The organism is Amycolatopsis sp. NPDC050768 (assembly GCF_040654155.1).
Lineage (GTDB): Bacteria > Actinomycetota > Actinomycetes > Mycobacteriales > Pseudonocardiaceae > Amycolatopsis.
This window is the reverse complement of the sequence record NZ_JBFAHL010000003.1, coordinates 396,019-506,824: the sequence shown is the minus strand read 5'-3', so window position 1 is coordinate 506,824 and position 110,806 is coordinate 396,019. Positions and strand designations below refer to the sequence as shown.

General features: G+C 69.4%; 116 protein-coding genes, 1 tRNA gene and 1 pseudogene (2 of these 118 running past the window's edge). 51 read left to right on the top strand and 67 right to left on the bottom strand.

Annotated features, from left to right (window positions below; all coding sequences use genetic code 11):
- On the top strand, positions 1-407 hold the 3' portion of the coding sequence (locus AB0H62_RS12565; protein ID WP_360585900.1) for an EndoU domain-containing protein. It extends 169 nt beyond the left edge of the window; only the last 407 of its 576 coding nucleotides appear in the window; its start codon lies beyond the left edge, outside the window; its stop codon occupies positions 405-407.
- On the opposite strand, the gene AB0H62_RS12560 is transcribed toward AB0H62_RS12565, so the two are convergent.
- Positions 404-691: a helix-turn-helix transcriptional regulator gene (locus AB0H62_RS12560; protein WP_220245308.1), complete on the bottom strand. Its 288-nt coding sequence runs from the start codon at positions 689-691 to the stop codon at positions 404-406. The two genes, AB0H62_RS12565 and AB0H62_RS12560, sit on opposite strands and share 4 nt — an antisense overlap.
- A 282-nt stretch (positions 692-973) precedes the next feature.
- On the opposite strand from AB0H62_RS12560, the gene AB0H62_RS12555 reads away from it, so the two are divergent.
- Positions 974-1,252: a DUF3311 domain-containing protein gene (locus AB0H62_RS12555; protein ID WP_220245307.1), complete on the top strand. Its 279-nt coding sequence runs from the start codon at positions 974-976 to the stop codon at positions 1,250-1,252.
- Positions 1,249-2,910 (top strand): monocarboxylate uptake permease MctP, encoded by a 1,662-nt coding sequence (gene mctP / locus AB0H62_RS12550; RefSeq protein WP_220245306.1) that lies wholly within the window; start codon positions 1,249-1,251, stop codon positions 2,908-2,910. The genes AB0H62_RS12555 and mctP overlap by 4 nt, the downstream gene beginning before the upstream one ends.
- Before the next feature lie 15 nt (positions 2,911-2,925).
- Here mctP and AB0H62_RS12545 read toward each other — a convergent pair whose 3' ends face one another.
- Positions 2,926-3,579 (bottom strand): hypothetical protein, encoded by a 654-nt coding sequence (locus AB0H62_RS12545; RefSeq protein ID WP_360585898.1) that lies wholly within the window; start codon positions 3,577-3,579, stop codon positions 2,926-2,928.
- Between the two features lie 173 nt (positions 3,580-3,752).
- On the opposite strand from AB0H62_RS12545, the gene AB0H62_RS12540 reads away from it, so the two are divergent.
- Complete coding sequence (locus AB0H62_RS12540; protein WP_360585896.1) at positions 3,753-4,322, top strand: peroxidase-related enzyme; 570 nt, start codon at positions 3,753-3,755, stop codon at positions 4,320-4,322.
- Here AB0H62_RS12540 and AB0H62_RS12535 read toward each other — a convergent pair.
- The 5 genes from AB0H62_RS12535 to AB0H62_RS12515 form a co-directional block, all read right to left on the bottom strand.
- Positions 4,310-4,597, bottom strand: a complete 288-nt coding sequence (locus tag AB0H62_RS12535) for a hypothetical protein (RefSeq protein ID WP_220245303.1) — start codon at positions 4,595-4,597, stop codon at positions 4,310-4,312. The two genes, AB0H62_RS12540 and AB0H62_RS12535, sit on opposite strands and share 13 nt — an antisense overlap.
- The gene (locus AB0H62_RS12530) at positions 4,598-5,527 is read right to left on the bottom strand and encodes a bifunctional helix-turn-helix transcriptional regulator/GNAT family N-acetyltransferase (protein ID WP_220245302.1); all 930 of its coding nucleotides are present in this window, start codon (positions 5,525-5,527) and stop codon (positions 4,598-4,600) included. It lies immediately after the preceding gene.
- Between the two features lie 245 nt (positions 5,528-5,772).
- Entirely contained in the window at positions 5,773-5,922 is a 150-nt protein-coding gene (locus AB0H62_RS12525) for a hypothetical protein (protein ID WP_162836041.1), read from the bottom strand.
- 256 nt (positions 5,923-6,178) lie between these two features.
- Complete coding sequence (locus AB0H62_RS12520; RefSeq protein WP_220245301.1) at positions 6,179-7,369, bottom strand: ATP-binding protein; 1,191 nt, start codon at positions 7,367-7,369, stop codon at positions 6,179-6,181.
- 613 nt (positions 7,370-7,982) lie between these two features.
- Positions 7,983-8,732: a MerR family transcriptional regulator gene (locus tag AB0H62_RS12515; protein ID WP_360586019.1), complete on the bottom strand. Its 750-nt coding sequence runs from the start codon at positions 8,730-8,732 to the stop codon at positions 7,983-7,985.
- Between the two features lie 197 nt (positions 8,733-8,929).
- Here AB0H62_RS12515 and AB0H62_RS12510 point away from each other — a divergent pair, with 197 nt between their 5' ends.
- The gene (locus tag AB0H62_RS12510; RefSeq protein WP_360585893.1) at positions 8,930-9,433 is read left to right on the top strand and encodes a DoxX family protein; all 504 of its coding nucleotides are present in this window, start codon (positions 8,930-8,932) and stop codon (positions 9,431-9,433) included.
- Between the two features lie 35 nt (positions 9,434-9,468).
- Here AB0H62_RS12510 and AB0H62_RS12505 read toward each other — a convergent pair whose 3' ends face one another.
- Entirely contained in the window at positions 9,469-10,758 is a 1,290-nt protein-coding gene (locus AB0H62_RS12505; protein ID WP_220245298.1) for an acetyl-CoA C-acetyltransferase, read from the bottom strand.
- Positions 10,759-10,852: 94 nt separating this feature from the next.
- Here AB0H62_RS12505 and AB0H62_RS12500 point away from each other — a divergent pair, with 94 nt between their 5' ends.
- Positions 10,853-12,187: a 3-oxoacyl-ACP reductase gene (locus tag AB0H62_RS12500; protein WP_360585891.1), complete on the top strand. Its 1,335-nt coding sequence runs from the start codon at positions 10,853-10,855 to the stop codon at positions 12,185-12,187.
- A gap of 2 nt (positions 12,188-12,189) precedes the next feature.
- The gene (locus tag AB0H62_RS12495; RefSeq protein WP_360586017.1) at positions 12,190-13,026 is read left to right on the top strand and encodes a MaoC/PaaZ C-terminal domain-containing protein; all 837 of its coding nucleotides are present in this window, start codon (positions 12,190-12,192) and stop codon (positions 13,024-13,026) included.
- Here the strand turns inward: AB0H62_RS12495 and AB0H62_RS12490 are convergent.
- Positions 13,015-13,689, bottom strand: a complete 675-nt coding sequence (locus AB0H62_RS12490) for a TetR/AcrR family transcriptional regulator (protein WP_220245296.1) — start codon at positions 13,687-13,689, stop codon at positions 13,015-13,017. The genes AB0H62_RS12495 and AB0H62_RS12490 overlap by 12 nt on opposite strands.
- Before the next feature lie 116 nt (positions 13,690-13,805).
- On the opposite strand from AB0H62_RS12490, the gene AB0H62_RS12485 reads away from it, so the two are divergent.
- The 3 genes from AB0H62_RS12485 to AB0H62_RS12475 are packed head-to-tail and all read left to right on the top strand — an operon-like array spanning position 13,806 to position 16,019.
- Positions 13,806-14,438 (top strand): SCP2 sterol-binding domain-containing protein, encoded by a 633-nt coding sequence (locus tag AB0H62_RS12485; protein WP_360585888.1) that lies wholly within the window; start codon positions 13,806-13,808, stop codon positions 14,436-14,438.
- Positions 14,439-14,457: 19 nt separating this feature from the next.
- On the top strand, positions 14,458-15,060 hold the full coding sequence (locus AB0H62_RS12480; RefSeq protein WP_360585886.1) for an SCP2 sterol-binding domain-containing protein: 603 nt from the start codon (positions 14,458-14,460) through the stop codon (positions 15,058-15,060).
- Between the two features lie 56 nt (positions 15,061-15,116).
- Complete coding sequence (locus tag AB0H62_RS12475; protein ID WP_360585884.1) at positions 15,117-16,019, top strand: YDG/SRA domain-containing protein; 903 nt, start codon at positions 15,117-15,119, stop codon at positions 16,017-16,019.
- Here the strand turns inward: AB0H62_RS12475 and AB0H62_RS12470 are convergent.
- The 3 genes from AB0H62_RS12470 to AB0H62_RS12460 all read right to left on the bottom strand — a co-directional run bounded on the left by AB0H62_RS12470 (position 16,016) and on the right by AB0H62_RS12460 (position 17,677).
- Positions 16,016-16,480 (bottom strand): FxsA family protein, encoded by a 465-nt coding sequence (locus AB0H62_RS12470; protein WP_354865406.1) that lies wholly within the window; start codon positions 16,478-16,480, stop codon positions 16,016-16,018. The genes AB0H62_RS12475 and AB0H62_RS12470 overlap by 4 nt on opposite strands.
- Positions 16,481-16,529: 49 nt before the next feature.
- Positions 16,530-17,027, bottom strand: coding sequence for a DNA topology modulation protein FlaR (locus AB0H62_RS12465; RefSeq protein ID WP_360585882.1), 498 nt, complete (start codon positions 17,025-17,027; stop codon positions 16,530-16,532).
- A 239-nt stretch (positions 17,028-17,266) separates the two neighbouring features.
- Positions 17,267-17,677 (bottom strand): DUF3151 domain-containing protein, encoded by a 411-nt coding sequence (locus AB0H62_RS12460; RefSeq protein WP_220245289.1) that lies wholly within the window; start codon positions 17,675-17,677, stop codon positions 17,267-17,269.
- A gap of 232 nt (positions 17,678-17,909) precedes the next feature.
- Between AB0H62_RS12460 and AB0H62_RS12455 the strand changes: the two genes are divergently transcribed.
- Positions 17,910-19,103, top strand: coding sequence for a hypothetical protein (locus AB0H62_RS12455; RefSeq protein WP_220245288.1), 1,194 nt, complete (start codon positions 17,910-17,912; stop codon positions 19,101-19,103).
- 81 nt (positions 19,104-19,184) lie between these two features.
- Here AB0H62_RS12455 and fbaA read toward each other — a convergent pair whose 3' ends face one another.
- Positions 19,185-20,216 (bottom strand): class II fructose-bisphosphate aldolase, encoded by a 1,032-nt coding sequence (gene fbaA, locus AB0H62_RS12450; protein ID WP_220245287.1) that lies wholly within the window; start codon positions 20,214-20,216, stop codon positions 19,185-19,187.
- Positions 20,217-20,329: 113 nt separating this feature from the next.
- Complete coding sequence (locus AB0H62_RS12445; protein WP_220245286.1) at positions 20,330-21,151, bottom strand: LLM class F420-dependent oxidoreductase; 822 nt, start codon at positions 21,149-21,151, stop codon at positions 20,330-20,332.
- Positions 21,152-21,212: 61 nt separating this feature from the next.
- On the opposite strand from AB0H62_RS12445, the gene AB0H62_RS12440 reads away from it, so the two are divergent.
- Positions 21,213-22,127, top strand: coding sequence for an aldo/keto reductase (locus AB0H62_RS12440; protein WP_360585879.1), 915 nt, complete (start codon positions 21,213-21,215; stop codon positions 22,125-22,127).
- Here AB0H62_RS12440 and AB0H62_RS12435 read toward each other — a convergent pair.
- Positions 22,124-22,768 (bottom strand): maleylpyruvate isomerase N-terminal domain-containing protein, encoded by a 645-nt coding sequence (locus AB0H62_RS12435; RefSeq protein ID WP_360585877.1) that lies wholly within the window; start codon positions 22,766-22,768, stop codon positions 22,124-22,126. The two genes, AB0H62_RS12440 and AB0H62_RS12435, sit on opposite strands and share 4 nt — an antisense overlap.
- Before the next feature lie 106 nt (positions 22,769-22,874).
- Between AB0H62_RS12435 and AB0H62_RS12430 the strand changes: the two genes are divergently transcribed.
- The 5 genes from AB0H62_RS12430 to AB0H62_RS12410 all read left to right on the top strand — a co-directional run bounded on the left by AB0H62_RS12430 (position 22,875) and on the right by AB0H62_RS12410 (position 27,700).
- Positions 22,875-23,777 (top strand): SDR family oxidoreductase, encoded by a 903-nt coding sequence (locus AB0H62_RS12430; RefSeq protein ID WP_360585875.1) that lies wholly within the window; start codon positions 22,875-22,877, stop codon positions 23,775-23,777.
- 8 nt (positions 23,778-23,785) lie between these two features.
- Positions 23,786-24,259, top strand: coding sequence for a pyridoxamine 5'-phosphate oxidase family protein (locus tag AB0H62_RS12425; protein ID WP_360585873.1), 474 nt, complete (start codon positions 23,786-23,788; stop codon positions 24,257-24,259).
- A gap of 81 nt (positions 24,260-24,340) precedes the next feature.
- On the top strand, positions 24,341-25,813 hold the full coding sequence (locus AB0H62_RS12420) for an NAD(P)/FAD-dependent oxidoreductase (protein WP_360585871.1): 1,473 nt from the start codon (positions 24,341-24,343) through the stop codon (positions 25,811-25,813).
- Positions 25,810-26,682 carry a metal-dependent hydrolase gene (locus AB0H62_RS12415; protein ID WP_360585869.1) on the top strand — a complete coding sequence of 291 codons (873 nt, stop codon included), beginning with the start codon at positions 25,810-25,812 and terminating at the stop codon, positions 26,680-26,682. Before AB0H62_RS12420 ends, AB0H62_RS12415 begins: the two co-directional genes overlap by 4 nt.
- Before the next feature lie 10 nt (positions 26,683-26,692).
- The gene (locus tag AB0H62_RS12410) at positions 26,693-27,700 is read left to right on the top strand and encodes a PDR/VanB family oxidoreductase (protein ID WP_220245280.1); all 1,008 of its coding nucleotides are present in this window, start codon (positions 26,693-26,695) and stop codon (positions 27,698-27,700) included.
- 3 nt (positions 27,701-27,703) lie between these two features.
- Here the strand turns inward: AB0H62_RS12410 and AB0H62_RS12405 are convergent, their stop codons facing one another.
- Positions 27,704-27,985, bottom strand: a complete 282-nt coding sequence (locus tag AB0H62_RS12405; RefSeq protein ID WP_360585867.1) for a YciI family protein — start codon at positions 27,983-27,985, stop codon at positions 27,704-27,706.
- Positions 27,986-28,155: 170 nt separating this feature from the next.
- On the opposite strand from AB0H62_RS12405, the gene AB0H62_RS12400 reads away from it, so the two are divergent.
- The 4 genes from AB0H62_RS12400 to AB0H62_RS12385 all read left to right on the top strand — a co-directional run bounded on the left by AB0H62_RS12400 (position 28,156) and on the right by AB0H62_RS12385 (position 31,219).
- Positions 28,156-28,731, top strand: coding sequence for a SigE family RNA polymerase sigma factor (locus AB0H62_RS12400; RefSeq protein ID WP_220245279.1), 576 nt, complete (start codon positions 28,156-28,158; stop codon positions 28,729-28,731).
- 59 nt (positions 28,732-28,790) lie between these two features.
- The gene (gene nagA, locus AB0H62_RS12395; protein WP_220245278.1) at positions 28,791-29,981 is read left to right on the top strand and encodes an N-acetylglucosamine-6-phosphate deacetylase; all 1,191 of its coding nucleotides are present in this window, start codon (positions 28,791-28,793) and stop codon (positions 29,979-29,981) included.
- Positions 29,982-30,020: 39 nt separating this feature from the next.
- Complete coding sequence (locus AB0H62_RS12390) at positions 30,021-30,428, top strand: hypothetical protein (protein ID WP_220245277.1); 408 nt, start codon at positions 30,021-30,023, stop codon at positions 30,426-30,428.
- Between the two features lie 77 nt (positions 30,429-30,505).
- Positions 30,506-31,219, top strand: coding sequence for a VTT domain-containing protein (locus AB0H62_RS12385; RefSeq protein ID WP_220245276.1), 714 nt, complete (start codon positions 30,506-30,508; stop codon positions 31,217-31,219).
- 75 nt (positions 31,220-31,294) lie between these two features.
- Here AB0H62_RS12385 and AB0H62_RS12380 read toward each other — a convergent pair whose 3' ends face one another.
- The gene (locus AB0H62_RS12380; protein WP_220245275.1) at positions 31,295-32,689 is read right to left on the bottom strand and encodes an FAD-linked oxidase C-terminal domain-containing protein; all 1,395 of its coding nucleotides are present in this window, start codon (positions 32,687-32,689) and stop codon (positions 31,295-31,297) included.
- Between the two features lie 107 nt (positions 32,690-32,796).
- Positions 32,797-33,222, bottom strand: a complete 426-nt coding sequence (locus AB0H62_RS12375) for a PPOX class F420-dependent oxidoreductase (RefSeq protein ID WP_220245274.1) — start codon at positions 33,220-33,222, stop codon at positions 32,797-32,799.
- A gap of 246 nt (positions 33,223-33,468) precedes the next feature.
- On the opposite strand from AB0H62_RS12375, the gene AB0H62_RS12370 reads away from it, so the two are divergent.
- From AB0H62_RS12370 to AB0H62_RS12350, 5 genes are all read left to right on the top strand, one after another.
- Positions 33,469-33,993 (top strand): MarR family transcriptional regulator, encoded by a 525-nt coding sequence (locus tag AB0H62_RS12370; protein ID WP_220245273.1) that lies wholly within the window; start codon positions 33,469-33,471, stop codon positions 33,991-33,993.
- Between the two features lie 7 nt (positions 33,994-34,000).
- Positions 34,001-36,622 (top strand): MFS transporter, encoded by a 2,622-nt coding sequence (locus AB0H62_RS12365; protein ID WP_360585863.1) that lies wholly within the window; start codon positions 34,001-34,003, stop codon positions 36,620-36,622.
- The gene (locus AB0H62_RS12360) at positions 36,619-37,443 is read left to right on the top strand and encodes a YceI family protein (protein ID WP_220245271.1); all 825 of its coding nucleotides are present in this window, start codon (positions 36,619-36,621) and stop codon (positions 37,441-37,443) included. The genes AB0H62_RS12365 and AB0H62_RS12360 overlap by 4 nt, the downstream gene beginning before the upstream one ends.
- 161 nt (positions 37,444-37,604) lie before the next feature.
- Positions 37,605-38,273 (top strand): DedA family protein, encoded by a 669-nt coding sequence (locus tag AB0H62_RS12355; protein ID WP_220245270.1) that lies wholly within the window; start codon positions 37,605-37,607, stop codon positions 38,271-38,273.
- A gap of 176 nt (positions 38,274-38,449) precedes the next feature.
- Complete coding sequence (locus AB0H62_RS12350) at positions 38,450-39,391, top strand: hypothetical protein (protein ID WP_360585860.1); 942 nt, start codon at positions 38,450-38,452, stop codon at positions 39,389-39,391.
- A 15-nt stretch (positions 39,392-39,406) separates the two neighbouring features.
- Here the strand turns inward: AB0H62_RS12350 and AB0H62_RS12345 are convergent, their stop codons facing one another.
- From AB0H62_RS12345 to AB0H62_RS12315, 7 genes are all read right to left on the bottom strand, one after another.
- Positions 39,407-39,820 (bottom strand): VOC family protein, encoded by a 414-nt coding sequence (locus tag AB0H62_RS12345; RefSeq protein WP_220245268.1) that lies wholly within the window; start codon positions 39,818-39,820, stop codon positions 39,407-39,409.
- Positions 39,821-40,114: 294 nt separating this feature from the next.
- Positions 40,115-40,861, bottom strand: coding sequence for an SDR family oxidoreductase (locus tag AB0H62_RS12340; RefSeq protein WP_220245267.1), 747 nt, complete (start codon positions 40,859-40,861; stop codon positions 40,115-40,117).
- Positions 40,858-41,493 (bottom strand): nucleoside/nucleotide kinase family protein, encoded by a 636-nt coding sequence (locus AB0H62_RS12335; RefSeq protein WP_220245266.1) that lies wholly within the window; start codon positions 41,491-41,493, stop codon positions 40,858-40,860. Before AB0H62_RS12335 ends, AB0H62_RS12340 begins: the two co-directional genes overlap by 4 nt.
- On the bottom strand, positions 41,490-42,353 hold the full coding sequence (locus tag AB0H62_RS12330; protein ID WP_360586015.1) for a PfkB family carbohydrate kinase: 864 nt from the start codon (positions 42,351-42,353) through the stop codon (positions 41,490-41,492). The genes AB0H62_RS12335 and AB0H62_RS12330 overlap by 4 nt, the downstream gene beginning before the upstream one ends.
- Positions 42,354-42,360: 7 nt before the next feature.
- Positions 42,361-43,203 carry an ATP-binding cassette domain-containing protein gene (locus tag AB0H62_RS12325; protein ID WP_266118256.1) on the bottom strand — a complete coding sequence of 281 codons (843 nt, stop codon included), beginning with the start codon at positions 43,201-43,203 and terminating at the stop codon, positions 42,361-42,363.
- On the bottom strand, positions 43,200-44,195 hold the full coding sequence (locus AB0H62_RS12320; protein ID WP_220245264.1) for an ABC transporter permease: 996 nt from the start codon (positions 44,193-44,195) through the stop codon (positions 43,200-43,202). Before AB0H62_RS12320 ends, AB0H62_RS12325 begins: the two co-directional genes overlap by 4 nt.
- Entirely contained in the window at positions 44,192-45,217 is a 1,026-nt protein-coding gene (locus AB0H62_RS12315; RefSeq protein ID WP_360585856.1) for a substrate-binding domain-containing protein, read from the bottom strand. Before AB0H62_RS12315 ends, AB0H62_RS12320 begins: the two co-directional genes overlap by 4 nt.
- Positions 45,218-45,327: 110 nt before the next feature.
- Here AB0H62_RS12315 and AB0H62_RS12310 point away from each other — a divergent pair, with 110 nt between their 5' ends.
- Complete coding sequence (locus AB0H62_RS12310; protein ID WP_220245262.1) at positions 45,328-46,356, top strand: LacI family DNA-binding transcriptional regulator; 1,029 nt, start codon at positions 45,328-45,330, stop codon at positions 46,354-46,356.
- Between the two features lie 107 nt (positions 46,357-46,463).
- Positions 46,464-47,330: a substrate-binding domain-containing protein gene (locus tag AB0H62_RS12305; RefSeq protein WP_360585854.1), complete on the top strand. Its 867-nt coding sequence runs from the start codon at positions 46,464-46,466 to the stop codon at positions 47,328-47,330.
- Positions 47,331-48,055: 725 nt separating this feature from the next.
- On the opposite strand, the gene AB0H62_RS12300 is transcribed toward AB0H62_RS12305, so the two are convergent.
- Positions 48,056-49,078 (bottom strand): glycoside hydrolase family 76 protein, encoded by a 1,023-nt coding sequence (locus AB0H62_RS12300; protein WP_360585853.1) that lies wholly within the window; start codon positions 49,076-49,078, stop codon positions 48,056-48,058.
- A 132-nt stretch (positions 49,079-49,210) separates the two neighbouring features.
- On the opposite strand from AB0H62_RS12300, the gene AB0H62_RS12295 reads away from it, so the two are divergent.
- The gene (locus tag AB0H62_RS12295) at positions 49,211-49,678 is read left to right on the top strand and encodes a hypothetical protein (RefSeq protein WP_360585851.1); all 468 of its coding nucleotides are present in this window, start codon (positions 49,211-49,213) and stop codon (positions 49,676-49,678) included.
- 154 nt (positions 49,679-49,832) lie between these two features.
- On the opposite strand, the gene AB0H62_RS12290 is transcribed toward AB0H62_RS12295, so the two are convergent.
- The 11 genes from AB0H62_RS12290 to AB0H62_RS12240 form a co-directional block, all read right to left on the bottom strand.
- Positions 49,833-50,489: an RNA methyltransferase gene (locus tag AB0H62_RS12290; RefSeq protein WP_220245258.1), complete on the bottom strand. Its 657-nt coding sequence runs from the start codon at positions 50,487-50,489 to the stop codon at positions 49,833-49,835.
- Between the two features lie 16 nt (positions 50,490-50,505).
- Positions 50,506-50,904 (bottom strand): DUF2784 domain-containing protein, encoded by a 399-nt coding sequence (locus AB0H62_RS12285; RefSeq protein WP_220245257.1) that lies wholly within the window; start codon positions 50,902-50,904, stop codon positions 50,506-50,508.
- A 169-nt stretch (positions 50,905-51,073) separates the two neighbouring features.
- Entirely contained in the window at positions 51,074-51,511 is a 438-nt protein-coding gene (locus AB0H62_RS12280; protein WP_220245256.1) for an Asp23/Gls24 family envelope stress response protein, read from the bottom strand.
- Between the two features lie 131 nt (positions 51,512-51,642).
- Positions 51,643-51,900, bottom strand: a complete 258-nt coding sequence (locus AB0H62_RS12275) for a hypothetical protein (RefSeq protein ID WP_360585848.1) — start codon at positions 51,898-51,900, stop codon at positions 51,643-51,645.
- Positions 51,897-52,265: an Asp23/Gls24 family envelope stress response protein gene (locus AB0H62_RS12270; RefSeq protein ID WP_360585846.1), complete on the bottom strand. Its 369-nt coding sequence runs from the start codon at positions 52,263-52,265 to the stop codon at positions 51,897-51,899. The genes AB0H62_RS12275 and AB0H62_RS12270 overlap by 4 nt, the downstream gene beginning before the upstream one ends.
- Positions 52,262-52,828, bottom strand: a complete 567-nt coding sequence (locus AB0H62_RS12265) for an Asp23/Gls24 family envelope stress response protein (protein ID WP_220245253.1) — start codon at positions 52,826-52,828, stop codon at positions 52,262-52,264. Before AB0H62_RS12265 ends, AB0H62_RS12270 begins: the two co-directional genes overlap by 4 nt.
- Positions 52,819-53,367 (bottom strand): sigma-70 family RNA polymerase sigma factor, encoded by a 549-nt coding sequence (locus AB0H62_RS12260; RefSeq protein WP_360585843.1) that lies wholly within the window; start codon positions 53,365-53,367, stop codon positions 52,819-52,821. Before AB0H62_RS12260 ends, AB0H62_RS12265 begins: the two co-directional genes overlap by 10 nt.
- A gap of 80 nt (positions 53,368-53,447) precedes the next feature.
- Positions 53,448-54,011: an orotate phosphoribosyltransferase gene (pyrE, locus tag AB0H62_RS12255; protein ID WP_360585841.1), complete on the bottom strand. Its 564-nt coding sequence runs from the start codon at positions 54,009-54,011 to the stop codon at positions 53,448-53,450.
- 39 nt (positions 54,012-54,050) lie between these two features.
- Positions 54,051-56,549, bottom strand: coding sequence for an ABC transporter permease (locus tag AB0H62_RS12250; RefSeq protein WP_360585839.1), 2,499 nt, complete (start codon positions 56,547-56,549; stop codon positions 54,051-54,053).
- Positions 56,549-57,292 carry an ABC transporter ATP-binding protein gene (locus AB0H62_RS12245; RefSeq protein WP_360585838.1) on the bottom strand — a complete coding sequence of 248 codons (744 nt, stop codon included), beginning with the start codon at positions 57,290-57,292 and terminating at the stop codon, positions 56,549-56,551. The genes AB0H62_RS12250 and AB0H62_RS12245 overlap by 1 nt, the downstream gene beginning before the upstream one ends.
- Positions 57,293-57,368: 76 nt before the next feature.
- Positions 57,369-58,136 carry an SDR family oxidoreductase gene (locus AB0H62_RS12240; RefSeq protein ID WP_220245248.1) on the bottom strand — a complete coding sequence of 256 codons (768 nt, stop codon included), beginning with the start codon at positions 58,134-58,136 and terminating at the stop codon, positions 57,369-57,371.
- A 55-nt stretch (positions 58,137-58,191) separates the two neighbouring features.
- On the opposite strand from AB0H62_RS12240, the gene AB0H62_RS12235 reads away from it, so the two are divergent.
- Positions 58,192-59,088: a hypothetical protein gene (locus AB0H62_RS12235; protein WP_360585836.1), complete on the top strand. Its 897-nt coding sequence runs from the start codon at positions 58,192-58,194 to the stop codon at positions 59,086-59,088.
- Between the two features lie 356 nt (positions 59,089-59,444).
- On the opposite strand, the pseudogene AB0H62_RS12230 reads toward AB0H62_RS12235, so the two are convergent.
- Positions 59,445-60,089: pseudogene (locus AB0H62_RS12230) on the bottom strand (hypothetical protein); the annotation flags it as partial.
- 100 nt (positions 60,090-60,189) lie between these two features.
- Complete coding sequence (locus tag AB0H62_RS12225) at positions 60,190-60,630, bottom strand: MarR family transcriptional regulator (RefSeq protein WP_360585834.1); 441 nt, start codon at positions 60,628-60,630, stop codon at positions 60,190-60,192.
- Between the two features lie 58 nt (positions 60,631-60,688).
- Between AB0H62_RS12225 and AB0H62_RS12220 the strand changes: the two genes are divergently transcribed.
- Positions 60,689-61,375, top strand: coding sequence for an SDR family oxidoreductase (locus AB0H62_RS12220; protein ID WP_220245245.1), 687 nt, complete (start codon positions 60,689-60,691; stop codon positions 61,373-61,375).
- Between the two features lie 657 nt (positions 61,376-62,032).
- Here AB0H62_RS12220 and clpB read toward each other — a convergent pair.
- The 4 genes from clpB to AB0H62_RS12200 all read right to left on the bottom strand — a co-directional run bounded on the left by clpB (position 62,033) and on the right by AB0H62_RS12200 (position 68,801).
- Positions 62,033-64,627: an ATP-dependent chaperone ClpB gene (gene clpB / locus AB0H62_RS12215; protein ID WP_220245244.1), complete on the bottom strand. Its 2,595-nt coding sequence runs from the start codon at positions 64,625-64,627 to the stop codon at positions 62,033-62,035.
- A 94-nt stretch (positions 64,628-64,721) separates the two neighbouring features.
- Positions 64,722-65,909, bottom strand: coding sequence for an MFS transporter (locus AB0H62_RS12210; protein ID WP_360585831.1), 1,188 nt, complete (start codon positions 65,907-65,909; stop codon positions 64,722-64,724).
- 279 nt (positions 65,910-66,188) lie between these two features.
- A complete protein-coding gene (locus AB0H62_RS12205) occupies positions 66,189-68,279 on the bottom strand; it encodes an MFS transporter (protein ID WP_360586013.1) in 2,091 nt (696 codons plus the stop codon).
- A gap of 36 nt (positions 68,280-68,315) precedes the next feature.
- Entirely contained in the window at positions 68,316-68,801 is a 486-nt protein-coding gene (locus AB0H62_RS12200; RefSeq protein ID WP_220245242.1) for a MarR family winged helix-turn-helix transcriptional regulator, read from the bottom strand.
- 374 nt (positions 68,802-69,175) lie between these two features.
- Between AB0H62_RS12200 and AB0H62_RS12195 the strand changes: the two genes are divergently transcribed.
- The 3 genes from AB0H62_RS12195 to AB0H62_RS12185 all read left to right on the top strand — a co-directional run bounded on the left by AB0H62_RS12195 (position 69,176) and on the right by AB0H62_RS12185 (position 72,495).
- Complete coding sequence (locus AB0H62_RS12195) at positions 69,176-70,351, top strand: globin domain-containing protein (protein WP_220245241.1); 1,176 nt, start codon at positions 69,176-69,178, stop codon at positions 70,349-70,351.
- Between the two features lie 252 nt (positions 70,352-70,603).
- Positions 70,604-71,776 (top strand): globin domain-containing protein, encoded by a 1,173-nt coding sequence (locus AB0H62_RS12190; protein ID WP_220245240.1) that lies wholly within the window; start codon positions 70,604-70,606, stop codon positions 71,774-71,776.
- An 11-nt stretch (positions 71,777-71,787) separates the two neighbouring features.
- Positions 71,788-72,495: a dienelactone hydrolase family protein gene (locus tag AB0H62_RS12185; protein WP_360585827.1), complete on the top strand. Its 708-nt coding sequence runs from the start codon at positions 71,788-71,790 to the stop codon at positions 72,493-72,495.
- A gap of 287 nt (positions 72,496-72,782) precedes the next feature.
- Here the strand turns inward: AB0H62_RS12185 and AB0H62_RS12180 are convergent, their stop codons facing one another.
- The 7 genes from AB0H62_RS12180 to AB0H62_RS12150 form a co-directional block, all read right to left on the bottom strand.
- Entirely contained in the window at positions 72,783-73,217 is a 435-nt protein-coding gene (locus tag AB0H62_RS12180) for a helix-turn-helix transcriptional regulator (protein ID WP_220245238.1), read from the bottom strand.
- Positions 73,218-73,222: 5 nt separating this feature from the next.
- Complete coding sequence (gene dnaJ / locus AB0H62_RS12175) at positions 73,223-74,398, bottom strand: molecular chaperone DnaJ (RefSeq protein WP_220245237.1); 1,176 nt, start codon at positions 74,396-74,398, stop codon at positions 73,223-73,225.
- Between the two features lie 33 nt (positions 74,399-74,431).
- Positions 74,432-75,127, bottom strand: a complete 696-nt coding sequence (gene grpE, locus AB0H62_RS12170; protein WP_220245236.1) for a nucleotide exchange factor GrpE — start codon at positions 75,125-75,127, stop codon at positions 74,432-74,434.
- On the bottom strand, positions 75,124-76,986 hold the full coding sequence (gene dnaK, locus AB0H62_RS12165) for a molecular chaperone DnaK (protein ID WP_220245235.1): 1,863 nt from the start codon (positions 76,984-76,986) through the stop codon (positions 75,124-75,126). Before dnaK ends, grpE begins: the two co-directional genes overlap by 4 nt.
- A gap of 185 nt (positions 76,987-77,171) precedes the next feature.
- Positions 77,172-78,176 (bottom strand): alpha/beta fold hydrolase, encoded by a 1,005-nt coding sequence (locus AB0H62_RS12160; protein WP_220245234.1) that lies wholly within the window; start codon positions 78,174-78,176, stop codon positions 77,172-77,174.
- Complete coding sequence (locus AB0H62_RS12155; protein WP_220245233.1) at positions 78,173-78,415, bottom strand: hypothetical protein; 243 nt, start codon at positions 78,413-78,415, stop codon at positions 78,173-78,175. The genes AB0H62_RS12160 and AB0H62_RS12155 overlap by 4 nt, the downstream gene beginning before the upstream one ends.
- 21 nt (positions 78,416-78,436) lie before the next feature.
- The gene (locus AB0H62_RS12150; protein WP_220245232.1) at positions 78,437-79,210 is read right to left on the bottom strand and encodes a DUF4097 family beta strand repeat-containing protein; all 774 of its coding nucleotides are present in this window, start codon (positions 79,208-79,210) and stop codon (positions 78,437-78,439) included.
- 172 nt (positions 79,211-79,382) lie between these two features.
- Between AB0H62_RS12150 and AB0H62_RS12145 the strand changes: the two genes are divergently transcribed.
- From AB0H62_RS12145 to AB0H62_RS12135, 3 genes are all read left to right on the top strand, one after another.
- Positions 79,383-79,922, top strand: a complete 540-nt coding sequence (locus AB0H62_RS12145) for a YbhB/YbcL family Raf kinase inhibitor-like protein (RefSeq protein ID WP_266118255.1) — start codon at positions 79,383-79,385, stop codon at positions 79,920-79,922.
- A 159-nt stretch (positions 79,923-80,081) separates the two neighbouring features.
- Entirely contained in the window at positions 80,082-80,981 is a 900-nt protein-coding gene (locus AB0H62_RS12140; protein WP_220245230.1) for an amidohydrolase family protein, read from the top strand.
- Positions 80,982-81,226: 245 nt separating this feature from the next.
- Entirely contained in the window at positions 81,227-82,042 is an 816-nt protein-coding gene (locus AB0H62_RS12135) for an IclR family transcriptional regulator (RefSeq protein ID WP_360585823.1), read from the top strand.
- 17 nt (positions 82,043-82,059) lie between these two features.
- Here the strand turns inward: AB0H62_RS12135 and AB0H62_RS12130 are convergent, their stop codons facing one another.
- The 3 genes from AB0H62_RS12130 to AB0H62_RS12120 form a co-directional block, all read right to left on the bottom strand.
- Positions 82,060-82,500, bottom strand: a complete 441-nt coding sequence (locus AB0H62_RS12130; RefSeq protein ID WP_360585821.1) for a GNAT family N-acetyltransferase — start codon at positions 82,498-82,500, stop codon at positions 82,060-82,062.
- 111 nt (positions 82,501-82,611) lie between these two features.
- Positions 82,612-83,172 carry a TetR family transcriptional regulator gene (locus AB0H62_RS12125; protein WP_354865299.1) on the bottom strand — a complete coding sequence of 187 codons (561 nt, stop codon included), beginning with the start codon at positions 83,170-83,172 and terminating at the stop codon, positions 82,612-82,614.
- On the bottom strand, positions 83,169-83,495 hold the full coding sequence (locus tag AB0H62_RS12120) for a multidrug efflux SMR transporter (protein WP_220245226.1): 327 nt from the start codon (positions 83,493-83,495) through the stop codon (positions 83,169-83,171). The genes AB0H62_RS12125 and AB0H62_RS12120 overlap by 4 nt, the downstream gene beginning before the upstream one ends.
- 178 nt (positions 83,496-83,673) lie before the next feature.
- On the opposite strand from AB0H62_RS12120, the gene AB0H62_RS12115 reads away from it, so the two are divergent.
- The 4 genes from AB0H62_RS12115 to AB0H62_RS12100 all read left to right on the top strand — a co-directional run bounded on the left by AB0H62_RS12115 (position 83,674) and on the right by AB0H62_RS12100 (position 88,762).
- Positions 83,674-85,935: a (Fe-S)-binding protein gene (locus AB0H62_RS12115; RefSeq protein ID WP_360585818.1), complete on the top strand. Its 2,262-nt coding sequence runs from the start codon at positions 83,674-83,676 to the stop codon at positions 85,933-85,935.
- A gap of 137 nt (positions 85,936-86,072) precedes the next feature.
- Positions 86,073-87,017: a hypothetical protein gene (locus AB0H62_RS12110; protein ID WP_360585816.1), complete on the top strand. Its 945-nt coding sequence runs from the start codon at positions 86,073-86,075 to the stop codon at positions 87,015-87,017.
- 299 nt (positions 87,018-87,316) lie between these two features.
- On the top strand, positions 87,317-87,730 hold the full coding sequence (locus AB0H62_RS12105) for a DUF742 domain-containing protein (RefSeq protein ID WP_354865291.1): 414 nt from the start codon (positions 87,317-87,319) through the stop codon (positions 87,728-87,730).
- A gap of 27 nt (positions 87,731-87,757) precedes the next feature.
- Positions 87,758-88,762, top strand: coding sequence for a cation diffusion facilitator family transporter (locus tag AB0H62_RS12100; protein ID WP_360585814.1), 1,005 nt, complete (start codon positions 87,758-87,760; stop codon positions 88,760-88,762).
- A gap of 14 nt (positions 88,763-88,776) precedes the next feature.
- On the opposite strand, the gene AB0H62_RS12095 is transcribed toward AB0H62_RS12100, so the two are convergent.
- The 3 genes from AB0H62_RS12095 to AB0H62_RS12085 form a co-directional block, all read right to left on the bottom strand.
- On the bottom strand, positions 88,777-89,520 hold the full coding sequence (locus tag AB0H62_RS12095; protein ID WP_360585812.1) for a CAP domain-containing protein: 744 nt from the start codon (positions 89,518-89,520) through the stop codon (positions 88,777-88,779).
- A 193-nt stretch (positions 89,521-89,713) separates the two neighbouring features.
- Positions 89,714-95,068 (bottom strand): hypothetical protein, encoded by a 5,355-nt coding sequence (locus AB0H62_RS12090; protein ID WP_360585810.1) that lies wholly within the window; start codon positions 95,066-95,068, stop codon positions 89,714-89,716.
- A 63-nt stretch (positions 95,069-95,131) separates the two neighbouring features.
- Positions 95,132-95,602 (bottom strand): MarR family transcriptional regulator, encoded by a 471-nt coding sequence (locus AB0H62_RS12085; protein ID WP_220245219.1) that lies wholly within the window; start codon positions 95,600-95,602, stop codon positions 95,132-95,134.
- A gap of 88 nt (positions 95,603-95,690) precedes the next feature.
- Here AB0H62_RS12085 and AB0H62_RS12080 point away from each other — a divergent pair, with 88 nt between their 5' ends.
- Complete coding sequence (locus tag AB0H62_RS12080; protein WP_360585808.1) at positions 95,691-96,878, top strand: FAD-dependent monooxygenase; 1,188 nt, start codon at positions 95,691-95,693, stop codon at positions 96,876-96,878.
- On the opposite strand, the gene dcd is transcribed toward AB0H62_RS12080, so the two are convergent.
- Both dcd and AB0H62_RS12070 read right to left on the bottom strand, forming a co-directional pair.
- Positions 96,875-97,456 (bottom strand): dCTP deaminase, encoded by a 582-nt coding sequence (gene dcd / locus AB0H62_RS12075; RefSeq protein WP_220245217.1) that lies wholly within the window; start codon positions 97,454-97,456, stop codon positions 96,875-96,877. The genes AB0H62_RS12080 and dcd overlap by 4 nt on opposite strands.
- An 84-nt stretch (positions 97,457-97,540) precedes the next feature.
- Complete coding sequence (locus tag AB0H62_RS12070; RefSeq protein WP_360586011.1) at positions 97,541-98,737, bottom strand: oxygenase MpaB family protein; 1,197 nt, start codon at positions 98,735-98,737, stop codon at positions 97,541-97,543.
- Between the two features lie 119 nt (positions 98,738-98,856).
- Here AB0H62_RS12070 and AB0H62_RS12065 point away from each other — a divergent pair.
- Together AB0H62_RS12065 and AB0H62_RS12060 are read left to right on the top strand one after the other, a co-directional pair.
- Positions 98,857-98,930 (top strand) — tRNA-Gly (locus tag AB0H62_RS12065).
- 87 nt (positions 98,931-99,017) lie between these two features.
- On the top strand, positions 99,018-99,293 hold the full coding sequence (locus tag AB0H62_RS12060) for a hypothetical protein (protein ID WP_220245216.1): 276 nt from the start codon (positions 99,018-99,020) through the stop codon (positions 99,291-99,293).
- Between the two features lie 6 nt (positions 99,294-99,299).
- Here AB0H62_RS12060 and AB0H62_RS12055 read toward each other — a convergent pair whose 3' ends face one another.
- The 5 genes from AB0H62_RS12055 to AB0H62_RS12035 form a co-directional block, all read right to left on the bottom strand.
- Positions 99,300-99,614 carry a hypothetical protein gene (locus tag AB0H62_RS12055; protein ID WP_220245215.1) on the bottom strand — a complete coding sequence of 105 codons (315 nt, stop codon included), beginning with the start codon at positions 99,612-99,614 and terminating at the stop codon, positions 99,300-99,302.
- Positions 99,611-100,003 (bottom strand): nuclear transport factor 2 family protein, encoded by a 393-nt coding sequence (locus AB0H62_RS12050; RefSeq protein ID WP_360585806.1) that lies wholly within the window; start codon positions 100,001-100,003, stop codon positions 99,611-99,613. The genes AB0H62_RS12055 and AB0H62_RS12050 overlap by 4 nt, the downstream gene beginning before the upstream one ends.
- A 113-nt stretch (positions 100,004-100,116) precedes the next feature.
- Positions 100,117-101,310 (bottom strand): sigma-70 family RNA polymerase sigma factor, encoded by a 1,194-nt coding sequence (locus AB0H62_RS12045; RefSeq protein ID WP_360585804.1) that lies wholly within the window; start codon positions 101,308-101,310, stop codon positions 100,117-100,119.
- Entirely contained in the window at positions 101,307-101,654 is a 348-nt protein-coding gene (locus tag AB0H62_RS12040; protein ID WP_354865245.1) for a YciI family protein, read from the bottom strand. The genes AB0H62_RS12045 and AB0H62_RS12040 overlap by 4 nt, the downstream gene beginning before the upstream one ends.
- 111 nt (positions 101,655-101,765) lie before the next feature.
- Positions 101,766-102,416 (bottom strand): hypothetical protein, encoded by a 651-nt coding sequence (locus AB0H62_RS12035; protein WP_220245211.1) that lies wholly within the window; start codon positions 102,414-102,416, stop codon positions 101,766-101,768.
- A 114-nt stretch (positions 102,417-102,530) separates the two neighbouring features.
- Between AB0H62_RS12035 and AB0H62_RS12030 the strand changes: the two genes are divergently transcribed.
- Both AB0H62_RS12030 and AB0H62_RS12025 read left to right on the top strand, forming a co-directional pair.
- Positions 102,531-102,908, top strand: coding sequence for a nitroreductase family deazaflavin-dependent oxidoreductase (locus AB0H62_RS12030; RefSeq protein ID WP_360585801.1), 378 nt, complete (start codon positions 102,531-102,533; stop codon positions 102,906-102,908).
- A gap of 9 nt (positions 102,909-102,917) precedes the next feature.
- Positions 102,918-103,448, top strand: coding sequence for a GNAT family protein (locus tag AB0H62_RS12025; RefSeq protein ID WP_360585799.1), 531 nt, complete (start codon positions 102,918-102,920; stop codon positions 103,446-103,448).
- A gap of 1 nt (position 103,449) precedes the next feature.
- On the opposite strand, the gene AB0H62_RS12020 is transcribed toward AB0H62_RS12025, so the two are convergent.
- Together AB0H62_RS12020 and AB0H62_RS12015 are read right to left on the bottom strand one after the other, a co-directional pair.
- Positions 103,450-103,773 (bottom strand): MmcQ/YjbR family DNA-binding protein, encoded by a 324-nt coding sequence (locus AB0H62_RS12020; RefSeq protein ID WP_360585798.1) that lies wholly within the window; start codon positions 103,771-103,773, stop codon positions 103,450-103,452.
- A gap of 95 nt (positions 103,774-103,868) precedes the next feature.
- Entirely contained in the window at positions 103,869-105,557 is a 1,689-nt protein-coding gene (locus tag AB0H62_RS12015) for a bifunctional metallophosphatase/5'-nucleotidase (protein ID WP_360585796.1), read from the bottom strand.
- A gap of 214 nt (positions 105,558-105,771) precedes the next feature.
- On the opposite strand from AB0H62_RS12015, the gene AB0H62_RS12010 reads away from it, so the two are divergent.
- Both AB0H62_RS12010 and AB0H62_RS12005 read left to right on the top strand, forming a co-directional pair.
- Entirely contained in the window at positions 105,772-105,903 is a 132-nt protein-coding gene (locus tag AB0H62_RS12010) for a hypothetical protein (protein WP_255638552.1), read from the top strand.
- A 91-nt stretch (positions 105,904-105,994) separates the two neighbouring features.
- A complete protein-coding gene (locus AB0H62_RS12005; RefSeq protein ID WP_360585794.1) occupies positions 105,995-106,636 on the top strand; it encodes a VanZ family protein in 642 nt (213 codons plus the stop codon).
- Here AB0H62_RS12005 and AB0H62_RS12000 read toward each other — a convergent pair.
- Both AB0H62_RS12000 and AB0H62_RS11995 read right to left on the bottom strand, forming a co-directional pair.
- Positions 106,577-106,753 carry a hypothetical protein gene (locus AB0H62_RS12000; protein ID WP_220245205.1) on the bottom strand — a complete coding sequence of 59 codons (177 nt, stop codon included), beginning with the start codon at positions 106,751-106,753 and terminating at the stop codon, positions 106,577-106,579. The genes AB0H62_RS12005 and AB0H62_RS12000 overlap by 60 nt on opposite strands.
- Positions 106,754-106,798: 45 nt before the next feature.
- Positions 106,799-107,455 carry a class I SAM-dependent methyltransferase gene (locus tag AB0H62_RS11995; protein ID WP_360585792.1) on the bottom strand — a complete coding sequence of 219 codons (657 nt, stop codon included), beginning with the start codon at positions 107,453-107,455 and terminating at the stop codon, positions 106,799-106,801.
- A gap of 28 nt (positions 107,456-107,483) precedes the next feature.
- On the opposite strand from AB0H62_RS11995, the gene mug reads away from it, so the two are divergent.
- From mug to AB0H62_RS11980, 3 genes are all read left to right on the top strand, one after another.
- Complete coding sequence (mug, locus tag AB0H62_RS11990) at positions 107,484-108,032, top strand: G/U mismatch-specific DNA glycosylase (protein WP_220245204.1); 549 nt, start codon at positions 107,484-107,486, stop codon at positions 108,030-108,032.
- A gap of 294 nt (positions 108,033-108,326) precedes the next feature.
- Positions 108,327-109,115, top strand: a complete 789-nt coding sequence (locus AB0H62_RS11985; RefSeq protein WP_220245203.1) for a response regulator transcription factor — start codon at positions 108,327-108,329, stop codon at positions 109,113-109,115.
- Positions 109,116-109,274: 159 nt separating this feature from the next.
- Positions 109,275-110,806 carry the 5' portion of an acyl-CoA dehydrogenase gene (locus AB0H62_RS11980; protein ID WP_360585789.1) on the top strand. The gene runs 313 nt beyond the window's last position, so 1,532 of the gene's 1,845 nt are visible here — the first part of the coding sequence; the start codon lies at positions 109,275-109,277; the stop codon falls past the right edge of the window.

Genomic DNA, 110,806 nt, shown 5'->3' with positions numbered 1-110,806 from the left:
GCGTGCAGGTCGTGGTGCTGGTCGACCCGGAGGGCTTCGTCCACACGGGATACCCCGTCGCCGGCGCGGGCGTGATCCGCAACCCGGACTCCGCGCGCGACCCCGCGAACCCGACGGTGGCCGACCGCGCCGAGAACCGCATCAGCTACTTCACCGACAGCCTGCTCGACCTGCTGGCCGACCGCCTCCCGGTCGAGGACCTGGCCCACTACCGCACGCTGCAGTGGTCCGGCGAGTGGGAAGAACTCACTGACACTCTCGCCGCCCACATCACCATCGCCGACGTGCCACTCAACCCGGACGAGATCTCGGACTTCGAGAAGCTCCTGAACTCCTTCGACCTCCCGGTCCGCGCGTGCGCGTTCATCAACGACCGGGAGCACATCCTGACGAAGTTGCGCGCCTAGCTGGCTTGGGACAACGCGGCCTTGAACGCTGGGTCCGCGTCGGCGTCCTCGCACGCCGTCCGCAGCACGTCGAGCGGCACTCCCACTGCGTCGGCGATCGCCGCGACCGTGAAGAACGCCGGCGTCGGGATGCGCCCGGTCTCGATCTTCCGCAGCGTTTCCACCGAGATCCCGGCCTCGGCCGCGACGTCGACCATGCTGCGGCCCGCGCGGGCGGCGCGCAGCGCCACCCCGAGGCGCTCACCGCGGGAGCGCTCTTCATCCGTCAACGGCACCCGAACCATGCCCCGCAGTCTAGTCGAAAGTTGTCCACTGCCTGTGGACAACTCTGTGCACAAGGTGTGGAAACTCGCTCCGGCCAGGCAACCACAACACCTGGGGCCGGTGCTGACCGCCACTACCGCCCCTAGATCAACACTGAAACCGGTCCCGGACAGCTGTCCACGAGGTTGTCCACAGCTGGACCGGGAATGGCCAAATCGTTGCCCGGTTTGTGTGACGTCCACGGGGCCGACGTCCTAGGGTCAGGCCCGTTGTGTGTTGCGTGAGTGTTAAGTGAGGTCCCGATGTCCACAACCAAACAGGACGGGCGGGTGCGCGGGTTCCACTTCAGCCCGTGGAACCTGTTGCTGATCGTCCCGCTGCTGATCCTGGTCACGCCGTTGTTCAACTTCGACGGCCCCCGGCTCTTCGGCCTGCCGTTCTTCTACTGGTTCCAGCTCGTGTTCGTCGCCGCCGGCGTGCTGTGCACCGGCATCGTCTACTGGGCGACCCGCAAGGAGCCGACCATCGAAGAGCCGGACAAGCTGAGCGTGGACGACCTCGACGAGGGTGAGAGCCGATGACCATCCAGTGGGTCCAGCTGACCATCTTCATCATCCTCTTCGCGCTCGTCACCGTGCTCGGGTTCGTCGCGTCGCGCTGGAAGGCCGGCGCGAACCTCGACCACCTCGACGAGTGGGGCCTCGGCGGGCGCAAGTTCGGCGCGTGGATCACGTGGTTCCTGCTCGGCGGTGACCTCTACACGGCGTACACGTTCGTCGCCGTGCCCGCGCTGGTGTTCAGCGCCGGCGCGCTCGGCATGTACGCGCTGCCCTACACGATTGTTGTCTACCCGATCGTGCTGCTGCCGGCGCTGCGCATGTGGTCCGTCAGCCGCTCGAACGGCTACGTGACGCCGGCCGACTTCGTCCGCGGCCGGTTCGGTTCGCCGACGCTCGCGTTCCTCATCGCCATCACCGGAATCGTCGCGACCATGCCGTACATCGCGTTGCAGCTGGTGGGCCTCGAGGCCGTGCTGCGCACGATGGGCATCAACGGCTCCGGCATCGTCGGGCACCTGCCGCTGCTGGTCGCGTTCCTGATCCTGGCGCTGTACACGTACCAGTCGGGCCTGCGGGCGCCCGCGCTGATCGCGTTCGTCAAGGACATCCTGATCTACATCGTGATCATCGTGGCGATCGTGTACCTGCCCTCGAAGCTCGGCGGCTGGGACCACATCTTCAACCAGGCCGCCACGAAGCTGGCCACGCCCAACCCGGCCACGGGCAAGCCGGCGGGCTCGATCCTGCTGACGTCGGCCAACCAGCTGCAGTACGCCACTCTGGCCCTGGGCTCGGCGCTCGCGCTGTTCCTCTACCCGCACTCGCTCACGAGCGTGCTCGCCTCGCGCGGGCGCAACGTGATCAAGCGCAACATGGTCGCCCTGCCCGCGTACTCGCTGGTGCTCGGCCTGCTCGCGCTGCTCGGGTACGTCGCGATCAGCGCCGGAGTGAAGCCGCTGACCAACAACGCGACCGGCAAGCCCGACGGCAACACCATCGTCCCGCTGCTGTTCGACTCGCAGTTCTCGCACTGGTTCGCCGGTATCGCGTTCGCCGCGATCGGCATCGGCGCGCTGGTGCCGGCCGCGATCATGTCGATCGCCGCGGCGAACCTGTGGACGCGCAACATCTACAAGGAGTACATCCGCAAGAACGCGACGCCGAAGCAGGAAGCCAAGCAGGCCAAGCTCGCTTCGCTGATCGTGAAGCTCGGCGCGGTGCTGGTGATCATCCTGATCGACCCGCAGTTCTCCATCGACCTGCAGCTCATCGGCGGTGTGCTGATCCTGCAGACGCTGCCGGCGGTGGCGCTCGCGCTGTACACGCGGTGGCTGCACAAGGCCGGCCTCATCGCCGGCTGGGTCGTGGGCATGGGCTGGGGCCTGATCATGCTGTACGGGATCCCCAACCCCGCCAACGGAAAGCTGCACTTCGGCGGCTCGGCGCTCGCGATGGGCAACCTGTCGATCTTCGGCTGGCACCCGTTCTCGGGCACCGGCCTGGCGACCGTGCAGATCTACCCGGGCTTCGTGGCGCTGATCGCCAACGTGCTGGTGGCCGTGATCGTCTCGGCCATCGCGCACGCGGCGAAGTGGAACCCCGGCGTCGACGAGACCCAGCCGGCGGACTACCACGCGGACGAGCACGACAAGGACCTGCGGCCCATCGGCGTGCACTGAGATTCAGCCCACGGTTTAGTCCACTGTGGACGGCCCCCTCACCGGTTCCGGTGAGGGGGCTTTCTCTTTGCCGATCATCGCGTTCGACACCACGTAGAGCACCACGGCGTTGAGCAGGTGCCACAGGAAGTGCGTGCCGACGGGGAAATCCCCGCACACGACGCCGTCGATGGTGCGGAGAGCCAGCGACAACGCGAACACCGCGCCCGCCACGGCGAAGTGCGTCCAGTACGGGTCGCGCGCATACGCGAGCACGCCCGCGAACACCGCCAGCCCGATCAGCGCCGGCAGGTACAGCCCGCCGCCGAGCGCCGCCAGCGCGGCCGTGAGCACCACGAACGCGGGCGCCGCCAGCCACGACTTGCGCAGGGGCACACCGAAGAACACCTGCGGGAACTTCGCGGCGTAGTAGAGCACGAACACGAGGATGAAGCCGGAGTCGGCGGCCCCGCCCCAGCGCGTCGCGAGCAGGTGGAACACCGTGCTGGCCAGGAACACGAGCCCGACGAGCGCCGCGAGCGTCCGCCCGGTCCGCCGCCCGTCGGCTCGCCACCACACCGCGATGGCGGACCCGAGGAACGCCAGGTTGGTGACGTCGTTCAGCGGCTCGCCCCACAGCCCGGGCGCGACGCGTTCGCAGTAACCGTCCACGTATGCGGTCCAGTTCACGGGGTAAGCAAACTCCACCCGGGTGAACGCGCGGTGCCAAGGGTGGCGAGTTTCCCGCGTTACCAATCCGACCGGAAGTAGGCGGGCACGCAACCGGGCGGTACTGCATGCGGCACCGTTCCCGCCGTGACTGTGGTCGGATTGGTAACCAACAGCGCAGTAGCGTGGGGGGTATGAGCGATAGCCGGTTCCCCGTGACCGAACTCGAAGACCTGCCCGAGGATCTGCGTGAACGCGTCGGCGCGATCGCGGAGAAATCCGGCTTCACGCCGAACATCTTCCGCGCGCTGGGCCACCGGCCGGCGGAGCTGCGCGCGTTCATGGACTACCACGACGCGTTGATGGAGCGCGAAGACGGACTGACGAAGGCCGAGCGCGAACTGGTCGTCGTCGCGACGTCGGGCGCGAACCACTGCACCTACTGCATTGTCGCGCACGGGGCGATCCTGCGGATCCGTGCGAAGGACCCGGAGCTGTCCGACCACGTCGCCGCGAACCCGTGGCAGGTGGAGCTCGACGAGCGCGGCCGGGCGATCGTCGACCTCGCGCTGGCGCTCGCGCAGGATTCCGCGTTGTTCGGCGAAGCCGACCTCGAGGCGGCGCGTGATGCGGGGCTGACCGAGGACGAGATCTGGGACGTCGGCGCGATCACGGCGCTGTTCGCGATGTCCAACCGGCTGGCGCACCTCACCGCGCTGCAGCCGAACCCGGAGTTCTTCCTGATGGGACGTCAGAAGCGGTAGAACGGGCCGGGCAGGTCGCGGCTCACCTCGAAATGTCCGCGCAGCCAGGAGCGCAGCTTGTTCATCGGTTTCGTCCAGATGCGCGGCGCCGGCCCGAAGTAGCGCGGGTCTTCGTGCGGGGTGAACGCGTCGCCGGTCAGGACCACCACGTCGTGGCCGCGCGGGCAGTGGCCGGACACGGAGATCACGCCGCGCGTGAGGTTCTCGACCCACTCGACCTCGTCGACGCCGAGCAGTGTGCGGCGGTCGCAGACGGCGCAGTAGACGACGAACATCTAGAGCTCCATCCGCCAGGTCTCGCCGGTCACCGCCGGGCCGAAGTCGCGGGTGGGCTCCTCGTGTTCGAGCCTGAACCCGGCGCTGCGGTAGATGCCGCGGGCGGCGTCGAGGGCCGAGAGCGTCCACAGCTCCATCGCCGCGTAGCCGCGGCCGCGGGCGAACTCGACGCACTCGTGCACGAGCCGTTTGCCGACGCCGTGTCCGCGCGCGCCGGGTTCGAGCAGCAGGAGGCGCAGTTTGGCGGTGCGTTCGTCCGCGCTGGGCATGCAGAAGACGCTGCCGACGCGTTCGCCGGCGAGCTCAGCGATCCACGCGGCCTGGCGCGGGTCGTCGCGGTGGTCGGCGAAATCGGCGACCACGCGGGCGACGAGGGCTTCGAAGCGTTCGTCGAGGCCGTACTCGCGGGCGTAAAGGGTGCCGTGGCGGTGGACCACCCAGCCGAGGTCACCCGGTCGCGGGGTGCGTAACACGAGCGTGGGATCTGCGGTTTTCTCACGGACGAGCTGCGTGATGGTCCCCATCGCGCCGAGCAGGCGGCGCTGGTCTTCGTCGGGGAAGCGTTCGAGGAGGCCGCCGATCTGGCGCACCGAGCGGCTGTCGAGGTCGGCGAACGCTTCGCGGCCGGCGTCGGTCAGGCGGACGATCTGGCGGCGGGCGTCTTCGCCGCTGCGTTCGCGGAGGACCAGGCCGCGGCTTTCCAGGCGGCTGAGCAGCCTGCTTGCGTAGCCGGCGTCGAGATCGAGGCGTTTTCGCAGGTCACTCACGTGGAGCTCGGTTTGTTGGGCGACCTCGAACAGCACCCGCGCCTCACTCAGTGAGTACTCGGCGTCGGCCGGTCCTTCGTCGAGGACGCCGATCACCCCGGTGTACAGGCGGTTGAACGCGCGCACGGTGGCGACGCGCTCTGCCAGGCTCACGTCGTTCATTGACCACCTCAACCAAATCGTTGACGGAGTCAAGCATCGCGCCGCAAGCCGGTTCGCGCAAGGGTTCTGGGAAATCGGACAAAGGGTCCAGACATGTGGAAACCCCGTGATGCTGCCAGGTCGGGGGTCCGCCAGCATCACGGGGTCGTAGTGGGTATCGATGCCGCGAGGCGCGGCGTTACACCCACAGCACTTTGTGGTCTAGGTCACTCATGTGAGTGACACACTAACCAGTTACGGCTGGGTCAGCGCATGAACGGCTGACGCGCCTGGGCGAGGGCGATGAGCTCCTGGCGCACCGTCGAGGTGGCCGCGGTGTCGATCGCCCGGTTCAGTGCCCGGCGAGTACGAGCCTCGGCGCGACGAGCACGGAGCTTGGCGGCGATGTTGCTCATTGTGTCTGCATCCCCTTTGGAGGTTCTCGGTGGTTGTGTCTCTAGTATGCGCCTTTTTTCACGAGTATGCCAACGAATCATCGGTGACGTGGCTTACTTGCCGATGAATCATCGGCAATGATCAGGTGATCACCGGACAGACCGCGTGTCGCGGGTCACTTAGAGGTAACGGGCTAGGGTCTTCTTGGGCTGTATAGCTAATTTGCTAGATATGACTAGGCAGCGTCATAGAGCGGTAGCGAGGGGAAGACAGCCGTCAGTCGCGGCCGAGCAGATAGTGCCCGAAGTGGGGCACCGTGAAGGCGATCTGCCCGCGTTCGGCGGAGTAGACCAGGCCCTTCTTCATGAGGCTGTCGCGCGCCGGCGAGAGCGAGGAGGGCTTGCGCCCCAGGTAGACGGCCACGTCGGCGGTGCCGGCGGCCTCGTCGCGGCCTTGCGTCAGCTCGGCCATCGCGATCAGGTACTCGCGCTCGGCGGGCGTCGCGCGCTCGTAACGCGAGCCGAAGAACCCCACGGCCAGTTCGGACTCCGCCTCGGGCGCCGCGACCTGCACGTCCTTCACCGTGATCGGATCCGCGGGTGCGGCGTCCCACGCCGCTTTGCCGTAGGCCTGGATGAAGTAGGGGTACCCGCCGGACGCGTCGAACAGTGCGTCGAGCGCCTCGGGCTCGATGCCGGCTTCCTCGCGTTCGATCGGCGCCATCACGGCGAAGTCGGCGTCCTTGCGGCTGAGGCGATCGATGCGCGCGTAGCGGAACAGCCGTTCCGAGTACGACTTCGAAGCGCTCAGCACGGCCGGCACGTGCGGCAGCCCGGCCCCGACCACCACCAGCGGCGCCCCCGACTGCGACAACTCGTGGCATGCGGCGCAAAGAGCGGAGACGTCGTCGGGCTGCAGGTCCTGGATCTCGTCGATGAGGAGCGCGACCCCGGTGCCGACGTCGGCGGCGAGTTCAGCGACGTCGGTGAACAGCTCCACCAGGTCGATCTCGATGTCCCCGGAATCGGCCCGCCCCTGCGCGGCCGGCGCCTCGATCCCCGGCTGCCACCGGTCCCTGAGCTTCGCATCGGCCTTGTTCGCCTTCAACGCGAACGCCTTCAGCACCCCCAGGACCTCTTCAACCCGATCCGGCGCCCTGTGCTTGACCGCCAGATCCCGAATCGCCCTGTGCAGGGCAGCCGACAACGGCCTCCTGAGCTCCGCATCGGGCCGCGCCTCGATCTTCCCGGCGCCCCACCCATGCCGAATGGCCATCGACCGCAGCTCCCCGAGCAACACGGTCTTCCCGACCCCCCGCAGCCCGGTCAACACCAGACTCCGCTCCGGCCGCCCCCTCGCGACGCGCTCCAGGACCACCTCGAAGGCCCCCAGCTCACGCTCCCGCCCCGCCAACTCAGGCGGCCGCTGCCCAGCGCCGGGCGCGAACGGATTGCGGATGGGGTCCACTTTGCCACCGTATCGGGGTATCTAGCGCGGGTCCGATATTGCGCCATATCCCGCTAGCGCGTGTCGCCGATCGCCGCGCTCGGGCTTGGTGGGCCTCACGACTGGTCCCCTCACCCCGCGCGGGCCGTACGACCGGCCCCTTCGCGCCGACGCCGCCGCGCGAACGGTCCTCCCACACTCAGCCGCGCGCGCGAACGGACCTTTCGCCCCGGTCCCGCCACGCGAACGGACCGTCCACACCGGCGCCGCCGTGCGAACGGACCTTTCGCACCAAGCCGCGCGGGCGAACGGACCGTTCGTGCCCAGCCGGAACGAACGGACCATTCGCCGCTGCCTCGATGCGCGAGTGGACCTCTCGCGCCAAGTCGAGTGCGCAAGTGGACGTTTCGTGCAATGCCGCGTGCGCGAATGGACCGTTCGTGCCGAGCCGCATGCGCGAGCGGACCGTTCGCGGGCACGGCACCGCGCGAGTGGACCGTTCGTGCCAGGGCCCCCAGGCACGACGGGACCACTCGCCCACCCAACCCGCCAACATCAAACAACCCAAGCCAGAGGGATGGGCGGGTCTGCAGCCCCGACCATCCCCACCCCCAGCGCTCACTCCGACGCCGCACTACTCCGCCAGGTTCCGCTCCGCGTAGATCCGCATCGCGTCCCGGATGAACTCCGCGGTGCCGGGGCCAAAATCAGCGTCGTAGGCCCCATACCGAGGATCATCGACATACAACTGCCCCAATCCCACGAAATATCCGCGAGACACCGTCGTCACCGCCGGCCTCAACCAAGCGTGGAGCCGACCGACAACGGCCTGAACCCCGGCAGACTCAACCGACAACCCCGAAGCCCGCGCCGCCCCGAAAGCAGCCGCGATCTCGCTCTGCTCCCGCTGATGCGCCGCCCGCTCCGAAGCCGACAACGACCGCCACCACTGGTCACCAGTGCGATAAGCCGATGCGCCCCAACGGGACGTCACCTCGGCCTCGTGCACCGTGTGATCGAAGCCGTCGAAAACTTCCTCCGCCATGAGTGGTTCACCTCCCTCCAATTTCCTCAACGTGGTCCGCACGGAGTCGATCTGCCGCCCGATCCGCGCCCGCTCCTGTTCCAGGAGCGAGAGATGCGTCGACAAGGCGACAACGCTGTCGCGCTCGCCGTCGAGTACGGAGGCGATCGCGGGCAGCCCCAGGCCGAGCTCGCGCAGCAGCAGGATCCGCTGGAGCCGCACCAGGGCGGCCGAGTCGTAGTAGCGGTAGCCGTTGCCGCCGATGCGGCTGGGTGCGAGCAGCCCGACGGCGTGGTAGTGCCGCAGTGTCCGGCTGGTCGTGCCCGCTGCTCGGGCGATGTCCTGGATCGACCACTCCATGCCGTAAACGGTAGAAGTTGACGCCGCGTCAAGGTCAAGCACCAGAGCTGCCAGGAGCCGCTAAAGTCATCTAAGCAAATCTAGTGAAAAGACGATAAATACCTAGGTAAAGCTAGCGCGGTTCGGCGACCCGCCCACGGGGAATCCCGGTTGTAGGTTCGACCAGCACCGAAGACCTCGCAGGAAAGGCGACGACCGTGATACTGCGCCGGGTGGCCCGTCCACTGCTCGCGTCGATGTTCATCTACGGCGGTATCGGCATGCTCCGCGACACCCAAGGGCACGCGAAGGCGATCGAGCCGTTCCTCACCGAGACGTTCGACAAGGTCGAGGGCCTCGTCCCCGAGCAGGTGCCGCGCGATCCCGCGACGCTCGTGCGCATCGACGCCGCCGTGAAGATCGGCGCCGGCCTCGCGCTCGCGGCGGGCAAGGCGCCGCGGCTGGCGTCGCTCGCGTTGCTGGGGACGCTCGTGCCGACGACGGCCGCCACGCACCGGTTCTGGGAGATCAAGGACCCCGCCGAGCGGCAGGCGCAGCAGGTCCAGTTCCTCAAGAACGCGGGCATCGCCGGCGGTCTGCTGCTCGCCGCGGGCGACACGGCGGGCAAGCCGTCGCTCGGCTGGCGCGCCCGCCGCGCCGCGAAGAAGGCCGGCAAGCAGGCCGAAAAGCTGAGTAAGAAGGCCGAAAAGCAGCTCAGCTGAACAGCGGATCCGGGCCCCGCACGAGGGGTCCGGATTCACTTCTCCAGAATCGCCGTCACGCCCTGGCCCCCGGCCGCGCAGATCGAGATCAGGCCACGCCCGGATCCCTTCTCGTGCAACAGCTTCGCCAGCGTCGCCACGATCCGTCCGCCCGTCGCGGCGAATGGGTGCCCGGCGGCGAGCGACGAGCCGTTGACGTTCAGCTTCGCCCGGTCGATCGAGCCCAGCGGCGCGTCGAGACCCAGCTTCTCCTTGGCGAACGCCGGGTCCTCCCACGCCTTCAATGTGGCCAGCACTTGCGACGCGAACGCCTCGTGGATCTCGTAGAAGTCGAAGTCCTGCAAGGAAAGTCCCGCGCGTTCCAGCATTCGCGGTACCGCGTACGCGGGCGCCATCAGCAGCCCCTCGGCGCCGTGGACGTAGTCGACGGCAGCCGTCTGCGAGAACGTCAGGTACGCCTGCACTGGCAGGTTGTGCGCCTTCGCCCACTCGTCCGTCGCGAGCAGCACGGTCGACGCGCCGTCGGTGAGCGGCGTCGAGTTGCCGGCCGTCATGGTGCCGTCGGCGCCGCCGTACACGGGCTTGAGCTTGGCCAGCTTCTCGACGCTCGAATCCGGCCGCAGGTTCTGGTCCTTGGCCAGCTTGAGGAACGGCGTCACGAGGTCGTCGAAGAACCCGCGGTCGTACGCGGCGGCGAGGTGCTGGTGGCTGGCCGCGGCGAGCTCGTCCTGTGCCTCGCGCGTGACGTCCCAGACCTTCGCCGTCAGCGCCGCGTGCTCGCCCATCGACAGACCGGTGCGCGGCTCGGCGTTGCGCGGGATCTCGGGCACGATCTGGCCCGGCCGAAGCTTCGTGAGGAGCTTGAGCCGGTCGCCCAGCGTCTTCGCGGAGTTGAGCTGCACGAGGATCTTGCGCAGGTCGGCGTTCACGGCCAGCGGAGCGTCACTCGTCGTGTCCACGCCACCCGCGATGGCGGAGTCGATCTCCCCCAGCGAGATCTTGTGCGCCACGTTGATCACGGCCTGCAACCCCGTGCCGCACGCCATCTGGACGTCGGACGCGGGCGTCGCGGCCGAGAGCCGGCTGCCCAGCACGCTCTCGCGCGCGAGGTTGAAGTCCTTGGAGTGCTTGAGCACCGCGCCCGCGGCGACCTCGCCGATCACCTCGTTCTGCAGCGCGAAGCGGCTGACGAGGCCGTCGAGCGCGGCGGTGAACATGTCCTGGTTCGACGCCTTCGCGTACGGGCCGTTCGACCGTGCGAAGGGGATGCGGTTGCCGCCGATGATCGCGACCTTGCGGACCGCGGCGGTTTTCCTGGTCGCCATGACGTCCACCTCTCTGAGTCGTCCCTTTCACACTGTAACCTACTAGCGAGTAGGTTAGACTGCGACGTGACGCAGACGGCACGGGAGGCGCTCGATGGCTGACAGGTACCAGCAGTTCACGAAAACCCCGGTGGGGAAGTTCGTGGTGCCGAAGCTCGGCCTGCCCAACCCCGCCACGCTGCGCCGGTACCGCGCCGGCCAGCCCGCACTCGAGGGTCCCGCACTCCTCGGCGCCGCGCCGGGCGGACGGCTCGAAAAGACCCTGAAGAGTCAGGTTTCCGAAGCCGGCATCGAGGTTCTCGAAGTCCCGGCCGAACGCCACGCCGCCCTAGTCTTCGACGCCACCGGCATCACGGACCCCTCCGACCTGCGCGAGGTCTACCGCTTCTTCCACCCGGTGATCCGCAAGGTCGGGGCGTCGGGCCGAGTCGTCGTGTTCGGCACGCCGCCGGAGCTGGTCGAGGGCCGCGAGCGGATCGCGCAACGGGCGCTGGAGGGCTTCGTGCGCTCCGTCGGCAAGGAGCTGAAGCGCGGCGCGACGGCGCAGCTCGTGTACGTGGCCGAAGGCGCCGAAGCCGCGGCCGAGTCGACGGTGCGGTTCCTGCTGTCGGCGAAGTCGGCCTTCGTCGACGCGCAGGTGATCCGCGTCGGCACGCACGGCACTTCCGCCGCGGCCCCGGCGAACTGGGAAAAGCCGTTGGCGGGCAAGGTCGCGCTGGTCACCGGCGCGTCGCGCGGAATCGGCGAGGCCATCGCGGAGACGCTCGCCCGCGACGGTGCTCACGTCGTCGCCCTGGACATCCCGGCGCAGGGCGCTGATCTGTCCACAGTGGCCAATCGCATCAGCGGATCCGCGCTGCAGCTGGACATCACGGCAGCGGACGCGCCGGCCAAGCTCGCCGAGTACCTCACGACGCGCCACGGCGGCGTCGACGTCGTCGTGCACAACGCCGGCATCACGCGCGACAAGACTCTCGGCAACATGACCGAGGGCGGCTGGGACGCCGTGCTCACCGTGAACCTCGCCGCGCAGCTCGCGGTGAACGACAAGCTGCTCGCCGACAAGGTCCTGCGCGAAAACGGCCGTATCATCGGCGTTTCGTCCATCGCGGGCATCGCCGGCAACGTCGGCCAGACGAACTACGCGACGTCGAAGGCGGGTGTGATCGGCATGGTCAACGTCGGCGCGCCCCAGCTCGCGGAGTACGGCGGCACGATCAACGCCGTCGCGCCGGGCTTCATCGAGACCAAGATGACCGCCGCCGTCCCGCTGTTCATCCGCGAAGCCGGGCGGCGCCTGTCGAGCCTCGGCCAGGGCGGCCTGCCGGTCGACGTCGCCGAGACCATCGCGTGGTACGCCAGCCCGGCGTCGGCCGCGGTCAACGGCAACGTGGTCCGCGTGTGCGGCCAGGCCCTGCTGGGGGCGTGACGATGTCCGTTCGCGAGCTGACCAGCGCGCCCAGCCTGGCGACGCTGTACCCGAAGGCCCTGCTGCGCCGCGGCCGCGGTTCGACACTGCCGGAGACGGAGCTGGTGCGGCCGTCGGTCACGGTCTCCCCTGCGCACGTCGCTGCGTACGCGGAGGTGTGCGGGTTTCGGTATTCGGATGTACTGCCCGCGACTTATCCGCACATGCTGGTGTTCGGGCTGCAGATGGGGCTGATGACGGAGCCCGGGTTCCCGTTCCCGCTGCTCGGCCTGGTGCACGTGGCGAACTCGATCACTTCGAGGCGCCCGCTGTCCCTGGGCGAGACGTTCTCCACGCGGGTGCGGGCGGAGAACCTGCGGCCGCACGAGAAGGGCCGGCAGTTCGACATGGTGAGCGAGCTGTGGGCGGGCACGGAGCTGGTGTGGTCGGAGGTGTCGACTTATCTGCGCCGCTCGAGTTCCTCGGGTTCCTCACGGCCGCGCGCTGCTTTGGTCCCCCCGACGCCGACCGCCCTGTGGACCGTCCCGGGCGACATCGGCCGCCGCTACGCCGAGGTCTCGGGCGACCGCAACCCCATCCACCTGCACCCGCTGACCGCGCGCCTGTTCGGCTTCCCCCGCGCCATCGCCCACGGCATGTGGACGAAGGCCCACGCCCTGGCGTCCTTCGAGGGCCGCCTGCCCGACGCGTACACAGTGGACGTCCGCTTCAAGCAGCCCGTGCTGCTGCCGGCCCGCGCGGCCTTCACCGCTTGGCCGACGGACGAGGGCTGGGCGTTCGAGCTATGGCAGGCGCGCAAGCCGAAGCCGCACCTGGACGGCGTGATCTCAGCCCTCTGAGTCCATGTCGGGCAGCGGTTTCCAGACCTGACCTTCGACGAGGTCGTTGAACCCCAGCCACACGAGATTCATCAGCCACGACGCCAGCACGCCGTCGGAGATCTCGGGGTGGTCCAGCGCCCAGTCGGCCAACGACTCGGCGGCACCGACCAGCGCGGCGGCCAAGCCGGCGCCCGAGAACTCGGCCTGCTCCCCGAGGCCCTTCCGCGTCCCCGCCGACACCACCAACGCGGCGACCAACTCGATCGCCCGCCCGCGCATCGCCGTGATCTCGGCGGCGAACGTCCCGCCGACCGTCAGCGCCTGGCGGTGCAGCACCGTCCACGACTCGCGGTACTCGGCGACGAAGCGGTAGAACGACCGCAGCCCGTGCCAAAGCTGCATGTCGGGCGGAAGATCCGGCTGGACGCCCGCCTGGATGGCCTCGAGCAGGCGCGTTGCCTCGCGTTGGATGCTCTTGCCGAAGAGGTCTTCCTTCGAGCCGAGGTAGGTGTAGATCATCGGCTTCGAGACGCCGGCGACGTCGGAGATCTCGTCCATCGAGGCCGCGTGGTAGCCGTGGCGGGAGAACACGCGCACGGCGGCGTCCAGGATCTGCCGCTCACGCACCGCGCGCGGCAGCCGCCGGGCCCGCTCGGGCGGGCGCTGATCTTCGTCGGGCACTCTCCGACCTCCCTCTCGCCAGCAGGAGACGGTACCTGCCGCCGTGGTCGGCGCGTGCTTGCCCGCTTACCTACTCATGGGTAGCCTTTGCCGGAAGATCACGGAAGGGGCTTGGGATGGCCGACGGTTCTGACGCGGCCGGCTTGCGCGGCGCCGCCCTGCTCGACGCCCTCGACCGCGTCGCGCTCGACGGCCTCGACGTCAACACCGTCGCCGACGCCATCGACCCCCGCGAACTCGGCCGCGACGACTTCCGCCGTCTGCTCTCGTCACTCATCCGCCTGTCGGAAGGCGCCCCGGCGTTCTCCCTGGCCAAGGTCGACCCGACCCGCTTCGCCACGCTCGTCTCGCGCGCGTCCCGAGCGCAGCTGGAGGCCGTCGTCGCCTCCCGCCCCCTGCGCGAACGCGTGCTCGACGAGATCTTCGCCCGCATGGGCGCGCACATCCGCGTGGACCGCGCCCGCGCGCTCGACGCCGTCATCCACTGGCGCCTCTCCGGCGGCACCGGCGCCGGCGGCTACGACCGCTACGCGACGACCATCTCCGGCGGCGCGTGCACGGTCTCGCGGACCGTCGAGGGCGCCCGCCCCCGCGTCACCATCACCCTGTCGCCAGTCGACTTCTTTCGCCTCATCACGCACCAGGCAACGCCCGCCGTGTTGTTCGTGACGGGCAAAATCAAGGTGAAAGGCGACCTCGCATTCGCGGCCGGCTTGATCGGCTATTTCGACCTCCCGAAGCCCGCCTGAGCCGTTAGACTCCGTTTCCGTGCCCCGATTCTCGCGCTCCCGTTCCACCGCCTCCGAGGGGCACGCGGTCAACGGCTTCGCCCGCAAGCTGGACTTCGGCAAGCTCACGCCCGCGCAGTTCGTGCAGGTCCTGGAAACCTTGCACATGCTCGGAAACGCGGGCGCCGGCATCGAACTGAGCAGCCTGACCACCCAGGCCCTGGTCGACGTCGTCCACCGCGCCTCCCGCGACCAACTCAAGGCCCTGGCCGACCACCCCGAGTTGCGCGCGGCCTTCCTCGACGAGATTTTCCGCAGAATGTCCGAGCATTTCCGCGCCGACCGCGCCCGCCACGTCGACTTCGTCGTTTCCTGGCGCTTTTCCGGCGGCACCGGCGACGACGGCTACGACCGCTTCCAAACCGTCATCGAATCCGGCGCGTGCGTCTCGAGCACCGACCTGTCCCGCACCCCGGACACCACCCTCACCCTCTCGGTGGACGACTTCATCCGCATGGCCACCGGCACCTCCGCCCCCGCGGCGATGTTCGTGACGGGCCGCGTGAAGGTCAAGGGCGAGTACGCGCCGGCGGTGCGGTTCTCGAGCTACTTCGACATCCCGAAGCCGAGCACAGGCAACTAGCCACGGCGATTGGCAAGTTGCAGATTTTGTCTGTGGGGCGTCCTAGAGTGATCAGCATGTTCGGTGAGATCGCTGGAGTTGACGAGAAGGACACTTTCGCCAACCGCAGGGCAACCTACGATGCTGGTGTACATCGGGCACTGCAGGCCGGCATCGTGGGCACCGGGGAGACTGGCGCCGAGTCCATCGTGGTGTCGGGTGGTTATCCCGACGACGTCGATCGGGGATCATGGTTGCTGTACACGGGCCACGGGGGCCGAGACCCAGCAACTCGAAAGCAGATCGCTCACCAGAGCTTCTCTTCGTCCGGCAATGCAGCTCTTGAAACCAGCAGGATCCAGGGGATGGCTGTTCGGGTTGTCCGGAAGGCCGGTAAGGCGTACCGCTACGACGGCCTCTACAGGGTCGAAGAGTCGATGCTGGTCTATCCCAAGAACGGGAGTTTCAAGGTCTGCCGGTTCGAGATGGTGAAGATCGACCACACTGTCGACGCTACCTTCGCACCTATTGAGGTCGAAGTTTCCGGCGAGAAACATCACCACGACCTGCCCATTGGCAATCTCGAACCAGGACGCCGCTCCAGCAAGGTGCAGCGCATCGTGCGGTCGACCCCAGTCGCCGAACGAGTCAAGTCCTTGTATGACCACACCTGTCAGATGTGTGGGCTCAAGCTAGTTGTCACGGGAGACCAGGGTTACTCGCAGGGCGCGCACATCCAGGCGTTGGGCGGGTTGCATCGCGGGCCTGACGTCGTCGGAAACTTGCTGTGCCTTTGCCCTAACTGCCATGTGCTGTTCGACTCCGGTGCACTGATCGTGCAGCCGGATCGATCACTTCTGCTCAACGGCAAGCCGGCTGTGCTGAACAATAAGCCCGCGTTGAAACTCCACGAGCACGATGATCATCACATCGAAGAGAAGTTTCTCGCGCACCACCGAGAGTCGCGCAAGGAGTCTTAACCTTCGACGACGCGCCCCTCGATGATCGGGTGGGTGGTCGGGCGCGGGTCTTCGGCGACGACCTCGCTGTCCACCACCATCACCGGGCCGCGGCGGGTGTTCGCGTACCGAATCGCGCGCTTCTCAGCCCGGCGCAGCCACCACCGGCGCACGAGCGCGCGTGACGGCGGCAGCAGGACGAACAGCCCCAGCAGGTCACTGACAAACCCAGGCACCATGATCAGGATGCCGCCCACGGCGATGAGCATGCCGTCGGTCAGTTCTTTGTCGGCGGGGCGGCCGGATTGGGCCTTGGTGACGAAGGCGCGCATCGCCTTGGCGCCCTCGCGGCGGGCGAGCCAGGAGCCGACGAAGGCGCCCGCGATGAGCAGCGCGATCGTGCCGAGGACGCCCACCAGGGAGCCCACGGCCCAGATCGCGGCGACCTCGGCGATGACGTAGAGCAGGAACGCGACAGCCATACCTTCTCAACGAACGAGGTGTCCGGTTTTCTCCCGAGCCGCGAGACGGCTAGACCGAGAGCAGGAAAGCCGCGACGTCCGCGTGGGTGCGCAGCAGGTGGTGGCGCGCCAGCGGAGCGTCCGTGGCCACCGACGCCAACAGGCGGCTGCGGTGAGTACGTGGCCAGTTCCAGATCCACCTGACGAACTCGAGGTCGAGCTTCGAGACGCAGCCGGGAGCCTGGGTGTCGCGGCCGCGTTCGCGCAGGTGGCGCAGCAAGACGCGGCGCAGGCTCGTCGTCCGGCCGACGTCGAGGAACACGACGGTGTCGGCCAGCGGCAGGCGTAGGTCGAAACTGGAGCTGTAGTTGCCCTCGATGATCCAGCCGTCCGCGGCGACGGCGGCGGCCTGCGCGGCGCGGAAGTCCTCAGGCGGCGCCGGCACCCAGCCGGGGCGCCAATACAGCTGGTCCAGGTGGGTGACGGGTACGTGCAGCGCCGCGCCCAGGCGGCGAGCGAGGGTGGATTTGCCGCTGCCGGAGGGGCCGAGGACGAGGACACGACGCACGCGCCCACCCTAGAGAAGCCCGCGGAGCGGAACGCACCATTCCGATCGCGATGGGCGGCAATAGAGCAGCAGCGGCTTACCTCGACCGTTTGTCTTCTCCGCAAGAACGCTGTTGATTATGCGTTCCTTTCAAAAGTCGACACTCGGGCCCGCACTCGAGAACATGCAGCGAAGGGCTCCGCGCGCAATGGCGAAGCAATGACAGAGCCCTCCGCAGCAGCAGTGTCAGGCCGAAACCGTCACTTCAGCCCCGTCGCCTCACCCGCGGCCGGGTCGGACTCGTTGAGGAAGGTCTTCACGCGGTCGTACTCGTCGGTCTCGCCGATGCGCCCCGCGGCGATGCCAAGGGCGGCCAACGCGCGCAGGAAGCCCTGGTTGGGGCGGTGCGACCACGGCACCGGGCCGAAGCCCTTCCAGCCGGCGCGGCGGAGCTGGTCGAGGCCGCGGTGGTAGCCCGTGCGGGCGTAGGCGTAGGCCGCGACGGTCTCGCCGTCCGAGAGGGCGTTCTCGGCGAGGGCGGCCCACGCGGCGCTGAATTCAGGGTGTTCGGCGGCGACGGCCGACGGGTCGGTGCCCGCGTCCAGGGCGGCCTGGGCGGCGGTGTGCTCGGGCAGCAACGTCGGCTCGGGGCCAAGCAGGTTGTGCGTCATACCGACATTCTGCCTACGCCCGCGCGGACTCAGAGGAACAGGCTCGTCAGCACGCCTCCGCCGGCCAGCACGAGGGCGGCGACGACGACTGCGGCGACAACTCGTTTCGGCATCATGGCGCGACACCCTGCCGTGAAAAAGACCGTCGAGGCAAATCCGCCACCCGTAGGGGTGAACCCTGGTTTTCGAGCAGTTTGGCACCTTCCGCACCACCGCTGCCCGCGCGCCGGGAATGATGACCGCCATGACGCAGGTAGACGTGATCCCGCGGAGCCCGGTCGGGAAGACCCGGCTGTTCTTCCAGCGGCACTGGCACCGCGGCGCGGCAGGCCGGCCGACGCCCACGTGGGTGCTGCGGTTCTGCTACGGGATGTGGCTGGCGGCGTTCGGGTTCAAGCTGGTGGGCTCGTCGTGGGACATGTCGTGGCACTTCATGTGGCTGCGCGACGACCTGGCGCCCCCGCACCTGATCAACACCGTCGGCACGGTGATCATCATCGTGCTCGTCGCGATCCACAGCTACACGGGCCTGGGCTGCGACAAACCGTCGCTGCGGCTGATGCAGACGGGTCTCGTGGTGTTCCTCGTCGCGGCGCCGCTGGACGTGATCAACCACCGCGTGAACGGCCTCGACCTCACCGCGTGGAGCCCGTCGCACATGATGCTGTACCTCGGCACGGGCATCATGCAGGCCGGCGTCCTGCTCGGCTGGGTGCGCCTCGCGCCGCCGGGGCGCTTCCGAACGGGTGTGCTGCTGGCGCTGTGGGCGTTCTTCCTGGAGAACACATTTTTCCCCAACGGCCAGCAGGAGTACGGCATCCTCGGCCTGCGCGCGTGGGAGCGCGGGGCGCCGGAGGCGGAGCCTTCACTGCTGAGCTTTGCCGCGAACCAGATCGGGCATCCGGTGGACCGGACGGCGATCTTGCACTTCACGATGCCCATCCCGGAATGGGTCTACCCGCTGTGGGGCATCGCCGTCACCGCGCTCATCCTCGCCCTCGCCCGCCACACACTGCGGTTCCGCTGGGCGGGGCTGGCCGTGGCCGGTGCTTATGTGGCTTATCGGTGCGTGATGTGGCCGTTGCTGCTGGGGCTGGGTTTTCCGGTGTCGACGGTGCCGTTCTACCTGCTGGCCGTCGGGTTGGCGGTGGATCTGGCGTTCGCGATCGGCGCGGGTCATCGCGTCGCGACGGCCGCGATCGGGGCGCTGCTGGTGACGGCGTTCGGGTACGGGGCGCTGTGGGTGCAGTCGCAGTTCCGGGTGTGGTTCCTGGGTGACGCGCACACCGAGTCGGCGCCGCCGGTGGCGTACTGGACGGTGGCGGTGGCTTTGGTCGGTGTGTTCGTCCTGTGGGCGGGCGCCGGGCCGGTCACGCGCCGCTGGACCGCGCGGCGGAAGGTGACCCCCGAGAACCTGGTCGCCTAGTCAGAGCAAGAAACGGCCCTTCCCCCGAGACGCCCGGGGGAAGGGCCGTTTCACGTGTTACCAACCTCAGCCGAACAGGTCTTACTTGACCTTCGTCCCCGCCGAGCCCAGCGCCTGGCAAGCCTCGACCACACGGGCCGCCATACCGCCCTCGGCGGCCTTCAGGTACGAGCGCGGGTCGTAGAACTTCTTGTTGCCCACCTCGCCGTCGATCTTCAGCACGCCGTCGTAGTTCTTGAAGAAGTGGTCGACGATCGGGCGCGTGAACGAGTACTGGGTGTCGGTGTCGACGTTCATCTTGACGACGCCGTAGGTCACCGCCTCGCGGATCTCCTCGGGGAGGGAGCCGGAGCCGCCGTGGAAGACGAGTTCGAACGGCTTGGCGCCCGCGTCGAGGCCGAGCTTCTTGGCGGCCGCTTCCTGGCCGCCCTTCAGCACGTCGGGGCGGAGCTTGACGTTGCCCGGCTTGTAGACGCCGTGGACGTTGCCGAAGGTCGCGGCCAGCAGGTAGCGACCGTTCTCGCCGGAACCGAGGGCGTCGATGGTCTTCAGGAAGTCGCCTTCGGCGGTGTAGAGCTTCTCGTTGATGTCGTGCGCGACGCCGTCTTCCTCGCCGCCGACGACACCGATCTCGACCTCGAGGATGATCTTCGCGGCGGCCGTCTTGGCGAGCAGCTCCTGCGCGATCTGCAGGTTCTCGTCGAGGTCGATCGCGGAGCCGTCCCACATGTGGGACTGGAAGAGCGGGTTCTGGCCGTTCTTCACGCGCTCGGCCGAGATCTCGATCAGCGGGCGGACGAAGCCGTCGAGCTTGTCCTTCGGGCAGTGGTCCGTGTGGAGCGCGACGTTGACGTCGTACTTCGCCGCCACGACCTGTGCGAACTCGGCCAGCGCGGTCGCGCCGGTGACCATGTCCTTCACCTTCTGCCCGGACGCGAACTCCGCGCCGCCGGTGGAGAACTGGATGATCCCGTCGCTCTCCGCCTCGGCGAACCCGCGGATCGCGGCGTTCACGGTCTCCGACGAGGTCACGTTGATGGCCGGGTAGGCGAACTCGTTCGCCTTGGCCCGGTCGAGCATCTCCGCGTAGACGTCGGGGGTGGCGATGGGCATCGTTTCCTCCTCGGAACTGACTGGCTTCTCAGCCGCATCGTACGAGGTGGACCGGCCGCGTGGGCCGGTCCACCTCATTAGGGACGCCTATGGACATCCTCACGTGGAACGATTCAGAACAACTCGGCCGCCAGCGCCCGGTATGCCGGGAACGGGTCTTCGTTCAGGACCTGGACGTTCACGTGGTCAGCACCGGCGTCGAGGTGCGCGCGCACGCCCGCCGCGATGGCCGGGGCGTCGCCGTGCAGGACCAGGGCGTCGACGAGGCGGTCGCTGCCCTCGCCGGCGAGGTCTTCCTCCGTGAACCCGAGCTTGCGCAGGTTGGCCGTGTAGTTGGACAGCTGCAGGTAGAACTGCACGGTCTTGCGGCCGAGCGCCCGCGCGCGCTTCGGGTCCGTGTCGAACACCACCTTGTGCTCGGGGGCGAGCAGCGGACCCGCGCCGAGGATCTCGCGGGCGGAGCGCGTGTGCTCCGGGATCGTCAGGTACGGGTGCGCGCCGGCCGTGCGGTCGCCCGCCAGCTTGAGCACCTTCGGGCCCAGTGCGGCCAGCGCGCGGGACGCCTGGGGGACGCCCGCCGCGTCGAGGCCGTCGAGATATTCAACGAGGGCGGCGTAGGGCTTCTTGTACTCCTGCGTCGCCTCCGGGTGGCCCGCGCCGACGCCGAGGAGGAAGCGGCCCGGGTGCTTCGCCTCGATGCGGTGGAACGCCTTCGCGATGGACGCGGGCGTGTCCGCCCAGATGTTGACGATGCCGGTCGCGACGGCGAGATGGTCGGTCGCGTCGAGCAGCTCTTCGACGATCGCCAGGTCGCCGCCGGGCGAACCGCCCAGCCACACCGCGCCGTAGCCGAGCCTCTCCACCTCCGCCGCGAACTCGCCGTTCGTCTGCGTGGCACTACGCCAAATGCCGACCCTGCCCAGTTCGATAGCCATAAACCTTCCCAACACCCGATGCCCGGCGGATTCTTCCGGGCCTGAAGGCTAGTTTCGTGGCATGACCAAGCTCGGCAACTCGGACCTCGACGTGTACGGCCTCAACCTCGGCTGCAACGTCTTCAATTTCACCGCGGACGAAGAGACTTCCCACGCGGTCCTCGACGCCTACGCTTCAGCCGGCGGCAACTTCCTCGACACCGCGGACGTGTACGGCGGTGGCGGTGGTTCGGAGACGATCATCGGCAACTGGCTGACCAAGCGCGGGCGCCGCGACGACATCGTGGTCGCCACGAAGGTCGGCGCGTGGGAGCAGCGCAAGGGGCTGTCGGCGGCCAACATCACGGCCGCGGCCGAGGATTCGTTGCGGCGCCTGCAAACCGACCACATCGACCTTTACTACGCACACAAGGACGACCAGGACACGCCGCTCGAAGAGACGCTGTCGGCCTTCGACTCCCTCGCGCGCGCGGGCAAGGTCCGCTACATCGCGGCGTCGAACTACTCGGCGGAGCGGCTGACCGAGGCACTATCCATTTCGGACCGTGAAGGCTACGCGCGGTACGTGGCCCTGCAGCCGCACTACAACCTGGTGGAGCGGGACTACGAGACCGACCTCGCGCCGACGGTCTCGCGCGAGGGGCTTTCGACGTTGCCGTATTTCGCTCTGGCCAAGGGTTTCCTCACGGGCAAGTACCGCTCGGCCGACGAGCCCGGCGACTCCCCGCGCGCCCCGCGGGCCATCGCGTACCTCGACGACCGCGGCGAGCGCGTGCTGGCGGCGCTGGACTCGATCGCCTCGGCACACGGCGCGTCCGTCGCCTCGGTGGCGCTGGCCTGGCTGCGGGTGCAGCCGACGGTCGCCGCGCCCATCGCGAGCGCGCGCACGCCGGAGCAGCTGACGGATCTCGTGGCGTCGGTGGCGCTGGAGCTGACGGGTGACGAGGTCGAGGCGCTGAACAAGGCGTCGGTCTAGAACGCGCTGATGTTCCGCGCCCGTTCGCGGCGGGTCAGGGTGCTGACGACGGCGCCCTGGCCGTGCCTGCGGACGGCGAGCCGGGACAGCAACGTGAGTACCGGCGTGAAGGCCGTGTCGGGGAAGTCCGGCGGCGGCCGGTCGACGCTCGCGGCGAGGTCGGCGCAGTGGACGACGAGCTCCAGCAGGCGGGTGTGCAGGAAGTCGTCGCGGCGCAACGACCAGCCCTGCCACGGAATGTCGGCCCGCTCCGTCGCCTCGCCGCGCAAGAGCCGCGCGACCACGGTGAGGTCGGCGTCGTACCGCGAGAGCATCCAGCCGAAGCCCAGGGCGGCCTCGGCGTCGTCGGTGGTGCGGTCGTTGGCTTGATCGGCGAGCGACGTCGACGTGACCCAGGCGGCCCGCGCGTAGTGCTCGTCGACCGCGGCGAGCACCGGCAGGGTCGACGGGGCCGCGAGCAGCTCGGCCGCGCGCGTCACCTGGCGGGCGAGGTGGCAGGCCAGCGCGCCCACCGACAGCTCCGGCAACGCGCTGGGTTCGGCCCAGCGCTCGCGCACAACATCGAGCCGCAACAGCGTCGAACAGACCGCCGCGGCGTCGAGAAACGGCTGGTCGAGATCCCCCACACGAGCACCATCCATGCTCGAAGCCTGCCACCGACCGCAACCTACCGAGAAGTAGCTTACCCCGGGTAGGTTGCGGTACCGTCCCCTTCGCAAGCGGAAACGCACGCCAAGGAGGGCACCAGTGGTCAAGAACGTGGACGGCAAGGTCGTGCTGATCACCGGGGCCGCGCGGGGCATCGGGGCCGGGCTGGCGGAGCGGCTGGCCGCGCGCGGCGCCAAGGTCGCGCTGGTCGGCCTGGAGGCGGACGAGCAGGCGAAGGTTGCCGAGAAGATCGGGTCGAACGCCAAGGCGTGGGAAGCCGACGTGACCAGCTGGGACGACCTCGAAGCGGCCACCCAGGGCGTGGTGGAGCATTTCGGCGGCATCGACATCGTCATCGCCAACGCGGGGATCGCCACGGCCGGCTTCGTGCGAAGCGTGGACCCCAAGGCGTTCGAGAAGGTCATCGAGGTCGATCTGCTCGGCGTGTGGCGCACGTTCCGCGTGACGCTGCCGCACGTGATCGAGCGGCGCGGCTACCTGCTGGCGATCTCCTCGCTGGCCGCGATCACGCACGCGCCCGGCATGGCGAACTACGCGGCGGCGAAGGCGGGCGTCGAGGCGTTCTCCAACAGCCTGCGTGCCGAAGTCGCGCACCTCGGGGTGAAGGTCGGCGTCGCGCACCCCACGTGGATCCGCACGGACCTGGTCGAAAGCGCTGACGCGCACCCGGTGTTCGGGAAGCTGCGGGCGTCGATGCCGGGGCTGATCGGGAAGACGTACCCGCTCGACGTGGCGCTCGACGACCTCGAGGCGGGCATCCTCAAGCGCGCGCGGACGATCCACGTGCCACGCTGGGTCGGCGGCCTCAAGCTGCTGCGCGCGTTCCTGCCGCCAATCGTCGAGCTCGGCGCGCGGGCCCGCGTGCCGGCGGCGGACAAGGCCGCGCTCGACGACATCGAGCAGCGCGGCGCGTACGAGTCGGCGGTGACCGGCCACGGCGGCCGGGCTGCGACCCGACCCGAACAGACCACAGCCGAATAGGAGCGCGCATGTCCCGTCGCGACCAGATCCGCATGACGCCCGAGGAGATCCGGGCCTACCTCGACGAGCAGAAGGTCATCAACGTCGCCACGGTCGGGCCGAACAACCGGCCCCACCTGGCGCCGCTGTGGTACTTCCCGTACGAGGACGGCGTCGCGACGTGGACGTACGGCAGCTCGCAGAAGGCGAAGAACCTGCGCCGCATGCCGGAGGCCACCGTGCTCGTCGAGAGCGGCGATTCCTACGAGAAGCTGCGCGGCGTCTCGCTCGAGTCCGACGTGCAGATCATCGAGGACACCGACGAGGTCACCCGCATGGGCATCACCCTCATGCAGCGCTACGCGGGCGCCAAGCCGGGGGACCCCGTGCCCGCCGAGCTCAGCGAGTTCATCGGCCGCCAGGCCCCGAAGCGCATCGGCTTGATCTTCCACCCGACGAAGGTCGTCTCGTGGGATCACACGAAGCTCGGCGGAACGTACTGACGGGTAGCAGGTACTTTCAAGTAACTGTTACTTGAGGTAACGTCATCTGTGGCAGACCCCCAGCGCAGCGGAGGCCGACAGATGACCGAGCGGTTCAAGGTCGTGATCGTGGGCACCGGGTTTTCCGGGCTCGGGCAGGCGATCCAGCTCGAAAAGGCCGGCATCCGGGACTACGTGATCCTCGAGAAGGCCGACGAAGTGGGCGGCACCTGGCGGGACAACTCGTACCCCGGGTGCGCCTGCGACGTCCAGTCGCACATGTACTCGTTCTCCTACGAGCAGAACCCCGACTGGTCGCGGTCGTTCTCGCCGCAGCCGGAGATCTTCGGCTACCTCAAGGGCGTCGCGGACAAGTACCGGCTGCGCGAGCGGATCCGGTTCGGCGTGGAGATCACCGGGGCCCACTGGGACGCGGCCGAGCGCCGCTGGAGCGTCGAGACCAAGAGCGGCGACGAGTTCTCCGCGCAGTTCCTGGTTTCCGGCGTCGGCGGGCTGCACATCCCGTCGATCCCGAAGCTGCCGGGCATCGAGAAGTTCACGGGCCAGACGTGGCACTCGGCGCAGTGGAACCACGAGTTCGACCTGCGCGGTAAGAAGGTCGCGGTGGTCGGCACGGGAGCGAGCGCGATTCAGTTCGTGCCGCAGATCGCGCCGGAAGTGGCCGAGCTGACGCTGTTCCAGCGCACGCCGCCGTGGATCATGCCGAAGCCGGACCACGCGATGCCCGGCTGGGCGAAGCAGCTGTTCCGCTACGTGCCGGGCACGCAACGCCTGTACCGCAACGCGTTGTACTGGCTGCTCGAAGCGCGCGCCATCGGCTTCAACGGGCATCCGAAGCTCATGCACGCGGCCGAATCCATCTCGCGCCGCCACATCGCGAAGGGCATCAGCGACGCGAAGCTGCGCCGCAAGGTGACGCCGGACTACACGATGGGCTGCAAGCGCGTGCTCATCTCCAACGACTATTACCCGGCCCTGAACCGCGGAGGCGTCGACGTGGTCACCGAAGGCGTCCGCGAGGTCCGCGCGAACAGCGTGGTCGACGAAGCCGGTGTCGAGCACGAGGTCGACGCGATCATCTACGGCACCGGCTTCCACGTCACGGATGCGTTGGAGTACCTCGACATCACGGGCGTCGAGGGCCGCGGCCTCGCGAAAACCTGGGCCACGGACGGGATCCGCACGCACAAGGGCATCACCGTCGCCGGGTTCCCGAACCTGTTCTTCCTGCTGGGCCCGAACACCGCGCTGGGCCACAACTCCGTGGTGTTCATGATCGAGTCTCAGTCGCGCTACGTCGTCGACGCGATCAAGCTCGCCGACGCCCACGGCGCGGCCGCGCTCGACGTGCGCCCGTCTGTGCAGGACCAGTTCCAGGCCGAGATCCAGGACAAGCTGGTGAAAGGCGTGTGGACGCAGGGCGGCTGCACGAGCTGGTACCTCGACACCAACGGCGTGAACCGCACGATCTGGCCCGGCTTCACGTGGAAGTACTGGCTCGAGACGCGCCGGGTGGAGCCGAGCGACTACGAGCTGTCCGGGAGGCCCTCATGAACCCGGCGAATCCCCTCGAGCACGAACAGATCGTGCTGCACGCGCGCGACGTCAAGTTCGACTGGGCCGCGCTGCCAATGCATTGGATCCCCGGCGAACCGCAGGCCACGCACAGCATCAACGTGCTGCACATCGCCCTGCCCGAAGGCGAACGCTGGTTCGTCGAGGTCTTCAAGCAGGCCGTGCCGCTGATCCGCGACGAGCGGCTCAAGGAGGACGTCCTCGGCTTCATCGGCCAGGAGGCCATGCACGCCGAGGCCCACGACGGCGCCGCGGAGCACCTCGAAGCCGCGGGCCTGCACGTGCGGCCGTACGTGGCGCAGATGGAGTGGCTGTTCCGCCGGCTGCTGGGCGATCGTCCGGGCGCCGGCGAGGAATGGCTCGTCGAACGGCTCGCGCTGATCGCCGCGATCGAGCACTACACCGCGTTCCTCGGCCAGTGGGTGCTCGACGCGAAGGCGCTCGACGCCGCGGGCTCCGACCCGACGATGCTCGACCTGCTGCGCTGGCACGGCGCGGAGGAAGTCGAGCACCGGTCCGTGGCCTACGACCTGTTCTGCCACCTCGACGGCCGCTACTCGCGTCGCGTGCGCAGCATGGCTGTGGTGACGCCGGCGCTGGCGTGGGTTTTCGTGCGGGGCACCAAGTTCTTGATGCGCAACGACCCGACGCGGCCGGGTCGAGCGTCCTGGCGTGCTTACCTGAAGGCCGCGAAGAAGGGCGTGGTGCCCGCGCCGCGCGAGCTGCTGCGGGAGATCCGGCCGTATTTCCGGCGCTCGTACCACCCGACGGAGACCGGCAACACCGACCAGGCCGTGGCGTACCTGGCGAGCTCCCCCGCGGCCCGGGCGGCCGACGCACCGAAGTGACTGCACCGCAATGACAGCACCGGAGTTCCCGCCGCGGCTCGACGGAACGGGCCGCCGCGACCGGCTGATGTCCACTTTGGTCGGTGTCGGCGCGGCCTACCGCCGGCTCGCCCGGTACTCCGGCCGGCGCCGCCCGCCCGTGCAGGCGGTGGACCGGACGTTGCCGCTGGTCGTGACCACCGTCCGGCCGGAAGCCGACGACGTGGTGTCCCTTCGCCTCGCGCGGCCCGAAGGTGAGCCGTTGCCGAGCTGGCGGCCGGGCGCGCACCTCGACCTCACCTTGCCGTCGGGGCTGGTGCGGCAGTACTCGCTCTGCGGCGACCCAGGCGACCTCTCGCACTACCGCGTGGCCGTCCGGCGGATCGGTGCGGCCTCGGGTGAGGTCCACACGCTCGAACCCGGCACCAAGCTGGACGTGCGCGGCCCGCGCAACGCGTTCCCGTTCGTCGCGGCGGACTCGTACGTCTTCATCGCCGGCGGCATCGGCATCACGCCGATCCTGCCGATGGTCCGCGCGGCCGACGCCCGCGGAGCCGGCTGGCGGCTCGTCTACACGGGACGCAGCCGCGAGTCGATGCCGTTTGTGGAAGAACTTTCGGATTTGCCCGGGGGCCGCGTGTGGTTCCGCCCGGACACCGAGTACGGCATCCCCGCCTCGGGCGCGGAGCTGCTGGAGGGCGTCCCCGACGGCGCCTCGGTCTACTGCTGCGGGCCGGCGCCGATGATCACCGGCGTCCGCGTGGACCTCGAGCTCACCGGCGCCAAGGCCGTGTACTTCGAACGCTTCTCGACCCCGCCGATCGTCGGCGGCCTGCCGTACACCGTGGTCCTGCGCCGCAGCGGTCACACGCTCGCCGTGCCGGCGGACCGTTCGACGCTCGACGTCGTGCGCGAAGTGCTGCCTGACGTGGCGTTCTCCTGCCGCCAGGGCTTCTGCGGCACGTGCGCCGTGGCGACCCCGGACGGCGGGTCGGTGCGGATCTGCGTGGACCGCGGACCCGCCGTCCTGGAGCTCTAGGTGCTACGCCTGCGGGACCCAAGCGCCGAGCACCGGCTTGTACTCGCGGATCGAGCGATCGGCGACCACGCCTTCGAGCTGGTACGGGTCCTTGCCGATCAGCTCCTCGAGCGCCGCCTCGTCCTCGGCCTGCCACAGGACCAGACCACCGGAGCCGTCGGCGAGCGGTCCCGCGACGGCCACGCGGCCGTCGGCGGAGTGCTGGCTCAACCACTCACGGTGACGGGGCCGGACGTCGGCCACCTTCTCCTGCACGTAACGGATTTCGACCAGGTACCAGGCCATGTGGATCTCCCGGGTGGGTGCGTTGGTGACGCTGTCGACGCTACCGGGCAACACCCTGTGGTCCCAGCATCCGACCAGTGGCGGGACAGAGCTCACCCGATACGCTAGGGCTGCGTCAGCAGCTTGGCGCAGGGGCACCACAGGGGTCGAGAACAGGCAGGCAGGGGTACATGCTGGAGGGCAACGCGGAACGCAGTGTCGAGGCGACCCTCGGACACCTGCGGACCATGGACGGGCCGGTGCCGCCGCAGCAGCCGGCCGCACCGCTGAACCTGGAGGACCTGTACCGCCAGCACCGGATGCGGCTCGTCCGGCTCGCGATCCTGCTGGTCGACGAGCCGGCGACGGCCGAGGACGTGGTGCAGGAGGCGTTCACCGGTCTGCACCGCAACTGGGGCCGGCTGCGCGACGCGGCCGCGGCCGTCGGATACCTGCGCACGGCCGTGGTCAACGGCTCGCGCAGCGTGCTGCGACGGCGGAAAACCGCCCGTGAATACGTGCCTCCGCACGCCGTGAACGCGCGTTCCGCGGAGAGCCTCGCGATGCTGTCGAGCGAGCACCAAGCCGTGGTCAGCGCCCTTTCGAAGCTCCCGCCGCGCCAGCGCGAGGTGCTGGTGCTCAGGTACTACGGGGGGCTTTCCGAGGCCGAGATTTCAGAGGCCGCGGGCATCTCGAAGGGTACCGTTAAATCGACCGCCAGCCGGGCGCTGGAGGCCCTGCAGAAGGCGATGCAGACCCCACAGTGACCCGGGTGGACCAATCCCGATCACCGAGTTGCGTAGCCATGTCTGGTCCAGACCAATATATGCTGGAGGGCGTGAAGCACGCCGGAGACTTCGTCATCACGGGCGGCCGGGTCGTCGCCCCGGACCGCGTACTCGACGACGGCTGGCTCGCCGTCTCCGACGGGCGCATCGCCGCGGTCGGCACGGGGACGCCGCCGGGCGGCCCCGAGACCGAGGTCGTCGACGTGGGCGGAGCACTCGTGGTGCCCGGGTTCGTCGACACCCACTGCCACGGCGGGGGCGGCGCTTCGTTCTCCACACTGGACCCCGACGAGATCCTCACGGCGGTGCGCGCGCACCGGCGCCACGGCACCACGACCACGCTCGCGAGCCTGGTCTCGGACCCGATCGACCTGCTGACCGAGCAGATCGCGGCCCTGCGCGAACTCGTGCAGGACGGCGAGCTCGCCGGCATCCACCTCGAAGGGCCGTTCATCTCACGCGCCCGCTGCGGCGCGCACGATCCGGACACGCTGCGTGAACCGGACACCGGCACCGTCGAGAAGCTGCTGCGCGCGGGCGCCGGCGCGATCCGCATGGTCACGCTCGCGCCGGAGCTCAACGGCGGCGTGAAGGCCGTGCGCCAGCTCGCCGAATCGGGCGTGACGGCCGCGATCGGGCACACCGACGGCCTCGCCGAGCAGCTCGTGCCGGCCATCGACGCGGGCGCCACCGTGGCGACGCACCTGTTCAACGGCATGCGCCCCCTGCACCACCGCGAACCGGGCCCGGTCGGCGTGCTGCTGGACGACGAGCGCGTGACGGTCGAGCTCATCTGCGACCTCGTGCACCTGCACCCGACGGTGGTCCGCCTCGCGGCACAGCACGCGGGCCGCGGCCGGACCGTGCTGATCACCGACGCCATGTCGGCCACCGACGCCGCCGACGGCCGCTACACGCTGGGCCGCCTCGAAGTCGACGTGCACGACGGCGTGGCGACGCTGGACAACGGATCACTGGCCGGCAGCACGTTGACGATGGACAACGCCTTCCGCAACCTCGTGAAGGGTGCCAAACTCGGTGTCCTCGACGCCGTCCGGGCGACCTCCGGCCGGCCCGCCGAGCTGCTGGGCATCGCCGACCGCACGGGTTCGCTGCGGCCGGGCCTCGCCGCCGACGTCGTGATCCTCGACGACGACCTGCGGCCGGTCCGGGTGCTGCGCCGGGGCGAGTGGGTCGCCGAGGTCGGCCGGGCTACCTTGAGCACGTAAGCGACTACGCGGGCCGCCCGCGGGGAAGTACGGAGAGGGATGAGCGAGCCGAAGGACCCGGAGCGACTGCTCGCCGACGCCCTGCGCGCCCAGGCCGTGTTCGCCCCGCACACCAGCTCGCAGCCCGCCGCGTCTTCCGGCTCCCCGGACTCCACGGGCTCCGCCGGCGCGACCGGCCCCACCGAGGAGCTCCCACCCCGCTACGGCCTGCTCTCAGGCGCGGGCGCCGACTCCCTCGAACGCGAACGCGCGGCCCTGGACGACGCCTCCGGCCAGCGGACGACGCCGGTCTCTTCGGGAGTTCGGCCCGTTCCCGCACCGGACCCCGCGACGGTCCGCCAGGCCGCGCCCGGCCCCGCGCCGCTGCCCGCGCACTGGGTGCTGCTGCTGGCTCTCCTGCTGGGCTTGGCCGCGGGCTCGGTCATCGGACTGCTCACCCTCGTCTGACAATTCCGGAAAACCCCCATTACCTGCGGTGGTTCTCCCTGTGAAGGCACTCAGCGTCACCCTGTACCGTTTTCGGTGTGATTCTCGCCCAGAGCACAGTGACGACCATGTCCATCCTGCCGTCGTGGCTGGACCCGGAGCAGCTGCTGTCCGGCCTGACCGTGCCGGTCATCGCGGTGCTCTGCCTGATCATCTTCATCGAGAGCAGCATCTTCCCGGTGCTGCCGGGTGACTCGCTGCTGTTCACGGCGGGCCTGTTCATCGCCAACGGCACGCTGCAGGCGCCCCTGTGGGTGGTGTGCGTGCTGGTGACGGTGGCGGCGCTGCTCGGCAACGTCTGCGGGTACTACATCGGCTACTTCGTCGGCCCGAAGCTGTTCAACCGGCCCGATTCGAAGTTCTTCAAGAAGGAATACGTCGACAAGACGCACGCTTTCCTCGACCACCACGGGCCCAAAGCCGTGGTGCTGGCGCGGTTCGTGCCGTTCGTGCGGACGTTCATCACCTGGATCGCCGGCATCGGCCGCATGGACCCGAAGCGGTACTTCACCTACACGGTGCTGGGCGGCATCGTCTGGGCCGCGGGCATCACGGTGCTGGGCTCGCTGCTGGGCAACATCGGCTTCATCCGCGACAACGTCGACGCCATCTTCGTGCTGATCGTGCTCGTGTCCGTGGTGCCGATCCTGCTCGAGTACCTCAAGAGCCGCCGCGAGAAGAAGGCCCGCGCGGGCGCGCCGGAGGAGAACGCCGCCGAGGTGACGCAGCGGATCCCGCGCGTGCGCGACTGACCGAAACGCGACTGACCGAAACGCAGAAAACGGCGCCGGCCCCGAGCAAGGGACCGGCGCCGTTTTCGTGAGACCTCAGTCCGTCATCGAGAACATCGACCCCGGGTTGAACAGGTTCTCCGGGTCCAGCGCCTGCTTGATCTGCCGGTGCACTCGCATCCCGACAGGCCCGATCTCGCGCGCCAGCCAGTCGCGCTTGATCTTGCCGACGCCGTGCTCGCCCGTCACCGTGCCGCCGAGCGAGAGGCCGATCTCCAGGATGTCGTCGAACGCTTGCCGCGCGCGGGCGAACTCGTCCTCGTTGTCGGGCGCGTAGACGATCGTCGGGTGCATGTTGCCGTCGCCGGCGTGGCCGACCACGGCGATCTTCAGGCCCACCTTCTCGCTCACCTGCTCGCAGCCGCGGATCAGCTCGGCGATGCGGGTGCGCGGCACGCTGACGTCGTCGGTGAGCCAGATGCCGTAAGTCTCCAGCGCGGTCAGGACCACGCGCCGGGCCTGCAGCAGCATCTTGCCCTCTTCGAGGTCGTCGGTGGCGTAGACCAGGTCGGCGCCGCAGTCGGCGCAGATCTGTTCCAGCACGGCGAGCTCGCGCAGCGCGGCCTCGCCGCCGACGTCGGACTGCGCCAGCAGCAGCGCCTGGCAGTCGGAACCCGCACCGAGGTCGGTCTTGAGGTAGGTCTCCGACGCCTTGATCGACGCCGCGTCCATGATCTCCAGCAGCGACGGCACGAGTCCCTCGCGCACGACCCGAGCCACGGCCTCACCCGCCGCCTCCGTGGTGCTGAAGCCCGCGACGAGCGTCGCCGGCGCCTGCGGTAGCGGGCGCAACGCCACGGTGGCCTGCGTGATCACGCCGAGCGTGCCCTCGCTGCCGATGAACAGCTTCGTCAGGTCGTAGCCCGCCACGCCCTTCACGGTGCGGCGGCCGGTCTTGAGCAGCGACCCGTCGGCCAGCACGACCTCGAGGCCGAGCACGGAGTCGGTGGTCACGCCGTACTTCACGCAGCACAGGCCGCCGGCGTTGGTGGAGAGGTTGCCGCCGATCGTGCACCAGTCGTAGCTCGACGGGTCGGGCGGGTAGAACAGGCCGTGCTTCTCCACGGTGTTGCGGAAGTCAAGGTTGACCACTCCGGGCTGCACCACGGCGAGGCGGTTGCCGGGGTCGATCTCCACGATCTCGTCGAGCTTCGTGAGCACGAGCACCACGCAGCCGTCGATGGCGTTGGCCGCGCCGGACAGGCCGCTGCCCGCCCCGCGCGGCACGACGGGCACCTTCGCCTCGGCGCACGCCTTGACCACGGCCTGCACCCCCGCGGTGTTCGCGGGCAGCACCACGGCCAGCGGTTTCCCGGACGGGGCGAGCGGCATCATGTCGCGCGAGTAGCTCGCGGTCACGTCGGCGTCGGTGAGCACGGCCTCCTTGCCGAGCTCGTCGCGGAGTCGCTGCAGGAGGGCGTCAGTGCTCATGGCTTCATCGTAGGCACAAATATCTCCGCAGTGCGGAATAGAATTTCCGGATTTCAGCCGGATGGCGACTTGCCCGGCGCCATCCGGCTGCGCATCCAGCCGACCCGTCAGCGCACCACGCCGTAGACCCGGTCGACGTTGATCGTCAGCACCAGCCGCTGGTCCGCGACCATCGCCTCGCGGTACTCGTCCCAGTCGGGGTGCTCGCCGCCGACCTTCCGGTACAGGTCGATGAGGGCCTCCACCGTCGCGTCGTCCTTGGCCGCGGCGACCGGCGTCAGCACGGCCTCGCCCTCCGCCACCGCGTACGACCAGCCGTTCTCGCTGCCCACGTGGTAGCTCACGCGCGCGTCGCGGCGCATGTTCTTCGTCTTCGCCCGCGTCTCGGTGATCGACACGAGGATCTTGCGCTCGGCGGCGTCGAAGTGGTGGCTGACGGTGGACAACTGGGGCCGCCCGTCGCGCTTGAGCGTGGCCAGCACGCCGTTGCGGCGGGAGCCGATGAGGTCGTACAGCGGTGTGTCGTCGGTCATACCCCTATCCAACCCGTCACCCTGCGTCTTGTTCCGCCGGGACCCTGACCAGGGCCTTCGGACCCGGGAGAAAACGGACGAACACCCTCCGGTGAATATCTGCTTGCATGCAACAACTAAAGTGTGATGCGACACAACCGGGGTCCGCGAGCTTGCGCGAAGCACGGATCAGGCACACTCTTGCTAAAGGCAACTAGTTGCAGCCGCCAAACAACGGTTCGTTTCACCGCGAGAAAGATCGACCGAATGGCACCGAACAGCGCCGCCACCCGGCCCAAGGACGAGCTCGACCTGGCCGACCAGCTCGGACACGAGCTGGTCCGTTTCATGCGCCTGATCACCAAGGCGAAGTCGCAGGTCTCCAAGCAGGGTCCGGACGGCATCGAGCGGGCCGCGTACGCGATCCTCTTCTGCCTCATCCACGAGGGGCCGCAGCGCACCAGCAAGCTCGCCGAGTTCCTGCACTCCGAGATCTCCACCATCAGCAGGCAGTCGAGCGCGCTCGTGCAGCACGGATTGGTGGAACGTCAGGCCGACCCCGAAGACGGCCGCGCCTGCTTGCTGGCGCCCACCGCCGAAGGCCTGCGGGTCTTCGACGAGAACCGCAAGCAGCGCAACCTCTGGCTCGCCGACGTGCTCGGCGACTGGACCCAGGAGGATCGCGAGACCCTCAACGAGCTGTTCGGGCGGCTCAACACCGGTATCGAGAACAACTTTCCAGACATGACCGACTCCGCGCCGGCGGACTCGGTGCACTCCAAGGGGGCCTAGGAACAGCATGAGCACCACCGTCGAGAAACAACCTCAGCAGCGGGGGGGAGCACCCGTCGTCGACGCGGCAGGTGTGCCGCGGCTGAGCCACCGCCAGATCGTCACGATCCTGAGCGGACTCATGTGCGGCATGTTCCTCGCCGCACTGGACCAGACGATCGTGGGTACCTCGATCGTCAAGATCGCCAACGACCTGCACGGCTTCGACCTGCAGGCGTGGGCCACCACGGCGTACCTGATCACGTCGACGATCGTCACGCCGATCTACGGCAAGCTGTCGGACATCTACGGCCGCAAGCCGTTCTACCTCGCCGCGATCTCGATCTTCGTCGCCGGTTCGCTGGCTTCGACGTTCTCGCAGTCGATGTACGAGCTCGCCGCGTTCCGCGCGGTGCAGGGCCTCGGCGCCGGCGGTCTGATGTCGCTGGCCATGACCATCATCGGTGACGTGGTGCCGCCGCGCGAACGCCCGCGGTACCAGGGTTACATCCTCGCCGTCTTCGGTCTGTCCACTGTGCTTGGTCCGGTGCTCGGCGGGTTCTTCGCCGGCTTCGACACCCTCGGCGGCCTCGACGGCTGGCGCTGGGTCTTCCTGATCAACGTGCCGATCGGCATCGTCGCGCTGTTCGTGGTCGCCAAGGTGCTGAACGTGCCGCACGTGCCACAGAAGCACAAGATCGACTGGTGGGGCGCGCTTTCGCTCGTCGTGGCTGTGGTGCCGTTCCTGATCGTCGCGGAACAGGGCCAGACCTGGGGCTGGGGCGACGGCAAGGCGATCCTCTGCTACGCCGTCGGCGCGATCGGCATCATCTCGTTCATCGTGGTCGAGAAGCTGATGAAGGACGCCGCGCTGATCCCGTTGCGGCTGTTCAAGAACTCGACGTTCACCGTCGCGATCATCGGTGGTGTCATCGTCGGCGTCGCCATGTTCGGCGCGATCACGATGATCCCGCAGTTCATGCAGGTCGTTCAGGGCTACACGCCGACCGAGTCGGGTCTGCTGATGCTGCCGCTGATGGGCGGCCTGATGCTGAGCTCGATCGGCTCCGGCCGGATCATGTCGAAGACCGGGCGCTACAAGGTGTTCCCGATCGTCGGCACCCTGCTCATCGCCGGCGGCGCGTTCTTCTTCGCGCAGGTGCAGTACAACTCGCCGCTGTGGCACCCGCTGGTCGCCGCGGCCATCATCGGCCTCGGCCTCGGCCAGTGCATGCAGACGCTGGTCATCGCGGTGCAGAACGCCGGCCCGCGCAGCGACATGGGCGCCTCCACGGCGTCGGCCACGTTCTTCCGCCAGATCGGTGGTACGGCCGGTGTCGCGGTGTTCCTGACGATTCTGTTCAACGTGCTGCCGGGCAACATCACCAAGGCGTTCGGCGGCAACCCGCCGGCTGGTGCCGGTGCGCAACTGGCCGACCTGCAGACCAACACCAGCGTGATCCAGACCCTGCCCGACGCGTTGAAGACGCCGATCCTGATCGGCTTCACCGAGTCGATCACCACGGTCTTCTGGGTGGCAGGCGCGGTCGCGCTGCTGGCGACGATCGTGCTGTGTTTCCTGAAGGAGATCCCGCTCGCGGGCATGAACCCGGCCGCCGCGGCGGTGGAGGGCGGCGAGGCGCTGCTCGAGGAGAGCGAGACGCCGACGGACATCGTCGACCAGGCGGCCAAGCCGGGCTCGCTCTTCGAAGAACAGTCGCGAGAACCCGTTCTCGTCGGCGCAGGGGGAAGGCATTCGATGAACGGCAACGGTCACGGCGACCCGCAGGCGATTTCGGGCTCACTGCCCATGCCGATCACCAACTCGGCCGCGGGTGCAGGCATCGACCTCCCGCTGGGCGCGGGCGGTCCCCCGGTGACCGGGCACGTGCGCCGGCAGGACGGCAGCCACGTGGCCGCCGCCGCGCTGACGCTGATCGACCAGCAGGGCCGTCAGGTGGCGCGGGCGACCGGTAACGGCGACGGCAGCTACTCCGTGCCGACGCAGGGCCCGGGCACCTACGTGCTGATCGTGGCCGCTCCCGGCCACCAGCCGCAGGCCTCCAGCGTGGTGGTCGGTGGCGGACCGGCGAAGCTCGACGTGACGCTCACCGGCTCGGGCGAGCTGACCGGTGTCGTGCGGTCCGTGGGGATCGGTTCCCCGCTGGCCAACGCCACCGTGACGCTCACCGATTCGCGCGGAGAGGTCAACGGCGCGTTCATCACGGCCGACGACGGCGTCTACACCTTCAGCGGTGTCGGTGCCGGGCAGTACACGCTGGTCGCGAGCGGCCCGCACTACCGCCCGGTGGCGGTCACCCTGACCGTGCCCGACAGCGGCGTGCTGCGCCACGACGTCGAGCTGGCCGGTGCCGTGCTGATGCAGGGCATCGCGCGCACCGAGGGCGACCGGATCGTGCCGGACGCGCGGATCACCGTGCTCGACGCGAACGGCAACGTCGCGGCGGTCGCGCGCACGGACGGTGAAGGCCGCTACGTGGTGAGCGACCTGCCGGTGGGCTCGTACACGGTGGTGGCGAGCGGTTACCCGCCGGCCACCAGCCAGGTGAGCCTCACCGACGGCGAGGCCGAGCACGACGTCCGCCTGAGCTACGACCAGGCTCTCGACGAGTTGGTCGACCGCTCATGAGCGGGGGCCTGCGCGCACAGCTCCGCGCCAGTGGGGGCTGGCCGGTCGAGAACGCCGTGCTCACGGTGACCGACCTCAACGGCCGTCAGATCGCGCGCCAGGTCACGGACGCGAAGGGGGCGGTGGCGACTGATCCGCTGCCCCCGGGCGTCTACACCGCCGTGATCACGGCGCCCGGGTACACGCCGATGGCCCGCACCGTGCAGGTCGGTTCCGACGGCGCCGGGCTGCTCGGCGACATCGCCCTGGCCCCCGTGGCCGAGGCCGTGGAGCTGCCGCCGCCCGGTCCGTGGACGATCGACCCGGTCCACACGTCGGTGGTCGCGACCGCGCGCCACATGGGCATCGCCAGCATCAAGGTGCGGTTCCCCGACGTCGGCGGGCGCATCGACATCCGCCGCCCGGTGGAGCGTTCGACGGTGTTCGCCGAGATCAAGGCGGGCAGCATCGAGACCGGCATCAAAATGCGCGACGACCACCTGCGTTCGGCCGAGTTCCTCGACGTGGAGGCCTTCCCGCTGATCACGTTCGAGAGCACGGGCATTTCGCAGCGAGGCACGGACACCTGGGCGCTGCTCGGCGAGCTCACCCTGCACGGCGAACGCCGCCAGGTCGAGCTCGACCTGCGCTACCAGGGCCACGGCCCGGACCCGTGGGGCGGCGTGCGCGCCGCGTTCCACGCCGAGACCCAGCTGCACCGCAACGACTTCGCGATCAACTACAGCGCGATGGTCCGCGCGGGCGTCGCCGCGATCGGCACCACGGTCAAGGTGGAGCTGGACATCGAAGCGGTGCAAGGCGAGTCCCTGCCGCAGTTCTAGACGTTTTGTTCGATTCGGGCCGCCCGGGAACTGTCCCGGGCGGCCCGTTCGTTTGAGCCGTTGGTGAACGCGCAGTTCATTCCAGGAATACCGAAAGTGACCGGAAGGCTGGATTCGATGGTTCCTTTTTTCCGTCGATCGTGGCCACGTAGGCTCTGCGCGTGAACCCCGCAAGCATCGAGGCCGCCGGAGTCGGCGTGAGCTGGCTCGACACCGCCGGCCCGCTGCTCGTCTGGGTGATCGTGCTTTCCTTCGTGTTCGTGGAATGCGCGCTCATCGTCGGCCTCTTCCTGCCGGGCGACTCGCTCCTCTTCGGTGCCGGCGTGGTGCTCGCCCAGCACGGCTCCGACGCGAACGCGTGGCTCCTGTCCGGCGCCGCACTCGTGGTGGCCGTCGGCGGCAACCAGGTGGGCTACTACATCGGCCGCAGCACGGGCACCCGCTTCATCGCCCGCCGCGGCGGCAAGGTGCTCAATCGCCACAACCTCGACCGCGCCCAACGGTTTCTGGACCGCAAGGGCTTCTTCGCGATCGTCGCGGCGCGGTGGATCCCGTGGATCCGCACACTCGCCCCGCTCATCGCCGGCGCCGCCCGCATGGACCCCCGGCGGTTCTTGCTCGCCACCAGCCTGGGTGGCCTGCTGTGGGTCCCCACTCTGGTCCTGCTGGGCTACTACGGCGCCGGCCTGCTGGACGCCCTGCCGTGGCTGAAGACGGCGGCCCTGTGGATTTCGGTGGCGTTCTTCGTGCTGGGGACGGGGTACGGGGTGCTGCGGTACCGGCAGGAGATGCGCCGACCGGTCGACGAACCGGACGACGCGCACGCGTGACGCGGTTGGTGCGGCTGCCCAACCGTTCAGCTGCGGGGCGCACCGCCTGATCGGACCAACCTGACACCGGCCCCATTGACGGGCTGCCCAGCCAACTCGCCAATGACTCGGCGCGATCGTGCCGAGGGGGAAACGTCGTGATCCTGGGGTTCAGTAGCAGACTTGGCAAACTGGCCGTGGCAGGCTTGTCACTCGCCGCCCTCATAGTTGCCGCGACGCCGGCACTAGCCGCGGAGTCACAGGACTTCGGGCCGAAAGTCATCAGCGGCATTCCCGCCACGCAACAGGTCATCCCGCTGGCGACGATCGATTCACCGGCGCTGGCCGCGGGCTCGAACGCGTACGTGTACTCCGAGCTGAAGGCTTCCGGGGCCACCGACGTGAACCTGATCGACAACGAGATCCGCTGCTCGGGTGCGGGTGGGTCCAGCGTTGTGATGGGCGAAAACGTGCTTCCGCCGACCGGCGACGCCGCGCACCGGAATATCACGGTCGTCACCCGGTTCCTGGTCACCGCGACCCACGCGGGCGTGATCACGTGCACGCTCTACCTGCGCACCTCGTCGACGGGGAAAGCAGGCTCCCAGGAGACGGTTCAGGGGAACGTGCGGTTCGCGTCGTACTCGATCCCCGGTGACGTGAATGGCGTGGCGATGCAAACGTCGCTCCCGGTGGGCACCACTCCGCTCAGCTCAACGCTCGTGGCGCCGGTGATCGATCGGGACATCCCGGCCGGCTACAGCAAGGTCGACGTGGTCGCGGACGTGGAGTTCCATTGGTGCGCTGGGCGTTGCAGCCCTCCGACGGATCTGAATTTCTCGCAGGCCCGTTTCGCGCTCACCGCGACCACCTCCGGCGGTGCGAGTTGCGCGAGTGGGCCGGTGGCGCAGACCGACGAGTACGTGCAGCAAGGCGTCAACCACGCCGCGATCCCGCTGTACACGACGGTGGTCGTCAAGCCCGGGTGCACGCACCTGCACGCGCAGGTGACGAGCACTTATCTGGCCGGCAACGTCGGGCTCCTCGGCGGCGGGTCGAAACTCACGGACAGCACGGGCAGCGCCGGCACACACGACTCGGCGATGACGCACATGTTCGCCCTGCCGCACAACGGCTGAGCCGCGAAACCCGCCCTACAACTCCGGATCCGACCAGATCTCCAGCTGAATCCCATCCGGATCCCGGAACACGATCACCGACGACCCCTCGAAGGTCCGCGACTCCCGAGGCGGCAGGTACGACACCCCGTACTCCGAGAGCCGGTCCTCCCACTCACCGAGTTCCGCCTTCGACGACACCGAGAACGCGACGTGATCCAGCCCCGTCCGGCGCTCGTCGAAACAACGGCGGTCGGTGTCCGGATGCTGGACCAGGACGACGGAAAACCCGTCGCCGGCGGACCTCAGCACGACCTTGTGGACCCCGGTTTCAGGGTCTTCGCGGCGGTGGCTCTCCTCGAGGTCGAGCACCCGGGCGTACCACGGGACGCTGCGTTCGACATCGGTCACGGTGAGCGCCAGATGGTGCACAGACGTGAGCTTGGGCATGACTTTTGCGGCCGTCCTTTCCGACCCCCGGCTGCGCACTCCGTGCGTTTGCGACGCGGGGCGCTCGTCACCCACCCCGTGAACCGGCGCCGCCGCGGCCCCGGTCGTCCAACTGGCCCCGGAGGCTCCACCAGAGTGACACAGCCGCTCCGATCGGGCGGACGGATTCACCGACTTCCGCCACGAATCGTGATCTCCTCGTCGCCCGGCGTCCCACAAGCCGGGATGACGTGAACACGAGTAGCACCCCAGCGGAACGCCGAAATGGGCGAAGACCACATGGTGGGACGCTATTCAGCGGCCGCCGCCGACCTCCAGGACGGCGCCGACCGTGAACGACGACGCCGGTGACAGAAGCCACAGCACTGCTTCGGCGATCTCCCCCGGTTCGCCCGGCCGGCCGAGCGGAATCCCGGGCGCCAGCCTCGACAACCGGTCCGGCAGGCCGGCCGCGGAGTGCAGGCCGGTGGCCACCAGGCCCGGCGCGACGGCGTTCACCCGGATTCCCTCGCCCGCCACCTCCTGCGCGAGCCCGTACGTGAGCGTGTCCACCGCGGCCTTCGTCGCGGCGTAGTGCACCCACTCGCCCGCCGAGCCCGTGCGCGCGGCTGTGGACGAGACGTTGACGATGGCGCCGCCGGGACCGCCGTACCGCGTCGAGAGCCGCCGCACGGCCTCGCGGCAGCACAGGAACACCCCGCCGACGTTGACCTCCAGCACGCGCCGCACGGTGGCCGCGCTCTGCTCGTCCAGGCGCCCCGGTGTGTTGCCGGTGATGGCCGCGTTGTTGACCACGCCGACCAGCGACCCCATCTCCCCGGCGGTGCCGAAGAGCTTGCGGACCTGCCGCTCGTCGGCGACGTCGGCGCGCACCGCCAGCGCCTTGCGTCCGTGCGCCCGGACCTGCGAAACGACCTCGGCCGCCGGCTCGGAGTCGCCGGAGTAGTTGACCACCACGTCGTAGCCGCGCTCGGCCGCGAGCGTGCAGATCGCCGCGCCGATCCCCCGGCTGCCGCCCGTGACGACGAGAACTCCGCTCACAGGGCGAAGTTCACGAGCGGCAGGTTCTCCAGCACGAGGTCGGCACGGTCACGGGTGCTCGCGATGAGGTCGGCGTTGCGCTGGTCCGAGCCGAGCGCACGCTGGCGCGCCTCGACGAGTGACCGGCCGTAACGACGGTGGCGCGAAACCAGCCGTTCGATCCGCTCGGGCTCGTCGGGCGCGAGGAACCACGCCTCGGTGAGGTACTGGCGCAGGCCGCTCCACGGGTCGTCGGGCAGCAGCAGGTAGTTGCCCTCCGTGATCAGGAGCTGCACCTCGGGTGCCACCGCGACCGCACCGGCGATGGGCTCCTCGATCTCGCGGCGGAACTCCGGTGCGTAAACGGTTTCCTTGCCCTTCGCGAGCCGGCGGATGAGGTGGACGTAGCCCGCCGCGTCGAACGTGTCGGGCGCGCCTTTGCGCTCGGCTCGCCCGAGCCGGCGCAGCTCCACCTGCGCGAGGTGGAACCCGTCCATCCCGACGACGGCCGCGCGGGAGCCGAGCGCGTTGGCGATCGCCCAGGCCAGCGTGGTCTTGCCGGACGCGGGCGCGCCGATGATGCCGAGCACGCTGCGCTGCCGCGGCTTGGCGAGCCCTTCGGCCCGTGCCAGGAGGTCTTCGAACGCCGTCATCGCACTCCTTGTCCCAACTTCGAGATCGCCGCCGTCCAAGACCGCGGCCCCACGTGGCGGACGCGCTCGCCGGCCACCGCGTTCGCGTGCCGGATCCACCCGTCCACTGAGCTTCCACCGGCCGCGACTGCGTGCGCGAGCGCGCCGTGCCACACGTCACCGGCCGCCAGTGTGTCCCGCGCCTCGACATCGTTGACAGGCACCTGGCCTGAGTCTTCCGCAGTGCTCCAGCGAACGGGATCCGGCCCCGCGGTCCTGATCACGACGGGTACTCCGCGTTCACGCAGGCCCGGCCCGGGCATGGCGAAGTGCGCGGAGCACGCGGCGACATCCACCAGCGGCAACAGGTCTTCCAACACGGGTTTCCAGCTGCCGGCGTCGAGCACGACGGGCACGCCGAGTGATCGCGCGGCCCGCGCGACGGCCAGCGCGAGCTCGGGGTGGTGACCGTCGACGAGCACCGCATTCGCTTCGCGCACGAGCCGTGTGCGGTCCGTGAGATCCGGAACCGCCACCGGCGCACCGGAAGCCGCGTTGCGCGAGACGACCGTTCGCTCCCCGTCGGAATCGCGCACGACCACGGCGCTCACCGGCGGCGAATCGGTGCGGGCCGGATCGAGGTCCACGACATCGACGCCGTACGCGATCAGGTCGGTGTGCGCGAGCGCTGCCAGCGGGTGGGCGCCGACGACCGTCACGAGCGTCGCGGCGGCCCCGAGCGCGGCCACGGTCACCGCGGCGTTGGTCGCCGGCCCACCGGCCGCGACGTCCACCCGCAGCGACTGCACCTTCTCGCCCGGCGCCGGGAAGTGCGACACCCGTTGCACGACGTCGACGGTGCACAGCCCCGCCAGCAGCACGCGCACGTCAGGTCAGCCCGGCGTGCGTGGCGGCCGCGACCTCCACGACCTCGCCACCGTCGTCGAGTTGCAGCGCACCGGTGAGCAGGCCGACGACCTGGTTCATCGTGTGCGTTTTCGGCGACACCACGGCCACGCGCTTGCCGAGCCGGTGCACGTGGATCCGGTCGGCGATGTCGAACACGTGCGGCATGTTGTGGCTGATCAGCACCACCGGCAGCCCACGGTCGCGGATGCGCCCGATCAGCTCCAGCACCTTCGCCGACTCCGCGACGCCGAGCGCGGCCGTCGGTTCGTCCATGATCACGGCCTTCGTGCCGAACGCCGCCGCGCGCGCCACCGCGACCCCCTGGCGCTGGCCGCCCGAGAGCGTCTCCACGAGCTGCGAGATGGACTTGACGTTGATGCCCAGCTCGTCGAGGATCCGCTGCGCCTCCTTGCGCATCTCGCCCGTGTCGAGCTTGCGCGCCAGCCCGCCGAAGGGCCCGCGCAGGCGCTTTTCCCGGCCCAGGAACATGTTCGACGCGATGTCGAGCGCCGGAGCCACGGCCAGGTCCTGGTACACCGTCTCGATCCCGTGGTGGCGAGCGTCCAAAGGGGACTTGAAGTGCACGACCTGGCCGTCGACGCGGATCTCGCCCTCGTCGGGGATCAGCGCACCGGACAACGCCTTGATCAGGCTGGATTTCCCGGCGCCGTTGTCGCCGACGACGGCGAGCACCTCGCCGGGGTAGAGGTCGAAGTCGGCGCCGTTGATGGCGGTCACGCGGCCGTAGCGCTTCACGAGGCCGCGCGCGGAAAGCGTGGTCTGCTGCCCGTTGTGCTCTACGGACTGCTCTGTGGAAGTCATGACTGCTGCTGCCTCCGTGCGATCCGGTCGACGACCACGGCGGCGATGAGCAGCGCGCCGGTCGCCAGGTCCTGGTAGTTGCCGTCCACACCCATCTGCGTGAGGCCCGAGCGCAGCACCGCCACGACGAGCGCGCCGAACAGCGTGCCGAGCACCGAACCGCGGCCACCGAAGAGGCTCGTGCCGCCCAGGACCACGGCGGTGATCGAGTCGAGGTTGCCGAGCTGGAACTGGTTCGGGTCGGCGTTGGGTGTGCGGCCGAGCGCCTGCCACGCGGCGATGCCGAAGCAGAAACCCGCGACCAGGTACACGGAGATCACCGTGCGGTTGACCTTGATGCCGGACAGGCGCGCGGACTCCGGCGCGTTGCCCACCGCGTAGACGTGCTTGCCCCACGCGGTTTTCGTGAGCGAGTACCAGACGATGAGGAACATGAGCAGCGCGAGCGTCATGCCGTAGGTGATCGGGATGCCGCCGAAGAGGTAACGCTTCGTGCCGAGCCACTGCAGGAGCCCGTCGGTGACCGGCACGGCCTGGCCGCCCGCGATCAGCTTCGCCACGGCGGTCAGGCCGGTGAACGTGCCGAGCGTGATGATGAAGGCGGGCAGTTTGATCCGCGTGGCGAGAGTGCCGATGAACAGACCGACGAGCACCGTCAGCGCGATTCCGGCGAGCAGCGCGACGAAGCCGTTGGTGCCCGCCGCGGCGAGCTTCGCCATGATCAGCGTGGCCACGACCATCGACGACGCGTTGGACAGGTCGATGCCGGCGATGAGGATGATCAGCGTCTGGCCGAGCGCGAGCGTGCCGACGACCAGTGACTGCTGGACCACTGTGGACAGGTTGTCGAGGTCGAAGAACGTGTCCGTGGCCAGTGAGAAGACCACGATTGCCACGATCAGCGCGAGCGCGGGGCCGACCGCGGGCGCGCGCAGGAGGAACTCGCCGAGCGACTCGCGCTCACGGGTCCCGTTCACCGTCGCGGTGGTCATTTCGCGCCTCCCCAGCAGTTCTGCAGGCCCCACGTGGTGTTCTGGCTGGGGACGCCCGGCATCGGCTTGTCGGTGATCACGGTGGAGCCGGTGTTCACGAAGCCCGTGGGCTTCTTGCCGGTCTTCGCGTAGTCGACGGCGGCGAGCACGCCCTGTTCGGCCATCTTCTTCGGGAACTGCATCACGGTGGCCGCGTAGAGGCCGTCCTTGACGTTCTGGACGCCTTCGCAGCCGCCGTCGATCGAGCCCATCACGATGCGGTCGGTGAGGCCGCGGGCCTTCAGCGCGGCGTACGCGCCGCGGCCCATGGGTTCGTTCATGGAGTAGACGGCGTTGATGTCCGTGCTGCGCTGCAACAGGTTCTCCATGCCCTGTTGCGCCAGGCTCTGGTCGCCGTTGGCGGGGGTGTGGCCCTTGATCTCGGGCGAGGAGTCCGTGAGGCCGATGCCCTTGAGGAAACCGCCGTGACGCTCGGTGTCGACGGAGGAGCCGGCGGTCCCGTCGACCATCAGCAGCTTGGGGTCGACGCCCTTGAGCGCGGCTTTCACGTAAGCCCCTTGCTGCTGGCCGGCCGCGAAGTTGTCGGTGGCGAAGGTGGCGTCGACGGCGTCGGCCGGCTCGGTGGCGGTGTCGAGCGCGATCACGAGCACGCCGGCGTCGCGCGCGTCCTTGATCGCCTTGAGCACGCCGGTGGACGAGCTCGGGGTGATCAGGATCGTGTTCACGCCCTGCTGCATGAGGTTCTCGATGGCCCGGACCTGGCCGTCGTTGTCGCCGTCGAACTGGCCGGCGAGCGCGCTGAAGTCGGCGCCGTTGGCCTTCGCGGCCGCGCTTGCCGCGTTGCGCAGTTCGACGAAGTACGGGTTGGTGTCGGTCTTGGTGACCAGCCCGACCTTGGCCTTACCGCTGCCGGCCGGCGTCGTGTTGCCGCCCCAGTGGCGCTCGACCGTGCAGCCGGTGGTGCCTAGCACGGTGCCGACCACGGCGGCCAACGCCAGCGCGGTGAGACTGCGCTGTCTCATGGATGAATACCCTCCTGCGAGGTTGCCGATGGTCGGCAAGGTAGACAGACTCATGTCACGTCGCAAGCGTTTGCGCAAACGCTTGCGAGTGAACCTGGTTAAGGACTGACATGCCACAAACCCGCTCCTCCCGGCCCACCCAGCGCGATATCGCGGAGCTCGCCGGGGTGTCGATCACGACGGTTTCCCACGTCGTCAACGGCACGCGCGCCGTCGCGGAGGACACGAAGGCCGCGGTGCTGCGGGCCATCGAGACCACCGGCTACACCGGTGACGCGATCGCTCGTTCCCTGGTCACGGGCGGTACGCGCTCGATCGGCATGGCGGTCTCGCTGGTGGCCAACCCGTACTTCGCGGCCCTGATGCAGGCGATCGAACGGGAGGCTTCGGCCAACGGCTACACGGTGCTGCTCGCCGACACGCACGACACGGCGGCGACCGAGCGTGACGTGGTGCGGGCCCTGCGATCCCGTCGCGTCGACGGCCTGCTGGTGACTCCCTCCCCGGGCGACGGTCCTGTGATTGGTGAACTGGTGTCGCTGGACGTGCCGACGGTGCTCATCGACCGGCTCTCGACCCGCACCGACGTCGACCAGGTCGGGGCGGAGAACATTCAGGCGACGTCGGCTTTGACCGCTCACCTGGCGTCGCTCGGACACCGGCGGATCGGCATGATCTCCGGCGCGCCGGGCCTCACGACCAGCGACGAGCGCGTGCTCGGCTACCGGCTGGGCTTGGGCCGTTCGGGGCTCGCGTGGTCGCCTGACCTCGTGGCCTGCGGGAACTCGCACCGCGACGGTGGCGCCCTGGCGCTGAGCACGTTGCTGGCGCTGCCGGAACCGCCGACGGCGCTGGTGGTGGCCAACGACAGCATGATGGTCGGCGTCCTGCACGAGGCCCGCCGGCGCGGCCTGCGCATCGGCCGTGACCTGCCGGTGGTCGTTTACGACGACGTCGAGTGGGCCGACCTGGTGGACCCCCCGCTGACCACCATGGCGCAGCCGATCGAGGAGATCGGCCGCCGCGCCGTGCAGCTGCTGCTGGCCCGCCTCGCCGAGCCCACGCGCGCGGCCGAGACCGTCCGGCTGCCGCCCACGCTGCGCCACCGACAGTCGTGCGGGTGCCCCGGGGCGGCCTGACCGTTCACTCACACTGGTGATTCTTGGGGTGGATCGCCTCTCGCGCAGCTCGGCGGGGCCCCCCGAGCGGTTACCGTTGGGTAAGCACGACGACGAGGGCCACGGACATGACCGCTCTGGCGCCGGAGATCCCTGTTTGGGACACGCCGGTCACCCACCGGTTCGGTGTTGCCCTGGGCATGCACGCGAACCCGTACACGGGCGATCTGCTGCGCGCGATCCGCGGCGCCGCCGCGCGCGCCGGCTGCGACCTGATGCTCGCCGACACGCACGATTCGGTGGCCGAAGAGGCGGCCGTGGTGCGTGCGCTGCGGGCCGACCGAGTCGACGGGGTCTTGCTGGTTCCGGCCCCCGGCGACGACGCGGTCATCAACGGTCTCGTGCGCATGGGCGTCCCCACAGTGCTGGTTGATCGCATCGCCGGCCGCAACGACGTCGACCAGGTGGGCTCGGAGAACATCCAGGCGGTGTCTTCGCTGGTCGAGCACCTGGCTTCGCGTCGGCACCGCCGCATCGCCATGATCACCGGCGCCGCCGACTCGGCCGTCAGCGAAGAGCGCACTCTGGGCTACCGCCTCGGCCTCGACCGCACCGGCCTGCGCTACAACCCCGAACTCGTCGCCTGCGGCATGTCCTCCCCGGGCGGCGCGGCCCGCGCCGCCGCCAAACTCCTGGACGGCTGGCCCTCCCCCAGCGCCGTGGTGGTCGCCGGCGAGTCCATGCTCATGGGCGTCCAATGGGAAGCCCACCGCCGCGGCATCCGCATCGGCGCCGAACTCGCCATCGTCGGCTTCGGCGACATGGCTTGGGCCCGCACGGTCTCCCCCGCCATCACCACGATGGCCCAGCCCATCTCGGAAATCGGCCGGCGGGCGGTGCAGCTGTTGATGGCGCGGGTGCAGGAGCCGGACCGCCGTCCTGAAGCGGTGCGGCTGGCGCCGCGGTTCCTGCACCGCGCTTCGTGCGGTTGCTGAGCTTCACGTTCTGCCCTCGCGCTTGCACAGCCCGGTTATCACACCAGCTGCCGAGCCTCCGGGCTTCCGTCAGGTAGCTCCGAGCGCGCTGGCCGGCCGGCTCTTCGACCGGCCCTCTTGCGGTTCCTGAGCTCCTGGGGGTCTCCGCGCCCGATCGCATCGGCGGCGCGGCTCTCGCATGCAGTTCTTCCAGCTTCTCCGCTTTCGCTTCTGCTTAGGACTTCCGGGTTCGAACGACACTTGCCGGCGTCGACGGCTTTACCCTCGCCCCCACCGCACTTCGCTTTCCACGCCGCCGCGGCCGCACCCGACCGCCCCGGCACTGCGCTCCACAAGCTCCTGCCAGACCCCTTTCCCTTGCTGCAGCAGGGCCCACCCCCGACAGACAACCCCCACCCTCCCTGGGGGGCGCTCCCATGCCCATTCTACCGGGGCAACCGGACGAAAACGGCTGGTCAGGGCCCAAAGGGTGCTAGTTGTCCACAACTCAGGGCGCCTGTGGGCAACTGGGGCCAACTCGCTGAAAGTGGCTGCACACAAGGGAGAGAGGCATGGCTAGGAGCGAGTTGCCGTAGTCAGGTTCAAGGGCGAGATCAGCGTTGCCGCAGGTCGCGGAAAGTTGTGGTGGAAGGAAGGCCATCGTCAGACGTTCGATCGATGATCGCTCCGCCCAAGAGCCGGCCTCCAGCGGCGGGGTCACAGCAGTCTGTGCAGCACGACGGCGGTTACGCGAGCGTCGCGGCGGCTTCGAGGAGCATCCAGGCTCCGGTTTGGACGGACAGGTCGCGTTCGGGGGCGTCGGGGGGTGGCGGGTTTGAAGGTGCGGGGTTGGCCCATTCGGCGCTGAACAGGGGGCCGGAGGGCGTCGGGGTGGCGCCGGACCAGCAGGCGTCCGCGGTGGTGAGGACGAGGGTGCGGGCGGTGGCGGCTTCCGGGGTGGGCAGGTGCGGCACGGCGAGGGCGAGGTAGCGGGCGGCGATGGCGGCGAAGAGACCGCCGTCGCCGCCATTTTGGCCGCGGAGGATGCCGCCGGGGGCGAGGTGGCCGGCGATGGCGCGGACGGTGCGCGAGGCGGATTCCACATCGGACTGTTCGAGGCACGCGCCCAGGTAGACGCCTTGGCAGTAGGTGAAGATGTGCTTGGCGAGTTCGCCGGTGTCGACGCGGAGGCCGTCCCAGACGAGGCCGGTTGTGGGGTCGACGAGGGTGTCGGTGAGCCATTTCGTCAGGTCGCGCGCGCGGGTGATGTCGCCTTCGCGGGCGTGGAAGATGGCAGCGGGACCGTTGGCGGGGGTGTTCTTGAACGTGTCGCCGCGGCGCCACCAGATGCCGCCGCCGGCGTCGTCGGTCCAGCCTTCGTGGAGCTGGGCGTCGATGTCCGAGATGGCGCGGTCCACATCGGACAGGCCCAGCGCGCGGACGCGTTGCAGGGCAAGGCCGAGCCAGGCGATGTCGTCGTAGTAGTCGTTGATCCACTTGCCGAAGTTGCGCAAGTGCACGGCCTTCACGAACTGCGCGATCACCTTCGCGCGCTCGGGCTGCGGGTCGCGCAGCTGGGCGTCGACGAGGCTGTCCAGCAAATGCGCCTGCCACCAGTAGTTCCAGTGCCAGTGCAGCCGCTGCCCGGCGGTCGGCGGCCAGCCGCTGCGCCCCAGCACCGTCCCGGGCACACCCCAGACGCGCCGCAGGTGCCGCCCCCGCACGGCGCGCTCCGCCGCAGCCGCCCGCCCAACCCGGTCGACGCTCATACCCGCGATTCTGCCCGTTCGCGCAGGATGGCGCCCCCTGATCCCGGCCTGACCCGATTGAAACCGGTTCCTGACAACCCGCCCCTACGTTCGGTGGTGCGCAAGATCCACTCGACAGTCGGGGAGAACATCATGAACGCCAAGAAGCTCACCGTTTCCGGTCTCATCGGCCTGGCCGCCGCCTGCGGCGGGCTCGCGCTGTTCGGCCCGGCCGCCAACGCGGCGCCCGCCGGCGCTCCGGCTCCGGTTGCCGCTCAGCGCACCGCCGCCCCCGCGCCCGCCGAACGCGGCACCGCCCCCGCCCCGCGTGGCACGGCTGCTCCGGTCCAGCGCCGGGCGGCACCGGCCCCTGCCGGCCGCACCGGCGTCTCCGCCCCGGCCCAGCGCGCCAGCGCGGCTGCTCCCGCGCGTCGGGCCGGCGTCGCCGCACCGGCTCCCGCTCAGCGCGGCACCGCACCGGAGGCCACCCGCCGCACCGGCGTCACCGCTCCGGCGCAGCGCGGCAGTGCGGCTACTCCCACGCGTCGGACCGGCGTCTCCGCACCGGCTCCCGCTCAGCGCCGCACTGGTGTCTCCGCTCCGGCTCCGGCCCAGCGCTGACAAACTGAGCCCAGCCAGCTGACCAGCCGGCGCCGCCGCGGCCCCGTTCGCAGCGCCGGCGGCTATCGGTCTGGACCACGCGTCAAGGCGAGTCTTCCGCCCTGCCACGTGGTCCAGACCGTCGTAACACTGAAATCGGAGTTTTCCGCCGGAATCACCAAGACCGAGACAAATCCGCATGCTCCCTCACCCAAGCATGCATGACAATCCCCGCCGCAACTCCGGCATTAATCGACCGCGTACTACCGAACTGCGCAATCGACACCACCATCGAAGCAGCAGCCTGAGCCTCCTCTGACAGCCCAGGCCCCTCCTGCCCGAACAGCAGCACACACTCCCGCGGCAGCGAAGCCACCTCCACCGGCACCGACCCAGGCGTGTTGTCCACCGCCACCACGGCCAACCCGGCAGAAGCAGCGAAAGACACCAACCCCGCAACATCCTCATGATGCCGCAAATGCTGATACCGATCCGTCACCATCGCCCCGCGACGGTTCCACCGCCGGCGCCCCACGATGTGCACCTCGGCAGCGGCGAAGGCATTGGCCGTCCGAACAACCGTCCCGATGTTGTGGTCATGCTGGAAGTTCTCGATCGCCACGTGGAACGGATGCCGCCGAGCATCCACATCGGACACGATGGCCGAACGGCGCCAATACCGGTACGCATCCACCACGTTCCGACGATCGCCGTGCTCCAGCAGCTCAGGGTCGTACCGCGGATCCGAAGGCCACTCGCCCACCCACGGACCCACACCAACCGGCTCACGACCCACCCACTCGGTGGGCCCGGCCTCGGGATCTTCCGTCACGAGTGACGATTCTCGCTCAGCCCAGGCGGACGCGGTGAGCCGGAGTGTCGTCGTGGCGGTGGCGCCAGCGGTGGTAGGCGCCGACGTACGAGAAGATCACCAGGGCCAAGGCAATCACGGCGACGGCCGGCAGCAGCGAGCGCGGTACGACCGTGTCGTACAGGTAGTAGGCGTTGAACCCGCCCGGCAGGTCACCAAGTCCTTGCTGGTGACGGAAGAAGTTCTCCGCCGCGGTCAGGGGACACGGGACCGGGGTGACGTTCACCAGCACGCCCCAGGCCGCGAAAAACACGTGCACGAGAGCGACCCGCGGCCAGCGCCACGCGAGGAAACCGCCGAGTCCGATGAACAAGAGGGCGAGGATGTGCACCGCCACCGTCACGTCGGCGAGGAAATGCGCAACCGAAGCGCTCACCACCGCCCCCTTTCCCCCGGCTTCTACCAGCGACGTTACTCCGGTAACCGTGCCCCGGCGGGCGAAAATTCCTCACTCGCTGTGATGTTCCACCCAGGGGAGCAACGCGTTCACCCGAGGGGTAACGGAGTGGTCACTCCGGGTACGAGCCCCGCGCCGGAAAGGTCCCTCAGCGCACCCGATCACTCGTGATGGGCTCTTCGTCCGCACTCGGGATGTACACATCGCCGACGTTGATGTTCACCTCGACGACCTCCAGGCCCGTCATGCGCTCGATCGCGCCGATCACGCTGCGTCGCACCTGGCGCGAGAGGTCCGCGATCGGCACGCCGTACTCGACGACGATCTCCAGGTCCACCGCCGCCTGCTTCTCGCCGACCTCCACGGCCACGCCCTGGCCCGCACTCGCGGACGCGCCCGGGATGCGGTCGCGCAGCGCGCCCAGCGCCCGCGCCGCGCCGCCGCCCAGCGCGTGGACGCCCGGCACCTCACGCGTGGCGAGGCCGGCGATCTTCTGCACGACCACGTCGGCGATCGTCGTAGTGCCCTGGTCGGTCACGAGGCCAGGAGCCACCACGAGGTCAACGGTCTTCTCTGCGGCAGTCATCGAACTTCTCCCTCAGTAGGTTGGGAAGCGAGGCGGGACAAGGCTTTCCTGCCCCGTCACCGCTTCGACACAACGGCCCGGTGATCGTCACGACCCGATCGTGTGACGCGGGGCTCAGGAAAGCACAGCGCTCAGGAAAACGCGCCGGCGTCGACGTCGGTGACGATCAGCCGCAGCGTCGCGCCCGCCCACTCCGTGTCCACCAGCGCCGGCCGCACCACGGCCGCCGCGCGCGCCAGCAACGGCGGCAGCGGCAGGCGCGTGGCGATCAGCCGGACCTGCACCGCGCCCGGCGTCAGATCCACCGCAGAACCCCAACTCCGCTGGACCGCCGGCCGCAGCCCCTCCACGTCGGCGAGCGCCGCGACGATGCCGTCGGCGACGCTCACCGGCGCTCCAGCTCGATATCCACAATGGACACCACCACGGTGTCGACAGCCAGCCCCGTCTGCTCGGCCACGACGCGCGTCACCGACCGCTGCACCGCCCGCCCCACGGCGGCGGCCTGGTCGAACGCCGACGTCACCACGTCTACTTCCACCGACAGCCCACCCTCGACGCCGCGCACGCGCACGCCGTCGATCGGCGCCGGATCCAGCCCCTGCCACCGCCCGCGCGCCGCCCGCGTCCACGCCGTGACGAGGCCGCGCAGGCCCGGCTCCAGCCGCACGACGCCGGGGGTGTCGAGCGCGGCCCGGGCCGCGACGCTCGCGACCACCGGGTCCGCGATCACGTACTCGGCATCGCCCGTCATTCCCCGTCCTCGTACACGTCCTCGACCAGCAGGTCCAGCTTCGCGAGCGTCAGCCCGACGCGCGCCGCGGCCGCGGCCGTGACGCGTTCGCGCACCCGGGCCAACGTCTCGGCACCGTCGACGTTCCCCAGCCGCACCGCGAGCGTGAGCTCGACCTCGACGATCCCACCCCCGTCGGAAGCGATCCCGACCGTGCGCACGCGGCAGCGGCGGGCCCGGACGTCACCCGCGGAGTCGGCGGCGTAGCGCAGCACCACGGCCACAGCCGCCTCGCTCACCTCCACCCGGCCCGGCTCCGGCGTCGGCAGGTCGAGCATCTGCCCGCGCCGCGCCTCGGCCCGCACGGCCGACATGATGCGTCCCACCAGGCCCGGTGGCACCGGATCGGGCTCGGCGACGAGCTCGGCCGTCGCCGAACGCAGGGCCAGCAGGCTCTCGCGCGCGGTTCCGCAGTGCGGGCAGGTCGCCTCGTGCGCGTCGACCGAGTCGAGCCGGTCCCAGAGTGCGTCCAGGTCCCGGCCGCACGGCAGTTCGTAATCTGTGCCGGTCTCGTTCACCGCCACGGCTTCATCACCTCCGCCAGCTGCGCCCGAGCCCGGGCGATGCGGCCCCGGACGGCCGCGGCGTTCACCCCGACGACCTCGGCGATCCCGTCGTAGGAGCGGCCGTGGACCTCACGCAGGAGCCAGCACACGCGTTGCGGCGGCGTGAGCTGCTGCAACGCCGCGTTGAGCGCCTCGAGCTGCCCGCTGACCTGCGCCGCGTGCTCGGGCTGCCCGTCGGTGCGCGGCGACTCCGCCAGCTCGAGGTCGACGTCGGCCTGCGGACGGCGCGCGCGGATCACGTTGAGGCAGCGGTTCGCCGTGCTGCGGTAGAGCCAGCCGACGAACGCGCTGTCGTCCTGCAGTTGCGCGAGCTTGCGCCACGCGCCGAGGAACACCTCCTGCACCACGTCCTCGGCGTCGCCGCGGTGGTTGAGCATCTTCACCGCGAGCCGGAACATGGGCGCCTGGTAGCGCAGCACGAGCTGTTCGTACGCCCGCACGTCGCCGTCGCGGGCGCGGCCGACCAGCGTCGCGTCGTCGAGCTCCGTCGTGGTCACGGCACCCCCTTCCACCAGGGGGACACCGGCGAGGGGGTGTTCGTCACGCACGCATTCTCGGTGATCTCCGAGAACCGCGCTCAGTTCAGGCCGAGGTCGTCCTTGTTCAGCAGGTAGCGGTACTCGAGGCCTTCCTTCTCGATGGCCTCGCGTGCACCCGTGTCGCGGTCGACCACCGTGGCGACGCCCGCGACGACCGCCCCGGCCTCGCGCAGCGCCTCGATGGCCGTGAGCACGCTGCCGCCCGTGGTCGAGGTGTCCTCGACGGCCAGCACGCGCTGCCCGCGCACCTCCACGCCCTCGATGCGGCGCTGCATGCCGTGCTCCTTCACCGCCTTGCGGACGACGAAGGCGTCGAGCACCATCCCGTCGCTCGCGGCGGAGTGCAGCATCGCCAGCGCGACCGGGTCGGCGCCGAGGGTGAGGCCGCCGGCGGCGACGTAGTCCCAGTCGGCCGTGAGCTGCCGCAGCAGCTTCCCGATGAGCGGCGCCGCCGCGTGGTGCAGGGTCGCCCGGCGGAGATCGACGTAGTAGTCGGCTTCCTTGCCCGACGATAGGGTCACCTTGCCGTGCACCACGGCCAGTTCGCTGACCAGCCTGGCCAGTTCGAGCTTCGCACTTTGATCCAACCCGGGGTACGCCACGGCCGAGAGTCTTACACACGCCACCGACAAGCCCGCTCGTCACTCGCCGAGCGCGACGGCCGTCACGGGCCGCGCCCGCGTGGCCACCCAGGCGGGCACCAGCGACGCCACCAGCGCGAGCACGGCGGCGGTCGCGACCACGGTGAGGTAGATCCCGATCGGCCCGGTCGGCAGCGGCGAACCCGTGGCCACCAGGCAGAACGGCACGATCGCACCCGCGGAGACGACCGTGCCGAGCACCACGCCGATCGTCGCGATCAGTCCGCCTTCGACGCCCGCCATGCGCAGCACTTGTGTACGCGTGAAACCGCCGAGGCGCTGCAGACCGAACTCGCGGCGACGGCGCGCGGTGGCCATCACGAGCGTGTTCACCACGGAGATCACGGTGTAGCCGATGATCATCCCGATCATCAGGTAGTTGACCCACGCGCCAACCGCGTCACCGGTCGCGTGGGCGGCGAGCAGCGACTCGCGGTCGCCGACGGACACGGGTTGGCCGGCGGTGGCCGTGGTGAGGCTCGTCGTGAGCCGCGCCTGGTCGACGCCGGGTGCGGCGCGCACGAGCACCTGCGGCGCGAGGCCCGCGGTGGTGTGGGCGGCGAGCAGGCCGGCGGGGAACAGCAGCGTCTCGAAGCCGGCGCGCTGGTCGACGAGCGCGACGACGCGAACGGTCACCTCGTGCCCGTCTCCGAGGCGGAGCGTGACGACGTCGCCGACTCCGCGGTGCAGCTCCGTGGCCACGCTCGCGGGCAACGCGACGGCGTCGCCGGTGAGCGCGTCGAGGCTGCCTGCGGCGACCTTCGCCGACGTCGTCTGCGCGGCGCTGCCGGCAGTGAGGCCGAGGGCTGCGTGGCCGTCGTCGTCCTGGCTGTCGTCGTAGGGCGCGGTGACGAAGACCGTGCTGGTCACGTACTCCGACGCGGCGACGACGCCCGGTGCGTCCTGCACGCGCCGGAGGAGCTCGGGGCTGACGCCGGCCGGGGCGGCGACCACGGCGTCGGCGCGCAGGTCTTCGGTGAAGGCCTGCTGCGACACGGCTTGTGTGGTCGTCTGCAGGTAGATGTTGGCGGTCGCGATGCCGACGGCCAGCATGATCGGCGTGACCGCGCCCGACACCTTCGTGGCCGCGGCCCGGGTGTTGGCCATCGCCAGCCAGCCGGTGACGCCGCCGAGCAGGCGGACCGGCGCGTGCAGCAGCATCGCCATGAGCTTCGTGACGCCGGGGCTGATCGCCGCGACGCCGATCGCCCACAGCATCACCGCGGGTCCCGCCGTGCTCGCCGCGATGGGACCGGTCATCACCGCGAGCGTCACGATTCCGAGCGCCGTCCCACCACCGAAGCAGAGCACGGCGACGATCAGCCGCAACGGCGTGAGCCACCGGCGTTCGACAGCGGCCTCGGCCAGCGCCTCCGTCGGCCGGATCCGGCTCACGCGCCGGGCCGCGACCACGGCCGCGAGCACCACGGCGAGCAGTGTCGCGCCGGCGGCGACGACCGTCGGCAGCCAGCCTTGGTGGAAGCGCACGACGTCGGGTACGACGCCGGCGTTCGTCAGACGGCCGAAGAGCCAGCGGCCGAGCAGCGGGCCGAGCGCGGCGGCCACGGCGATCGCGAGCATGCCGATCGCCACGGCTTCGCCGAGCACCATCCGGCGCAGCTGACGCGGAGTCGTGCCGATTGCACGCAGCAGAGCCAATTCCCGGCGGCGCTGCTGCGTCGCGAGGCCCAAGGTGCTGGCGACGACGAAGAGGGCGACGAGCACGGAGAGGCCACCGGAGACGGCGGAGAGGACCACGAGGTTGGTGCCGCTGGCGTCGGCCTGCGGGAACTCGGCGTGGCCGCGGTCGTCGCCGGTGAGCGCGACGACCCCGTCGCCGAGATTCAGGCGCGCGGCGACGGTGGCGGGGTCTTCGTTGGTGAACACGCCGAAGTCGGCGACCTGGTTTCCGGCCAGGCGCGCGGCTTCGGCGGCGGTGAAGAAGATCGTGGGCGTGGTCGTCGACGCGGTGGCGACGCCGGCGACCCGGTAGGTGCCAGTGGTGCCACGGGCGGCGAGCTGGATGGTGTCGCCGGGTTTCGCGGCCACGTCGGCGACGACGATCTCGCCGTCGCCGGGAGCGTGGCCGGAAGTGAGCGTGAACGGCGTGAGGACGGCGGAATCCCACGCGTGGCCGGCTGCCGGTCCTTGCGGCAGCGCAACGGGAACGTTGACGTCACTGACCACAGTGGACACACCGGGCGTCGCGCGGATCTTGTCGGCCAGCGCCGGATCCAGGCGCACGGTCTCCGGCAGCGCGACAGCTTCGGTCTTGAGCTTGCCCTCGCCCGGATCGCGTTTGGGCAGCCGGATCTCCTGCTGCCCCGCCACGACGATCGGCGCGGCCGCCAGCCGCCGCGGGGGCGCGTCGGCGCGGATGCCCGTCTCCATCAGGCCACCGCACGCCGACACGATCACCGCGCCGAGGAACGCGGCCACGAACGTCGCGAGGAAACCGCCTTTGCGCAACCGAAGCGTGCGCAGCGCGAGCCGGAACATCACGCACCACCGACCGCGACAGCGCCGGCCCACGCGCCGAGGTGCGTCATGCGTGCGGCGACGGCGTCGGGTGTCGGGTGGGCGAGCTCGCCGGCGACGCGGCCGTCGGCGAGGAAGACCACGCGGTCGGCGTGCGCGGCGGCGACCGGGTCGTGCGTCACCATCACGACGGTGAGCCCGCCGCGCACGGAATCCCGCAGCAGGGCAAGGACTTCGGCCGCGGTGCGCGTGTCGAGGGCGCCGGTGGGCTCGTCGGCGAAGAGCACGGCCGGGCGCGCCACGAGCGCCCGCGCGATGGCCACGCGCTGCTGCTGGCCGCCGGACAGCTCGCCCGGGTGGTGCCGGCGCCGGTCGGCGAGGCCGACGTGCGTGAGCATGCGCGTCACCACCTTGCGGTCGACGCGGCGGCCGGCCAGGCGCAGCGGGAACACGACGTTCTGCTCGACCGTCAGCGCGGGCAGGAGGTTGAAGGCCTGGAACACGAAACCGATCCGGTCGCGGCGCAGCTTCGTCAGCTGCGTCTCCGACAGCTTCGCGAGGTCCTGGCCGTCGAGGTGCACCGAGCCGGCGGTGGGGCGGTCGAGGCCCGCGGCGCAGTGCAGGAACGTGCTCTTGCCCGAGCCCGAAGGCCCCATCACGGCGGTGAACCCGCCGCGCGGGAACACCAGGTCGACGCCCGCCAGCGCGGTGACCCGGCCGTAGTCCTTCCGCACGGCCTGTAGCCGCACTGCCTCATCCGTCATGGGGAAAACGCTAGGCAGCGAAGGCGGTTCGCACCCTGGTGCCAGCTCGCCGGGTAGGGGTGGGGGCAGCCCTACCTCACGTGCGGCTCCGGTTGCCGAACCCGGCCGAGAGCCGGCGCAGCACCCCGCGTGGCAGCAGGCCGGTGACGGCGACCAGCGCCTTGTACTGCAGGCTCGGCACGGAGATCACCTTGCCGCGGCGCAGGTCCGTGAGCGCTTCGTCCACGACCTGCTCGACGCCGAGCCAGAACGCCTTCGGGCCTTCCTTCTCCAGGCCCGCGCGCTCGTGGAACTCCGTGGTGGTGAAGCCGGGGCACAGGGCCATCATCCGTACGCCGGGTGGCAGTGAGGTCGCGACGCCTTCGGTGAACGACGTGACCCAGTTCTTGCTGGCCGTGTAGGTCGAGCCCCGGCCGGAGAAGAAGCCGGCGACGCTGGAGACGTTGATGATGTCGCCGTGGCCGCGCTCGACCATGCCGGGCAGCGCGGCGCGGGTGAGGCGCAGGACGGCGGTGACGTTCACGTCGAGCTGGCGCTGCAGCGCGTCGGGGGAGATCTTCCAGAAGTCGCCGGAGAGGCCGAATCCGGCGTTGTTGATCAGCAGGTCTACTGGTTTTTCGGTGAGTCGCTCCTCGACCTTCGCGCGTCCGTCTACTTCGGACAGATCGGCAGGGAGAACCTCCGTGTCGACTTGATGGCGTTCTGCCAATTGCTTGGCGAACGCCTCGAGGCGCCCCCGGTCGCGGGCGACGAGCACGAGGTCGTGTTTCTCGGCGGCGAGCGTGCGCGCGAACTGCGCTCCGATGCCCGCGGTGGCTCCGGTGATCACGGCGGTGACGGTCATGGGGCGAACCTACCTGCAGTCGCGTTTGTCCCACTGGCGAAGTATGGTCCGGCCCATGGGCAAGCACACCCAGCGAATGCCCGGCTACCTCCCGAAGGTGGCCGCCGGTGCGGCACCCCTCGCACTGCTGCTCGCCGGCCCCGCGTCCGCGCTGGCCGATCCCACTCTTCCCCTCGACGGCCTGCCGCTGGACCTGCAGCAGCACGGCAGTCTCGACCACTCCGTGCACTCCTTGGCGGCAGCGGTGGGCGTCGTGCGCGACACCTCCGTGGCGACGCGGGGGTTGCCGGTGCCGGCGGCTTCTTCCGCGACGCAGGCGGCGACCGACACCACCGGTTACGGCCCTTCGGATTCACTCACAGCGGTGAAAACGACAAACGGTTTTTCGCAGTCACAGCGCCACGAACTCCGAGCGGGCTCGCCGGTGCGGCTGATGGCGGGGAACTCGTCGCGGGTCACGTCTTCCTCGCCGGGCTCCGGTCTTGGTGCTGCCACAGCGGAGGGCGCCTGGCTGCCCTACGGCGTCGACGTCCTCACCGATTCCTCCGGCGACGTCGGCGCCGGGCGCTTCGCCGGCGATCTCGGCGATGGCGTGGGGGTGCACCGGACGTCCGGCCACGCCGTGGACTTCGGCGGGCTGGATTCGCTGGTGGCCAATTCGGAGCAGCACGGGACGGGTCGGTTCGTCGGCTCGCTGGACTTCTCCGACGTCGGCCGGCGACTCCTCGCCACGGCGGACGTCGGGCCGGTTTCTGGCTTCCTGCTGACCACGCAGTCGTTGTCGGGCAACGGTTTCCGCGGCGAGATGGCAGCGGCGGACGTGGCTCCGGCACCGGTTTCGACAGGGACTTCGGTTTCACCGCGCGTCGGGCAGACGCAGTCGGTGGGGGTGACGGCGTTCGGGACTCCGGTGGTGCCGGATGTGGTGTTTTCCACGGCGCCGTTGGGTTGAGACTGGCCTGAAGGTGCTGGGTTGAGCCGGACATGAAAAACGGCCGCCTTTCGGGGCGGCCGTTTTCGCGTTCGTGATCAGTCTTCGTCGACGTCCGGGTCCGGTTTCGCCGACGGGGTGGCCGGGACGGAGCCGTAGGTGCTCGGGCCGGTGGAGGGGGTGCGGGGCTCGGGCGGGGTCGGGGCGTCGGCCGGGCGGGTTTCGACGGGGGTCGTCGCGCGGGTGTCGACCGGGGTGGTCGCGCGGGTGTCCGCCGGGGACGGGGCGCGGGTGGCCGAGCGGGGCTCCGAAGCAGACGCCGTGGCAGCTGCCCCGGGCGCGGGTGTGCCGGCGGCGGGGGTCCAGGTGCGGCCGGTGTCGTAGTCCTCGTCGAAGGGGTCGACGATGTCGGCGATCTCGCCGAGGTCGCGCAGGAGGCGTTCGAGCCGGGACGGCCCGGCGTTGGGCACGACGCTCGCCAGCACCCATTCGTTCTCGAGCCACGCGACGCCGACGTCGCCGCCGAGCTGGTCGGCCGCGTCGACGAGTTCCTGGGTGATGACCGCGCGGGCGCCTTCGGAGTCGTCGGCGAAGGCGTAGCGCTGGCCGATCGGGCCGAGCATCTCGGGCATGTTGTCGCGCTGGAACGGCACGCTCGACAGCCACATCTCGACCGGCACGCGGTGCGTCTTGTTGCAGCGCACGGCCACGACCGTCGCCGGGATCTGGCCTTCGGACTCGATGTCGAAGATGAACACCGGGCGGCGGCCGTCGGAGGTGAAGGTGGAGCCCGCGACGACGTTCACGGCCGCGTCGGCGCCGAAGTAGCCGATCGCGCCGCCCGACCACTGCCGGGGCAGCCGCTCGTCCTCCTCCACGAACTGCCAGCCGCGCAACTGGGCCCAGCGCATGCGCTCGCGATTGCGCGAGCCTTCCTTGGCCCGGTCGGCCGCGAGCAGGCCGAGCCCCGCCACCAGCGCGACGGCGGCGATGACGAACCAGATCCACGCCGAGATACCCACGACGGTGAGGGTATCGCTGCTCGGCCGTTACACCCGAACGCCCGCACCGTGTCGGCGCGCCCCTTTCGAGACGACCCTCCGCGCCGGGTCGACAAATCGGTTAATCTCTGGGCTTTTGCACGGTTCGCAGGCGGTCGAGCGCCGCTTTCACGGTCGCGACGTCGTCCTTGTCCAGCGGTGCGAGCAGGTGCTCCCGCACGGCGGCGGCGTGCACGGGCCGCGCCCGCTCCACCTCCGCCCGGCCGAACTCCGTGAGCAGGACCTCGACGCCGTCGTCCGCGGGCTGCCGCTCGACGAGCCCGCGCTGCTCCATCCGCGTCAGGTGGTGCGACAGCCGGCTGCGGTGCCAGCCCATCGACTCGGCGAGCTGGTTCTGCCGCAGCCGCCCCGCGTGGTCCGCCAGGCGCGTGAGCACGCCGAAGTCCGGATCGGACAGTCCCGTCGCCGCCGCGATGTCCTCCGCGACGCGGGCGCGCACCGACTCCGCCGCGTGCTTGAACGCGTGCCAGAACTCCAGCTCGTCGCCGGCCAGCCGATCCACAGCGGGTCACTGTACTGCCACGTTGTCATGACAACACTCTTCGAGGTACGGTGTTGTTATGACAACACCCACTGCTCTCGTGACCGGCGCGGGCAAAGGCATCGGCAAGGCGATCGCGGCCGGCCTGGCCGCCCGCGGTTTCGACGTGTGGCTCGGCGCCCGCGACCGGTCCCGCGGCACTGCTGGCGCGGCGGAGATCGGCGGCCGCTTCGTCCAGCTCGACGTGACTTCGGACGAGCAGGTCGCCGCCGCCGTGCGGACGATCGGCCGCCTCGACGTGCTGGTCAACAACGCCGGCACCAACACCGGCGGCTATGGCCTGCCATCCCAGGAGGACGTCGCCGCGATGCGCCAGGTCTACGAGACCAACGTGTTCGGCGTCGTCCGCGTGACCAATGCCTTCCTGCCGCTGCTGCGCGAATCGGCCGCCGGCCGCATCGTGATGGTCTCGAGCTTGCGCGGCTCCCTCGCTGAGCCGGGCGCGTGGGTCGGGCAGCCGTCGATGCCGTACTCGAGCTCGAAAACCGCGCTGAACGCTCTGACCGCCCACTACGCCCACGAACTGGCCGATACCGCGATCAAGGTCAACTCCGCCTGCCCCGGGCATGTGGCCACGGACTTCAACGGCTTCCGTGGCACGCGCACGCCCGCGGAGGGCGCCGTGGAAGCCATCCGGCTCGCCACGATGGGGCCGGACGGCCCGACGGGCAAGTCTTTCCAGGACCGGCGCGAACTCGCCTGGTGACGGAATCGGACCGATCACGACGCCGAGCCCGCGCGAAGGGACCACTCGCCACCGAACGGCGGCACGATGGGTCCACTCGCGCCCGCCGCTGAGCACAAACGGTCCATTCGTGCCGCGCCGCCGAGCGCGGCCGGTCCACTCGCGCCCCATCGGGGAGCGCGGCCGGTCCGCTCGCCGCGCCGCGCGGCGTGATCGGTCCCGTCGCGCACGTCCCTCGGCTCGGTTCGAGCGGTCTTGTCGTGCGGTAGCTCCGGCACGAACGGCCCGTTCACCACACCAAGCCCATGCGAAAGGACCACTCGCCACCGAAACACGGCACGATCGGTCCACTCGCGCTCGCCGCCGAGCCCGCGCGAAAGGACCACTCGCGTCCCGCCGCCGAGCGCAATCGGTCCGCGCCGCGCGAGCGGTCCTGTCGAGAAACGGGGCGTCGGGTCCACGCGAGCGGTCCACTCGTGCGGCGGCGGAGATACCAGCTGACCACTCGCGCCGCCAAGCCCACGCGAAAGGACCGTTCGCCCCCAGCGCCGCGGCATCACCGGTCCACTCGCTCCCCCAGGCGAAACGAACCTCCCCGGCGCAACCCAACCGAACCACCCCACAAACGCAGAACAGCCCTCCCACCGAAGTGGAAGGGCCGTTCAGAACCAGCAGCCGTCAGACGCGCTCAACCGTCAGCGTGTCTGCGGCCTCCAGCTGCGGGATGTCCACCCGCACAGTGTCACCATCGCGGATATCCCCCGACAGCAGCTTCTTGGCCAGCTGGTCACCAATCGCGGACTGCACCAGCCGACGCAACGGCCGGGCCCCGTAGATCGGGTCAAAGCCGTTCAAAGCCAGCCATTCGCGCGCCCCATCGGTGACCTCCAGGTGCAGCCGCCGCTGGGCCAGACGAGCCGCGAGCCGTGCGACCTGGATGTCCACAATGGACGTCAGCTGTTCCGTGCCGAGGGCGTGGAACACCACGATGTCGTCCAGTCGGTTCAGGAACTCCGGCTTGAACTGCCGCTGCACGCTCTCCAGCACCGCGTCGCGACGCTGGTTCTCGTCCAGCGACGGGTCGGCGATGGCCTGGGAGCCGAGGTTCGACGTCAGGATGAGGATGGTGTTGCGGAAGTCCACCGTCCGGCCCTGGCCGTCGGTGAGCCTGCCGTCGTCGAGGACCTGCAGGAGCACGTCGAACACGTCGGGGTGCGCCTTCTCGACCTCGTCCAGCAGCACGACCGTGTAGGGGCGCCGCCGGACGGCCTCGGTGAGCTGGCCGCCCTGGTCGTAGCCGACGTAGCCCGGCGGGGCACCCACGAGCCGTGCCACCGAGTGCTTCTCGGAGTACTCGCTCATGTCGATGCGCTGCATCGCGCGTTCGTCGTCGAACAGGAACTCGGCCAGGCCCTTCGCCAGCTCCGTCTTGCCGACGCCGGTCGGCCCGAGGAACAGGAACGAACCCGTCGGACGGTCGGGGTCGGCGACACCGGCCCGCGCCCGCCGCACGGCGTCGGACACGACCTGCACTGCCTGCTCCTGCCCGATCACGCGGCGGCCGAGCTCCTCCTCCATGCGGAGCAGCTTGCCCGTCTCGCCCTCGAGCAACCGGCCGGCGGGGATGCCGGTCCACGCGCTGACCACGTCGGCGACGTCGTCCGCGCCGACCTCTTCCTTCAGCATCACGTTCTGCTGGCTGACCTCCGACGCGGCCGTGGCCGCCTCGAACTCCTTCTCCAGCGCCGGGATCCGGCCGTAGCGCAGCTCGGCGGCCTTGCCCAGGTCACCGTCGCGCTCGGCGCGCTCCGACTCGCCGCGCAGCTGCTCCAGCTGCTCCTTGAGCTCGCGGACGCGCTCGATCGAACCCTTCTCGTTCTGCCAGCGCGCGGTCAACGCGGTCAGCGTCTCCCGCTTCTCCGCCAGCTCGGCACGCAACGCGGACAACCGTTCGAGAGAGGCGGCATCGTCCTCTTTGGACAGCGCCATCTCCTCGATCTCCATGCGCCGCACGGCGCGCTCCACCTCGTCGATCTCGACGGGGCGCGAGTCGATCTCCATGCGCAGCTTGGAGGCAGCCTCGTCGACGAGGTCGATCGCCTTGTCCGGCAGGAACCGCGCGGTGATGTAGCGGTCGGACAGCGTCGCGGCGGCCACCAGCGCGGCGTCCGTGATGCGGACACCGTGGTGCACCTCGTAGCGCTCCTTGAGCCCACGCAGGATCGCGATCGTGTCCTCCGGCGACGGCTCGCCCACCAGCACCTGCTGGAAGCGCCGCTCCAGAGCCGCGTCCTTCTCGATGTGCTGGCGGTACTCGTCGAGCGTGGTCGCGCCGACCATCCGCAGCTCACCGCGCGCGAGCATCGGCTTGATCATGTTGCCCGCGTCCATCGCGCCCTCGCCGGTGGCACCGGCGCCGACGATCGTGTGCAGCTCGTCGATGAAGGTGATGACCTGGCCGGCCGAGTCCGTGATCTCCTTGAGCACGGCCTTCAGCCGCTCCTCGAACTCGCCGCGGTACTTTGCGCCGGCCACCATGGACCCGAGGTCCAGGGCAACCACGCGCTTGCCCCGCAACGATTCGGGCACGTCACCGGCGACGATCCGCTGGGCCAGGCCCTCGACGATCGCCGTCTTGCCGACGCCCGGCTCACCGATCAGCACCGGGTTGTTCTTGGTCCGCCGCGAAAGCACCTGCACGACACGGCGGATCTCCGTGTCGCGCCCGATGACCGGGTCGAGCTCACCCGCGCGGGCCCGATCGGTCAGGTCGACGCCGTACTTCTCCAGCGCCTTGAACGTGCTCTCCGGGTCGGGGCTCGTGATGCGCGCGGAGCCGCGCACCTTCGCGAACGCCTCACGCAACGCCTCGGGCGTCGCGCCGTGACGCTTGAGCAGGTCGGCCACCTGGCCACCCTCGGTGGCGAGGCCGACGAGCAGGTGCTCGGTCGACACGTACTCGTCGCCGAGTTCGGTGGCGAGCTTCTGCGCCTGCGTCAGCGATTTCACGCCGTTCGTGTCGAACTGCGGGCTCGATACGGTGGCGCCCGTCGCGGACGGCAACGCGTGGACGATCGGGTCGAGCTCCTTGTGCACCACCTCCGGGTCGGCCCCGACCGCGGTCAGCAGTGGTGCGGTCAGTCCCTCACCCTGCGCCAGCAGGGCGCCCAGCAGGTGGGCGGCCGAAACGTGCGGGTTGCCGGCCATCGTGGCCGCCTGTGCCGCCGACGAGATCGCCTGCTGGGTCTTCGTGGTCGGGTTGAAAGCGTCCATCCCTCACCTCATGCGCTCTGTGAAAAGTCCAGGTGACAGCCCTGACCAAGGACCATCGACTTGTACAACGTCAGAAAACTTGAGTCTGTTCCGCTCAACTCTGAACCGGCGTCACCGCGTCCGCCGGAAGCCTCGGTCCCAGCCTGCCCAGGCCCGCGACGGCGAGGCAAGCGCAAGTGCCGACCAGCACCCAAGGTAACCACGCCGACACGGAGAACAGTGCCACCACCGCCGGCGCCAGCACCTGCGCGACGGTGAACGCGTACTGGAACGCTGCCAGGTACCGGCCCTTCGCTTCCGGCGGGGCCGCGGCCTCGGCGAGCGCGCCCGAGCGCGGCCCGAAGACCAGGTCGCCCGCGGCGTAGACGAGCGTCGCGGCCAGCAAGTACACCACCTGCCAGCTGCGCGGCACGACCAGCGCGCCAAGGCTGACCACGCACCACGCGGCGAATAGTGCCGAGCCGCCGCGCATCGCCGCGACGCGGTTGAGCCGGCGCGTGAGCCGCAGCGCGACGGTGCCGCCGACGCTGGTGACCACCGTGAGCAGGAACAGGATCGCGCCCGGCAGCCAGCGCGGGCCGTGGAGCAGGTCGAGCACGAACACCGGCGTGCCGATCAGGAAGAAGTCCAGCGACAGCCCGAACATTCCGCTGAACAGGATCAACGCCAGGTACGGCCGGTTGCGCAGCACTCCGCTACGCGTCTTCGGGTACGACGTGCTTCGCCGCTGCGGCCGCACAACCCCCGCGATGAGCACGGCGGCCACCACGAACGTCACGACGTCCACCGCCAGCGCCACGCTGTACCCGCCGTCGCCGATCCACATCAGGATTCCCGACGACGTCAGCGCGCCGAGCCCGAAACCGCCCGCCCGCACCATGCCGACCTCGGCGAACGGCCGGTCCTTCGGCACGTCACCGGCGACGTCGGCGATCAGCGCGTAGAGCGAGCTGTAGAAGAGCTGCTGTCCGGCGGCCAGCAGGACCGCCGCCACGACGACCGCGGTGACGCCGTCGGCGATCAGGTACGCCGCCGCCCCCGCCGCCTGCAGCAGCTGCGCGCCGACGATCACCGCGCGTGGCCCCGTGCGGTCCACGAGCCGGCCCGCGAGCGGCGGCACGACGAGTCCCGCCACCGTCCCGAGCGTCACGGCCGTGCCCGCCAACGCGAGCGGGACGCCGACCACGCGCGTCACGTAGACCAGCGCCAGTGGCAGGAACAGGCCAGAGCCGAAGTTGTCGATCCCCAGCGCGCACAACAACGCGACCCGGCTCCGCGTCACGTCCTGGACGCTACCGCCGGGGCAGGACCCGAGGTCAGGGCCGGAAGGAGACTTCGCGAGCCGCCGAATGCCACTGGCGGTAGAGCGGGCTTACCCGGAAGCGGCGGACGGCGTCCGTCCGGTTGACCGGGGAGGGGTCCCGGCGTGGTCGAACCAGCTTGCCGGGCATGGGAACTGCACGCAGACCACGCCCGACGCCTGAGCCACTCCCGCCTGCAAACGCTTGGGCCCCGGCGTAGGGGGCCGGGGCTCAAGCGTTTCTCCCAGCGGAGCCGAGAGTCAGCCGAGGTTCAACGTGCCACTGTGACGCGCGAACTCCGGCTCGGTCTCCAGCACCACGTCGTGGTGGGCCGGGGTGCCGAGGTTCACCGCGAGCGGCTCGGCGTGTGGCGCGTGGCCGTACGCGGTGACCGTCAGCGTGTACGCGCCCGCCGGCACGCCGTCGAGGTCGTACGCGCCGGCGCTGCCGCTCAGGCCGGAGCCGACGACCGTGCCGCCGCTGTCGGTGAGCGTCAGGGCCGCGCCGGAGACCGCGGCGTGGCGCCCGGCCGTGCGGACGCGGCCGGTCACGCCGCCCGTGCCGCCGAGGAGCAGGTCGTGCCATGCCGGTGTGCCGGTGAGGCGCACCGTGGACACGGCCGGCGGGAGCGAGCCGGCCGTCGCGAGCAGCACGTACTCGCCGGTCGAGCCCGCCGCCAGGGCGAACTCGCCGTTGCGGGCGCTGCGGCCGACGTCGACCTGGCGGCCCGACGCGTCCGTGAGCGTGAGCACGACACCCGAGACGGGGCGGCCGTCGGCGTCGAGGACGCGGCCGCGCAGGGCCGTCGTCACGTCGGCCTGGGCCGAGGCCGAGGGCGCCACGACCGGAGTGGTGTCGGCGTCGAGAGTCCGGCGCAAGGGGACCTCCTTCATGAAAACCACCGCCAGCAGCGTCACCACGGCGATGAAGCCGGCGAACAGGAACACCGTGCCGGTCGCGTCGCCGAACGCCGCGCGGACGATCGGCTGAAGCGCGGCGGGCAGGCCGTCGATGTCGAACGTGCCGCCACCGCCGTGCACCGCGTCGCCGGCCGGGAGGCCGAGGCTGGTCAGCGACGACGTGATGTTCGAAGCGACCTTCGTCGAGAGCACCGCGCCGAGCGCCGAAACGCCGGCGGCGCCGCCGAGCGAGCGGAAGAACGTGACCACCGACGACGAGGAACCCATGTCCTTCATGGCCACGGTGTTCTGCACGACGAGCACCAGGTTCTGCAGGAGGAACCCGAGCCCGATGCCGACCATGGCGAGGTACCCGCCCATCAGCGTCAGGTTCGTCGTGTGATCCACCGTGCTGAGCAGGAAGAGCCCGGCCGGCAGCAAGATCCCGCCGGCAATCATGAACGGCTTCGTGCGGCCCGTGCGCGAGATGACCTGTCCGGCGGTCGTCGACGCGACGGCCAGGCCGAGCACGAGTGGCAGCGTCATCAGGCCCGCGTGCGTCGGCGAGAAGCCGCGCGAGATCTGGTAGTACTGCCCGAGGAAGACCGAACCGCCGAACAGCGCGGTGCCCACGGCCAGCGAGCCGAGCACCGAAAGCGTGAAGGTGCGGTTGCGGAACAGGCGCAGCGGCACCACCGGCTCGGCGGCGCGCGATTCCACGAGCACCGCCAGCGCGAGCGCCACGGCAGCGCCGCCGACGTACGCCACGCTCGTCCACGAAGCCCACGCGAAGGTCGAGCCGGCCAGGGAAACCCAGATCAGCACCAGGGCCACGCCACCGACGAGCAGGGTCGCGCCCAGCCAGTCGATGCGCACCTTGCGCTTGAGCACGGGCAGGTGCAGCGTGCGGCCGAGGACCACGAACGCGATCACGGCGATGGGCACGCAAACCCAGAAGCACCAGCGCCAGCCGAGCGGCGAGTCCACGATCAGGCCGCCGATCAGCGGCCCGGCGGCAGTGGCGACAGCGAAGACCGCGCCCGTGTAGCCCGAGTAGCGGCCGCGTTCGCGCGGGGCGATCATCGCGGCGATCACGACCTGGATCAGGGCCTGGAGGCCACCGAGGCCCACGCCCTGCAGCGCGCGGAACGCGATCAGTTCCGGCATCGACTGCGAGATGCCGCCAAGCGCCGAGCCGATCGTGAAGATCACGATCGCCAGCTGGTACAGCAACTTCTTGCTGAACAGGTCGGACAGCTTGCCCCAGATCGGGGTGGTCGCGGTCGACGTCAGCAACGTCGCGGTGACCACCCACGTGTACTGGCTCTGGGAACCGTGCAGGTCGGCGAGGATGGTCGGCAGCGCGTTGGACACGATCGTCGACGACAGGATTGCCACCAGCAGAGCGAGCAGCAGGCCCGAGAAGGCCTTCATGATCTGCCGGTGGCTCATCTGCTCACCGGCGAGGTTGGTACTCAACTTCGTTCGTCACTTCCCGACTTCCGCCTGGTCCACGGCGCACTCGGGGGGCCCGAGCACGGCGCGAAGACCGTTGTTCAATTCCGCGAGCCGGGTCGTCAGGTCGGCGATCCGCTCTTCGTCCCAACCGCCGAGGGCCTTCTCGAAGAACGCGATGTAGCGAAGCCGCCACTTCTCGACCTCGGCGAGCCCCTTCTCGGAGATGCTGATCAGCGACGCGCGCCCGTCCTCCGGGGCGGGGCGGCGGTCGACCAGGCCCGCGGCCTGCAGCTGCGAAATCTGGCGGCTGACCACCGAGAGGTCCACGAGCTTGCGCTTGGCCAGCTCGGAGGGCCGGGCTTCACCGTGCTTCGCGAGGTCCGACAGCAGCATCCCGGCGGCCGGGTGGAGGCCGGGTTCGGCTTCCCAGGCCTGCATGATCCACAGGTGCTGCAGCTGTGAAGCGGACCGGAGCTCGCGCATCAGTTCGACCCTGACGTCGTCGGCAGAGCTCATGGGCTTTCCTCCCGGGCCGGACACTGTTCGAGCGCCCACTTGGTTGTGCCATACAAGTTTATGACTGATGGTTGCGTAGGGCAACTATCTATCCGGTGACTTGCCCCACGCCCGTCAACCCGCCGGTAACCCGACCGGAGCAACGTTGCTGGCAAAGGGCCGCAGGGCGGCTACTCTGCGGACGAGCCGCAGTCAGGGGACGCAACGACAACGTCCTGAAGACTATTGAGGGGAACGAGGTGGGACAGTGGTGAATTCCCTCGGCACCGACCGCAGAGGCCGGCCCGAGCCGGAGTGGATCCACCGGCCCGCCACTCGCCCGTGATCGCTCCGCCCGAGTCCCCGAACCGCCCCCGACCTGCGAACGACACTCGATGACAGCCGATTCGATCAGCCCGATCCCCCGCTCGGCGGCGCCCCGCGAGACGCCTGCCGCCGTGGCCGCGATGGTGCGGCTGATCCGTGACACCTGGGCGATGTCCGAGCCCTTCATCCCGGAGATCTCGCAGTTCTTCTACGGGATGCTGTTCACGCTCGCCCCGGTCACGCGCGACTTCTTCCCCATCAACATGGAGGTGCAGCGCGGGCGGCTCGTGCGCGCGCTGGTGCACATCGTGCAGATGGTGGACCGGCCCGACGACCTCGTGCCGTTTCTGCGCCAGCTCGGGCGCGACCACCGCAAGTTCGGCGTGATCCCGCGGCACTACGAGGCCGTGGGCACGGCGTTGCTGGCCGCGCTGAAGAACCACCTCGGACCGCAGTGGACCGCGCCGGTGGAGCGGGCGTGGGCCGAGGCGTTCACGATCGTCGCGCGCGCGATGCAGGAGGCCGCGGCCGCCGACGTGAACCCGGCGTCGTGGCACGCGACCGTGGTCGAGCACCGGCGGCTGACGTGGGACCTGGCGCTGGTGCGGCTGCTGCCCGAGCAGCCCGTGCCGTACCTGCCGGGGCAGTACATGAGCGTGGAGGTGCCGCAACGGCCCCGGCTGTGGCGCTACCTCTCGCCGGCCAACGCACCGCGTGAGGACGGCGGCATCGAGTTCCACGTGCGCGCCGTCGACGGTGGCTGGGTCTCGCGCGCGATCGTCAGCCACACGCAGCCCGGGGACGTCTGGCGGCTCGGCCCGCCGCTGGGTCGCATGGCCGTGGACCGTGAACGGTCCCGCGGCGTCGTGATGGTCGCGGGCGGAACCGGTGTCGCGCCGCTGCGCTCGATCCTCGACCACCTGGCGATGTGGGGCGAGAACCCCAAGACGCGGCTGTTCTACGGCGGGCCGGCGCGAGAGGACCTCTACGACCTCGAGGAGCTGCGCGCGCTGTCGTCCACGAACCCGTGGCTGACCGTGGTTCCGGTCGTCGAACGCGGCGACCACCTGCCCGGTTGCGAGCAGGGGACCTTGGCGGAAGCGGTTACGCGGTACGGAGCTTGGCCCGACCACGACATCCTCGTGTCGGGTTCTCCCTCGATGATTCGCGCGACGGTTTCCCGCATGTTGGTCGCCGGCAGCGTGCTGGGCCAGATCCAATACGACCCGTTCACCATCGACTGATCCGCGGTGGGCGGTTATCGGCCCACGAAAAGCGTTCTCTGCCAAGGGAAACCGCGGAAGATCATTTTCACAGAGCGCCAGACGGGGTTTACCAGCAGTGTCGATAATTGCTCCGTTCGAGCGGGAACGGCGTTAACTACACCCGTTTTTCTCCAGTGGCGCCTACAGTCGGGATTCCTCGGGGGCGGCACGCGTACGCAAAGCCGCGTGAAGACTGAAACTGCTTGGCATGACTGGAGAAAACCGTTCCCGATGAGTGCTGAATCCGTGAAGATCGACCTTGCTCGCGCCGCGGTGCGCAGACCGCTGCCCGGTTCCGAGACGGCGCGGGTGATCCGCGAGAGTTTCGCACTGGTGGAGCCGAAAGCCGAGGAGCTGGCGCAGTACTTCTACGGGGCGCTGTTCGTGATCGCACCGGATGCCCGTGATCTGTTCCCGGTGACGATGACCACACAGCGGAGCAGATTGTTGCGGGCGCTCGTGTACGTGGTGCAGATGGTGGACAGACCTGACGAACTCACCACGTTCCTCGGTCAACTGGGCCGCGACCACCGGAAGTTCGACGTGGTGACGCGTCACTACGACGCCGTCGGAACCGCGTTGATCAGCGCGATGAAACGATTTCTCGGCAAATCGTGGACGCCCGAGGTGGAAACGGCGTGGACGTCGGCGTACCAGTTGATCTCCGAGACGATGCGCAAAGCCGCGGCGCAGGAGACGGGGCCCGCGTCGTGGAGCGGAACGGTGCTGGAGCACCGGAAACTCTCGGCTGACGTCGCCCTGGTGCGGGTGCGTACGGAGCAGCTGCTGCCGTATCGCTCCGGCGGCTACGTGAGCGTCGAGGTGCCGCAGCGGCCGCGGCTGTGGCGGTACCTGTCCATGGCGACGGCGCCGCGCGACGACGGCCTGCTCACCTTCCACGTGCGCGCGGTCGCCGGCGGGTGGGTCTCGCGGGCGATCGTGAACCACACGCACGCCGGCGACGTCTGGCGGCTGGGACCTTCGCTGGGTGCGCTGTCCGTCGTGCCGACCGCCGAACAGCGGCCGCTGCTGATGATCGCGGGCGGCACCGGCGTCGCGCCGCTGATGGCGATCCTCGACGACTTGTCCCGCTGGAAGCGCAACCCGCCCGTCCACCTGTTCTTCGGCGGCCGCAAGCCGGGTGAGCTGTACGCGCTCGACGAGCTGCGCCGCCTGGCCGTCACGTCGCCGTGGCTCACCGTCACCCCCGTCACCGAACAGGGCGCCGTCCCCGGCGGCGACCGAGGAACGCTGGCCACGGCGGTGACGCAGCGTGGCGCCTGGAAGGACCGCGAGGTGCTGGTGGCGGGCTCGCCGGACATGATCCGCGGCACGATCGCGAAACTGCTGGCCGCAGGAGTGGACCTCGAGCGAATCCGGTATGACCCGTTCACTTTGGACTAATGTGCTGGTCCATGGAGATCACGATCCCCACCCCGGCCGGCGACATCGACGGCTACCTGGCAACGCCGGCCGGCCCCGGCCCCTTCCCGGCCGTCGTGATCATCCACGACGCCATCGGCCTGACCAAGGACGCGCGCAACATCACCGACCGCTTCGCCGCGGCGGGGTACCTGGCGCTCAGTCCGAACCTGTATTCGCGCGGCGGCATGTTCCGCTGCGTGCGGCAGGTCTTCAAGGACATGTTCGCGCGTAACGGCCGCGCCTTCGACGACATCGAGGCAGCGCGCGTGCTGGTGTCTTCGCGGGAGGACTGCTCCGGAAAGGTCGGCATCGCCGGCTATTGCCTGGGCGGCGGCTTCGCGCTGGTGGCGGCTTCGCGGTCGTTCGACGTTTCGGCGCCGTACTACGGCCAGCTGCCGAAGGATTTGTCCGTTTTGGACGATGCTTGCCCGGTGGTGGCGAGCTTCGGCCGCCGAGACCCCTCGCTGCGTGGTGCCGCCGCGAAGCTCTCCACGGCCCTGACGGAACGCAACGTGCCCCACGACGTGAAGGAATACCCCGACGCGGGGCACAGCTTCGCGAACAAGATGGGCCCGGCGCCCGTGGCGGCCTTCGCGAAGGTGGTGGGGTTCGGGTACCACGAACCTTCGGACCGCGACGCTTGGCAGCGCGTGATGACGTTCTTCGGGGAGCACCTGAAGCCGCCTTCGGACGCCTGACGCCGCCTGGTTTCGTTGCTGCACAAAAGGTCCCCTCGCGCCCACGCCCACGCACTCGGTGCGAACGGTCCACTCGCGCACGTTTGACGGGCGCCAACGGTCCACTCGCATCCGCACCCCGTGGCGAGGGGCCACTCGCGCCGCAGACGGCGTGCGAAGGGACCAGCCGCGGACCGGAACGAGAGGACTGCTCCCACCGCGGCCACCCGCACGAAAGGCCACCCGAGCCAGAACGCGAAACAGCCCCTCCACCACCGACCCGGTGACGAAGGGGCTGTCCCAAAACCTCAGCGGCGCTTCGGCTTCCACACCACCAAAGACGTCTGCTGCCGCATCGGCACCAGGTCCTTCCGGTACGAAGCGTGTACCGCCGCGGCGGCTTGTTCGGCGGCGGCGTACGCGGACGCCAGCTCCTCGGTCAGCTCGTGCACCCGCGCCCGCAGGGCGTCGACCTGGTTTTCCAGCTCGATGATCCGCTTGACGCCCGCCAGGTTGACGCCGTCCTCCTGCGAGAGGCGCTGGACCTCGCGCAGCAGGGCGATATCGCGCATGGAGTAGCGCCGGCCGCCGCCGGAGGTGCGGCCCGGGGAGACCAGGCCCTGGCGGTCGTAGGAGCGCAGGGTTTGCGCGTGGAGGCCCGAGAGCTGGGCTGCCACGGAGATCACGAACACGGGGGTGTCCTCGTCCGCGCCGTGCGGGAGTCCCGGGATTCCGCCGAACATCACCCTCACCTGCCTTCGAGCATCTCGGTCACCTCAGGCCGCGGGTCGTGGCCCTTCATCGCCTCCGCGTAGGCCTCGAGGGCCTCGCGCGCCTTGTCGTCCAGTTTGGCGGGGACCGACGCCTGCAGGGTCACGAGCAGATCACCCTGCGAACCGTCCCGCTTCTGAATGCCCTTTCCGCGTACGCGCAACACTCGGCCACTCGCGGTACCCGCGGGCACCTTCAGTGACACCTTGCCCTCGAGCGTCGGCACCGTGATCGTGGTGCCCAGCGCGAGCTCGGTGAAGTCGACCGGCACGGTCAGGGTCAGGTCGAGGTCCTTGCGCCCGAACAGCCTGTGCGGTGCCACGTGCACGCGCACGTACAGGTCACCGGCCTGCGCGCCACCACGGCCGGGCTCGCCCTGGCTCGCCAACCGGATCCGCTGGTCGTCGTCGACGCCCGGCGGGATGCGCACGGTCAGCGTGCGGGTGCGGGTGCTGATGCCCTCGCCGCCGCACTCCGGGCACGGGTCGTCGATGATCTGGCCGCGGCCGCGGCAGTCGCGGCACGGCTCGGAGAACGCGAACGCACCCTGGCTGCGGCTGACGAGACCCGAACCGCCACACGTCGGGCACTGGCGCGGCGAGGTGCCCGGCTTCGCGCCGTTGCCGCCACACGTTGAGCACGTCGCAGGGCTCGACAGCCGCAGCGGCAGGGTCGCGCCCTTGACCGCCTCGGTGAAGTCGATCCGCACGTCGGTCTCGACGTCGGCGCCACGCTGCGGCCGGTTGGCCGACGCGGCCCCGCCGGCCCGGCCCTGACGGCCGAAGATGCCGCCCAGGATGTCGCCGAGCCCGCCGAAACCGCCCTGCTGGGCAGCGCCGGCCTGGCCGAAGATGTCGCCCATGTCGAAGCCGCCCGTGCCGCCGGCGCCGCCCGGGAACCCGCCGAAACCACCGGAGCCGAAGAGGCGCTGGGCCTCGTCGTACTCCTTGCGCTTGGCCGCGTCGGACAGCACGCCGTACGCCTCGGACACGGCCTTGAACTTGTTCTCGGCCGTGGTGTTGCCCGCGTTGGCGTCCGGGTGATTCTCCTTGGCCAGCTTGCGATACGCCTTCTTGATCTCGTCCGCAGTGGCGTCGGAGGAGACACCCAGCTCTTTGTAGAAGTCCTTGCCCATCCACTCCCGAGCACTCATCGGGTGCCTCCTCCTTTCGCTACGAAACGGTTGTTACTGCTGGTTCGGCTCATCGATCGACCCGTCCAGCGGCAGCTCGCCGCCGACGGGCGGGTCGACCGGTGCCGCGGCCGGCTCGTGGTCGGTGACCCCGACCAGCGCCGCCCGCAGGACCCGGTCGCCGAAGCGGTAACCGCGGCGCATGACCACGGTGACCGTCGGACCAGCCACGTCCGGCGAGGTGTTGTGCTGCACGGCCTCGTGCACGCTCGGGTCGAAGGGCTCGCCCTCCGAGCCGAACGACTCGAGACCGGCGCGCTGCAAGCCGCTCACCAGCTTGTCGCCGACCGCCTTGAACGCACCGGTGAGGTCACCGTGCTGCTCCGCCCGCTCGAGGTCGTCGAGCAGCGGGAGCAGCTCGCCGACCACCGAGGCCTTGGCGCCCAGCACCACGGCCTCGCGGTCGCGGTCCACGCGCTTGCGGTAGTTGGCGTACTCCGCCTGCAGGCGCTGCAGGTCGGCCGTGCGCTCGGCCAGCTGCTTCTCGACGTCGGACGCGATCGTGACCGCGTCGTCCACCGAGTCGCCGAGCGAGGGGCCCGCGTGGTGCGCGGGCGCCTCGTCGACCTGAACTTCTTCCGGGGCAGGAGGACGAACCTCACCGGTCTGCGGGTCGACCCGCCGCCGGTCACGCACGACCACCGGTTCCTCGGGGCCCCGGCCCTCGGCTTCGGAGTGTCGTGGGGTCACTTCTTCTCGTCCTCTTCCACGATCTCGGCGTCGACCACGTCATCGGCCTTGTCCTGCGCCCCACCGGCGGAACCGGCGTCGGCACCCGGAGCGGCACCGTCGGCACCGGGGTTGGCACCCTGGTTGGCGTAGAGCGCGGTGCCCAGCTCCTGCGAAGCCGTGTTCAGCTTCTCGATGGACTCGCGGATCTTGGCCGAGTCGGTGCCCTTGAGCGCCTCGTTGGCCTCGTCGATGGCGGTCTTGACCTTGCCCTTGAGGTCCTCGGGCAGCTTGTCCTCGTTGTCCTTGACGAACTTCTCGGTCTGGTAGACGAGAGTCTCCGCCTGGTTGCGGGTCTCCGCTTCCTCGCGGCGCTTCTTGTCTTCCTCGGCGTGGGCCTCGGCGTCCTTGACCATGCGGTCGATGTCGTCCTTCGGCAGCGCGGAGCCACCGGTGATCGTCATCGACTGTTCCTTGTTCGTGCCCAGGTCCTTCGCGGTCACGTGCACGATGCCGTTGGCGTCGATGTCGAAGGTGACCTCGATCTGCGGCACGCCACGCGGGGCCGGCGGGAGACCGGTCAGCTCGAACATGCCGAGCTTCTTGTTGTGCGCCGCGATCTCGCGCTCACCCTGGAACACCTGGATCTGCACCGACGGCTGGTTGTCGTCCGCGGTGGAGAAGATCTCCGAACGCTTGGTCGGGATCGTGGTGTTGCGCTCGATGAGCTTGGTGAACACGCCACCCTTGGTCTCGATGCCCAGCGAAAGCGGGGTCACGTCCAGCAGCAGGACGTCCTTGACCTCACCCTTGAGGACACCGGCCTGCAGCGCGGCACCCACGGCCACGACCTCGTCCGGGTTCACGCCCTTGTTCGGCTCGCGCCCGCCGGTCAGCTCCTTGACCAGGTCCGACACGGCCGGCATGCGGGTGGAACCACCCACGAGCACGACGTGGTCGATGTCGCCGACGGCGATGCCGGCGTCGCGGATCACGTTGTTGAACGGGTTGCGGGTGCGCTCGAGCAGGTCCACGGTGATCTTCTGGAACTCGGCGCGCGAGAGCTGCTCGTCGAGGAACAGCGGGTTCTTGTCGGCGTCGACCGTGATGTAGGGCAGGTTGATGCCGGCGGAGTTGGAGCTCGACAGCTCGATCTTCGCCTTCTCGGCCGCCTCGCGGATGCGCTGCAGGGCCATCTTGTCCTTGGTCAGGTCGATGCCGTTGGAGGCCTTGAACTTGTCGACCAGCCACTTGACGATGCGCTCGTCCCAGTCGTCACCACCGAGGTGGTTGTCACCGGAAGTCGCACGCACCTCGACGACACCCTCGCCGATCTCCAGCAGCGACACGTCGAACGTACCGCCACCGAGGTCGAAGACCAGGATGGTCTGTTCCTTCTCGCCCTTGTCCAGGCCGTACGCCAGCGCGGCGGCGGTCGGCTCGTTGACGATGCGGAGCACGTTCAGGCCGGCGATCTGCCCGGCCTCCTTGGTGGCCTGCCGCTGGGCGTCCTCGAAGTACGCCGGGACGGTGATCACCGCGTCGGTGATCTCCTCGCCCAGGTACGACTCGGCGTCGCGCTTCAGCTTCATCAGCACGCGCGCGCTGATCTCCTGCGGCGTGTAGTTCTTGCCGTCGATCTCGGTGTTCCAGTCGGTACCGATGTGCCGCTTGACGGACCGGATGGTGCGGTCGACGTTCGTGACGGCCTGGTTCTTCGCCGACTGACCGGTGAGCACTTCACCGTTCTTGGCGAACGCGACGATGGACGGGGTGGTCCGGGAGCCTTCCGAGTTGGCGATGACCGTCGGCTCGCCGCCCTCAAGGACGGCTACGACCGAGTTGGTCGTGCCGAGGTCGATGCCGACCGCTCGCGCCATGGTGCTTCCTCCTGTGTTGGCAGCTCTGCTGCTATGTTCGTGACCTGCACGTTTCGGGTCCGCCTTGAGCGGACCCCTGGCAAGTTCTATCGGTCCTTCGTGAGCTTCGTCAAGCCAGACTTGAGTCAGCTGCACTCAACCTTCGTATCAGGCTAACGAAGGGGTAGTGGCTCTTGTTCCCGGGCTCACCGGCAGATCGTGCCGAGAGGGGGTGTGAGGCCGCTCACCAGGTACTTCGTCTCCGCCGCTCGCGCGCACGCGGAGTTCAGCAGGCCGGAGCCGTCGACGTCCGCCGCGAGCCCCCTGGCCCACGCCAGCGGCGTCGCCGGGTCGTGGGCGCCGCCGACGACGAGGATCGGCGGAGTGCCGTGCACCCGATCGGGGTGCGGCGGGTTCCTCGCCGGCAGCGGCCAGCCCGCGCACCCGCTCGCGAAGTTCCACCACCCCGAGTAGCGCCAGCTGTGCGGGGCGACCGTCTTGACCACGGCGGCGGTCGCGCGAAGGTCCGCGATGCCGGTGAACAGCGACGGGAAGTCCTGGCAGCCGATGGCGCGGTACATGCCGTAGCTCGGCGAGAAGAACTGCGCGGCCGAGGTCAGCTGGGCGGCGTCCGCGCTCGCGGCGGCCAGCGCACGGCCGAGCTCGGGCCACTGGTCTCTTACGTAGAGGTAGCCGTAGACGCCAGAGGACAGCTCCTCACCGTCGGCCACGCGACCGAGCCCGCTCGACCAGGCGCCGTGGGCGACCAGGTTGTCGTAGTAGGCCAGCACGTCCTGACCGTGCAGGGCGCATTCCGTCGAGGTGCGGCACCACGACGCGAACCGCACCAGCGAGTCCTCCGTCGCCGCGGCCTCCGCCACGATCGACTGCCGCGGCGGCCGGCCGTGGTCGATCGCGCCGTCCAGCACCATCGCACGCACGCGGTCCGGATGCGCCGCGGCGTACGCGGCCCCGAGCTCGGTGCCGTAGGAGACGCCGAGCCACGAGATCCGCTGCTCGCCCAGCGCGACGCGGATCGCGTCCACGTCTTCGGCCGCGCTGAGCGTGTCGACGTGTCCGAGCAACGGCCCGGTCTTCGCCAGGCAGGTCTCGCCGACGGCCCGGTTGTGCTCGACCAACGCGGTGAATTCCGTTGCGGTGGAAGGAAATCTGCTCAGGAAGAGCAGGACAGCGGCAGCGATCAGCTTCATGCCGGACGAGCCGGGACGACCGGCCGCGCGGCGCGGTGGGACCCCTCGTCCCGCACGATCACCGTCTCCGCCAGCCGCACGTCACCGGCCGGCGCCGTCACCTGGACCACCGCGACGGGCGTGGGTACCGGCGTCGTCGCCTCGGGCTTGGCCGCCAGGCCCAGGCTCGCCGTCACGACGAACGCCCCCACCGCCCCGGCCAGCACGGCCGCCAGGACCCGGTTCTCGATCTTGCGCATGTGAATGTTCCCCCGAAAGTGTCAGGCGGCCTTGACGGTGACGCTGCCGCTGGAGGTGTTGAGGTCGAGCGTGTTCGTCTGGCCGGCGCTGTTCGACGTGGGGATCTGCACGGTTCGGTGCCCGCTGTCGGTGTCCCCGATCACCCTGTACGACCCGTCCGGCACCCGCACGTCGACGCTGCCGGAGTCGGCGTGCACCTTCACGTCGTTGGGCGTGGCCAGGGCCAGCTCGACGCTGCCGCTGTCGGCGGAGACGTCGACCGGGCCGCGCACCCCCTCGGCCTTCACGTGGCCGGAGTCGCTGTGCAGCTGCACCGGCCCGACGTTCTGCAGGTCGATCGAACCGCTGTCGAGCCGCAGGTTCACCAGCCCCGCGACGTCCGCCACGTGCGCGCTCCCGGAGTCGGCGGTGACGTCGACGCTCGCGACGCCTGTGAGATCCACCTCGCCCGAATCCGCCTTGCCCATGACGGGCAGCCCGGCCGGCACGACGACGTCGAAGTCGGCGGTGCAGTTGCGGCCGCAGTCGCCGAGCACGAGCTGGTCGCCCTCCACCCGGAAGGCGTCACCCGGCTCGCCGCGGAAGTTGTAGTGCAGCTTCTGGTGCACAGAGATCGGGCCGGAACCGGTGCGGATCCGGATGTCGCCGGAGTCCGCGTCGAGCTTCACGCCGCGGATCTGCTGCGAGACCGTCGCGCTGCGCTCCACCGTGCTGCCCAGCCCCCAGCCGAGCGCGATGGCCACTCCCACGCCGATCAGAACTACGCCACCCAGTGCCAGAAGCGGGCGTGCCATGGTGTCCGTCCCCTCAGTACCGCTCATCCGTCTGCCGCAAACGGTAGGAGGGGCACGGGTGCCGCGACATCCGGTAAACCCCCCGAAACATCCCTGAGGTGCCGGGGTCCGGGTCAGGGTCATAGCCTGGAGTCCGACTGGACTTCCAAGATCAACGCGTTCAGGAGGATTGATGCCTCAATCGCCCAATCCCTACGATTTCCTGCCGTCCGTGCCGTCGTTCACGCTGCGCAGCACAGACATCGCCGAGGGCGAGACGCTCACGACGCCGCACCTGTCCGGCATCTTCGGCGCCGGTGGCGAAGACCGGTCGCCGCAGCTGTCGTGGGAGGGCTTCCCCGAGGGCACGCGCAGCTTCGCGGTCACGGTGTACGACCCCGACGCCCCGACCGCGAGCGGCTTCTGGCACTGGGCCGTGTTCAACGTCCCCGCGTCGGTCACCGAGCTGGCCGCCGACGCCGGCGACGCGAACGGCTCCGGCCTGCCCGAGGGCGCTGTCACTCTGAAGGGTGACGGCGGCGTGAAGCAGTTCCTCGGCGCCGCCCCGCCGCCCGGGCACGGCCCGCACCGCTACTACTTCGTGGTGCACGCGCTCGACGTCGACTCCCTGGAGATCGACGGCGACGCCACGCCCGCGTTCCTCGGCTTCAACCTGTTCGGCCACACCCTGGCTCGCGCCACGATCACGGCGGTCTACGAGAACAAGGGCTGAGTTTCGCCGATAGCAGGGCCACCGCGGGTTCGCTCGCGGTGGCCCTGTGGTGTTTTTCCGACAGGTGGAATCACTGCCGTTGACCCGCTCCCTCGCAGGGGAAGACGATCGGAAGCTGCACATCAGCACGTACCTCGTACCGCAAGGGAGCCGGCACCGATGTACGAAAAGGACGGCGAGCGCTACTTCATCGTCGACGGTCACGTGCACTTCTGGAAGCCGACGGAAGTCGGGTTTCGCCACCAGAGCGAGGAAACGATCGTCCACGACCTGTTCGAAACCGGGTACGTGGACCACGCGATCTTCCAGCCCGCAGCCACCGCCGACCCCGACGGCGCGGCACCCGGGAGCGCGTTCACCGAGCGGTACCCCGGCCGGTTCACCGTCGCCGGCCTCGAGCCGGTCGCCGGGAACCTCAAGGGCGTCAAGCTCGTCACCACCGAACAGGCGGGCCGGCAGCTGTCGGACCCGTGCTCCTACCGCTTCCTGGAGAAGTGCCAGGAGCTCAGCATCCGCAACATCCACCTCCACGCCGCCCCCTCGATCCGCCCGCTCGACCGCGACGGCTCGGATGGCACGGGCGGCTCCGACGCGTCCGCGGCCTTCGACGCCGCCGGCCTCGACGAGGTCGCCGCGGCGTTCCCGGACCTGCGCTTCATCGTCGAGCACGTGGGCTTGGCGCGGCTGCAGGACTTCTGCTGGATCGCCACGCAGGAGCCGAACGTGTACGCCGGCCTCGCGCTCGCGTTGCCCGCCATCCTCACCCGGCCGCGCCAGTTCGCCGAGATCATCGGCGAGCTGCTCTATTGGATGGACGAGAACCGGATCACGTTCGCCAGCGACTACGGGCTCCAGCACCCGAAGTGGCTAATCGAGTCCTTTGTGGACTTCGAGATGCCGGAGGACTTCCAGGACGAGTACGGCGAGCTCACCACGGACGTGAAGAAGAAGATCCTCGGCCTCAACGCGGCTCGCCTGTACGACCTCGAGGTGCCAGACGGCTGCGGGACCACCGAGGCGGCGGCCGAGATCGGTTCGAACTCGAAAGTACCGGTGTGACGCCGGGACTCACCCGTTCGGTCCAGCGGGCCGAGATCCCGGTCCGCCGGAGTCACCACGGCCCGTCGGCGGACGACCTGCACTGATCTCACCGGGTGAAGCCGAGGCCCGGTCGGTGTGAGCACCCGCGGCGACGTCGGAATCGTTGCCGACCGGGTGCTCCACTTGAGCCGTTCGGAGCACGTATGGTGGTGGGCGCATGTGATCGCCCGTTCACTGCCGAACGGTTTCACGGAGGTGCCGCTGTGTCCGAACCCGCCCTGCCGCTTTCCGACGACGACATCACCGAGAAGGAACCCAGCGGGCTGATCGGTTCGGCGCAGCGGGCGCTGCGCGTGCTCGAGATCGTGGCCGGCGCCGGCGACGGCATCGCGGCCAAAGCCGTGGCCCGGCGCGCCGGTTACAAGCTCTCGACCACCTACCACCTGCTCAACACGCTGGTCCACGAAGGCTATTTGATCCGCCTCGGTCACGGCCGCGGGTTCGGCCTCGGCTACAAGGTCGGCGGCCTCTACCACAGCCTGCTCGGCGAGCTCGACGTCGACCACCAGTTGCGCGACGGCCTCCACCAGCTGCACCTGCGCGTGAGCGCGCCCGCGTACTACACGGTCTTTCGCGACACCGACGTCGTCGTCGCGGCCGTCGCCGACTCGCCGGAGTTCCCGCGCGCCCAGCCGCTCGACTTCGGTTTCCACGAAGCCGCGCACGCCACCGCGTTCGGCAAGGTGATGCTCGCGTCGCTGCCCGCGCGCCAGCGCCGCGACTACCTCGCCGGCGCGGGCATGCCTCGCCTCACCGACCGCACCCGCGTGACGTCACGCGACCTCGAGACGGAGCTCGAAACCGTGGCGCGCTCGGGGATCGCGCTGGAGATCGAGGAGTTCCAGCCCCAGCTCGCGTGCTTGTCCGCGCCGGTGCTCGACACCGAGCAACGCGTGACGGGCGCGGTCGCGTTCTCTGTGCCGGTGCACCAGTTCGCCGACCGCCGCTCGGACCTCGAACGCGCCGCGCGTGCCGGGGCGGCGCACTTCTCGAAGTTGTTGTCCGCCAAGGACAACTGAAAATTCGACCGACCGGTCTACCGTAGTGCTTCCCGGTTGGCCCCCTCGCGTTCGAGGAACCGCCCCTTGGTGTGCTCGCCGAACCCGAACTGCCGGTACAGCCCGTGCGCGTCGGCTGTGTGCAGCATCCAGCGCATGCCGGCGCCCGGGCCGTTGTCGATCATCTCGCGCACGATCTCCTTGCCCAGCCCCGAACCACGTGCGTCCTCGACCACGAACACGTCGGCGAGGTAGGCCGACGTCACGCCGTCGGAGATCGCCCGCGCGAAGCCGACCTGGCGGCCGGTGGCGCGCTCGTACGCGCCGACCACACGCCACGACCCGGCGACGGCCGCCTCGACCTGATCACGCGTGCGCCAGCGGCCCCAGTAGGCCTCGGTGGAGAGGAACTTCCACAGCACGTCGAGGTCGACCCGGCCGGGGTCGTCGTCGAGTTCGTATTCGCCTGCGATCCGCATACCCGCAAGTTACCAATCCGGCCAAAAGGAGGCGGGCACGCAACCGGACGTGACCGCGGCCGGCGACTGTTCCCGCCGTGACTGTGGTCGGATTGGTAACCAACAGCACAGTCAACGCGGTTTGAGCAAGTAGTCGACCACAGGCCGCAGCTCGTCGGCCGACGGCGGTTCGTCGTCGATCAGGCCCTGGATCAGCAGGCCGTCGATGCCGGCGAGGAAAACCCGGAACGCGACCTCGTTGTCGTGGCGGACCATGGACGTGAGGACGTCGAGCCAGCGCCGCGCGGCCGGGCGCAGCTCGGGTTTGCGCGCGGCCAGCAGGTACAGCTCGTACTCGGCCATCGTGCGGCCGCGGCGCGGCCCGAGTGCCTCCGCGAGCAGGCCGGCGACCTCTTCGGCGCCGCGGCTGCCGCGCGATCGGGCGCGGTCGATCATCCAGTAGACCTCGGTGGCCATGTCGCGCGCGCAGGAGATGAGAGTGGCCACGAGCAGGTCGTCGAGCGAGGCGAAGTGGTACGTGGTCGACGCGGTGGGCACGTCGGCCTCCACCGCCACCGTGCGGTGCGTGACGCCGGCGACGCCGTTGCGCTCGATCACCCGCAGGGTGGCCGCGATGATCTCCGCGCGCCGCTTCTCGCCGCGCGCCTTGCGGCCGTCGACTTGGATCTTCACTGGTTGCTCCCGACCTCGATCAGCACCACCCCGCCGATCACGAGCACGAGCCCGCCGGCCATCACCAGGTTGATCGGTTCCTTGAGGAACAGGACCCCGATGATCGCCACGAGCGCCACGCCGACGGCGGCCCACACCGCGTACGCGATGCCGAGCGGCAACCCCGACTTCAGCACGCGGGAAAGTGCGAAGAACGCTACGCCGTACCCGACGGCGACCAGCGCGGACGGCACGACTTTCGTGAAGCCCTCGGAGAGCTTCAGGGAAACGGTGGCCGTCACTTCTGCGGCGATCGCCAAAGCGAGGTACAAGTAAGCACCCATGAGGACAAAACTACCTGAACGATCGTCTCACTAGCCAGCGAGGCGTGCACCACATCGGTGGGACTTGGGCGCTGCCAACCAGTTACCCATCAGTAAGAAGCGTTACCCTGCTCGGCACCGGCGCTGTGAGAAACGCACAGGCACCGGCACCACCACACCGGACGAAAGGCACCCGACGATGGGCGCTGTAGAGCTGACGCTCGGGGGGATCTCGGTCCTCCTGGGCATCTTCGCCTGGGGACTGTTCATCGCCACCATCGCCCGCTTCGTGCGGGTGATCCGGCTGGGCCAGCCCGACCCGACGCGCAACGGCCCGTTCATGCCGCGGCTCGGCACCCTGATCAAGGAGTTCGCCGCGCACACGCGCATGGCGAAGTTCCGTCAGGTCGCGCCCTGGCACTGGATGGTGATGTGGGGATTCCTCATCGGGTCGCTCGCGCTGTTCGAGGCCTACGGCGAGGTGTTCGTGCCGACGTGGGGCTGGCCGGTCCTCGAGGACTGGTCGCTGTGGAGCCTGCTCATGGAGCTGCTCGGCGTGGCCACGATCGTCGGCGGCATCGGCCTGGTGATCATCCGCCAGGCCAACCACCCGCGCCGCGCCGACCGGCAGTCGCGCTTCGCGGGCTCGAACTTCAAGTGGGCCTACTTCGTCGAGGCCGTGGTGATCATCGAGGGCATCGGCATCATCGGCGTGCGCGCGGCGAAGGCCGCGATGGGCGTGCACGAGACGCCGACGTGGGCCGCCTTCGTGTCGAACCCGCTGTCGCACGCGCTGCCTGCCAGCGCCGCGCTCGTGTCGGTGTTCGCGTTCATCAAGCTGATGAGCGCCACGGTGTGGCTGATCGTGGTGGCCCGCACGATGACCATGGGTATCGCGTGGCACCGCTTCAGCGCGTTCTTCAACATCTACTTCAAGCGCGAGGACGACGGCGGCGTCGCGCTCGGCGCGGTGAAGCCGATGATGAGCAAGGGCAAGGTGCTCGACCTCGAGGAAGCCGATCCGGACGAGGACACGTTCGGCGTCGGCAAGGTCGAGGACTTCAGCTGGAAGGGCTGGCTCGACTTCTCCACCTGCACCGAGTGCGGCCGTTGCCAGTCGCAGTGCCCCGCGTGGAACACGGGCAAGCCGCTGTCGCCGAAGCTGCTGATCACACAGCTGCGCGACCATGCGTACGCGAAGGCGCCGTACCTGCTGGCCGGTGGCAAGCGGGACATGGCCGGTGATGAGATCGGCCTGACCGGCGACAACCCGCATGCCGGGATCGACGTGCTGGCGCTGGCCGAATCGGAGCGGCCGCTGATCGGCGGCGCCGAAGACGGTGGCGTGATCGACCCCGACATGCTGTGGTCCTGCACTTCCTGTGGCGCGTGCGTCGAGCAGTGCCCGGTAGACATCGAGCACGTGGACCACATCGTGGACATGCGCCGCTACCAGGTGATGATCGAGTCGTCGTTCCCCACCGAGCTCAACGGCATGTTCAAGAACCTGGAGAACAAGGGCAACCCGTGGGGCCAGAACGCCAAGGACCGTCTCCAGTGGACGGAGGACCTCGACTTCGAGGTGCCGGTGTTCGAGGGCGATCTGGGCGACGCGGAGTACCTGTTCTGGGTCGGCTGCGCCGGCGCGTTCGAGGACCGCGCGAAGAAGACCACGCGTGCCGTGGCCGAGCTGCTGCACATCGCGGGCGTGAAGTACACCGTGCTCGGCTCGGAGGAGTCGTGCACCGGTGACCCGGCGCGGCGCGCGGGCAACGAGTTCCTGTTCCAGATGCTGGCCCAGCAGAACGTCGAGGTCCTCAACTCGGTGTTCGAGGGCCGCGAGCGCAAGGCGCGCAAGGTCGTGGTGACCTGCGCCCACTGCTTCAACACGCTCGCCAACGAGTACCCGGAGCTGGGAGGCCAGTTCGACGTCGTGCACCACACGCAGCTGCTCAACCGCCTGGTGCGGGAGAAGTACCTGACGCCGGTCGCGCCCGTCGCGGAGGACGTCACCTACCACGACCCGTGCTACCTGGGCCGCCACAACAAGGTCTACGACGCTCCGCGTGAGCTCGTCGGGGCCTCGGGCGCGAAGCTGCGCGAGATGCCGCGCCACGGCGACCGGTCCATGTGCTGCGGCGCCGGCGGCGCGCGGATGTGGATGGAGGAGAAGATCGGCAAGCGGATCAACGTCGAGCGCGTGGACGAGGCGCTCGGCACCGCGCCGTCGAAGATCGCGACCGGCTGCCCGTTCTGCCGCGTGATGCTCACCGACGGCGTGACCGCGCGACAGAGCGACGGCCTCGCGAGCGAGCGGGTCGAGGTCGTGGACGTCGCTCAGCTGCTGCTCACGTCCGTGAAGCGCAAGCCGGAGACCGCCTTGGTGGCGACAGGGGCGCCGTCACTTGAGGACACCCCGGCAGAAGGGGCGGACGAGGAGCAGCCGGCTTCGGCCGAATAGCCGATCCCAAACTGGAATGAACGCCCCTTTCGTGATGGTTCGCCATCATGAAAGGGGCGTTTCTCGATCATTTGTCACGGGAACAGTCGTGATTAACGGCCCGTGTACGAATGCTCGCAGAGCGACACGATCACTTCATGCCATTTCGCAAGACGGCGGTCGCCGCGCTCGCTCTGTTCTCCCCGTTCGTCGCCGAATTCCTGCTCGGTGATCAATACCTGGCCAGGCGGCCTGGCGAGGTTTTGATCACCCAGCAGCTCGGCATGTTCGCGATGTTCGTGGCGCTCTACGGCTCGGCCGCGGTGCTGATCCGCGAGGTCGCGCGCCGCCGCGGCCGGGGCTGGCCGACGATCCTCACGCTCGCGCTGGCCTTCGGCGTCGTCGAAGAAGGCCTGCTCACGCAAACGTTGTTCAACCCGCACTACCTCGGCCTCGACCTCCTGAGCCCCGCGCACGTGCCGGTGCTCGGCATCGGTGGCCAGTGGACGGTGTTCGTGCTGACGCTGCACGTGGTCTGGAGCATCGCTTCGCCGATCGCGATCGGGGAGGCGTTCTTCGGGCGCGAGCCGTGGCTGCGCCGGCCGGGCACGGTGGCGTGGACCTGCGCGCTGCTCGTCGGCGCGGCGGGGACGTTCCTGGTGTCTCGCATGATGGGAACTCCGGCGTTCCTCGCGGCGCCCGGACAGCTGGTCGGCGCGGCCGTGGTGGCCGTGGCGCTCGTAGTGTTTGCCTTGCGCCTGCCCGTCCGAACCCTTGACACGCGGGGCTCGGCGTGGGCCGGGTTCGCCGTCGGACTGGGGGCGAGCACGCTGTTCCACCTGGTGGACAAGACCGCGCTGCTCCATTCGTGGGGCACGGTCGCGTTGATGCTGGCGCTCGAAGCGGCCGTGGTCGCGTACGCCGTGCGCTGCCGTCCGTCCGCGTTTTCCCTGGCAGCAGGCGCGATTGTCACGTACTGCTGGGTCGGTCTGCTGACCGCCGCGGGCAACCCGGTCGCGCTGATCGAACAGGTGGTCCTCGTGGCCGCGACGCTTTCGGTACTCGCGCTCACGGCCCGTCGGCGAATTCCGGTAAACGTTTGACACAAGAGGCACGGGCGTACCGGAATGCCACGAAAACGTTTACCGTGCACAATTTCTGCACCTCTGGTCCGGCTTCGTCACATTGCCGATGACAGACAGGACAACGGGCGTAATCTACGGTTCCTCGCGATCGACGCCGCTTGCGGGAAGCGAATTCGGCTACCGATATAAGGGGGCGCGACGTGGCGAACGGGTACAGCGGACCTGGTTACACCGGCCACTCGGGCACCCCCTTTTCGCCTTCCGGGCGAGTCAGCGTCGCGCCGGGCCGGACCCCCGAACCCGTTTGGCCGAGCGAAGTGCCCGAGGAGTTCGCGGGCGAGCCCGTGGTGGGCGACGGATGGGTCTCCGACCCATCGCCGGTCCCCGGCCCGCGGACACTCGTCCGGCCGTACGTCCTCACCCGCGGTCGCACGCACTCCCGCCGCAACCTCGCCATCGAGGCGCTCGTGAAGGCCAACGCCCGGGACCCGCGCTGGAACTCGCCTCAGGTGAAGGGCGAGTTTCGGATCGTGCGGTCGCTGTGCCTGTACCCGCGGTCGGTGGCGGAGGTCGCCGCCACGTTGAGCGTTCCCCTCGGCGTCGCCCGGGTTCTGCTCGACGACCTGGCCGAGCTCGGCCTCGTGACGATCCACGCGCCGCAGCGCAAAGAGGACGGCCGGCCGGCGATCGCGCTCATGGAGCGAGTGCTTTCGGGTCTCAACCGACTCTGACCCACCCGCGCGGCTAGTCTTCTGCGCGTGAGCGAGCAAGAGGAATCGGGCGGTGAGAGCACCCTCACGGTGCTGCTGGCCGGCGGCGTGAACCTGGCCATCGCCATCCTGAAGTTGATCGCCGGGATCATCACCGGCTCGGGCGCGATGCTGTCGGAGGCCGCGCACTCCTTCGCCGACACCATCACCGAGGTCCTGCTGCTCACCGCGCTCAAGCGTTCGGAGCGCCCCGCCGACCGGGTCCACCCGTTCGGCTACGGCAAGGAGCGCTACTTCTGGTCGCTGCTGGCGGCCGTCTCGATCTTCGCCTCGGGCGCGATGTTCGCGCTGTACGAGGGCTTCACCACCGTGTTCGGCGAAAGCGAAGACCAGACGAACCCGATCGTCGGCTACGTGGTGCTGGGCATCGCGTTCGTCCTCGAAGGCGTGTCGTGGCTGCAGGCGATCCGGCAGGTGCGCAAGGAGTCCCGGCAGGAGCGGCGTTCGTTCTTCACCTACCTGCGCATGATCGACGACCCTGCGCCGAAGACCGTGCTGTTCGAGGACTCGGCCGCGTTGATCGGTCTGCTGCTCGCGTTCGCCGGCATCGGGTTGCACCAGCTCACGGGCTCGTCGGTGTGGGACGGCATCGCGTCGATCCTCATCGGACTGCTGCTCGCGTGCGTCGCGTACCTGCTGGGGCGAACCAACCGGGGCCTGCTTGTCGGCCGGCAGGCGGACCCGCGGATCGTGCGCGGAGTGCGCGACCACCTCGTGTCGGCGCCGGAGATCGAGGCGCTGGTGGACTTGCAGACGATGCTGATGGGTACCGACCAGGTGCTGGTGTGTGCCCGCGTGGACTTCGACGATTCACTGGGTGCGGCCGACGTCGAGGTCGCCTGCGTGCGGATCGCGGGCGAGCTGACCGAGGGCTTCCACGATGTCACCGAGGTGTTCATCGAGCCGGTGCCGCGGTCGGATCCGAACCTGCGGGCGGCGGTGCTGGCGCGCTACGGCGACTTGACCACGCAGCCGATCGAGGATTCGCAGTAGGTCTTGCCGGGTTTTCAGTACCCGAAGTCCTGTGTCCAGTACCAGCCGGCGGTGGTCACGCCGACGCCGAGCTTGGTCAGCGAGCAGTTGAGGATGTTCGCGCGGTGGCCGCTGGAGTTCATCCACAGCTGCATCACCTGCTTCGCGCTCGTCGCGCCCTTCGCGATGTTCTCGGCACCCGGCTTGTTGTAGCCGGAGTCGCGGATGCGCTCGTCGAAGTGCTTGCCCTCAGGCGTGTCGTGCGAGAAGTAGTTGCGGGCCGACATGTCGTCGCTGTGGTCCTGCGCGGCCTGGTCGAGGTGGGACTCCTCGGCGACGGGGTCGCAGCCGGCCTTGGCGCGCTCGTCGTTCACGAGGTCCACAATCTGGCCTGCCATCGAGGGGTTCGTGGTGCGGGCCGGGGTCGTCGACGTCGGGGTGGTCTTGGGATTCGGCTTGGGCGGCGCGGGGGTGCCGGTGCCCGGGGTGCCGGACGCGGGCGTCGACGTCGGGCCGGGGCCGGCGGAGGTCGGCGTCGTGGGGGCGGTCGAACCGGACGTCGGGGTGCCGCCCGCGCCGCCCGCGGCCGGGGTGCCGCCCGGAGTGGACGACGACGGCTGCTTCGCGTAGGGATCGACCGGCGGTACGCCGGACAGCGGGTCGGACTGACCTGTGGCGGCGCTACTGAGCGTCGCCACGCTGGGTCTGGCGTGGAGCCACGCTGTCCCTCCGGCGGCGGAGAAACCGCCGAGAAGAACACTCAGTGACACCAAAACCACTCGACCACGCGCACCAATGGGGGACACGGGCGAGAAAATATCACGAACCGATTACGACCGTTACCCCCGAAAGGCGCAGTGCTTTATTTGATCAAGCCTGGGAAATGATCACGTGGTGCGGGGGTTTCCTGGTGCAGGGGGATGGTGATCTCCCGGTGCGCGCTCGGGTCTGAAGAGCTTGGGGAGACTCAACTCACGCTCGTGGCCTGCGGGTGACGCGCAGGAGGAGCGCACCTGCGGCGAGGAGGGCGAGGCTGACCAACGCGTCGGTGGTTCGGTCCGGATCGGGGCCGGGGATCGGCTGCGTTTGTGCGGTCGTTCGGGCGTGGGGGTCGAGGATCCGGACCGTCGCGGCGGCTCGGACGGTGAGCGGTTTTTCGGCGTCGGGTTGGGCCGTGACTTCGACGGCGTCGGTGAGCGTGCCTGCGCGGGGTGCGGTGGCGGTGCGGGTCCATTCGCGCCGGCTGCCGGGGTCGAGGTGGTGGCCGTCGAGTGTGAGCGGGGTGGTGCCGGTGTTGGCGGCGGTGACGAGGAACGTGACGGTGTCGCCGGGGTTCGCGGTGGGGTCGGCTTGTTCGGTGAGGTTGAGGGCTGAGCGTGGGGTGGGTCGGGTCCGCTTGGGGGCAGCGGAGTTCTCGACGTTGGTGGTCGTGGTGGTGGTCGCCGTGAGCTCGCGGCCGGCGGGGTCGTGAGCGGTGGCGGTGGTGTCGGTGACGGCGGTCGTTTGGGCTGTGAGGGTGCAGGCGCGGAGGGTTTCGGCGTCGGGCTCGAGTCTGGGCAGCGTGAACGCGCAGGCCGCGTCGGTGGCGCGAACGGTCACGTCGTGCAGTGCTGCGTCTCCGGTGTTGCGGACGGTCGTCAGGTACGTCACGGGGTCACCGGAACGGATGGGCTGGTCGAGGTGATCGGTCCTGACGGTGAGTCCGGGGTGGATCACGGGGACGGGCGCGTTCGCGGTGGTGGTGATGGGGGCGCCGCGGGTCGGGGTGGCGGTGACCTGAGTGGTGTCGGTGGTCGTGCCGGTCGCGGTGGTGGTGCACGGGTAGCGCTGGATGCCGTTGACGGGCAGCGTCGAGAAGGTCCGCGTGCATTCGGGAGCCTGGGGGTCGGTGACGTGGACGTCGTGCAGTTCGGTGTCGCCGGTGTTGGTGAGTACGAGGTCGAAGCGCACGGAGTCGTCGGGGGCGAAGGGACCTTCGGCGCTGGTTTTCGTGACGGTGAGTTTCGGTTGCAGCACCTCGAACGACGCTTGCGCCGATGACGTCACCGTGCGTTGGGTCGGATCGGTGCCGGTGGCCTTGGTGGTGCTGGTGAAACCGGTCTTGCCCGCGACCGTCGTGCAGGTGTAGGTCTCCTCGGCGTCGGGCGCGAGGGTGGCGAAGTCGCGGGCGCAGGCGGCGGTGTGATCGTCCACAACGGACACCTTGGTCAGCGGTACGTCGCTGACGTTCTTAACCAGCAAGGAGAATGTGACGGTGTCGCCTTCGCGGACCTGGTACGGCTCGGCGTCGGCCATGATCGCGAGCTCGGGGTGGATCACGTCGACGTTCGTGGTGCCGGACGCGGTCACGGGGCGGGTCGTCGGGTCGTTGGCCGTGGCGTTGACGGTGGTGGTGAAGTCGTCGGGCGCGGCTTTGACGGTGCAGGTGTAGGTGGCGGCGGCGCCGGTGGCCAACTGGTCGAGGGTGTGGGCGCAGCCGGTGAGGGTGATTTTCGTCAGCGGGGTGTCACCGGTGTTGGCGACGGTGACGGTGATCGTGACGTCGTCGCCGGGCCGCGCTTGTGCTTGTGCGGCAACGGGTTTCACGGTGATCGCCGGGTGGATCACGTCGATCTTCGCGTCGGCGGCCGCGGTGAGTGCGGGGCCGGTGGTGGGGGTGCCGGTGACTCGTGCGGTGAACACGGCGTCGTCGGCGGGGGCGGGTGAGGTGCAATCGTAGGACTGGGTCGCACCGGGGGCGAGGGTGTCGAAGGTCTTGGCGCACGCCGGTACTCGGGCGTCGGTTACTTGCACGGCGGTGACCGGTGAGTCGCCGGTGTTGGTGACGGTGAGTGTTGTGGTCACGGAGTCGCCGGCGCGAAAGGGACCGCCGTGCACAGTGCGGGTGAGCGACAGGCCGGGGTGGACGACGGTGAATGCGGCGTCGGCTGTCGCGGTGACGGTGCCGCCGAGCGGGTCGGTGGCGGTGACTTTCGCGGTGTTGGTGTAGCCGTCGGAGCCGGCATCGGTCGTGCAGGTGTAGTGGTCGGTGGCGCCGGGGGCGAGGGTGTTGCCGTCCGGGCGGGCGCAGGCCGGGGTCTTGTCGTCCACAATGGACACGTTGGTGAGCGGAACGTCGCCGGTGTTGCTCGCTGTGACCGTGAAGGTGACTTGGTCCCCTTCACGCACTTGCTGCGGCTTTGCCGACTGGGTGATCGTGACGGCGGGGTGGATCACGTCGAGGTGCGCGCCGGCGGTCGCGGTGACCGGGCGGTTCGACGGATCGGTGCCGGTGACTTTCGCGGTGCTGGTGAGGTCGTCGCCGGCGGAGTGGGTGCAGGTGTAGTTCTGTTTCGCCTGCGGGGCCAGGGTTCCGAGGCGGTGGGCGCATTCGGGTGCTGCTGGGTCTTCGATGGTGGCGTCGTGTAGTTCGGCGTCGCCCGTGTTGGTGGCGGTGATCGTGAACGTCGCCGGCTCGCCGGGCCGCACGACCGTCGGCGTGACCGTCTGCGTGACGGCGATGGCCGGGTGGATCACGTCGACGGCGGCCTCGGCGCTCGCCGTCACGAGCGGTCCCACCGGTGGGGTGGCGGTGACGGTGAGCGATTCGGTGACGTCGTCGGCGGGTGCGGTGGTGGTGCAGCTGAAGGTCCAGGTGGCACCGGGTGTCAGGGTGTCGTGGTCCTGCGTGCACGCGTCGGCGCGGGCCGCGGTGGTGACGTGCGGCTTCGTGAGGGGGGTGTCGCCGGTGTTCTTGACGGTGACCTGGATCGGCACGCTGTCGTGCTCGCGGAAGGGTCCACCTTGGACGGTGGTGGCGAGCGTGACGGCCGGGTGCTGGACGGTGAACTTCGCTTCGGCCGACGCCGCGACCGTGCGGGCGGTCGGATCTGTTCCCGTGGCGCTGACGGAGTTGGGGAAGCCGTCCGTTCCGGCCACCGTGGTGCAGGTAAAGGTCTGTTTCGCTTGCGGTGCCAGGATTCCGAGCTGCTTGGCGCAGTCGGGAACCTTGCTGCTGATCACGGCGAGCTTCTCCAGCGGGACGTCACCGGTGTTGCTCACCGTGACGCTGAAGGTCACGCGGTCCCCTTCGCGTACCTGCGCGGGTGTGGCGGATTCCGTGACCGCGACGGCGGGGTGGATGACGTCGACTGGCGCATCGGCCGTCACGCTGAGCTGTTTGCCCAGCTCGTCCTTGCCAGTCGCGACAGCGGGGTCGGTGAAGTCGTCGCCCGGCGCGAGCAAATCGCACTGGTAGGTCTGCGTGGCCTGCGGGGCGAGCGTGGCGAACTTCCGCACACAGCCGGGTGTGCGGTCGTCGGCCACCGCGACGCCGTCGAGCGGCGCGTCACCGGTGTTCTTCAGCGTGACGGTGAAGGTCACGCGGTCCCCCTCGCGCACCTGCGCCGGCGCGGCCGTCTTCGTGAGCGACAACGCCGGGTGGATCACCTTCGCCGTGGCCGACGCGGTGTCGGTGACGGGCTGGCCGGACAGGTCGGTGCCGGTCGCCGTCACGGTGTTCGTCGTGGTCAATGCGGGGTTCGCCACGCACGGGAAGCTCTGCTGGGCGCCGGCGGCGAGCGCGCCGAACGTCCGCGAGCACGCCGGCGTGGTGGCGTCGGTGACGACCACGGGGTTCAGCGGGCTGTCGCCGGTGTTGCGCACGGTGATCGTCCAGGTCACCGGCTCACCGGCGTGGACGACGGCGGGGTCCACCGTCTTGGTGACGTCCAGCGCGGGCGCGATGAGGGGGACGTCGGCGTCGGCGTTGGCCGACACCGTCTTGCCCAGCGGATCGGTTCCGGCAACCGAAGCGCTGGTGTCGGGCACCGGCGCCTTCGCCGTGCAGGTACCGGTGGTGTGCTGGCCCGGCGCGAGTGTCCCGATCGTGCGCGCGCACGCGCCGACCTTCGCGTCCGTCACGGCGACGTCGTGGAGCGGCACGTCACCGGTGTTGGTGGCGGTGACCGTGAACGTCACGGGGTCGCCGGTGCGATAAGCCGCCTTGTCGGCCTGCTGCGCGAGCGTGATCGCCGGATGCACGACGTCGACGCGAGTGGTCGCGCTGCCGTCGAGTGCGTCACCGAGCGTGCTGGTGCCGGTGACCTTCGCGGCGCTCGTGACGTCGCCGTCCGGGGCGGTCACCGTGCACTGGTAACCCGTGGTCGCGCCCGCGGCGAGCTCGCCGATCTTCTTGGCACAGGCGGGAAAGCGCTCGTCGGTCACCTCGACGCCGGTGGCCGCGGTGTCGTTCGGGTTGGTGACACCGACCGTCACGGTGACCTGGTCGCCCGCGTGCGCGCGCGGCGGATCGGCGTGGGTCACGAGCTGTAGATCCGGCACGGGCACGGAGAACACGAGGTTCTGCGCGACGAAATCGTCGCCGGTAGTGCTGAAAGCGACCTTCGCACTGGTCGCACCGCTGGGCACGGCGTCGCTGCTGAACGCTTTCGCGTCGATTCCGAAGGTGTTTTTGACATCGGGCTTCGCGGCGTTGTCGGTGCTGGCGACGAAGAAGTTGTCCGACGCGCCGGTGCCGGGTTCGGCGACGGGTTTGTCGTTGATGAGGAAGCGGTCACCCGTCGTGCCCCAGTCGCCGCCTTCGGCGGTCACGCCGACGTGAGCGTCGGCCGAGGCCGCGCGAAAACCGGTGACGGTGGTGGTCGTGGCGGGACCGTTCGCGCCCTGCGGCACGTGACCGTCGTAGACGTAAATCGCGCGCTTGGCCGGCGCGTACTGCGGATCGCGCGCGGGGTAGGAGAAGACGATCGCCACCGACCAGCCCCCGCCGCACTCGCGGCCGGCGGTGGTCCAGACGTTGGCGGCGGTGAGGGTGAGCGGCGCGCCGGTCGGGGCTGTCGCGAACTGACCGGTCACGTCGGCGTAGGCGGAGTAGAACTTGGCGTCCTCGGCGTAGGACCCGGGCGTGACGTCGGCCTTGGCTGCGCCAACGGAAAACTGCACGGCCTGCGTCTTCGGCGCGCCGGCGGGACTCGCGCACGCTGTCCTCGTGCCACCCCAGCTCAGCCGCGCGAACGCGACCTTCGCGCCCGGTGGGATCGTGACCGACGCGGTGGAGGAGTCGAACGTTCTCGCGTCGGAGTCCGCATCGGACCATCGCAACGCGAAATCGCCGGCGGGCTTCTTCGTCTCGCGACTGGCGGCTTTCGCGCAGTCGGCGTCACTCGGCGTGCACTCGACCACGCTGTTGCCGGCGTAGAGGAAATCGCCGTACACCACTTGGTGGTAATTCTGCTGCAATCCCTTGACGGTGTCCGCCTGCGCGGGCATGACAAAGGTGGCCAGGAGGCCGAGTACCGCGAGCAGACGTTTCCCGGCCGAGCCCATGTTCGCGAGCTTTCCACGAACCGGTGAACGAATCGCGTTTTCCAACCCGGCCGTGGCCGCAACTCACTCCAGCGAGCGACTGGTGAGGCGCAAGGTCGACTCGTGGGTGACCGCCGCGGCTCTTTCGAGGAACCCGATCACCGTTCGGAGTTCACCTTCGGAGTAGTCGTTCGCGAGCTCGCGCGTCGCGGCCACGATGTGGTCCCACAGGGACACGGCTCGCTCGATCGTCTCCTCCTCCACGCCGACGAGCACCTTCCGCCGATCGTCGGGGTGCGGCGAGCGGGTGACCATCTGCTTGCGCTCGAGCCGGTCGATCAGCGCGGTGATCGACGCCGGCGCCAGGCCCGCGTACTCCGCGAGCTCCTTCGGCGTGAGCGGGCCGAGGCGCGCGACGTAGTCGAGCACCTTGCTCTCGACCGCGGAGAGGTCGCGCAGGATCGCGATCGCGGTGTGGAACATGACCGTCTCCGTGGACAGCTCCCGCGACTTGAGCAGCAGCTGGTCGACCAGTTTCTCGTGCTCGCTTGACACGACGGGCAGCCTAGCGCATCCTTCGGTCGGCAGTATTATTCGAAGTATCGAAATATTCGAGACCATGAACTATACGAGGGGGCGAAGGATGTCACGGGTGTTGATCGCGGGCGGGGGTATCGCGGGCACGATCACGGCGATCGCGCTGCACGAGGTGGGCCACGAGCCGGTGCTGTTCGAGGCGTACGACCGCACGGCCGAGGGGGTCGGCGCGTTCCTCACGCTGGCCGTGAACGGGCTCGACGCGCTGGCGCCGTTCGGGCTGAAAGACCTGGTCAAGGGCCTGGGGTTCGACACGCCGAGGATGAGCATCGGGCTCGGCGACGGCAAGCGGCTGGCCGAGTTCCCGTTGGGCGGGCCGCTGCCGGACGGCACGGTGAGCCAGACCGTGCGCCGCTCGGACCTCTACGTCGCGCTGCGCGACGAGGCCGCCAGGCGCGGGGTGCGCACGGAGTTCGGCCGGCGGCTCACGGACGCCTCGCAGACGTCGGCCGAGGTCACCGCGGTGTTCGCCGACGGCTCGTCGGAGTCCGGCGACCTGCTGATCGGCGCGGACGGCCTGCGGTCCACCGTGCGCCGGATCCTCGACCCGGCCGCGCCCGCGCCGCGGTACGTCCCGCTGCTCAACACCGGCGGCTTCACCACGGGTGTGCGGCTCGACGACGAACCGGGCGTGATGCACATGGTGTTCGGCCGCAAGGTGTTCTTCGCGCACGTGGTGCACCCGGACGGTTCGGTGTGGTGGTTCGCCAACGTGCCGCGCGCGACCGAGCCGACGCCGTCGTCGCCGGTCCCGAGCGGTGCTCACTGGCGCGCCGAACTGCTGGACCTGGTGCGCGGTGACCGCACTCGCGCCGCCGAGATCATCGGCGCCACAGAGCACCTCTACGCCCCGTGGTCGACCTACGACTTCCCGTCCGTGCCGGTCTGGCACCGCGGCCGCATCGGCATCATCGGCGACGCCGCCCACGCGACTTCACCGGCCGCCGGCCAGGGCGCGTCGATGGCGATCGAGGACGCCGTCACGCTGGCGCAATGCCTGCGCGACGTCGCTCCGGCCGCCGCGCTGTCGACGGTCGAGACCTTGCGCCGCTCACGCGTGGAAGCGGTGGTGGCCCAGGGAAAACGCAACGGCGACGACAAATCACCGGGCTTCTTCGGCCGCGTCGTCCGCGACTTCTTCATCCGGCGCGCGATGAAGACCGCCGGTGGCGACGACCCCAACGCGTTCATGTGGAACCACCGCATCGACTGGGCGGCCCCGGTGTCGGTCTAGCGCCAGGTATCCACGCGGTGGAAGTTCTTGTACGCCCGGCTCGGCGTCGGGCCGCGCTGGCCCTGGTAGCGGGAGCCCGCTTCCTTCGAGCCGTACGGGAACTCCGCCGAGCTGGACAGGCGGAAGATGCACAGCTGGCCGATCTTCATGCCGGGCCACAGCGTGATCGGCAGGTTCGCGACGTTCGACAGCTCGAGCGTGATGTGCCCCGAGAAGCCGGGGTCGATGAACCCCGCGGTCGAGTGCGTCAGCAACCCCAACCGCCCCAGCGACGACTTGCCTTCGAGCCGTCCGGCGAGGTCGTCGGCCAACGTGACCATCTCGTACGTCGACCCGAGCACGAACTCGCCCGGGTGCAGCACGAAGGGCTCCTCGCCCTCCTTCTCGACCAGCGAGGTCAGCTCGTCCTGCTGCAACTGCGGGTCGATGTGCGTGTACTTGCTGTTGTCGAACACCCGGAAGAACCGATCCAACCGCACATCGATGCTCGACGGCTGGACCATCGCGGCATCAAACGGATCAATCCCGAGCCGGCCGGCGTCGAGCTCTTTGCGGAGGTCACGGTCACTGAGCAGCACGGACGCAGCCTAACGTCTGCTTTGAACCAGGTGGGATCAGGCTGGTTCAGATGATAACTATTCCGGTTCAGACGGTAACTGAACTCAGGCCGCGCGCTCATCGCTCCCGTACGACGTATCCGCCTTGAACACCTCGTGCACCCGCTTCAGATACCGCCGACGCCCCAGCCCGCCGAGCAGCTCCTGCAGCGCCGTCGCTCCCGGGATGAACCGCCGGGCCGTCTCCGCCGCGAAGTTCACCCCGGCCACCGCCACGACCGCGGCCTGGGCGACCGGGTCGTCCGGCAGCTCCAGGAAATCGGCGTTCTCCTTGCCGAGCACCAGCCGGCTGATCGCGGAGTGCACCGAGACGTTCACGTGCGCCAGCACCTTGCCCGCCGCCCCGCGCCCCTCACCGATCGCGGCGTGGCTGTCGACGAGGGCCTTGGCCAGGCGTTTCGAGTCGTCGTCGGGGATGAACTCGGTCGCGGCGAGGAGCCAGAGCAGGCGCCAGGCGTCGCCCTCGTCGGCGGGGAGGAGTTCCTCGTCGACGCCCATCAGCCAGCCGATGTAGCGCCACAGGTGCAGGATGTCCGCGCGCTCGCGTTCGGTGTAGCGGAGGCCGAGCAGCTGTGTGCCGAAGACGTAGACCAGCGAAAACAGCAGCAACGTGCCCGCGGTCTGGACCTGGTTGACGGGCCGGTCCCACTGCTCGTAGTCCCAGTCCTCGCGCTGGTTCATCGCCCGCCGCACGTGCGCGTGCACCACGCGGATCCGCACCGCCGCCCGGAACCCGGCCGCGGTCCGGTCCATCGCCCCGGGCGTGGTGACGTCGATCCACCACGCGGCCGTCTCCACCAGCCGCTTCGGAGCCCGGTTCTCGATCTCCCCGGTCCCCACCAACGCCTTCGTCGCCCGCGACGCCAGATATCCGCCCATCAACGACATGTCGCCCAGCGGAAACAGCCCCAGCAACCCCGCGCGCGTGATCGCCCGCGCTCCACGCTCCAGCCTCGCGCGATCCACCCAATACGGCGTCGCCTCGACGCCCGCCATGAACTCCCGCAGCTCAGCGTCGCTCTCCGGGCCTACCCCATGCACCAACGCCTGCTCGAACCGCGCCCGATTCCCGGCATCCCGCCCGAACCACTCCACCAACGCATCCGCCGGCGCGTCCTGCCGCTGCGCGAACTCCCTCAGCCGCTGCACCTGCTCGTCCCCGGCGCGCAGCCCCTCGACCCCGCGCAACCGCGCGACCAGCCGAAACCCGCCTTGCCGGAACAACACCGGGTCGTCCACCACATCCACCTCCGGCGCCGCCACCCCGTCCGACAACAAGTGTTGTCACTTGCCCCCGGCGCCGTCAACCCACGCCCCACTGGACACGCCGACCACGCTCCCGTGTAAGCTGACGAGGCACTGCGGATGTAGTTCAATGGTAGAACATCAGCTTCCCAAGCTGAATACGCGGGTTCGATTCCCGTCATCCGCTCCATAAATGCAGTGAGGGTGTTTTCCGATTATCGGAAAACACCCTCACTGCTATTTCACCGCCACCCACCGCAAGGGGATAATCCCACCCATGACGCGTGGCGAGCAGCTCTGCGAAGTCATCAACGACCTCCTGCACATCCTCCGCACCGGCGAGCACGACACGTCCTGGAGCAGCTATCGCTCCGTGGACGACGCCATAGTCGAGTTGGAACAGCTCAAAGAGCGCATCCGACAACGTGACCCAAAAGCAGAACAACGGCTCAGAGAACTCTTCCTCCCCACCGGCGCCCTCGAAGAAATCGCCGTCTCGAGTGGGTGGAGCGGGACGTGGGTCGGGCTCACCAAGAAGATCGATCCACAATAGACAGACTCACACGTCGTCGCCGACGTCGAGTTTGCGGTAGAAGGTGATCTCCGGCTGGGTGGTGATGCCGGCCGCCGCCATCAAGGCGCCGATGCGGTCGCTTTCGGAGGAGAAGAAGGCCTGGAACGAGGCCTCGTCGGGCCAGACGTCGACGACCAGGAGGTCCTTGTCGTCGGCCCAGAAGTGGTGGGACTGCAGGCCGTGGGCGCGAGCGGAGGCGATGATGGTCGACATGCGGGCGGGGTCGGAGGCGGCGGCCTTCTCGAACTGGGCGCCGTTGCCGGGGACGCGTAGGAGCATCAGCACGGACATCGTGATCACGCCCAGAAGGCGTCGTCGGAGGATTCGTCCTGGGAGACGTCCAGCAGGTCGACCGCTTGGCCGTCGCGCATCCTGAACACCAGCGCATGACGGGTGTCGAGGTGTTTGTCGCCGCGGGTGCCGGTGGAGTGGTAGACCGTGACGATCTCGTCGTCGTTCGCGTAGACCTCCTCGAGGGCCACGCGGAGGGTGCCGTCGCTGCGGGTGGCGAGCTCGCCGTACATCGACAGGATCGCGTCGCGGCCCTCGTGCTCGCCGGAAAAGACGTTGTGGCCCGGCATGTGTTGCACGGCGTCGGCGGCGATGAGCTCGGACAGGGCCTCGACGTCGCCGGCGGAGAAGGCCGCGTAGCCGCGGCGGATGAGTGTCGCGTTGGGGTGTTCGGCCATCGTGGGGCCCCCTCTGCAAAGAAAAAGCTGGGCGCCCTGGGTGCGGGCGTGCTCACCGGCCGCAGGGCGTGTCACCATCGAACGCGCCGCGCCGCGAACGTGTCAAGGCCGCCCTATTCACCTGCTCGGCGACGCAGCAAGGCCGCGTGGCCGGCACCAAGGCCCGCCGCTTCGGCGCTGGCCACAGCAGTCAGAGCCGCAGAGCGATTCCCCAAGCGGTGCAACAGTTCCGCGCGCGTCGCGTGCCACCAGGGGTAGTCCGCCAGGACGTCCAGCGCGTCCACGAGCGGCAGGGCCACGGCGGCGCCGTCACGTTCGGCGATCGCGGCGGCGCGGTTCAGTGACACCACCGGGCTCGGGCGGACGGTGAAAAGCACGTCATACCAAGAGATCACGGCGTCCCAGTTGGTCGACTCGTACGTCGGCGCCAAGGCGTGACAGGCCGCGATCGCCGCTTCCACCACGTAAGGATTGGGCACGGAAGGCGTCCGCCGCAAAGCGCGCCCCACCAGCAAAACGCCCTCCTGGATCAGCACGGCGTCCCACAGCGAACGGTCCTGATCGGCCAGCAGCACGGGCAAACCGTCGTCGGCGACGCGCGTGCACCGGCGCGCGTCGTGCAGCAACAGCAACGCCAGCAGCCCCAGCACCGTCGGCTCGTCCGGCATCAGCGACGCGAGCAGCCGCGCCAGCCGCACGGCCTCGTCGACCAGCGGAGCGCGCACGCCCGCGTACCCCTCGTTGAAGATCAGGTACACGGTCGCCGCCACACCGGAAAGCCGCTCAGGCAGCTCCTCGGCCGCCGGCACGCGGTACGGGATCCCTGCCGTCGCGATCTTCTGCTTCGCCCGCGTCAGCCGCTTCGCCGCCGTCGCCTCGGGCAGGCGCAGGCCGCGCGCGACCTCGGCGGTCGACAAACCGCCGAGCGTCCGCAGTGACAAAGCGACTTGCGCGTCCACCGACAGACACGGGTGGCAGCAGGTGAACACGAGGCGCAGCAAGTCGTCGCGGATCACGGAAGGCGGCGGATCTTCGTCGGCGAGCGGCATCGCGTCCGCCTCCTTCCCGACGCGCTTGGCCTCGCGGCGCAGCACGTCGACGGCGCGTCGCCGCGCCGTCACGAGCAGCCAGGCCCGCGGGTTGTCCGGGACGCCGTCGCGCGGCCACGTTTCGAGCGCCCGCACGACGGCGTCCTGCACCGCGTCCTCGGCCAGGTCCACGCTGCCGATGACCCGCACGAGCGTGGCGAGCACCCGGGTCCCCTCATCCCGGATGAGCCGCGCCAGCGTGTCACCGGCGAACGTCACGAGAACTCGACGATCGGGCGCACCTCGACGGCGCCGTCCCACGCGGCCGGGATCTGGGCGGCGACCTTGACGGCTTCGTCGAGGTCGGCGCATTCGATGAGGTAGAAGCCGGTGAGGGCTTCCTTCGTCTCGGCGTACGGGCCGTCACTGGTCACGATGTCGCCGCCCTTGCCGCCGTTCACGCGGACGGTGGTGGCCGTCGCGGTCGGGTACAGGGCGTTGCCGCCACGGATGACGGCGGCGGCCGCCGCACCGAACTCGTTGTAGTCCTTCATCATCGACGCGGCTTCGGGCTGCGTCGGGTCCACGTCGGCGGAGTAGATGAGCGCGGCATAGGTGGGCATGGCTGCTCCTGGTGAGTGTCCGGACCGGCGCCGTTCGCCGGCTAACACTCTAAGGACGAATGGCCCCCGCCGCGCCAGGACAATCGCCGCGGAAAAACTTTCAGCCCTCTTTCAGCCCTCGACGAGCTCCCACTCGGCACCCGGCTCGGCGCGGTCGAAGACCTGGCCGGGCGCGGCCTGAAGCACGTTCACGACGTCCGGGTACAGGCTCACCACGTGCTCCAGCTCCAGGCCCTCGACCTCGAAGTCTTCGGCTTCCGGCACCTCGAAGCCCACGAAGAGCCACGTGCCGTCACCCTCGCGCACCACCTGGCGCACGGCGCGAACGGGCGCGTCACCACCGGTCACGATCTCGGTGAGCCCGGTCGACAACTGAACCTCGTCCACCGGCGAGCCCGGGTGCTGCCACGCGGCGATGCGCGCGTCGCGGATCTCGCGGTCCTCGGCCTCGTCGTCGGAGTCGGCGACGGAGCTCAGCAGCCACGCCGAACGCTCGGGGTCCCAGTCGGCCGCCATGCCCGTTGGCAGCGACGCCAGCGCCGTGAGCTGCGGGACCAGCTCCACGGCTTCGCGCAGCGAGACCGCGCCGAACTGCTCGCGGTTGACGTCCATGTCCTCGTCGAACTCGGCGCCGTCGCTGATGAACCAGTCGTCGTCATCGTCGAGGACCACGAACGCGAGCTGCGAGGGGTCCTCCAGCAACGCCCGCGCGAAGATCACGGGCGACTCAGGGTCCTGTCGCAGCGGCCAGTCGTTCGACATGTTCTTCTCCCCGCGTCGTGCCTGCGTCCGCGAACATCCCACCAGATGTGCGAAACGGCCTCGCACCGGCCCGAAAACGCGCTAATTCCACGGACGTTGGATTACGCTGGACGGATGGTGCTGCCAGAACGTCTCGCCCACTTCAACCGCGTGGTGACCAACCGCGTCACGGGACCGTTCGTCGGGTGGCTGCCCGGCTTCGGGATGGTCGTGCACCAGGGCCGCCGGTCCGGCAAGGAGTTCCGCACTCCGCTCAACGTGTTCCGCACCGATAACGGGTTCGTCGTCGCCCTCACCTATGGCCCCGACACCGACTGGGTCAAGAACGTGCTGGCCGCGGGCCACGCGGAGATCGTCACGCGCGGCCGAAAATGGCGCGTCAGTGATCCACGGCTCGTGCATGATGGGTCCCGCCGTCCGATGCCGCCCGGGGTGCGCCAGTTCCTCGGGCTCGTCGGGGTCGAGGACTTCCTGCTGCTGCGGCGGGAGTGAGGGGGAGCGGTGCTCACGGGCAAGCTGGTGCGGCTGCGGGCGCTCGAGACGACGGACGCGGAGTCGCTCTACCGCTGGATCCACGACCCCGAGGTCGGGCAGTGGATGGACAGCTCGTACCCGCGTTCGCTCGACCAGGTGCGCAAGCGTTGCGAGGAACGCCCGGTCAACACCTACGCCCACGTGGTGTGCGGCATCGAATCCGTGGCGTCGGGCGCGTTGATCGGCGTGACCGACCTGCGCGACGCCACGCCGGAGACCGGGCGCGCGGAGCTGGACATCTACATCGGCGAGAAGGACCACTGGAACGGCGGTTACGGCACCGAAGCGCTGCGGCTGATGTGCCGCTACGGCTTCAACGTGATGCGCCTGCACCTCATCGCCCTGTGGGTCGTCGCGGAGAACGAGCGCGCGCGCCACGTCTACCGCAAGGCCGGCTTCGTCGAGGACGGCAGGCACCGCGAATGCTTCCGCGGCAGCGACGGCAAGTACTACGACATGTACCTGATGAGCCTGCTGGAACCCGAACTGGTCGACTGATTCACAGCAGCTTGTGCGGTGCCTTCCGTCGCCACGACTCCACCAGGAGTTCCTTCAGCTGCACCGGATCCACCCGTTCCAGGTCGACGAGGATCGAGCCGTAACCGTCGTAGTGCGGCGTCGTGAAATACGCCGGGTCGCCGGACGCGAGGAGGGCTTCCTTCTCGTCGAGGCCGCAGAACAGGACCACGCCGCCCTCGGCTTCGCTGCGCAGGCGCGCGAAGCCCTTGCCCGCGACCTTCAACGCGGGCGTGCGGTACCAGGTGGACTCCTCGGTCTCCGGCAGCTCCGCCGCGAGTGCCACCACGTCTTCCCAGGTCGTCATGGGTCCCATCGTGCGCTTCCGAACGCACGAAAGCTTGGAAGAACGAGAGCCCCGCCCCTCAACGAGCGAGGGGCGGGGCTACTCGAAACATCCGACTACGGAACCATCGTGATCCGGTCCGCCGGCGGCGGGGTGACGCCCGGGTGCGCGCCGAGGTACGCGATCAGCGCGTCGAGGTCCACCGGACCGCCCGCGAGGTCGGTGCCCTTCGTGAACTCGGTGAACCCGTCGCCGCCCGCGGCGAGGAAGTTGTTCACCGACACGCGGAACGTCGCGGCCGGGTCCACCGGCGTGCCGTTCACGGTGATGTTCGAGACGCGCGAACCGATCGGCGCCGAGGCCGAGTAGGTGTAGTGCAGGCTGCTCGAGATCTGCAGGATCTTGGTGCCGCCCGGCTGGCCCCACTGCTGTTCCAGCACGCTCTTCAGGTTCGCGCCGGTGAGCGTGATCGTCTGCATGATGTTCGCGAACGGCTGCACGGTGAACGCCTCGCCGTAGGTGACCACGCCGTCGCCCTCGCCGTTGGGCGAAGACGCGTAGTTCAGGTCCGCGCGGATGCCGCCGGGGTTGGTGATGGCGACGACCGCGTTGTTGGACTTGGTGCCTTCGAGCTGCGCATCGGCGATCACGTCGCCCATCGTCGACTCACCCGAGGGCGCGCCGGACGCGGTGAGGTCCGCGGTGATCGTGCCGACCTGCTTGTTGGCGATCGGGCCCGACTTGGTCTTGGCCTCGTCCACGAGCTTGGTCACGGCCGGGTCCGGCGTCACGTCGCGGGTCACGATCTCGTTGTGCGCCTTGGTCTGCGACCGGATGACGTCGCGCGTGCGCAGGTCGATCTTCAGGTCCACGACGGACAGCAGCCGGCCGAACGACGCGCCCTGGATCACCGGGCGCGGCTGGCCCGCGGGGTCGTTGATCACGCAGTTGTACTGCTGGTGGCTGTGGCCGGTGAAGATCGCGTCGACCTTCGGGCTCACGTTCTTGGCGATGACGTCGGCCTCGCCGCCCGGCGCCACCTTGCAGTCGTTGGGGCCGGAGCCCGGCAGCGTCTCGTCACCCTGGTGCAGCAGCACGACCTGGGCCTTGATGCCCAGCAAGTCGAGCAGATTGGCCGTGCGGTTGATGGCCTGCGCCTCGTCGCCGAACTTCAGGCCCTTGATGGCGTCGGGCGTGACGACCGAGGGCAGGTCCTTCAGCGTGGCGCCGATGATGCCGATCGGCACGCCGCCGGAGAACTGCACCGAGAACGGCAGCAGTGCGGGCAGGCCGTTCGTGAAGTACACATTGGACCCGAGGATCGGGAAGTTCGCGCCCTGGTACGTCGGGTGGAACTGGCAGCCGTCGGTCTTGTTGCAGCCGCCGAACTGCATGCGCAGCAGTTCCTGGTAACCCTCGTCGAACTCGTGGTTGCCGACCGCGGAGGCCTTCACGCCCAGCTCGTTGAGGAAGTCGATGGTCGGCTCGTCGTGGAACAGCGCCGAGATCACCGGCGACGCACCCACGTTGTCGCCCGCCGAGAGCACCATCGAGTTGCGCACCTGCGACTCGAGCTGCTTCACGTGCGTCGCCACGTACGCCGCGCCGCCCGCGTCCACACTGGTCCCGTCGGACATGAACACCTTGCCGGCCGAACCCGCCGGCGGCTCGAGGTTGCCGTGCAGGTCGTTCAGCGTGATGATCCGGACGTCCGTGGTCTGCGCGGCCGACGCCGGCACGCTCGTGACGGCCACAGTGGCCAATGCGGCCGCGGCAGTGACCGCGAGCCGGGTGAAGAGCCTCATGTTTCCTCCGATTTCGCGCCCGTCGTCCCCTGGAACGGGCACACGGCGGTGCAGTCTGCCCAAACGGGAGAGACCTCACCAGAGGAAAAAGGAGGGTGAAGGGCAAATGTCACCCGGCGTTTTCGCTCGGGTGTCCGGTTCGGTGCACCGGGGCTGCCCGGCGTAACGCGCAGCCCCCAGGCAGCGATCAACCGGCCGAACCCCGGGAGTCACAGTGGAACTGCAGATCGTCGTGACCGTGATCGTGGTCGTCGCCCTGCTCGTCGGCGGCACGGTCTTCGCGGCGTGGCGGTCGGAGCGAGCCGAGGACGAGCAGCGCGACGAGGAGCCTGACCGATCGGCTTAAGTCGCCCTCGGCCAGATGGCCGATCCGGCCGGATTCCGTCCGGCTCTTCGACCGAAGTGGCGTGACCCCCAAGATCCATAACGTTCTCGGCATGACGAACGCACAGGTCACGGCTCTGCAGTACGGATTCATCGGATTCCTCGCGCTGTGGGGCACGCTGCTCGTCCCGCAGCTCGTGCTACAGCTGGCGCGCTACGGCCGCCCGCGGCTGCGCGGCCTCGTGACCACGGCGGCGGTCGTCTTCTACGCGTGCATGGCGCTCGCGGTCGTCTTCCTGCCGCTGCCGAGCGCGAACGGCCGGCACCTCGAGCAGACGGTGCAGCTGCGGCCGTTCCAGTGGATCGCCGACATCCACACGGAGCTGGTGAAGCACGGTCTTTCGGCGGCGCACTGGTTCAGCACGCAGACGTTCCAGCAGGCCGCGCTCAACGTGCTGCTCTTCGTGCCGCTCGGGATCTTCGCCCGCATCCTGTGGCGCCGCGGCCTCGTCGGCGCGCTGGCCGTGGGCGCGGCGGTGTCACTGGCCATCGAGATCACGCAGCTCACCGCGAACTTCGGGACGGCGCCGTTCGTCTACCGCATCTTCGACGTCGACGACCTCATGACCAACACCTTCGGCGCCGGCCTCGGCTGGCTCTTCGGCGCCCTGCTGCTCGCCCTGCGCGGAATCCCTTCAGCGATCCACGCTCAGCCGGCCGGGCGCGAGCGGATCGACTTCGCCCAGACGCGCTAGCCGCGCCTTGCGCCGCAGCGCCGCCCGCTTGGCGGCGCGCCGGTCTTCCAGAACCACGATCAGCGAGGCGGCTGCCAGAATGAGGGCCACCAGTGCGAGGACAACCCAAAGCTGCACGCGGGCTCCTCCCTACGACGTTGTGCGAGAGATCACACAGGCTACCTAGATCGGTACCTGATCCGCTACCCCGCGTGCCGAGAACCAATCCCGGTCAGCGGTCAGCCACTCGCCGAAGGTCAGATCGGCCGAGGTCAGCGCCTCGGACAGCTCGGGAAAACCCAGCCGCCGGCAGGTGAATTCTTGGTGCCACACGCGTTCGGCGGCTCGGTAGCGCACCGCCACGGACAGCAGATCGCCCTCGCGGACGACGTCGTGCAGCGAAACGGCGACCTCCCCGAGGAGCCCGCCCGGCCCGTCGGCCACGTGGTCGAACCACTCCGGCGGGTGCCACTCGACGAGCAGCCGGCCCCCGGGCGCGAGGTGCCGCCGGGCCGCCGCGAGCAGGCCCGTTGGCCAGGGGCAGATTCGGCTGACGGCTGGCCAGGGAGTCAGCCCCGGCCGGTCGCCGGCCAGGAGATAGACCCGACTGGCCGCCGGGCAAGGGTTATCCACACTTGGCTCCGCACACCCCGAGTTGTCCACAGATTTCGCGCTCGCCGGTTTCAGGCCCCTGACCTGGGTAAACTGGGACAGGGCAGCCCCCCAGAGGAGGGCGGGGGTCTGTCCCGCGCTGGTGGGCACCGCGCCGTGCACGATCTCGGGTTCACCCGCCGCAGGCGGCCGCAGGTGGAGGTCGGCCGGGCAACCGTCGGGCGTCATGCCGAACAGCGTGCCCGAAACTGGACCCATGCCCATCCGACCAACCAAAGACCAGCTCGCCGCCGCGCAAGACGCGGTCATCCCCGACGTCATCGCGCCCGGGTTGGACGTGCTGTTCTGCGGGATCAACCCCGGGCTCTACTCGGGCGCGCTGGGGCTGCACTTCGCGAGGCCCGGCAACCGCTTCTGGCCCGCTCTGCACGCCGGGGGCTTCACGCCGCGGCTGCTGGACCCGAGTGAGCAGCACGAGCTCCTCGACCTCGACCTCGGGATCACCAACGTCGTCGCACGGACCACCGCCAGGGCGGACGAGCTGACCGGCGACGAGCTGCGCGAAGGTGGCAAGACGCTGGTCGACAAAGTCCTCGAGAACAAACCCCGCTGGCTGGCCGTGCTGGGGATCACCGCCTACCGCACCGCGTTCGGCGAGAAGAAAGCCAAAGTCGGCCCCCAAGAGCGCGTGATCGGCGAGACCGGCGTCTGGGTCCTGCCCAACCCGAGCGGCCTCAACGCCCACTGGACGCCCGCCGGCCTCGCGAGCGAGTTCGCCGCGTTGCGTGCACGGGTAGTCACGTAGCGACCATCTTTCGGCTACACCCTCAGTAGTAAACGGGCGAGCCACCGCTGCAGTACAGAGCCAAAAAGCCGCAGATCACGAACCTTTTTCTACGGAGAGTTTGCTGCAACCGGCCGATACGGCCATGAGGGGGAAACCGCGTCACAACCGCCTTCGGAAGGAGTCGAATCAAGGACAAGGTGTCATTCCTGTCCGATCCCAGCAGGGGGGATCGGGTGGTGCCAGGACGGCACGCCGGGGGGCGTGCGCGGGCGTCCGGCGACCCGGGAACGACCTGGAAGACGGAGGCCCGAGATGCGCGGCATCGAGCCCCACCGAACGCCGGCTGTGCCCGGACAGCCGACCGCGAACCGCAGCCTGGGGGTGGCTGTCGTCGATCCCATCCCGATCTTCCGCGAGGGGCTCGCGTCGATGGTCCACCGGACGCCGGGGCTGCACTGGGCGGGCCAGGCGGCCAGCCACCACGCCGCGATGCAGCTGTGCGAGCAGGTGCGTCCCGACGTCGTGATCCTCGACTCGGCGCTGGATCCCCACTGCCACCTCACGAAGCTGCTCAACTCCGGCGACCCCGCCGTGGTGCTGGTGACGCTGGTGCGCGACGTCAACCGCACGCAGCAGTACCTCGCCACGGCCATCGCGGCGGGCGTGCACGCGATCGTGCCGCGGGCGGTGGATCCGCGGCGGCTGGCGGAAGCCGTCCGGCGCGCGCACACCGACCGGCGCTACATCGACCCGGCGCTGGCCGCGCTCACCGCGCGGCCCAAGCGGCAGCCGTCCCCCAGGGCGGCGCCGGCCGAGGAGCACCTCACTCAGCCGAAGGGCGCGATGCCGCTGTCGCGCCGCGAGTACCAGGTGCTGCAGCTCGTGGCCGAGGGCCTGGAGAACTCGGCGATCGCGAAGCTGCTGTTCCTCTCCGTCGAAACGGTCCGGACGCACGTGAAGAGCATCCTGCGCAAGCTGACCGCGCGCGATCGCACACACGCCGTGACCATCGCGTTCCGCAGCGGCATCCTCGTGCCTCACACTGACGACGCCCACACGCCCGTGCCCGCCGACCGCGCCGTGGCGCGCGGCACGCCCTGAGGTCGGCTTCCTGGTCGATGTCGGTTTTTCGGCTGAATCCACACCCCTGGAAGAGGGGAACCGCTTGCTCCAGTTACTCGTAGGTAATATCCTGAAGTTACCGGCGAGTAAGGGAACATGTGCCCGGCCGGAAAGCCGAACACGACACGGAGTGACGACATGGGCCACTACAAGAGCAACGTCCGAGACCTGGAGTTCAACCTCTTCGAGGTACTCGGCGTGCAGGACCGCCTTGGCAAGGGCGTGCTGGCCGAGTCGGACGAGGAGACCGCGCGCGGCGTGCTCTCGGAGCTGAACAAGCTCGCCACCGGCCCGCTCGCCGAGTCCTACGCCGACGCGGACCGCAACCCGCCGGTGTACGACCCCAAGACCTTCAGCGTGAAGATCCCCGAGCCGTTCAAGAAGAGCTACAAGCAGCTCCTGGACGGCGAGTGGTGGCGCCTCGGCCTCACCAACGACCTCGGCGGCTTCGGCCTGCCCCCCACGGTGCAGTGGGCCGCGTCCGAGCTGATCCTCGGCGCCAACGCACCGCTGTTCATGTACATGGCGGGCCCGAACTTCGCCATGATCGTGAACAACAACGGCACCGAAGAGCAGAAGCGCTGGGCGCAGCTCATGATCGACCGCCAGTGGGGCGCCACGATGGTGCTGACCGAGCCCGACGCGGGCTCCGACGTCGGCGCCGGCCGCACCAAGGCCGTCAAGCAGGAGGACGGCTCCTGGCACATCGACGGCGTGAAGCGGTTCATCACCTCCGCCGAGCACGACATGAGCGAAAACATCATGCACCTGGTGCTGGCGCGCCCCGAGGGTCCCGGCATCGAGACCAAGCCGGGCACCAAGGGCCTGTCGCTGTTCCTCGTGCCGAAGTTCCATTTCGACTCCGAGACCGGTGAGCTGGGCGAGCGCAACGGCGCCTTCGTGACGAACGTCGAGCACAAGATGGGCATCAAGGCGTCCACCACGTGCGAGCTGACCTTCGGCCAGCACGGCACCCCGGCCAAGGGCTGGCTGCTCGGCGAGGTGCACAACGGCATCGCGCAGATGTTCCAGGTCATCGAGTACGCCCGGATGATGGTGGGCACCAAGGCCATCGCCACGCTGTCGACCGGTTACCTCAACGCGCTCGGCTACGCCAAGGAGCGCGTGCAGGGCGCCGACCTGCCGAACATGCTCAACAAGGCCGCGCCGCGCGTCACCACCACGCACCACCCGGACGTGCGCCGTTCGCTGATGCTGCAGAAGGCGTACGCGGAGGGCCTGCGCGCCGTCTACCTGTACACGGCGTCGTTCCAGGACCAGCTGTGGACGCAGGACGGTGATGAGGCCGCACTGAAGCTGGCGCACGGCATCAACGACCTGCTGCTGCCGGTCGTCAAGGGCGTCGGATCCGAGCGCGCCACCGAGCAGCTCGTGCAGTCGCTGCAGACGCTCGGCGGGTCCGGCTTCCTGCAGGACTACCCCATCGAGCAGTACATCCGCGACGCGAAGATCGACTCGCTCTACGAGGGCACCACGGCCATCCAGTCGCTCGACTTCTTCTTCCGGAAGATCGTGCGCGACAAGGGTCAGGCGCTCGCGTTCCTCGCCGGTGAGATCACGAAGTTCATCGAGTCCGAGGCGGGCAACGGCCGGCTCAAGAACGAGCGCGCGCTGCTGAAGCAGGCTCTCGAAGACTCGCAGGGCATGCT

Bases quoted from the DNA above. Each gene is read 5' to 3' on its own strand.
- AB0H62_RS12535 (WP_220245303.1), bottom strand. From the start codon at position 4,597: ATGTTCGTCGTCTACTGCGCCGTCTGCGACCGCCGCACACTGCTCGGC.
- AB0H62_RS12195 (WP_220245241.1), top strand. From the start codon at position 69,176: ATGACAGCCGATTCGATCAGCCCGATCCCCCGCTCGGCGGCGCCCCGC.
- AB0H62_RS12240 (WP_220245248.1), bottom strand. From the start codon at position 58,136: ATGACCGTCACCGCCGTGATCACCGGAGCCACCGCGGGCATCGGAGCG.
- AB0H62_RS12315 (WP_360585856.1), bottom strand. From the start codon at position 45,217: ATGAGACAGCGCAGTCTCACCGCGCTGGCGTTGGCCGCCGTGGTCGGC.
- mug (WP_220245204.1), top strand. From the start codon at position 107,484: ATGCCCATCCGACCAACCAAAGACCAGCTCGCCGCCGCGCAAGACGCG.
- AB0H62_RS12295 (WP_360585851.1), top strand. From the start codon at position 49,211: ATGAACGCCAAGAAGCTCACCGTTTCCGGTCTCATCGGCCTGGCCGCC.
- nagA (WP_220245278.1), top strand. From the start codon at position 28,791: ATGCTGGAGGGCGTGAAGCACGCCGGAGACTTCGTCATCACGGGCGGC.
- dnaJ (WP_220245237.1), bottom strand. From the start codon at position 74,398: ATGAGTGCTCGGGAGTGGATGGGCAAGGACTTCTACAAAGAGCTGGGT.
- AB0H62_RS12325 (WP_266118256.1), bottom strand. From the start codon at position 43,203: ATGACTTCCACAGAGCAGTCCGTAGAGCACAACGGGCAGCAGACCACG.
- mctP (WP_220245306.1), top strand. From the start codon at position 1,249: ATGACCATCCAGTGGGTCCAGCTGACCATCTTCATCATCCTCTTCGCG.
- clpB (WP_220245244.1), bottom strand. From the start codon at position 64,627: ATGGACGCTTTCAACCCGACCACGAAGACCCAGCAGGCGATCTCGTCG.
- AB0H62_RS12380 (WP_220245275.1), bottom strand. From the start codon at position 32,689: ATGAGCACTGACGCCCTCCTGCAGCGACTCCGCGACGAGCTCGGCAAG.
- AB0H62_RS12300 (WP_360585853.1), bottom strand. From the start codon at position 49,078: ATGAGCGTCGACCGGGTTGGGCGGGCGGCTGCGGCGGAGCGCGCCGTG.
- AB0H62_RS12495 (WP_360586017.1), top strand. From the start codon at position 12,190: ATGTCCGTTCGCGAGCTGACCAGCGCGCCCAGCCTGGCGACGCTGTAC.
- AB0H62_RS12080 (WP_360585808.1), top strand. From the start codon at position 95,691: ATGTCACGGGTGTTGATCGCGGGCGGGGGTATCGCGGGCACGATCACG.
- AB0H62_RS12440 (WP_360585879.1), top strand. From the start codon at position 21,213: ATGACCAAGCTCGGCAACTCGGACCTCGACGTGTACGGCCTCAACCTC.
- fbaA (WP_220245287.1), bottom strand. From the start codon at position 20,216: ATGCCCATCGCCACCCCCGACGTCTACGCGGAGATGCTCGACCGGGCC.
- AB0H62_RS12130 (WP_360585821.1), bottom strand. From the start codon at position 82,500: ATGCGGATCGCAGGCGAATACGAACTCGACGACGACCCCGGCCGGGTC.
- AB0H62_RS12220 (WP_220245245.1), top strand. From the start codon at position 60,689: ATGACAACACCCACTGCTCTCGTGACCGGCGCGGGCAAAGGCATCGGC.
- AB0H62_RS12425 (WP_360585873.1), top strand. From the start codon at position 23,786: ATGTCCCGTCGCGACCAGATCCGCATGACGCCCGAGGAGATCCGGGCC.
- AB0H62_RS12500 (WP_360585891.1), top strand. From the start codon at position 10,853: ATGGCTGACAGGTACCAGCAGTTCACGAAAACCCCGGTGGGGAAGTTC.
- dnaK (WP_220245235.1), bottom strand. From the start codon at position 76,986: ATGGCGCGAGCGGTCGGCATCGACCTCGGCACGACCAACTCGGTCGTA.
- AB0H62_RS12245 (WP_360585838.1), bottom strand. From the start codon at position 57,292: ATGACGGATGAGGCAGTGCGGCTACAGGCCGTGCGGAAGGACTACGGC.
- AB0H62_RS12400 (WP_220245279.1), top strand. From the start codon at position 28,156: ATGCTGGAGGGCAACGCGGAACGCAGTGTCGAGGCGACCCTCGGACAC.
- AB0H62_RS12375 (WP_220245274.1), bottom strand. From the start codon at position 33,222: ATGACCGACGACACACCGCTGTACGACCTCATCGGCTCCCGCCGCAAC.
- AB0H62_RS12445 (WP_220245286.1), bottom strand. From the start codon at position 21,151: ATGGCTATCGAACTGGGCAGGGTCGGCATTTGGCGTAGTGCCACGCAG.
- AB0H62_RS12270 (WP_360585846.1), bottom strand. From the start codon at position 52,265: ATGACGGGCGATGCCGAGTACGTGATCGCGGACCCGGTGGTCGCGAGC.
- AB0H62_RS12280 (WP_220245256.1), bottom strand. From the start codon at position 51,511: ATGACTGCCGCAGAGAAGACCGTTGACCTCGTGGTGGCTCCTGGCCTC.
- AB0H62_RS12540 (WP_360585896.1), top strand. From the start codon at position 3,753: ATGAGCGATAGCCGGTTCCCCGTGACCGAACTCGAAGACCTGCCCGAG.
- AB0H62_RS12560 (WP_220245308.1), bottom strand. From the start codon at position 691: ATGGTTCGGGTGCCGTTGACGGATGAAGAGCGCTCCCGCGGTGAGCGC.
- AB0H62_RS12420 (WP_360585871.1), top strand. From the start codon at position 24,341: ATGACCGAGCGGTTCAAGGTCGTGATCGTGGGCACCGGGTTTTCCGGG.
- AB0H62_RS12470 (WP_354865406.1), bottom strand. From the start codon at position 16,480: ATGGCTGTCGCGTTCCTGCTCTACGTCATCGCCGAGGTCGCCGCGATC.
- AB0H62_RS12035 (WP_220245211.1), bottom strand. From the start codon at position 102,416: ATGTCGAACGACTGGCCGCTGCGACAGGACCCTGAGTCGCCCGTGATC.
- AB0H62_RS12405 (WP_360585867.1), bottom strand. From the start codon at position 27,985: ATGGCCTGGTACCTGGTCGAAATCCGTTACGTGCAGGAGAAGGTGGCC.
- AB0H62_RS12485 (WP_360585888.1), top strand. From the start codon at position 13,806: ATGGCCGACGGTTCTGACGCGGCCGGCTTGCGCGGCGCCGCCCTGCTC.
- AB0H62_RS12155 (WP_220245233.1), bottom strand. From the start codon at position 78,415: ATGCGCAAGATCGAGAACCGGGTCCTGGCGGCCGTGCTGGCCGGGGCG.
- AB0H62_RS12060 (WP_220245216.1), top strand. From the start codon at position 99,018: ATGACGCGTGGCGAGCAGCTCTGCGAAGTCATCAACGACCTCCTGCAC.
- AB0H62_RS12235 (WP_360585836.1), top strand. From the start codon at position 58,192: ATGGGCAAGCACACCCAGCGAATGCCCGGCTACCTCCCGAAGGTGGCC.
- AB0H62_RS12050 (WP_360585806.1), bottom strand. From the start codon at position 100,003: ATGGCCGAACACCCCAACGCGACACTCATCCGCCGCGGCTACGCGGCC.
- AB0H62_RS12180 (WP_220245238.1), bottom strand. From the start codon at position 73,217: ATGTTCGGCGGAATCCCGGGACTCCCGCACGGCGCGGACGAGGACACC.
- AB0H62_RS12005 (WP_360585794.1), top strand. From the start codon at position 105,995: ATGACGAACGCACAGGTCACGGCTCTGCAGTACGGATTCATCGGATTC.
- AB0H62_RS12475 (WP_360585884.1), top strand. From the start codon at position 15,117: ATGTTCGGTGAGATCGCTGGAGTTGACGAGAAGGACACTTTCGCCAAC.
- AB0H62_RS11985 (WP_220245203.1), top strand. From the start codon at position 108,327: ATGCGCGGCATCGAGCCCCACCGAACGCCGGCTGTGCCCGGACAGCCG.
- AB0H62_RS11995 (WP_360585792.1), bottom strand. From the start codon at position 107,455: ATGACGCCCGACGGTTGCCCGGCCGACCTCCACCTGCGGCCGCCTGCG.
- AB0H62_RS12460 (WP_220245289.1), bottom strand. From the start codon at position 17,677: ATGACGCACAACCTGCTTGGCCCCGAGCCGACGTTGCTGCCCGAGCAC.
- AB0H62_RS12160 (WP_220245234.1), bottom strand. From the start codon at position 78,176: ATGAAGCTGATCGCTGCCGCTGTCCTGCTCTTCCTGAGCAGATTTCCT.
- AB0H62_RS12320 (WP_220245264.1), bottom strand. From the start codon at position 44,195: ATGACCACCGCGACGGTGAACGGGACCCGTGAGCGCGAGTCGCTCGGC.
- AB0H62_RS12505 (WP_220245298.1), bottom strand. From the start codon at position 10,758: ATGGCGACCAGGAAAACCGCCGCGGTCCGCAAGGTCGCGATCATCGGC.
- AB0H62_RS12360 (WP_220245271.1), top strand. From the start codon at position 36,619: ATGAGCGGGGGCCTGCGCGCACAGCTCCGCGCCAGTGGGGGCTGGCCG.
- AB0H62_RS12525 (WP_162836041.1), bottom strand. From the start codon at position 5,922: ATGAGCAACATCGCCGCCAAGCTCCGTGCTCGTCGCGCCGAGGCTCGT.
- AB0H62_RS12415 (WP_360585869.1), top strand. From the start codon at position 25,810: ATGAACCCGGCGAATCCCCTCGAGCACGAACAGATCGTGCTGCACGCG.
- AB0H62_RS12040 (WP_354865245.1), bottom strand. From the start codon at position 101,654: ATGCCCACCTATGCCGCGCTCATCTACTCCGCCGACGTGGACCCGACG.
- AB0H62_RS12435 (WP_360585877.1), bottom strand. From the start codon at position 22,768: ATGGATGGTGCTCGTGTGGGGGATCTCGACCAGCCGTTTCTCGACGCC.
- AB0H62_RS12390 (WP_220245277.1), top strand. From the start codon at position 30,021: ATGAGCGAGCCGAAGGACCCGGAGCGACTGCTCGCCGACGCCCTGCGC.
- AB0H62_RS12310 (WP_220245262.1), top strand. From the start codon at position 45,328: ATGCCACAAACCCGCTCCTCCCGGCCCACCCAGCGCGATATCGCGGAG.
- AB0H62_RS12410 (WP_220245280.1), top strand. From the start codon at position 26,693: ATGACAGCACCGGAGTTCCCGCCGCGGCTCGACGGAACGGGCCGCCGC.
- AB0H62_RS12455 (WP_220245288.1), top strand. From the start codon at position 17,910: ATGATGACCGCCATGACGCAGGTAGACGTGATCCCGCGGAGCCCGGTC.
- AB0H62_RS12515 (WP_360586019.1), bottom strand. From the start codon at position 8,732: ATGGAGTGGTCGATCCAGGACATCGCCCGAGCAGCGGGCACGACCAGC.
- AB0H62_RS12120 (WP_220245226.1), bottom strand. From the start codon at position 83,495: ATGGGTGCTTACTTGTACCTCGCTTTGGCGATCGCCGCAGAAGTGACG.
- AB0H62_RS12555 (WP_220245307.1), top strand. From the start codon at position 974: ATGTCCACAACCAAACAGGACGGGCGGGTGCGCGGGTTCCACTTCAGC.
- AB0H62_RS12090 (WP_360585810.1), bottom strand. From the start codon at position 95,068: ATGGGCTCGGCCGGGAAACGTCTGCTCGCGGTACTCGGCCTCCTGGCC.
- AB0H62_RS12115 (WP_360585818.1), top strand. From the start codon at position 83,674: ATGGGCGCTGTAGAGCTGACGCTCGGGGGGATCTCGGTCCTCCTGGGC.
- AB0H62_RS12200 (WP_220245242.1), bottom strand. From the start codon at position 68,801: ATGAGCTCTGCCGACGACGTCAGGGTCGAACTGATGCGCGAGCTCCGG.
- AB0H62_RS12190 (WP_220245240.1), top strand. From the start codon at position 70,604: ATGAGTGCTGAATCCGTGAAGATCGACCTTGCTCGCGCCGCGGTGCGC.
- AB0H62_RS12185 (WP_360585827.1), top strand. From the start codon at position 71,788: ATGGAGATCACGATCCCCACCCCGGCCGGCGACATCGACGGCTACCTG.
- AB0H62_RS12365 (WP_360585863.1), top strand. From the start codon at position 34,001: ATGAGCACCACCGTCGAGAAACAACCTCAGCAGCGGGGGGGAGCACCC.
- AB0H62_RS12015 (WP_360585796.1), bottom strand. From the start codon at position 105,557: ATGAGGCTCTTCACCCGGCTCGCGGTCACTGCCGCGGCCGCATTGGCC.
- AB0H62_RS12370 (WP_220245273.1), top strand. From the start codon at position 33,469: ATGGCACCGAACAGCGCCGCCACCCGGCCCAAGGACGAGCTCGACCTG.
- AB0H62_RS12345 (WP_220245268.1), bottom strand. From the start codon at position 39,820: ATGCCCAAGCTCACGTCTGTGCACCATCTGGCGCTCACCGTGACCGAT.
- AB0H62_RS12020 (WP_360585798.1), bottom strand. From the start codon at position 103,773: ATGACGACCTGGGAAGACGTGGTGGCACTCGCGGCGGAGCTGCCGGAG.
- AB0H62_RS12140 (WP_220245230.1), top strand. From the start codon at position 80,082: ATGTACGAAAAGGACGGCGAGCGCTACTTCATCGTCGACGGTCACGTG.
- AB0H62_RS12150 (WP_220245232.1), bottom strand. From the start codon at position 79,210: ATGGCACGCCCGCTTCTGGCACTGGGTGGCGTAGTTCTGATCGGCGTG.
- AB0H62_RS12335 (WP_220245266.1), bottom strand. From the start codon at position 41,493: ATGACGGCGTTCGAAGACCTCCTGGCACGGGCCGAAGGGCTCGCCAAG.
- AB0H62_RS12305 (WP_360585854.1), top strand. From the start codon at position 46,464: ATGACCGCTCTGGCGCCGGAGATCCCTGTTTGGGACACGCCGGTCACC.
- AB0H62_RS12145 (WP_266118255.1), top strand. From the start codon at position 79,383: ATGCCTCAATCGCCCAATCCCTACGATTTCCTGCCGTCCGTGCCGTCG.
- AB0H62_RS12205 (WP_360586013.1), bottom strand. From the start codon at position 68,279: ATGAGCCACCGGCAGATCATGAAGGCCTTCTCGGGCCTGCTGCTCGCT.
- AB0H62_RS12110 (WP_360585816.1), top strand. From the start codon at position 86,073: ATGCCATTTCGCAAGACGGCGGTCGCCGCGCTCGCTCTGTTCTCCCCG.
- AB0H62_RS12030 (WP_360585801.1), top strand. From the start codon at position 102,531: ATGGTGCTGCCAGAACGTCTCGCCCACTTCAACCGCGTGGTGACCAAC.
- AB0H62_RS12530 (WP_220245302.1), bottom strand. From the start codon at position 5,527: ATGAACGACGTGAGCCTGGCAGAGCGCGTCGCCACCGTGCGCGCGTTC.
- AB0H62_RS12250 (WP_360585839.1), bottom strand. From the start codon at position 56,549: ATGTTCCGGCTCGCGCTGCGCACGCTTCGGTTGCGCAAAGGCGGTTTC.